This is a genomic window from Streptomyces sp. NPDC057616 (assembly GCF_042800575.1).
Taxonomy (GTDB): Bacteria; Actinomycetota; Actinomycetes; order Streptomycetales; family Streptomycetaceae; genus Streptomyces.
On the sequence record NZ_JBHVGU010000025.1, the window covers coordinates 1 to 111,712 of the forward strand.

Consider the following 111,712-nt stretch of genomic DNA (forward strand, 5'->3'; position numbering starts at 1 on the left):
GTGCGGCGAGCTCGACCGGCTCTCCGCGCGGGCGGCCGCGGGCGTACGCCGCCTGGCGCCGCTGCGCGAGGAGTACGACCGGGTGGCCCGCCTGGCCGCGCTCGCCGCGGGCACCTCGGCGGAGAACGAGCGCAAGATGCGCCTGGAGTCGTACGTGCTGGCGGCCCGTCTGGAGCAGGTGGCGGCCGCGGCGACCGTGCGGCTGCAGCGGATGTCGTCGGGCCGGTACACCCTCGTCCACTCCGACGACCGGGCCGGACGCGGCCGCAGCGGCCTCGGGCTGCATGTCGTCGACGCGTGGACCGGACGGGAGCGGGACACGGCGACGCTGTCGGGCGGCGAGACGTTCTTCGCCTCGCTCGCGCTCGCCCTCGGCCTCGCAGACGTCGTCACCGACGAGGCCGGCGGGGTCCGCCTGGACACGCTCTTCATCGACGAGGGCTTCGGCAGCCTCGACGACCAGACCCTCGACGAGGTCCTCGACGTGCTCGACTCCCTGCGCGAACGGGACCGCAGCGTCGGGATCGTCAGCCACGTGGCGGACCTCAGACGCCGTATCCACGCGCAGCTGGAGGTCGTGAAGGGCAGATCCGGGTCCGTGCTGCGGCAGCGGGGAGCCCGGTAGGACCGGCTGGTGCCGCCTGTCAGTGGCCGAGCGGCCGCCGGGGCAGCGGGGACGAGTAGACGACGCTCGTGGTCACAGAGCCCAGCGCGCCGATCCGGCCGGCCACCTCTTCCAGATGGCGCATCGTGCGCGCGGCGACCTTGATGACGAAGCAGTCGTCGCCCGTCACATGGTGCGCCTCGAGGATCTCCGGGGTCACGGCGACCAGGTCGTGGAAGGGCTTGTAGTTTCCGTTCGGATACCTGAGCCGTACGAACGCCAGGATCGGCAGCCCCAGCCGGTCCGGGTCGACGACGGCGGCGTAGCCCTGGATGACGCCCGCCTCCTCCAGGCGGCGCACCCGTTCGGTCACCGCGCTCGGCGACATGGAGACGGCGCGCGCCAGCTCGGCGAAGCTGGCGCGCCCCTCGCGCTGGAGGACGTCGAGGATGCGCCAGTCGGTGGCGTCCGGGGAAAACGTGGTCATCCGTGATGGATAGCAGGGGAATCCCCGGCCGATCAAGGGCAGGCCCGGGGATCGCCGCTTCAGACGGCCTCACGACCGGCATAGATTTCTGCACATGATCGCTGACACCGTGAATCCCGTCCTGCGCACGGCCCCCGCCGCCCCGGCCGAGGCCGCCGCCTACTTCCGCGCGAGCCTCGTCTTCCACGCCGACGTGTCCGACGTCGCCGCCGCGCTCGCGGCCGGCGGCGACCCCGGGTTCGTCGTCCTGGACTCCCGCTCGACCGAGGCCTGGGACCAGGGGCACGTGCCCGGCGCGGTCCACCTGCCGACCGCGCTCATCCCCGAGCAGGCCGGGCAGCTCCTCGACCCGGCGGTGCCGGTGGTCACGTACTGCTGGGGCCCCGGCTGCAACGGCGCGACCCGGGCCGCCCTCGCCCTCGCCGAACTCGGCTACCAGGTCAAGGAGATGCTCGGCGGCTTCGAGTACTGGGCGCGCGAGGGCTTCGAGTTCGAGACCTGGGAGGGCCGCGAGCGGCGCACCCCGGACCCGTTGACGGCACCCGCGGCCGGGGACGACTGCGGCTGCTGAGAGGAAAGCGGAGTTGAGAGTTCCTGGTGCGTGTACCGTTCCGCACCATGGTGCGATACGCGGAGGCCGGAGCGGTGGAGTGGGTCGAGTCGGGCGGTGGGCCGCTCATCGCGGTGCCGGAGACGGTGCTGCCGTTCTGGGCGGGCGCCGACGGCGAGGAGAACGCGTCCGACTACGACCGGGCCTGTGAGGTCGACGGCTTCGTCGGACTGCTCCCGGTCGGCGACTCGGCGGCCCTGGTCCTGGGCGACGAACCCGCCGCCACCGCCTACCTGCCGGAGCACGGCACCTTCGTCCGGTGGTGGGCCGCGAACTCCGAGGACGAACTCCTGTCCGGCGTACCGGCCGCCCTCGCCGCCGCGGACTGGGGGCAGGAGGTGCACTGGGTGGTGCCGGGACCGGTCGTGCTGTTCGACTCGGCCTTTCCCGGCGGCGAGACGCAGCGCACCGAGACCCTCCGGGTAGAACTGGCACCGGGCAGGTACGCGGTACGCGCGGCCAACGTCCAGCCGGGTCCGGAGACTTGGCTGGGCCTCGTACAACTGCGGTCGCTGCCCTAGGACTTGGCGCGCGCCGGCAGCCCGGGGTGGCCCACTGGGGCCGCGCGGATATTCGGGTGCGAAACCGGCCGGTGATCTCCATCATGGTCGTCCATGTCGCTCCCGCCGCACCCCGGACCCGAAGAACTGCGCCGTGATCCGCTGCCCCTGCGCGGCCGTACCGCTCTGGTGACCGGGGCGAGCAGACGCGCCGGCATCGGACATGCCGTGGCCCGGCGGCTCGCCGCGTACGGGGCGAGCGTCTATCTGCACCATCATGTGCCGCACGACACCGCCATGCCCTGGGGCGGCGACCGTATCGAGGACGTGACCGCCTCCGTCCGTGCGGCGCTCGGCGATCCTTCGGCCCAAGTCGTCGCGGGACCGGGCGACTTGAGCGACCCGGCCGCACCCGCTGAGCTGGTCGCCACGGCCGCCGCGGCGCTCGGCGGCCGGCTCGACATCCTCGTCGCCAACCACGCCCTCAGCGGCAGCGACGGCACCCTCGACACCATCGACGCCGCGATGCTCGACGCGCACTGGGCCGTCGACACGCGCTCGGTGCTGCTCCTCGTCCAGGCCTACGCCCGCCACCGCGCCGCCCTGCCCGCGCGAACCCCCGGCGGACGCGTCGTGACGATGACCTCCGGTCAGGACATCGCGGGCGGCATGCCGGACGAGATCGCCTACGCCCTCCAGAAGGGCGCCCTCGCGTCGATCACGCGCTCCCTGTCGACCACCCTCGCCGAACGGGCGATCACGGTGAACACCGTCAACCCGGGCCCGGTGGACACGGGTTACGCGACCGGGGAGACGTACGAGATGGTCGCCGCCCACTTCCCCGCGGGCCGCTGGGGCAGGCCCGACGACCCGGCCCGCCTCATCGCGTGGCTCGCCACGGACGAGGCGGACTGGATCACGGGTCAGGTGATCGACTCGGAGGGCGGCTTCCGCCGCTGAGCCGGACCGGAACCGGTCCGGAAACGGTCCTGAACCGGTTCTGACGTCCGGATCGTGCCCGGCTCAGAGCTGGGCGAGCTCGTCCACCAGGTCGTCCAGGCCGAGCGAGCCCTGGGAGAGCGCCGCCATGTGCCAGGCCTTGAGGTCGAAGGCGTCGCCGTGCCGCTCGCGCGCCTTCTCCCGGCCCAGCAGCCAGGCCCGCTCGCCGAGCTTGTAGCCGATCGCCTGGCCGGGGATCGTGAGGTAGCGGGTCAGCTCGCTCTCCACGAAGTCCGCCGGGCGGCTGCTGTGCGAGCCGAAGAACTCCTGGGCGAGCTCGGGCGTCCAGCGCTCGCCGGGGTGGAAGGGCGAGTCCGCCGGGATCTCCAGCTCCAGGTGCATGCCGATGTCGACGATGACCCGGGCGGCCCGCATCATCTGCGCGTCGAGGTAGCCGAGCCGCTGCTCCGCGTCCGTGAGGTAGCCCAGCTCGTCCATCAGCCGCTCCGCGTACAGCGCCCAGCCCTCGGCGTTGGCGCTGACCCCGCCGATGGTGGCCTGGTAGCGGGAGAGGTTCCCGGCGACGTGGGCCCACTGCGCGAGCTGGAGGTGATGCCCCGGAACGCCCTCGTGGTACCAGGTCGAGACGAGGTCGTAGACCGGGAAACGGGTCTGCCCCATCGTCGGCAGCCATGTGCGGCCGGGGCGGGAGAAGTCCTCCGAGGGGGCCGTGTAGTACGGCGCCGCCGCGCTGCCGGGCGGGGCGATGCACGACTCCACCTTCCGCACCCGCTCGGCGAGTTCGAAGTGCGTGCCGTCCAGCTCGTCGATCGCCTGGTCCATCAGGCCCTGCAGCCAGTCGCGGACCTCGTCGACGCCCTCGATGTGCTTGCCGTGCTCGTCGAGGTGGGCCAGCGCCACCCACGGGGTCTCGGCGCCGGGCAGGATCTTCTCGGCCTCCTGCTTCATCTCGCCGAGCAGCCGGTGGTACTCGGACCAGCCGTACGCGTACGCCTCGTCCAGGTCGAGATCCGTGCCGTTGAAGTAGCGCGCCCAGCGCGCGTACCGCTCGCGGCCCACCGTGTTCGGCGCGCCCTCGACGGCCGGCGCGTACACGTCGCGCATCCAGTCGCGCAGCTCCACCACGGCGGCGGTCGCCGTACGGGCCGCCTCGTCCAGCTCCGCGCGCAGCGACTCGGGACCGGCCGAGGCGAAGTCCTCGAACCAGCCGCGGTCCCTGCCGTCCCCGTCCGACCACTCGGTGAGCTGCTCGACGAAGGTGGCCGTCGGACGCGGAGCCGCGAGGAGCTTGCGCTCCAGACCGAGCGTGAGGGACTCGCGGTAGCCCGCCAGCGCCGCGGGCACGGCACGCAGCCGCTCGGCGATCGCCGCCCAGTCCTCGTCGGTCTGGTTCGGGGTCACGGTGAAGACGTCGCGCACCGAGTGGGCGGGGGTCGCCATGTTGCCGACCGCGCGCAGGCCCTCCTCGGCCTCGTGCACGGCCAGTTCGGCGGTCAGCCGCTCGCGCAGCAGCCGGCCGCACCGGCGCTCGATGTCACTGTCGGCGCCGGGCTGCCGCTCGGCCTCGTCGAGCCGCGCCAGCGTCCGCCGCGCCAGCTCCGCCTGCGCCTCCTGGCCCGCGGGCGACAGATCGGGCAGTCTGCTCGAACTCTCCTTCACGCCGAGGTACGTGCCGGTCACCGGGTCGAGGGCGATGAGCTCGTCGACGTAGGCGTCGGCGACCTCTCGGGGCAGCGGGTTCGTGGTCTGTGACATGCGGCCCATCCTCGTACGAGGGGCCGCCGCACGTCACGTGGATTGTGCCGAGGGCGAAGGCGGCAGCAGCGGTCCGCAGTCCCACTGCTGGAAGATCAACCGGGTCTCCACGCGCGCCACTTCGCGCCGCGAGGTGAACTCGTCCAGGACCAGCCGCTGCAGATCCGCCATGTCGGCGACCGCCACGTGCACGAGGTAGTCGTCGGGGCCGGTGAGATGGAAGACCGTACGGGACTCCGGCAGCGCCTTGATGCGGTCCACGAACGGCCCGACCAGCTCCCGCCGGTGCGGCCTGACCTGCACCGAGAGCAGCGCCTCCAGGCCCCGCCCGAGCTTGGCCGGATCGAGCCGGAGCTGATGCCCGAGGATCACGCCCGCGCGGCGCAGCCGCGTCACGCGGTCCAGGCAGGTCGACGCCGCCACGCCGACCTGGGCGGCGAGGTCACGGTAGGTGGTCCGGGCGTCGTTCTGCAGCAGCCGCAGCAGATGGAGGTCCACCGGATCCAGTACGACAGATTCGGCCATCGGCCGAACGTAGCACGGGGTCCGCGCCGGGTGACCCGGTGGTTGTTCATCCTCCGTCCATGGACTCCACGAGAGCACTGCACGGCGCGCCGAGAGCACTGGCCACCGAAGCCGTCCATGCCGGCCGCGACGATCTCGCCCGGCAGGGACTGCACGCCGCGCCGATCGACCTGTCGACCACGTATCCCTCGTACGACAGCCGGGGCGAGGCCGCCCGGATCGACGCTTTCGCCACCACCGGTGCCGAGCCCGAGGGGCCGCCCGTCTACGGGCGCCTCGGCAATCCGACGGTCGCCCGCTTCGAGACCGCGCTCGCCCGGCTGGAGGGCACCGAGTCCGCGGTGGCGTTCGCCAGCGGCATGGCCGCGCTCACCGCCGTCCTGCTGGTGCGGGCCTCGGCCGGCCTGCGCCACGTCGTCGCCGTACGGCCGCTGTACGGCTGCAGCGACCACCTGCTCACCGCGGGCCTGCTCGGCTCCGAGGTGACCTGGACCGACCCCGCCGGGATCACCGACGCGCTGCGCCCCGACACCGGCCTGGTGATGGTCGAGTCCCCGGCCAACCCGACCCTGGCCGAAGTCGACCTGCGGGCCGTCGCCCACGCCTGCGGCACCGTCCCGCTGCTCGCCGACAACACCTTCGCCACACCGGTGCTGCAGCGCCCGGCCGAACAGGGTGCACGGCTGGTGCTGCACAGCGCCACCAAGTACCTCGGCGGGCACGGGGACGTGATGGCCGGCGTGGTGGCCTGCGACGAGGAGCTCGCCGGGCAGCTGCGGCAGGTCCGCTTCGCCACCGGTGGCGTCCTGCACCCGCTCGCCGGCTACCTGCTGCTGCGCGGACTCGCGACCCTTCCGGTGCGCGTGCGCGCGGCCTCCGCGAACGCCGCCGAACTCGCCCGCCGCCTCGCCGCCGACCCCCGTGTCTCCCGCGTCCACTACCCGCGCATCGGCGGCGCGATGATCGCCTTCGAGGTGACGGGCGACCCGCACGAGGTCATCGCCGCCGTCCGCCTGATCACCCCGGCGGTGAGCCTGGGCAGCGTCGACACCCTCATCCAGCACCCCGCCTCCATCAGCCACCGCATCGTGGACGCCGACGACCGCCGAGGCGCGGGCGTCAGCGACCACCTGCTGCGCCTGTCGGTGGGGCTGGAGGACGTGGAAGACCTCTGGACGGACCTGGACGAGGCGTTGGGGGCGGCCCCGAGCCCCGTCAGGGGCGCGGGGAACTGCGCGCTCAGCCACGACGCACCCGCGGTCGCCATCTGAGCGAAACCCCTAGGGCGCTTCGACCCGCCCAAATTCACCGGCACCGGACAGCTCTCCGGGCCACGCGCCCTCGTCCAGCCGGGCCGTGATGACCAGGGTGCCCTCCTCGATCTGATAGTCGAGGGGGAGCCCCAGGCCCCGCATCGCCCCGACCATGCCGGTGTTGGACGCCTGCGTCACGGCGTACACGCTGGCGCAGCGCGCCTCGACCGCCAGCGACACGAGCCGCCGCAGCAGTTCACCGCCGATGCCGCGCCGCTGCCACTTGTCCTCGACCAGCAGCGCGACCTCCGTCTCGTCCCCGTCCCACAGCAGGTGTCCCAGGCCGACGATGCGGCCCGACGCCGTCTGCACCGCCAGCGTGCGGCCGAAGCGCGGGCTGAGCAGGTGGCTGAGGTAGCGGTCCGCGTCGCCGACCGGCCCGTGGTAGCGCAGGCCGAGCGTCCGCGACGAGCAGCGGTCGTGCATCGCCCTCGCGGCCTCCAGGTCGCGCTCGTCGGCCCGGCGCACGGTGATCTCGTTGCCCTCGGGCAGCGTCAGCACGTCCTGGCCGAGCGGCAGGCGCGGGCCGAGCCGGGCGTCCAGCTCCACCAGCGCCCGCGCCCGGGCGAACTCGGTGGGCGTGAACGCCAGATACGGCCGCTCCACGGTGATCACTCCGCCGTCCGGCGCCCGCAGCCGCATGACGGTGTCCTCCAGCGCCCCCTCGTCGGGCACGCCCTGCGGCGCCCTGCCACCGCCGACCGGCGCCGCCGGCAACTGACGGATGGTGCACCGGCCCAGCAACTGCCGGAGCGCGAGCGGCAGTTCGGCCGAGTCCAGGGCGGTACGCGCGGCGAGGCCCAGGACCCGGGTGGGCGCATCGACCAGGTCGTGGGCGTCGGCCCGCTCGAGCCATGTGTCGGTGCCGCCGGCCAGCGACACCACCTCGGTGAGCTCGGACGCCATGAGCTCACCGGGAGCCCGCAGCAGGAACTCGTCCACGGTGCCCTCGGCCAGCGGATGCGTCTGCAGGCTCAGGATGTCGACCCGCCGGCCGGCCAGCGCGGTGCACAGCGCGGCCAGCGATCCCGGCTCGTCCTTCACCGTCGTCCGCATCCGCCACAGCGAACTCTCCACGGACGGCCCGGCCTGCTGCTCCAGCGGCAGTGACCGGGCGCCGGTATCGCTCGACGGCGGTGCGTGTTCGTGGCGGCGTGTCCACCACGTCTGGAACCCCTCCTTGGCGGCCCGGACCGCCGTCCGTACCGAACCACCCTGCTGCGTACGCGTCACGTCAGACATGTATCGACTCATGGAACCACTGTGAAGGAAGGGTGTTGCGTGATCACGAACGCTTTGTGACCGATGGGTAAAGCATGTCTATGTGCCTTTTGTGGAATTTTTGACTGTTGCGGCGTGCGACCGGGCACACCGGCACTGCGCCCGCACCCGGCATCAGGCGGCCAGCTCCGGCGCCAGCGCGCTGCGCAGCCGGCGTGCCTGCGACACCAGCCGGGACGAGCCGCGGCGCTGCGCCGTCTGTGCCAGGTGTGGTAGTTCGCCGCGGGCTCCGGAACGCTCGGCGCACTCCGCGGCCACCGCCAGCAGCTCACCGAGGCCGCGCGCCGACGCTCCCGTGCCGCCCACCGCGAGCTCGGCCAGCAGCACGGGCAGGGTGTGCCGCAGCATCCCCCAGATCGTGGCGTTCGCGCCCGTGGCCGCCGCGGTGCGGGCCGATTCCGCCAGGCGGAGCGGCTTCACCGCCCCGCGGCGTATCAACTGCCCCAGATCCGCGCCCAGTCGGGCCCCGTCGAGCTGCCCGTCCGCCGCCAGCGTCAGCAGCGCGTCCACTGCGGCGAGCCGGTCCTCCGGCTGCCGGGCGCCGAGCCCGTACGCCAGGCACAGGTGGACGGCCTCGCCCGCCTCGCCGCCCGCCTCGGCGAGCAGGGGCAGGAAGGAGGCGGCGCCCCGCATGTCGTCCACGGCCGCGGTGGACGCGTCGCGCAGCAGGCGTATCGCCACCAGCTCGCGCCGCTCGGGCAGCAGCGCCAGCCAGTGGCCGCGCATGCCCGGGTCCCAGTGGTAGCAGTACCAGCGCTCCCTGAACACGGTCACCGGCCTGCCCAGCGGACGGAACTCCGCAGGGAAGTCCTCCTGGAGCTGCAGGAGTTCACCGCACTCGAGCAGGATGCGGGCGCCCGAGGACCGCCGCCGGTCCGTGGGCAGATCGGGGCCCTCGTACGTCAGCCAGGCGGCGAGCCGCGCACCCTCCGCCGTGCCGAGCGCCGCCGCGCGCTCGGCGGCCACCGTGGCCGCACCGCGGTCGGCCCGGCGTACCCGCAGCAGTGCCTGTGCGAAGTCCGCCGCCGAAACCCGCGCGCCCAGGCGCCGGTACTCGTCCAGGCGGGCCACCAGTTCGTCCGGCTCCAACAGGCCCGTGCTCCAGGTGGGCGTCGACAGCAGGAACGGCAGCGGGTCGGTCCGCAGCCGGTACGCCACCTCCCACAGGCGGGCCTCGAAGGCCCGGGAGAGCGGGCTGTGGATGCAGGCTTGGGCCGCGGTCCCGTGCTGGACCGGCGCCAGAAGCGTCGCCGTGCGCACGCGTCCCCGGAGCGTGGCGAGGAGGAGGTCGAGCCCGTCCGCGGCCGTGAGGACGCGGTTGGCCCGGCCGAAGTGGTCGTCCGGGTGCATGACGTACCCGGTGTCCGTGCTGTTCCACCAGCGGCGGGCGACCACCGGCGCGAGCGCCTCGAGGAGACCGTCACCGTTCCGGTGGGCGTGCCGCACGAGACCGTCCAGCGCCCGCTCGAACGTGGCCACGTCCCCCTCCGTGGCCATCAGCGCATTGACCTCCTCGGCGACCTCGGCCGCCGACTCCGGCGTGGGCGCCAGCCGCACTGGTTGCGGGACCGGAGGCAGCACCTCCTCGTACACGAAGGGCTCGGGTACCACCCGCTCGGCGCCGAGCGTCGAGACCGCCCGCACGCGCAGAGCCGACGGCAACTGGTCCGCCGCGGCGGCCAGTTCGGCCCGTACCTGTGCCGATCCGACCTTCTTGAGATGGCGCTCCACCAGCTTGAGCGCCCGCTCCTGCACATCGGAGTCCTCGTGTCCGAAGGCCTGCGCGAGAGCGGGTAGTAGCGTCTCGGCCCCGGAGGCGTCCCGGGTGAGGGCCTTGCCGAGCAGGACGAGCTGGGCGCGCACCAGCTTCCGCTCGGGGCGGAACAGCACCGCGTCGGACATCTCCGCCAGCTGCCGAGGCGTCAGCTCGCCCGCCAGGGCGAGGGCACCGAGCACCGACTGCGCGTGCGAGGCGACCGGGGAGGCCGCGTCGGAGGCGAGCGCGAGCCAGTCCGCGGTCCGCTCACGCTGCTCGGCCGGTGTGAGGGACAGTTCCTTCAACAGGCGCAGGAACGCGCGCTGGTCGGCGGCGGAACCGCCCCGCAGAAGCCGGGCCACACAGGCGTTCACCATCGCCCCGCGGTCCAGGGTGCCCTCGCCGGCCAGCTGTGTCAGCGCGCCGTACCAGCTGTTCGGGCCCTCCCCGGCCAGCCAGCCGAAGAAGCTCCCGATGTCCTCGGTCTCGAAGAGCGCCGCCACGAGCCGCGGCAGGTACGGGTCCTGCCGCAGCCGGTTCAGCACGGACTCCTCCCGCTGCCAGGTCCCGGCGATGTGGCCCAGCCAGCCCCGTACGTACGCGTCCGTCGTCGGCACCGGGCAGCCCGACAGCCGCACCAGCCCGGCCATCAGCTCGTACGGCACGCCCGCGCTCTCGGGACGCTGCGCCAGCCGGTGGGTCAGGTCGGCGAGCCAGCTCGGGTCGCGGTCGCCCAGGATGCGCAGCAGCAGCGCCGGCGACGTCCGGGACCAGCGCATGTCGGCGGCCGCGATCCAGGTCGCGACGGCCGCCGCACCCGTCTGGCAGGCCACCCCGGCCACATACAGCGGCGGATAGGCGCGACGGGATTCGGCGTCCCACGGGGCCGCTCGCAGCTCCTTGCGGACCGCCTTCAACTCACCGAAGAGCGATCGCCGTTCGGCGTCCGTCATCTCGTCGAGCAGGCTCACCACCTCGGCCGTCCGGCCCGCCCGCACCGCATCCGTCAGCACGCTCATCGCACACCCCCGTCGACCCGGGTCCCGCCCTGCTCCACCGCGTCTGCGCCGCGCCGCACCATCCGCACCGCCAGCGCGTGCTTGCACGGTCCGCGCCCGCCCCGGTACTTCGCCCACCACAGACAGCTGCAGCTGAGCACCCCCGCCTCGTCCCGCACCCGGTGCACATGACCGTCCTGCGCGGTCACCGTCCCGAGGGCGCCGTCCACGGCGATGGCGCCCGCCTCCACCAGCGCCCGGGCCGCACGCAGGCGCGGGTTGTGACGCTCCACGCGCTCGGCGTCGTACGGCAGTTCACGGTGGAAGTAGGCCGCCTCCGCCGTGTCGTAGCCGACCCGACCCGAGGTGCCCAGGCGGACCAGGGCCGCACGGACCCGCTCGGCCGGCAGGCCCGCGGAGGCGGCCAGGTCGGCGACGTCGATCCGGGGTTCCCAGGCGAGGAGCACCGAGATCAGCTCCGCGTCCTCGGCCGCCTCGTCGGTGGCGAGCGCGTCCAGGACGCCGCCCTCCCCGGAGAAGCCACGGGAGGCGTCCGGCGACAGCGTGAGCGTCAGCCGCATCCCGGGCAGCACGGCCTCCCACGCACTGGCGGCGGAGGCGGCTCCGGCGGCAGCGGGGCCGTAGACCCGCAGGGCGGTGGCGTGGCGCAGCACGCGCTGAAGGGCGATCAGCCGCTCCGGACCGGGCAGGCACACCGCGCCGGGCACGGGCCGGGTGGTCGGCCGCAGGGTGCGCCCGGCGGGCACCACCCACCGCGGACCCATCGAGGCGCGCACTCCGCCGCGCGGGAGTGCGCGCAGGAACCGGACGGCCTCCGCCGCGGGCAGTTCCGCGCGCAGGTCGAAGCCGGCCGCGATCACCTGGGCCTCCGCGAAGCCGCGCAGCCACCGGTCCGGCAGCGGCACCTTCTTCTCCACGACCGGGCCGTCCAGCGTGGTCACCGCCAGCTCGTCGGGACCGACGCGCAGATGGAGCGGATCCTCCGAGCCGATCCGCGAAAGCGCCTCGCGCAGCGGGTTGTTGACGTCGACGTTCGTCGTGCCGTGCCCCACCTCGCCGCCGTCCAGGCCCGGCCGCAGCACGTCCAGGCGGGCGTAGACCCCGCAGCAGCCGGAGAAGGACTCGAAGCGCAGCCGGTCGCCGTTGCCCGTCACCACCGGGTCGAGCGAGGCCGGCAACTGCCGCTGGTAGTAACGCGCGGCGGCCACGTCCGCGACCGCGAGCAGCCCGGCGGAGGCCACCTGAGGCGACGTCAGGAAGCCCGCGAAGAAGCGGGGATGGTCCTCGACGCCCATCGGCGTCGCACCCTGGGAGGTCTCCAGTCCCAGGCGTCGTTCACCCGCCGAGGACTCCAGCGCGGAGGGTCGGCGATAGGCCACGGCCTGCAAAGATCGCGTCATGGAAAAACCGTAGAGGCGACCACTGACAATCGGCTCCGACCTGCGAAGACGCCTGTCCGGCAGGCGAGTTCGGGGATACACCGAGGCCGCGCACCGGGGGATGACGCCGGTGCGCGGCCCACGCCAAGGGTACGGGAGTCACTGGCCCACGCGACCGGGCTGCAGCGTCCTGGTGAACAGCACCGTGCCGTCGTACTCGCGCAGCCGCACCGTCAGCTCGCCGCTGGAGCCGTCGATGTCGACCTCGCCGAAGAACTGGTAGCCCTCGGCCGGCGAGACGTTCGAGGCCGTCGGGGCCTTCACGAACACCCGGTCCGGGCCGAAGGTGGCGTCGAGGGCGCTCGCCGGGAAGGCACCGGCGTTGAGCGGACCCGACACGAACTCCCAGAACGGCTCGAAGTCCTTGAACGCCGCCCGCGACGGGTCGTAGTGCTGGGCCGAGGTGTGGTGCACGTCGGCCGTCAGCCACACCGTGCCGGTGATCCGGCGGTGCTTGATGTACCGCAGCAGCTCCGCGATCTGCAGCTCGCGGCCGAGCGGCGCGCCCGGGTCGCCCTGGGCGACGGCCTCGAAGTTGGCCTTGCCCTCGACCCCGTCGGGCACGACGAGCCCGAGCGGCATGTCGGCGGCGATGACCTTCCACACCGCGCGCGACCGCGACAGCTCGCGCTCGAGCCACGCCAGCTGCTCGGCGCCGAGGATGCCCTGCGGGTCGGTCGTCTGGTCGTCGGGCGAGTTGGCGTTGCGGTAGGTGCGCATGTCGAGCACGAAGACGTCGAGGAGCGGACCGTGGTGGTGGACGCGGTAGATCCGTCCGTCCGGGCGGCCGCTGACGGTGGAGACGGGGAAGTACTCGGAGAACGCGCGCCGGGAGCGCAGCGCCAGGTCGTCCAGCTTCGTGCCGGCCGGGTAGGGGGTGCCGGAACCGATGACCTCGCCCGGGTACCAGTTGTTGCGGACCTCGTGGTCGTCCCACTGGACGACGTTCGGCACCTGGGCGTTGAAGCGGCGCAGCGCCTGGTCCAGCAGGTTGTAGCGGAAGTTGCCGCGGAAGTCGTCGAGCGTGACCGCGACGTGCGCCTTCTCCTCGGTGGTGACGTTGCGGTACAGGCTGCCGTCGGGCAGCGCCTGCGTCGCCGCGATGGCGCCGTCGGCGTAGATGTTGTCGCCGCTGCACAGGAAGAAGTCCGGGTCCAGCTTCGCCATGGCGTCGAAGATCCGGTAGCCGCCGATCGACTCGTTGATGCCCCAGCCCTGGCCCGCCAGGTCGCCGGACCACACGAACCTGACGTCCTGGCGCCGCTTCTCGGGAGCCGTGCGGAAGGTGCCGGTCACGGGCTCACCGGTGCGGCGCGGGTCGTCCGGGTCGGCGAGCAGCACGCGGTAGTGGATCTGCTCGCCCGCGGGCAGCCCGTGCAGCCGGGTCGTGCCGGTGAAGTCGGAGTCCGGGCCGAGCAGCGGGCCGTGCCATCTGCGGGCGGTGCGGAAGGAGTCCGTCGCGGACGTCTCGACGACCATCCGGGCCGGACGGTCGGAGCGCACCCACACCAGCCCGGAGTCGCAGGTCACGTCTCCCGCCTGCACACCCCAGCCCGCCTTGGGGCGCCCCGAGAGGGCGAAGGCCGGGGCCGCGCCGAGGGCGGTGGGCAGGGTCAGGGCCGCCGACGCGGCGAGGGTGCCGCGCAGCACGCCGCGGCGGCCCGGGAACGGACTGTGTGTCATGGATGCGCCTCCAGGGACGGGATCCGGCCAGTGTGCGATGCCACAACTACTGGTGCGCCGCAGCGCGCACGGAAACCGCAAGTGAACAACTGACCGCAGGGGCAGGGGAACCGGCCGGTCGGTCGATTGCGCGGGGGAGGGGCCGCACCGGTCGTGGCCCCCGGTGTGCCGGTCGTCCCGCCCTCACGCCCCGGTCGTGGTCCCCGCCATCAGCCCTACGCCCTCCCGGATCCGCGCGGGCGCGAGATGGGCGTAACCGAGCACCAGGCGTACGGCGTCCGCCTCGTCGTGTCCGGCACGCGCGTGCGTGTAGTCCGTGAGAGGGCGTACGGCCACGCCCGCCGCGGTCACGCGCGCCAGGAAGTCCTCCTGCGGGCCGTATCGCCGCGGAAGGGCGGCGATGACGTGCAGTCCCGCCGCGATCCCCGAGACCTCCGCGCCCGGGAAGTGCTCCCGCAGAGCGGCCACGAGCGCGTCCCGCCGCTCGCGGTACGCGCGCTGGCAGCGGCGCAGCTGGCGGTCGTAGTCGCCCCGCTCGACGAAGCGGGCGAACAGCGCCTGGTCGAGGGTGGGATGGCCGAGATCCATGGTGCGCTTGCGCTCGATCACCTCGTCGGCCAGCGACTCCGGTACGAGCAGCCAGCCGAGCCGCAGCCCCGGGGCGAGCGACTTGCTCACGGAGCCCGTGTACGCGACGTGCTCCGGGTCGAGGCCCTGCAGCGCGCCCACGGGGGCGCGGTCGTAGCGGAAGTCGCCGTCGTAGTCGTCCTCCAGGACGAGCCCGTCCACCGACCGTGCCCAGGCGAGCAGTTGGGTGCGCCGGCGCGCGGAGTAGGCGATCCCGGTGGGGAACTGGTGGGACGGCGTCGTCACCACGGCCCGGACGTCCGAGTCCCGCAGCGGTCCGGCGAGGATCCCCTCCTCGTCCAGGGGCAGCGGCACGGTCGTGACGCCGGCCGAGGCGTACAGGGCGTCGTGCTGCGGGCTGCCGGGGTCCTCCACGCCGACGGTGCGTACCCCGCGCGCGTGGAGCACGAATCCGAGCAGGGTCGTGGCCTGTGCCACCCCGGAGACGACGACGATGCGCTCCGGATCGGCCACGACGCCCCGGCGGCGCGCCAGCAGTTCGGCCAGAGCGGTGCGCAGCTGCGGCAGTCCGCGCGGATCGGGGTAGCCGAGGTCCTGGTGCGGCAGTTCCGCCAGGACCGCCCGCTGCGCCGCCGCCCAGGCGGAGCGCGGGAACAGCGACAGGTCCGGCGTGCCCGCCACGAAGTCGGCCCGCACACCGGGGGAGCGCGGGGCGAGGTCACGCGCGCGTGGCGGCGCAGCCCGCACGGCGCCGCCCACCCAGGTGCCGGCCCCGCGCCCGCTGCGCAGATAGCCCTCCGCCGTCAGCTGCTCGTACGCCTCGGTGATCAGCCCCCGCGACACCCCGAGGTCGGCGGCGAGATCCCGGCTCGACGGCAGCCGGGTGCCCGGTGCCAGCCTCCCCGTCCGCACCGCCTCACGCAGTGCCGCCTGGAGCGAGCGCCCACGCGTGCGTGCCGGAGCGGAGACGGCCGGCAGGAGCAGTTCCCACGCGGGGGAGCCGGTCCCGGCGGGCTGCGTGGCCGCGGCCGGACCGGGGGCCCCGTCGCGATTGGTCTCCGATGACGTCATGGAAATGGACCTTAAACCGGACCGCCGCGCTGCCTAGCGTCGCCGTCATGAACGCCACCACCACGCGCGGTGCCCTCCTGGCCGCGCTCGCCTGTGTCCTCGTCGGAGGGTCCTTCACCGCCAACAGCGTCCTGGGCCACTACCCGTACGCGGGCGGCCAGTTCCTGCGCTACGGCCTCGCCTGCCTGCTGCTCCTGCCCCTGGCCGGCAAGGGGGCGACGGCACGGCTGCGCGCGCTTGCGCCCCGCCGCTGGCTGCGCCTGGCCCTGCTCGCCGCCGTCGGCATGGTCGGCTTCAACCTGGCCGTGATCGCGGCGGAGCGCTCCGCGGAGCCGGCGGTGCCCGGGGTCTTCGTGGGATGCGCGCCCGTGGTCGTCGCCGTCCTGGTGCCGCTCCTGGACGGACGCCGGCCCCAACGCACGGTCCTCCACGGGGCGTTGCTGGTCGGCTGCGGTGCCTTCACGGTGCAGGGATGGGGGCGCACGGACGGCACGGGGATCGCGTTCTCCGCCTGCGCGCTGGCCGGGGAGGTCGGGTTCGCCGTCCTCGCCGTGCCGGTCCTGCGGCCCCTGGGACCCCGGCTGCTGTCCGCCACGGTGTGCGCCATCGCCGCCGCCGAGTCCGCGGCAGCAGGGCTGCTGGTGGACGGCACCACATGGGTGCGGCGCCCCGACGCCACCGAGACCGCCGCACTGCTGTGGCAGGCGGCGGTCGTCACCGTCGTCGGTTTCGTGTGCTGGTACATGGGCATGCAGCGGCTCGGCGCCGAGCGCGCGACGCTGTTCTCCGGCCTCATCCCGGTCGCCGCCGCCTGCACCGCCCCGCTCGTCGGAACAGGCTCCTACGGGCCCGCCCAGGCCCTCGGCAGCGCCCTGGTCGGCGCGGGCGTCGCCCTGGGATCCGGTGCGGTGGCCCGCAGGCGCAAGGCGTCAGCGGCTGCGCTCGGGCACGCGGCTGCCGTCGAGGATGACGCGGGCGACCAGCGCCGGGTCGTCGTTCATCGGGCAGTGCCCGCAGCCGGGCAGCCGCACCAGGCGCGCCCTGGGGATGATCTGCTTGGCGCGCACGCCCTGGCGGCGCACGAGCAGCATGTCCCTGCTGCCCCAGCCCACGGTGACCGGGACGCCGGGCAGGTCGTCGGTGAACTGGACGGCGCTGCCCGCCCGGAGGGTCGCGTCGAACCCGGTCGCCTGCGCCAGGGCGAGCGTCTCGGCGACCACGGCCTCGGGTGAACGGCGGCCCGGGCGGGCGTAGATGGTGCTCGTCAGCATGGTCCGCCCGGCCGCCGAACGCGACAGCCGCTGCACCAGGGGCAGCGGCAGGCGGCGCGAGATGCGCCGCATGGCGATCAGCACGCCGAAGGCGTAACGGCGTTCGGCCTCGGACCAGAATCCGGCCGGGGACAGCGCGGTCACGGACCGCACGAGTTTCTCGCGGCCGAGCTCGAGCGCGAGCAGACCGCCGAGGGAGTTGCCCGCCACATGCGGACGGTCGAGCTCCAGCGCCTCGCAGAACGCGCCGAACACGGCCGTCGTGGTGGCCAGGTCGTACGCGAGCCCGTCCGGCAGACCGGGGGAGACGCCGAAGCCGGGCAGGTCCACGGCGATGACGTCGCGCTCGGTCGCCAGGATGTCCACCACCGGGTCCCAGGCCTGCCGGTGGTGACCGATGCCGTGCAGCAGGAGCAGCGGCTCGCCGCTGCCCACGCGCGCGTAGGAGACGGTCACGGGCTGCGGGCCACCCGGGGAGGGGACCTTGAAGGAGACGGTGGCGGACATGGGGGTGCTCCTCGTCTGGGGCTCGCTGACGGACGCGCTGTAGACAGCTTGTCAGCAAATGCTACCGACGGGTAGCCCCCGGGACGTCAACGCCCCAGGCGGAACTCCATGTTGAAGTGCGGCGTCCCGAACCGGCGCATGAGGTCCAGCCACACCGGCAGGTACATCTCGACACCGCGCGAGGCCACGATGCCGCCCAGGTCGAGCACCCGGTGCGCGGGCCAGCCGAACTCGCCGAGCATGCCGGTGACCTGCTCCTTGGCGTCCGCGTCCTCCCCGCACACGAAGATCTGGTGCTCGCCGGGGACCAGGGAGGGCTGCACCATCACGTCGCAGTTGACGGTGTTGAGCGTCTTCACCACGCGCGCGTGCGGGAACGCGCGCTGCACCTGCTCGCCCACGCTGTCCGAGCCGACGGGGTCCAGCTGCACCTGCCCGTCCTCGAACGCGATGGGGTTGGAGACGTCGACGACGATCTTCCCGTCGAGGTTCGCCGCCCCGGCCGCCTCCAGCGCCGCGAGCGTCACCCGGCCGCCGACGGCCGTGATGACCACCTCCGCGGGCGAGGCCGCCTCCTCGAAGGTGCCGGCCCGCGCCCCCGCGCCGGTCGCGCGCGCCCACTCCAGGGCGGCCGGATTGTCCTTGGCGCGTGAACCGAGTGTCACCTCATGGCCGAGTTCCACCAGCTTGCCGCCGAGCGTCCGTCCCACCACGCCCGTTCCGAGCACCGCGTACCGCATGGTCGCCTCCGCACCTTCGCCGCCGACCACCGGCGGCCCGCGGGCCATTCTGCTCCGGAACACGCGGAATTCTCCTGGACATGGCCGCACGCGTCGCATGGGATGGAGGCGTGACCACCGACACCGAGACCGACGTCTTCGAAGAGCACCGCCCCGTCCTGATGGGAGTCGCCTACCGCATGCTCGGCAGGGTGGCCGACGCGGAGGACGTGGTCCAGGAGGCCTGGCTGCGCTGGTCCGGCGCGGACCGCGGCGACGTCCGCGAACCGCGCGCCTACCTGGTGCGCATCACCACGCGGCTGGCCATCGACCGGCTGCGCCAGGTCAAGGCCCGCAACGAGGCGTACGTCGGCCCGTGGCTGCCCGAGCCGTACCTGACCGACTTCGGGGACGACGTCCCGGACACCGCCGAGCGCGCCGTGCTCGCCGACTCCGTCTCACTCGCCGTCCTCGTCGTCCTGGAGTCGTTGTCACCGCTGGAGCGGGCGGTCTTCGTGCTCCGGGAGGCCTTCGGCTACCCGTACGCGGACATCGCCGCCATGCTCGACCGCGGCGAGGCGGCGGTGCGCCAGCTCGCCGGACGGGCCCGCAAGCACGTCGACGAGCGCAGGCCGCGCTACGAGGTCGACCCCGCCCGGCGCCGTGAGCTGACCGAACAGTTCCTCGCCGCCGCGGGCGGCGGCGACCTGGAGGGGCTCATGGCCCTGCTCGCGCCCGACGTGCGCCTCGTGGGCGACAGCGGCGGCAAGTCGCGCGCCCCGCTGCGCGTGCTGGAGACCTCCGACAAGGTGGGCCGCTTCCTTGTCGGCGCCGCCCAGAAGGGCGTGCCGGACCCGACGTTCGAGTTCGTGGAACTCAACGGCGGCATCGCGGTCGTCGTCCTGTCCGCGGGCAAGCCCGACAGCGTCTTCCAGGTGGACATCTACGACGGCCGCATCCAGGCGGTCTACATCATCCGCAACCCGGACAAGCTGCTCTCCCTGGCCGCCTCCTAGAGCGGAGCGGGCAGCTCCGTTACGAACGCCGTGTGAACGCTGCGCGGCGGGCGCCCCGTGCCGCGCCCACCGGGATCGAGGATTGGTCTTGACCAAGGGTTTGGGCCGCCCTATGGTCGCTGATAAGTGCAACAACCTTTAATAAACAAGGGCGCTAAAACGCCGCCGGATCACGGCGATTGCGGAGGACAGGGTGGGGACCACGCAGTTGGAGTCGGTGCCGGAACCGAAGTACTGGCACCTGAAGACCGTGCTCAGCGAGGCATTGGATTCCGAGTTCTCCGTGGGCGAGATCCTGCCCAACGAACGCGACCTGGCGGCCCGCTTCGGCGTCGCCCGGGCCACGCTCCGCCAGGCCCTGGAGCAGCTCGAGCTGGAGGGCAGGCTGCAGCGCCGCCGCGGTGTCGGCACGACCGTCGCCCCGCCGCGCGTGGGCGTCGCGGTCGGCACGGAGCAGCACGCCTGGCCGGGGGGCGCCGACGACGTCTGGCAGACCGTCGACTGCGCGCAGGCGGCCGCGCCCGCCGCCGTCGCCGCGGCGCTCGAGATCGCCCCGGACGAGGCCGTCCACGTCGTCCGCCGCTCCCGTACGTCGCACGGCCAGACCGTCGCCGCCGAGCTGCTCTACATCCCGGCCTCGTCGGTGCCCGACCTGTCGGCCATAGACGCGCCGTCCGGTCCGGCACGCGCGCGTGCGGTGCTGCGCGAGCTGCACCGGCTGGAGCTGGAGCGCCGCGACAGCTCCGTGGAACTCGGCTCGGCGCGCGCCGACGACGCGAAGGAACTGGACCGGCTGCCGGGGGCGCCCGTCCTCGTCGTCACCACCAGCTTCCTCACCGAGGGACGCACCGCCGCGCTGTCCGTCGCCACGTACCGCGCGGACACCTGCCGACTGACCTTCGGCGACTCGGGCGGCGTGGAGATCCACCAGGGACCCGAGCGCCAGGCGTCCTGACCCCCTGCATCGCCCCCTGTGCCCCGGAGCCGCTCCGGGGCACAGCGCTGTGCGCCGCCCCTCAGCGGCGCGCCGTCACCGTGCCCTCCACCGCGAACAGCTGCTCCTCCACGTGGTCCAGGGCGAGCCGCAGCGCGCCGGTCGCCACCGCGGCCTCTCCGAGGAGCGACAGGGCCACGTTCGGCGGGCGCAGGCAGTAGCGCGCCAACTCGCGGCGCAGCGGGTCCAGTACGCCGTCCAGGCCGGACGCCCAGCCGCCGACCACGACCAGCTCCGGGTCGAGCGCCAGCACCAGGGCGGCCACGTCGTGCACGAGCCGCTGGATGAAGCGCTCCACGGCCGCCAGGGCCCGCTGGTCGCCCTCGCGGGCCTGCGCGAAGACCTCGGCGACGGCCTGCTCGTCGAGCGGATGCAGGGGCTCGTCCGTGGTGGACAGCAGCGTCTCGGGCGTCACCTCGCGGCCCAGCAGGTGCAGCGCGCCGATCTCGCCGGCCGCCCCGCCGTAGCCGCGGTGCAGCTGTCCGCCGATCAGCGAGCCCGCACCCGGGCTCAGTCCGGCGAGCACGAACACGATGTCGTCGGACTCGGTGGCCGCGCCCTTCCAGTGCTCCGCGACCGCGGCGGCGTTGGCGTCGTTCTCCACCAGCACCGGGCACTTGAAGGACCGGCTCAGCCGCTCGCCGAGGGCCAGACCGGTCCACTCCGGCAGCGCCGCGCACAGCCGCACCGTGCCGTCGGCCTCGACGATCCCCGGCGAGGCCACGCCCACGGCGCGCAGCGAGCCGCGGGAGACCCCGGCCCGGCGCAGCAGCTCCGCGACCGTCGTGCGCGCCCGGTCCAGGCGCTCCTCGGCGGGCGCCGACTCGTCGACGTCCTTGCTCGCCGAGCCGAGCACCCGGCCGTCGAGGTCGGCCAGCAGCGCGGCGACGCGGTGGGAGCCGATGTCCAGGCCCAGCAGATGCCCGGCCTCGGCCCGGAACCGGAAGCGCCGGGCGGGCCGCCCCTGGCGCCGTACGAGGCTCTCGTCGGCCGCCTTCTCGACGACGTAGCCCGCTTCGATGAGGCCCTCGACCACGCCCTCGACTGTCGGCCGGGACAGCCCGGTCACCCGGGTGATCTCGGTCAGTGTCGCCGCGTCGGTGGCGCGCAGCGCGTGCAGCACCACCGCGGAGTTGATCCTTCGCAGCAGTGAGGGATCCCCGCCGGTCAGCTGCCCCAAGGTCCCGTCCTCCCAGCTCGTGCGCGTGTTGGCCGGATGGTACTCGGCAGGGGGGACCCCGGCGAGTGCCAGGGGTGACCGACACACCGACCGGCCCGCGGAGCGCGCGGTGCGGGGACGCCTGACGGACCGCCAATTGTCAGTGGCACCCGCTTTACTGGATCACATGGACATCGCGAAGTGCCTCGCCCTCGTCGACGAGTTGTGGGACCGGGACGTGGGCGAGCCCGGTCCCGACACGGTCGAGTTAGCGGTGAGCGGCCGTGAGTGCGCGGACGGCCGCCTGACGGCGGAGGACGTCTACGCCCTGGAGGAAGCCCTCACCGAGCAGTTGACCTCCAGGCGAGGAGCGGCGGCCCGCTGGGGGACCGGGACGCTCCAGGAGCGCGTCAGCCGCGGCGAGGAGATACCCGATCCCTGGGCGCGACTCGCCCACGAGGCGGTGGAGCTGCGGGGCTGGGAGAACGCCCGCGGCCGCTGGATCATCATCACCGTGGCGGACACCGACCCCGAGGCCGAGGTCCGGCTGCTTGTCGCCGTCTCGGACGTGGACCCGCACTGAGCGGTCACGCCTCCGCCGCCGCACGCAGCCGTCCGTACTCCTCCGCCATCGTCGCCGCCGTCCAGTGTGCGTTGAGGCCGCTCGGGTTGGGCAGGACCCACACCCGCGAGTCCCCGATCACCCGTTCCTGGGGCCCGACTTGCGCCTTGCGGTCGTCGAAGGCCGCCCGGTAGGCGGTCACTCCGACCACGGCCAGCCAGCGCGGACGCAGCCGCGCGACCTTCAGCGCCAGCTGCCGACCGCCCTCGCGGTACTCCTCGGCGGTCAGCTCGTCGGCCCGCGCGGTCGCCCGCGCCACGACGTTCGTGATCCCCAGCCCGTACGACAGCAGCTCCTGCTGCTCGGACGGCTTCAGCAGCCTCGGCGTGAACCCGGACAGGTGCAGCACCGGCCAGAACCGGTTGCCGGGCCGGGCGAAGTGGTGGCCCGTCGCGGCCGTCATCAACCCGGGGTTGATGCCGCAGAAGAGCACATGGAGGCCGTCCGCGGCCACGTCCGGGACGAGACGGTCGCGAGCGGCCTCCAGTTCCGCCTGGGTGAAGCGGGTCAGAGGATCGCCCCCGGCGTGTAGCCCGCGGCATCCGGGTGCTGCTTGACGATCTCCTCGACGCGGCCGACGACGACACCGACCTGGGCGGCGGCCGCGCCCGTGAAGGACAGCTTGTCGGCCATCAGGGCCGCCAGCTGCTCGCGGCCGAGCGGCAGCCGCTCGTCGGCCGCCAGCTTGTCGAGCAGGTCGTTGCGCTCCGCGCCCTGCTCGCGCATGGCGAGCGCCGTGGCGACGGCGTTCTCCTTGATCGCCTCGTGCGCGACCTCGCGGCCGACACCCGAGCGCACCGCGCCCATCAGCACCTTCGTGGTGGCGAGGAACGGCAGGTAGCGGTCCAGCTCGCGCGCGATCACCGCGGGGAAGGCGCCGAACTCGTCCAGCACGGTCAGGAACGTCTCCAGCAGGCCGTCCAGCGCGAAGAACGCGTCGGGCAGGGCCACGCGGCGCACCACCGAGCAGGACACGTCGCCCTCGTTCCACTGGTCGCCCGCCAGCTCGCCGGTCATCGAGGCGTAGCCGCGCAGGATCACCATCAGGCCGTTGACGCGCTCGCAGGAGCGCGTGTTCATCTTGTGCGGCATCGCCGAGGAGCCGACCTGGCCGGGCTTGAAGCCCTCGGTGACCAGCTCGTGCCCGGCCATCAGCCGGATCGTCTTGGCCAGCGACGAGGGCGCCGCGGCCACCTGCACCAGGGCGGTGACGACCTCGTAGTCCAGCGAGCGCGGGTAGACCTGGCCGACCGAGGTGAACGCCTGTGAGAAGCCCAGGTGCCCGGCGATCCGGTCCTCCAGCTCGGCGAGCTTCGCGGCGTCGCCGCCCAGCAGGTCCAGCATGTCCTGCGCCGTGCCCACCGGGCCCTTGATGCCGCGCAGCGGGTAGCGGCCGAGCAGCTCCCCGACCCGGCCGTACGCGACGAGCAGCTCGTCGGCGGCGGTCGCGAACCGCTTGCCGAGCGTCGTGGCCTGCGCGGCGACGTTGTGCGAGCGGCCGGCCATGACCAGCTCGGCGTACTCGCCCGCCAGCTTGCCCAGCCGGGCCAGCACGGCCACCGTGCGGTCGCGCATCAGCTCCAGCGAGAGCCGGATCTGCAGCTGCTCGACGTTCTCGGTGAGGTCGCGGGAGGTCATGCCCTTGTGCACGTGCTCGTGCCCGGCGAGGTCGTTGAACTCCTCGATGCGGGCCTTCACGTCGTGCCGCGTGACCTTCTCGCGCTCGGCGATGGAGGCCAGGTCGACGGTGCCGAGGACACGCTCGTAGTCGGCGATCGCCTCGTCCGGCACCTCGATGCCGAGGTCCTTCTGGGCCCGCAGCACGGCGAGCCAGAGCTGCCGCTCCAGCTTCACCTTCTGCTCGGGCGACCAGAGCGTGGCGAGCTCGGTGGAGGCGTAGCGTCCGGCGAGGACGTTCGGGATGCGGGGCTTGGCGGGCGCAGAAGTCACGTGGATGGATTCTACTGGCGATTCGTGCAGGCCAGCGCCGCGCCCCCCTTCGTCGGAAGCTACGAGACCTGTGTCACGGCTGGTGGGAGTCGGCCAGCTCCGCCAGGACGTACGCGTGGCACAGCTCGGGTGCGCACCAGCAGGCCAGTGTGCGGCCGCGCAGGCCGGGGATCAGGTCCAGCAGTTCGGGGTGCTCCAGCAGGTACGCCCGGTACATCGCCATCACCTCGGCGCGGGTGCCGTCGCGGCGGCGCCCGGGGGTGTCGTAGGCGAAGGGGTTGTACAGCGGGTGCCGGGGGAGGTCCCAGCCGCCCATGGTCCAGCGGCGGCCGACGTAGACGAGGTCGGCGGGGGCGTGTTCGAGCCGGGGGCCCCACTCGTGGATGCGGCCCCTGACGTTGGTCACCCGTGTGGTCACGACGCTAGGCCGCGGGGCCCTCGTAAGGCAGCAGTTCGGGGCGCTTGGGCGGCATTCCGTCGCCGGAGGAGCGGCCCGTGAGGCGGCGGCCGATCCACGGCAGCAGGTGCTGCCGGGCGAAGCGGACGTCCGCCACCCGCCGGCTGGCCCATCCCGGAGGCGGTGTCATCGCCATCGGCGTGTGCCAGTCGGCGTCCTCGGGTGCGTAGCCGAGCTTCTGCCAGACCGCCTCCGCGACCCGGCGGTGCCCCTCGGCCGTCAGGTGCAGCCGGTCGACGTCCCACAGGCGGGGGTCGCCGAGCGAGGGTGCGCCGTAGAGGTCGACGACCAGCGCGCCGTGGCGGCCGGCCAGCTCCTCGACGTGGTCGAACAGCTCCTCCATGCGCGGCCGGAAGCGCTCCAGGACCGGGCCGCGGCGGCCCGGGCTGCGCATCAGCACCAGCTGCCCGCAGGCCGGGGCCAGCCGCTCCACGGCCTCGGTCAGCAGGCCCCGTACGCGGTCCATGTCGCACTTGGGCCGCAGGGTGTCGTTGAGGCCGCCCACCAGGGTGATCACGTCGGGCCGCATGGCCGCGGCGACGTCGACCTGCTCGTCGACGATCTGCTTGATCAGCTTGCCGCGGACGGCGAGGTTGGCATACCGGAAGCCGGGGGTGACCGCCGCCATCCGGCCGGCGAGGAGGTCGGCCCAGCCGCGGTAGGAGCCGTCCGGCAGCAGGTCCGACATGCCCTCGGTGAAGGAGTCGCCGACCGCGACCAGGCTGGTGTGCGTGGGGTTCTTCTGCATGGCGAGAGCGATGGTAACCCGCCTCCATACCCGCCGGTCGGTCGGCCCGTCCGCTCCCTCCGCAGGGCTCAGGCCTGCTGCCTGATCGGCTCCCGCTGGAGGTTCGGCCGTGGCCACCGGGCCGGGTGTGTGCGGCCGCCGGGGGGAGGCGCGCGCGGTCGGTCGGTCCCGTGGCCCTCGCCGCCGTGCTCACGCCGCTCACCGCCCGGGCAGCTCGCGTCACGCCGGCCGCCCGGAAAGGCCACCTCATGCCCGCCGCCCGCTGCCCGATCGGCTCTCGCTGGAGGTTCGGCCGTGGTCACCGGATCGGGTGCGTGCGCGTGGGCCGCGGGGGAGGTCGGTGAGCACGGTCGGTCGGCCCCTCGCTCCCGCCGTCGTGCTCACGCCGCCGTGCTCACGCCGCCCACCGGCCGGGCAGCTCACGTCACGCCCGCTGCCCGGACGGCTCATGTCTCGTCGGCCGCCCGGATGGGCCCTTCAGGCCCGCTGCCCGGGCAGCTCATGTCTCGTCGGCCGCCTGGATGGGCCCTTCAGGCCCGCTGCCCGGGCAGCTCACGTCACTCCCGGCCGCCCGGACAGGCCCCCTCACGCCCGCTGCCCGAACAGCTCCCTCAATACGTCCTCCATCGTCACCAGGCCGGCCATGCGGCCGTCGTCGTCGAGGACCGCTGCCAGGTGGGTGCGGGTGCCGCGCATGGCCGTGAGGACGTCGTCCAGGGGGGTGCTCGCGCGGACGCGGGCGATGGGCCGCATGTCGTCCACGCGGAACGGCACGTCCCGGCCGGGAGCGTCCAGCGCGTCCTTGACGTGCAGATAGCCGACGATGCGGCGCCCCTCGTCCACCACCGGGAACCGGGAGAAGCCCGACCTGGCCGACAGCCGCTCCAGCTCGTCCGGTGTGACGCCCACGCGCGCGTGGACCACGCCTTCCAGCGGCAGGACCACGTCGCGCACCGGGCGCCGGCCCAGTTCCAGCGCGTCGTGCAGCCGCTCCCGGGCGCGCTCGTCGATCAGGCCCGCCTCACCGGAGTCCCGCACGATCCGGGCCAGTTCGGCGTCCGAGAAGGTCGCCGCGACCTCGTCCTTGGTCTCCACCCGCAGCAGCTTCAGCAGTGCGCTGGCGAAGGCGTTGATCGCGAAGATCACCGGGCGCAGCGCCCGGGACAGGGCGACCAGCGGCGGGCCGAGCAGCAGCGCGCTGCGCACCGGTTCGGCGAGCGCGATGTTCTTCGGCACCATCTCGCCGAGCAGCATGTGCAGATACGTCGCCAGGGTCAGCGCGATGACGAAGGACACCACGTGCCCCGCGCTCTCGGACACGCCGACCGCGTGGAAGACCGGCTCCAGCAGATGCGCGATGGCCGGCTCCGCGACCACACCGAGGACCAGCGTGCACAGCGTGATGCCGAGCTGGGCGGCCGCCAGCAGCGCGGACACGTGCTGAAGCCCCCACAGGACGCTCCTGGCACGCCGGTCGCCGTCCTCCGCGTACGGCTCGATCTGCGACCGGCGCACGGAGATCAGCGCGAACTCGGCGCCGACGAAGAAGGCGTTGACGACGAGGGTCGCGAAACCGATCAGCAGCTGTACGGCGGTCATCGGGCGTCCCCCTGTTCGTCCTTCCGCCCGTCCTTCCGATCTTCCTGCTGCCCGTCCCTCCGGCCGGTCCCGGCCATGGGCCCGGTCTCGTCGTCGAACGGTGCGTGCAGCACGACCCGGGCGGCCCGGCGCCCCGACGCGTCCACGACGTCCAGCCGCCACCCGGCGACCTCCACGCGGTCGCCCACGGCCGGGATCCGGCCGAGCTCTGCCGCGACGAGACCGGCCAGCGTCTCGTACGGCCCCTCGGGGGCCCGGAGCCCGACGCGTGCGAGCTGGTCCACGCGCGCCGAACCGTCGGCCGAGTACAGCGCGTGGCCCTCGTCGTCGCTGCCCGCGGGTGCCAGGTCGGGCGTCTCGTGCGGGTCGTGCTCGTCCCGCACCTCGCCGACGACCTCCTCGACGATGTCCTCCAGCGTGGCCACGCCGGCGGTGCCGCCGTACTCGTCGATGACGACGGCCATGGTGCGCTTGCCGGACAGCCGGTCCAGCAGCCGGTCGACGGTGAGCGTCTCCGGGACCAGGAGCGGCTCGCGCATCAGCTCGGAGACGAGGGTGCGGGTGCGGCGCTCGGCGGGTATCGCGAGCACGTCCTTGATGTGCGCGGTGCCCACGACCGCGTCGAGGGTGCCGCGGTACACCGGGAACCGGGACAGCCCGGTCGCCCGGGTCGCGTTCGCCACGTCCTCGCAGGTCGCCTGCACGTCGAGGGCGATGACCTGCACGCGCGGCGTCATCACGTTCTCCGCGGTGAGGTCGGCGAGGTTGAGCGTCCGCACGAACAGCTCGGCGGTGTCGGGCTCCAGGGCGCCCTCCTTGGCGGAGTGCCGGGCCAGGGCCGCCAGTTCCTTGGGGCCGCGGGCGGAGGCCAGCTCCTCGGTGGGCTCCAGGCCGAAGCGGCGCACCACGCGGTTCGCGGTGTTGTTGAGATGGCTGATGAAGGGGCGGAAGGCCGCGCTGAACCAGCGCTGGGCGTTGCCCACCCGCTTGGCCACGGGCAGCGGCGAGGAGATCGCCCAGTTCTTGGGCACCAGCTCGCCCACGACCATCAGGAACACGGTGGACAGCGCGGTGCCGAGCACCAGCGCGAGGGTGCTCGCCGCCGAGGCGGAGATGCCCAGGGCCTCCAGCGGCCCCGCGATCAGCCGGGCGACGGACGGTTCGGCGAGCATGCCGACGACCAGGTTGGTGACGGTGATGCCGAGCTGGGCGCCGGAGAGCTGGAAGGTCAGGTTCCGTACGGCCTTCAGGGCGCCGGACGCGCCCCGCTCGCCGCGCTCCGCGGCTCGTTCGAGCTCGCCGCGCTCGACCGTGGTCAGGGAGAACTCGGCCGCGACGAAGGCGCCACAGGCGAGCGAGAGCAGGATCGCCACCAGCAGGAGGAGCACTTCGGTCATCGGGTCACCTCCGTCCCATCGTCGGGCAGGGGAGGGAGGAACGCGCGGTGTCGTGCGGTGCGCGGACTACTGGGGGGTTCGCCCATGGGCGGACGCTCACACCTTTCATGCAGGACCGGGTGGTCCTCGCGGGGAGGACAGGAAGGTCCTCCAATGGTAAAGGATGAGCAAAGTCGGTCAGTCGGTGAGGGGCTTCACCCAGCGCCGCCAGTGCTCCTCGGGTGTGTACCCCGCGGCGCGCCAGGCATGGTGCGCCCTCTCGTTGCGCACCAGCACCATCGCGTCCCCGCGCCGCCCGCCGAGCCGTACGAGCCGCTCCTCCGCGGCGGCGAGCAGCGCCGAACCGATGCCCTGCCGCCGCCGCCCCGGGTGCACGGCCAGCCGGTACAGATGGCAGCGCCAGCCGTCGAAGCCGGCGATCACCGTGCCGACGAGCTCGCCGTCCCGCTCGGCGAGCACGAGGGCCTCCGGGTCCCGCTCGACCAGTCGCTGCACGCCCGCCCGGTCGTCGCTGATGCTGGTGCCCTCGGCGGCCGTCCTCCAGAAGGCGAGGACGGTGTCGACGTCGGCGGGCGTCGCGGCACGTATACGAAGATCACTCATGCCGCGATCCCATCACGCGGTCCGGTGGCCGACCCGGAATTCCAGCATCCGGACCGGGGCCGTCACAGGCCGCCCGCGTGCGGGACGGCGTGCCCGCCCAGCTCCGCGACGACCGGCGCGAACGCCTCCATGTACGGCTCCAGGACCGTCAGATACGTGAAGCCGTACCGCTCGCGCTGGGCCACGACCTGAGCGACGATCTGGTCGACCGTGCCGACCAGGAGGATCGGCAGGTCCAGTGCCTCCTGGACGGTCGAGCCCACCCGCTCGGCGAGCGGCCGGACCGCGGTCGCGCGGTCGTCCGTCACGGCCACCTGCTGCACGAGCAGGTTCAGTTCGGCGGGTTCCTCTCGCCCCTCGGCCAGCCGCAGGTAGCGCGCCACGCTCTCCTCGAGCTCCCCGGGAGCGACCGGCGCAAGGCGCCCGGTCGTGCTCCCCGGCACCAGACGCGCACCCGTGAACGCCGCGATGTCGGCGTGTTCCGCGGTGAGTCGCATCATCCGGTCGCCGTTGCCGCCGATCATCAGCGGCACGCGCGGTTTCTGCACCGGCCGCGGCAGGTGGTCGTCGGAGCCGAGCAGCCGGTCCAACTCCTCGATGGTGCGCCGCAGATGGTCCACGCGCTCGCCCGGGGAGCCGAACGGCAGCCCGGCCGTGTCGTGTTCGGAGCGGACGTAGCCGGTGCCGAGTCCGAGCTCCAGCCGTCCGCCGGTCAGGGCGTCCGTCGTGGCCACCTCACGGGCCAGCAACGCGGGGTTCCAGAAGCCCGTGTTGAGCACGAAGGTGCCCAGCCTCGGCCGCTCGGTCACCGCCGCCGCGGCGACCAGTGCCGGGAACGGCGCGACCATGCCGAGGTGGTCGGGCACGTGGATCACGTCGTAGCCGAGCTCCTCGGCCCGGCGGCACTTGGCGCGCCACTCCCCGGCGGGCGCGGGACTCGTCAGGCTGACACCGAAGCGGAACGGGCGCGGCATGAACTCTCCTCACCTGCGTGTGACATGAGCGTCCGCCGCGATTCCATCACTCGTGCGCGATGGCCGCCAGCACGTTCATGCGGGATGCACGCAACGCGGGCAGCAGCGCCGCCACGATGCCCACCACCGCCGAGCCGATCACCACCGCGACGATCGTGGGCCACGGGATCGCCAGCGCCTTCATGCCCTGGAGCGCCAGCACCTGCTGGGTGCACACGCCCCAGACGAGACCCAGGGCGAGCCCGAGCACCGCGCCGAAGACCGCGATCACGACCGACTCCAGCCGGATCATCCGGCGCAGCTGCCGCCGGGCGAGTCCGATGGCCCGCAGCAGCCCGATCTCGCGGGTGCGCTCCACGACCGACAGGGCGAGGGTGTTGACCACGCCGAGCACCGCGATGATGATCGCCAGCCCGAGCAGGGCGTAGACGAGGTAGAGCAGCACGGCGATCTGGTCGTGCACCAGCTTCTTGTAGTCGGCCTGGTCGCGCACCTGGACCTGCGGATACGGCTTGAGCGTGCGGTCGAGGTTCTTGCGCAGCTGGTCGGCGCCGGTGCCGGCGGACTTGTCGACGTACAGCGCGGAGTCCTGGCCGCCGGGCACGTACTTCTCGACCGTGGAGATCCCGAAGAACAGTCCGCCCTGCATGCCGAAGCCGTTGCTGTTGTCCTGGTCGGTGAGGGCGCCGACCTTCAGCGTGGTCCGCCGCCCGCCGGGGAACTCGACCGGCAGCGTGCTGCCGACGCGCACGTGGTGGTCATTGGCGAAGCCGCGGTCCATGCCGAGGCTGCCGGGCGCCAGCGCGGCCGCCGTGTTGCCGGCCGCGTAGGTCACGTGCGCGACGTCGTCCACGCCGTTGTCGTAGCCCGCCGCGGTGGTCTCGACGCGCTTGCCGTCCGGCAGCCGTACGGCGACCGGCGCGAACCGCTGCCGTACGACGAGACCGACGCCCTCGGTGCTGCGGACCGCGTCGGTGACCTCCTGCGTGAACGGCACGAAGTTGCTGTTCTGGATCACGAAGTCGGCGCCGAGCGTCTTGTCGATCTGCTGGTCGAAGGACTTGGACATCGAGGCGCTGGCCACCGACATGCCGCCGACCAGGGCGAGGCCGACCATGAGCGCGGCCGCGGTGGCGCCGGTACGGCGGGGGTTGCGCAGTGCGTTGCGCTGGCTCATCCGGCCGATCGAGCCGAACAGGGCCGGGAAGGCGCCGCCCAGCACCCGGATGACCGGGCGGACCAGGAGTGGTCCGGCGATCACGGTCGCGATGAGGGTGAGGACCACGCCCAGGCCCAGCAGCGAGGCGGACGAGGCCGTCTTCGTCGCCGCTGCGCAGCCGGCCAGGGCGGCCGCTCCGAGCAGGCCGACGACCGAGCCGACGATCGCCCGCGTCCTGAGCGGTTTGCCGATCCCGGCGATCTCGGCGTCGGCGAGGGCGGCCATCGGGGAGACGCCCGCCGCGCGGCGGGCCGGCAGGTAGGCCGCGACGAAGGTGACGCCGATCCCGACGACGTAGGCCGCCACGGGGGTGCTCCAGCCGACCACCATCTCCGTGGTCTTGAGGTTCATCCCGAACGTGCTCATCAGCTTGATCAGCCCGGCGGCGAGCCCGATGCCGGCCGCCAGGCCCAGCGTCGAGCCGACCAGACCGAGCAGGATCGCCTCGGTGAGCACCGACCGCCGCACCTGCCGCCGGTCGGCGCCGAGCGCCCGGAGCAGGCCCAGTTCACGGGTGCGCTGGGCGATCAGCATGGAGAAGGTGTTGACGATCAGGAAGACGCCGACCAGGACGGCGATCCCGGCGAAGCCGAGCATCACGTACTTGATGACGTCGAGGAAGCCGCCGAGGTCGGCGGCGGCCGACTTGGCCTGTTCGTCGGCCGTCTTGATGTCGTAGGTGCGGGTGCCGATCGCGGCGGTGACGCGGCTCTTGAGCTGGGCGTCGCTCACGCCCTTGGCCGCGTTCACCTCGATGCTGGTGGCCCGGTCCGGCGACCCCAGCAGCCGGCTCGCCGCGCTCTTCGGGTCGAGGAAGACCAGGGCGGCACCGGGGTTGGTCGTCTTGAAGGTGGCGATGCCGACGATGCGGACCTTGAAGGTGCCCGGCTGTGCGAGCACGGTCAGGGTGTCGCCGATCTTCACGTGCTTCTTGTCGGCGGTGTCGGCGTCCAGCAGGGCCTCGTCGGCGCTCTGCGGGGAGTCGCCCGAGGTCAGCGCGACCGGGCTGCGGCTGGTGACGTACCAGTCGGAGGCGATGGTCGGCGCGCCCGTGGTCGGCCCCACCGACTTGTTCCTGCTGTCGACGACGGTGATGTTCTGCACGCTGACGTCGGCGTGCACCGAGCCGGCCCCGGGGATCTTCGCCAGCCGCTGCGCGAGCGCGGCGGGCACGGTCTGCGCCTGGCCGGTGGGCACCTGGGACTTGAGGTCCTGCCTCGGCTCCACCGTCACGTCGGCGGAGGTGGAGGCGAACAGCCGGTCGAAGGTGCGGGTGACCGTGTCGGAGAAGATCAGGCTGCCCGCGACGAACGCCACCGACAGGATGATCGCGAGCGCGGACAGCAGCAGCCTGCCCTTGTGGGCCAGGAAGCTCCTCAGCGTTGCCTTGAGCACGGCGTCAGCCCTCCTCGACCGCCGGTGCGCCGTCCGCCTCGACCTGGCCGCGGATCACGTCGAAGCGTTTCATCCGCTCCAGCACCGCCTCGGCCGTCGGCCGCTCCGTCTCGTCGACGATCCGGCCGTCCCCGAGGAAGAGCACCAGGTCGGAGTGGGCGGCGGCGCCGGGGTCGTGGGTGACCATGACGACGGTCTGGCCGAGCTGGTCCACCGCCTCCCGCAGGAAGCCGAGGACCTCCAGGCCGGCGCGTGAGTCGAGGTTGCCGGTGGGCTCGTCCGCGAAGATCAGCTCCGGGCGGGAGGCCAGCGCCCGTGCGCAGGCCACGCGCTGCTGCTGGCCGCCGGAGAGCTGCGCGGGCCGGTGCTTGAGCCGGTCGCGCAGCCCCAGGGTGTCGATGACCTGGTCCAGCCACTTCTCGTCGGGCTTCTTGCCCGCGATGTCCATGGGCAGGGTGATGTTCTCGGCCGCGTTCAGCGTCGGGATCAGGTTGAACGACTGGAACATGAAGCCGATCCGGTCCCGGCGCAGCCGGGTCAGCTCGCGGTCCTTGAGCCCGGTGATCTCGGTGTCGCCGAGCCACACCTGGCCGGCCGACACGGTGTCGAGCCCCGCCAGGCAGTGCATCAGCGTGGACTTGCCCGAGCCGGAGGGCCCCATGACCGCGGTGAAGCGGCCGCGCGCGATGTCCACGTCCACCGAGTCGAGGGCGAGCACGGTCGTCTCGCCCGAGCCGTACGCCTTGGTCAGGCCGCGGGCGCGGGCCGCGATCCCGCCGGCCGGCGCATGGCCCGGGACGTGCTCCGCAGCTGATGTGGACAAAGCTGCCTCCTCGCTCACCTGGACGTGCGACTCCCTCGTCGCGCCGAGCCTAGTGTGAGCGGGCCCACACCCGGAATCCACCGTGAGGGCAGGTCCGTCTCCACCCCAGGTCGTGCCCCTGATACCGATGTAAGGGGCACGCTCCACCCGCGGGAGGAGTGCGGGGGAAATGCGGGAGTTCCGGGGGAGGACCACTTGCCCCTGCTAGCACCTCGGCGCTAGCTTTTAGGTATGGCGAAGACCCAGTTGAACGTGCGTGTGGACGAGGACACGGCCCGCGCCGCACGCGAACGCGCCCTGGCCCGCGGCATGAGCGTCAATCGCTACATAGAAGAGCTGGTCAGGCAGGACACCGGCGAGGTGGGCCACACCTTCGTGGAGGCCGCCGCCGACTTCATGAAGCAGTACGAGGCCGTGTTCGCCGAGGAGTTCGAGGCCGACCGCACGTCCGGACGCAGCGAAGGTCGTCACTGATCCCTTGAGTCATCTCAGCATCGACCTCGCCTGGCTCCTCATGCTCGCCGAACAGAAGACGCCCGGGGACCCCCAGGTCACCGACTGGGGTGCCCTGATCGCCGCCGTCGCGCGCCACGAGGCGGAGATATTCGACGTCCCCGTCTACGACAGCCCCCACGCGCGCGCCGCCGCGCTGCTCCAGCTCCTCATCCACGTCCCGGCGCTCGAGCGCTCCAACGCGCTGTTCGCCTCCGCCGTGGCGTACGCCTACCTGGTCGCCAGCGGTCTGAAGGTGGCCACCTCGCCCGTGCAGGTCCGCGATCTGGCCCGGCTGGTCAAGCGGGGCGACGCGACGGTGCAGGACATCGCCGCCGAGCTGCGCGGGTGGACGACCGTCTGATCACACCCCGGCGGCCGGGTCCCGGGACTCCGGCCGCCAGGCCGTGCCCAGCACGCAGTACGAGGTCGGCAGGGCCGGTCCGGTCTCGGGCATCATCGTGCGCCGGTAGGGACCGAGCTCGAACCCGGCCTCGCGCAGGGCGGCGATCGGGTCCCGGCCCACGTGGCAGCCGCCGTTGAGCGGTGGCCACACCGTGCGGTCCAGGGCGCGCTGGGTGAGGTGCATGATCCGGCCGCCGCCCCGGCCGTGCTCGAAGAACCGGACCGTCCCGCCGGGCCGCAGCACCCGCCGCACCTCGGCGAGCGCGCGCGGGACGTCGCGCACGCTGCACAGCACCAGCGAGACCACCGCAGCGTCGTAGGCCTCGCTCTTGACGGGCAGGGCCTCGGCGGTGCCCGGTGCGACGTCCACCGGCACCTCGCTGCGCAGAGCGGCCTCCACGGCCAACTGCCGCAGCCTGCGCTCCGGTTCGATCGCCACGACCTCCGAGACGGTGCCCGGGTAGTGCGCGAAGTTCAGGCCGTTGCCCGCGCCGATCTCGATCACCCGTCCGGACAGCCCGGACAGGAGGCGTTCGCGGACGGCGCCCATCCCCATCCGGGTCTCGGCCCGCACGCTGATCCGTGCGTAGCAGCGGGCGAACAGCGGGTGGTGCACGGGATCGCGCGCCACCTTGGTGGAGCCGGGGGACCGCAGCGGCATGGGACCTCCCTCGCAGGACGTTCCTTACCGCGATTCTCCCCCGTGGCGGCCCCGCGCACCCCTGCCCGTCACCCGGACCCGGCCGGACCCGGCCGGCCGGCTCAGCCTACGAAGGCGCGGACCTGCTCGAAGACGCCGTGGTCGTTGTTCATGTCGGTGTGCGCGATGCAGCCGGCGTCGACGTTCGTGGCGCCGCTCAGCAGGGCCGAGCTGTTCGGGACGACCGCCTCGTCGCAGTCCGACCAGTAGCTCGCGTAGGACACGCCGCCCGGTGTCTCGTCACCGGAGTTGAGCGAGGTCAGGAACGAACTTCCGGTTTGCATCTCCTTGCAGGACGTGTAGAGCCAGGCGCACCACGAGGCGACGGACGTGCCGTGGTTGACGCCGGCCACCGAGACGAAGTCGTCGACGTACGACGTTCCGCCGAGGTTCTTCAGGAAGTAGCGCGAGCCGAGCGCACCCATCGAGTGGGAGACGATGTCGACCTTCGACGCACCGGTCCTGGCCAGCACGTTCCTGACCTCGGTGGCCAGCTGCTGCGCCGTCGTGACATTGGACTGGCCCCAGTCGTACGACCACGCGTCGAGCTGGGAGGACGTGTAGCCGTCCGCCTCGAAGTCGGCGATCCAGTCGTTCCAGCTGCTGGAGTCGCTGCTCAGGCCGTGCACGAAGACGATCGGGTCGTGGGCCGCCGCCTGGGCGGGGGCGGCGGACAGCGAGAGGGACAGCGGGAGCGATGCGGCCGCGGCCGAGAGTGCCGTGGCGATACGACGCTTGTGGCGCTGCATGGTGCCTCCTGACACGGGTGGGTTGGTCAGGAGTTTCGGAGCGGGTCTACGCGCGACGCATCGGTGACATCGCCAGTCTTTACGGTTCAAGTAACCCGCCAGTAACGTCAGTTGTGTGGTGACTCCGGTGAACCCCCCACCCCTCGACCGCACTTCGCCACCGCGGCGCACGGCGCCCGCCCTTCCCGAGGGCGTCCGCGCACGGGCCCTGCACGCCGTGTACGGCGATCCGCGCGCCGCCGCCGAACTCGCGGCGCGGCTCACCGACCGCCAGTCGGCCGGGCTCGACCCGCTCCCCGTCGAACCCGCCGAGCAGGCACCGCGGTTGCTGCGCTCGCTGCGCGCGGAGATCCGGTCCCTGCCGGACGGCACCCGGCTCCTGCTGCTCCTCGCCGCCGCGGACCAGTACCCGGTCGCCACCCATGCCTTCTTGCGCGCGGTCGCGGCCGTCCGCCTGGACACCCGCCCGCTGGAGGCAGCCGAGGCGGCAGGGGTGGCGCACGCGGGAGCGGGCGGTGTCGTCTTCCGCGACGCCTGGACCAGGATCGCCGCCTACGAGACCGGCTCCCCGGCGGACCGCCGTGACGTCCACCGCCTGCTGGCCCGCGTCCTGCACGGCGCCGGCGAGACGCCCCGCCGCTCCTGGCACCGGGCGGCGGGCGCCCTCGGCCCGAGCGGCCGCCTGGCGGCGGAGCTGCGCACGGCCGCGGAACAGGCTCGCACCGGCGGCCAACTCGTGCTGGCCCGAGCCCTGTTGGAGCGCGCCGCCACGCTCTGCCCCGATCCGCTCGAGCAGTCCCGGCTGCGCACCCTCGCGGCCGCGTACGCCTGGGACGCGGGCGACGCCGACCGCGCCCGCAGGCTGTCGCCCGGCGCTCCGGCCGACGACGCCCTGACCGGCCTGTTCGCGCTGCGCGCGGGCAACGCGACGGAGGCCTTCGACCCGCTGCTGACGGCCGCCGCCCAGGACGGCGGCCCGGAGTCCGCCGCCCACCTGCTCGCCAGCGCCACCGAAGTCGCCGTCTACACGGGCGACTTGGGCCGCTGCCGGGAGGCGGCCGCGGTCGCCTCCCGGCTGGGGATCGCGGCACCCGCCACCCTGACCGGGCTGGCCGCCGCCTTCGAGGGCCGCTACGGGGACGCGCGGGAGCTGCTGGAGGCGGCGGCCGGGCGGTGCGGGCCCGGCGGCGACCCCACCGAACCCACCCGGCTCGTGCACGCCGGGATCGCGGCCCTCCTGCTCGGCGACGACACCCGCGCCGCCGCCCTCACGGCCCGGGCTGCCACCGCGGCCCGGGCGCGGGGCACGACCGCCGCCGTGGCCCAGGCCCTGGAGTTCCGCGCCTACGCCGACTTCTGGACCGGGCGCCCGCACGCGGGCGCCGCCACCGCCGCGGACGCCCTCCGGCAGGCCCACGCCACCGGCCACGACAACGGCGCCTGCCATCTGCGGGCCGCCCTCGCCATGTTCGCGGCGGTCACCGGCGACGAGGACGCCTGCCGCGAACGCGCCGCGGCCGCACGGTCGTACGCGCTGGCCCGGGGGCTCGGCCTGCCCGCCGCGCTCGCGCAGTGGGCGCTCGCCTTCCTCGACCTCGCGAGCGGCCGCTACGCAGGCGCCGCGGCCCGGCTGCGCGCCCTGGCCGGCTTCGGCCCCGGCCACGGCCACCGGGCCGTGCGCCACCTCGCCACCCCGCACTACGTCGAGGCCGCCGTCCGCACCGGCGACACCCGAGTCGCCCGGGCCGCCCACGCCGACTACGACCGCTGGGCGAGCACCGTGCGCAGCCCCGACGACCTGGCCCTGAGCGCCCGCTGCCGGGCCCTGCTCGCGCCCGGCGCCGAGGCCGTCGAGCACTACCGCACGGCTCTCGACCTGCATGCCCGCGGGGCCCGCGACTTCGAAAGGGCCCGCACGGAGCTCCTGTTCGGCGGCGCGCTGCGCCGGCTGCGGCACCGTACCGAGGCCCGGGACCGGCTGCACAGCGCCCTGGAGGCGTTCGACTGCTTCGGCGCGCCGCACTGCGCGGCGCAGGCCCGCGCCGAGCTCCGCGCGCTGGGGGCGCCCGCCGTCCCAGCCCGCACCGGCGACGACCCCACCGCCCGGCTCACGGCCCAGCAGCTCCTGATCGCCCGCATGGCCGCCGACGGTGCCACCAATCGCGAGATCGCCGCCCGCCTCGCCCTCAGCCCACGCACCATCGACCACCATCTGCGCGGCGTGTTCGCCCGGTTGGGTATCCGCGCACGGATCGAGCTGGTCAGGCTGCTCGGTGACGGCGACCCGGTCCGATGACGCCCCCATCCGCTCGTCCGAATGGCAGATCAGGCACTCATCGGCATGATTTCAATGCGGAGCACAAGGACAAAACGGAAATAGTCTTCCCTTCGCGACAGCTCGCACGAGGAAACGACGAAGGGTGTCGACATGCCAGTGCCAGGCCGCTCGAGGCGGCGTCCGTCAAGGTCCGTCCTCGGCGCCCTCGCCGCGTCGGCCGCGCTGCTCGCGTCCACCACCGGCCCGGCCACGGCCACCGCCGCCACCGGCCCCGCCGACGGCGGCGGCCCGTCCGCGATCAGCACCTTCTCGACCGGCTACCAGACGCCCTGGGACATCACGTTCATGCCGGACGGCCGCTCGGCGCTGGTCACCCAGCGGCTCGACTACCAGGTCTTCCGGCTCGGCCTCGACGGGAAGAAGACCCGGGTCGGCGAGGTGCCCAACACCGTCCCCGAGCCCTACGACGACGGCCCCGGCGGCCTGCTCGGCGTCGCCCCGTCACCGACCTGGGACGGCAAGAAGGACAAGCAGGTCTTCTTCGTGCACACCACGAAAACCGAGACCCGAGTCGTCAGGATGGACTACGACGGCACGTCGCTCAGCCACTACAAGGTGCTGATCAAGGGCATCAAGCGGATCGGCAACCACAACGGCGGCCAGATCCGCTTCGGCCCCGACGGATACCTCTACGTCACCACCGGCGACGCCTACACGCCGCAGCTCGCCCAGGACCGCAAGTCGCTCAACGGCAAGATCCTGCGCATCACGAGGACGGGCGCCGCCGCGCCGGGCAACCCGTTCGGCGACCGTGTCTACAGCCTCGGCCACCGCAACCCCGAGGGCCTCGCCTGGGACCGCAACGGCAACCTCTGGGAGACGGAGATCGGCGACCAGACCTGGGACGAGCTCAACCTCATCAAGCCGGGCGGCAACTACGGCTGGCCCGTCTGCGAGGGCGGCTGCGACAGGCAGGGTATGACCAATCCCAAGGTGGTCTTCTCCCCGAAGTGGGGCGTGCCCGCGCAGATCGCCGTCGTACGCAACGTCCTGTACGTGTCGTCCCTGCGCGGCAAGCGGCTGTGGCGCATCCCGGTCGACGGCGACAGCGACCGCCTCGGCACCGCGGTCGACTTCTACCCCGGCGTCTACGGCCGCCTGCGCGCGCTCGCCGTGGTGCCCGGCACGGACGACCTGCTGATCGGCACCAGCGACGCCGGATACGGCAAGGACAAGATCCTGCGCCTGTCCATCAAGTGACCCCGCACGACCACCCCTTGAGGAAAGGACCCCACCATGAACGACGTCACCGATCAGCTCAGGCCCGTCGAGCAGACCCCCGCGCAGGAGCCGGACGGCGCCACCTGGCAGACCCCCTCCTACGAGGTCGTCGACACCGCGCTCGAGGTCACCGCCTACTCCCTCAGCTCCCGCTGAACCGGCGCCATGCTGCTGCTGGTACTGGGCACTGCCGCCGGCGGCGGCATCCCGCAGTGGAACTGCGCGTGTCCCAGCTGCCGCGGGGCACGCGCGCATCCGGACCGGCGCCGCCGCCACGCCTCCCTGGCCGTCCGCACCCATGACGGCCGCTGGTACCTCGTCAACGCGACCCCCGACATCGGCGACCAGATCGAGAGCCGGCCCGAACTGCACCCCGGACCAGGTCCTCGCCAGTCACCCGTCGCCGGACTGGTCCTCACCGACGCCGAACTCGACCACACGCTCGGCATCGCGCGGCTGCGGGAGGCCGACGGCGTCGAGGTGGTCGCCACGGCCCCGGTCCGCCGGGCGCTGCTGGACCGGCTGCACCTCGGCGACGTCCTGGCGCCGTACACCTGCGTGACCTGGCGCGAGCTGCCGCGGCACGGCGCCGGACCGCTGGACCCCGGCACGCCGGGCCTGCAGATCAGCGGCATCCCCGTGTCGGGCAAGCGCCCGCGCTACGCCGCCGACGCCCCGGACGACGACGCCTGGGTCGTCGCCCTGCGGATCTACGACCCGGTCTCCGGCGCGACCGCGCTCTACGCCCCGGCCCTGGCCGCCTGGCCGGACCGCCTCCAGCAGGCCGCCGAGGAGGCCGACTGCGTCATCGTCGACGGCACCTTCTGGGACGACGAGGAGCCCCGCCGTACGGGCATCTCCGAGCGGACCGCCACCGGCATGGGCCATCTGCCCGTCGAGGGACCGAACGGCACCGCCGAACGTCTCGCCCGGCTCTCCGCCCGGTGCCTCTACACGCACCTCAACAACACCAACCCCCTTGTCGACCCGGCGGCGCCCGAGCACAAGCGGCTCGCCCGGCTGGGCCTCGAGGTGGCGTCCGACGGGATGGTGATCGACCTGTGAGCACCACGGCACTGCTGACGCCCGCGCCGCTCGCGGAGCCCTGGGGCGCCGCCGAGTTCGAGGCGCGGCTGCGGGCGGTGGGGGAGGAGCGGTATCACGACCGTCACCCCTTCAACCTCCGTATGCACAGCGGCGATCTGAGCCGGGAGGAGCTGCGCCGCTGGATCGCCAACCGGTTCCACTACCAGCGCCACATCCCCGTCAAGGACGCGCTGATCACCGCGAAGCTGGAGACGGCCGCGCTGCGCCGGATGTGGCTGCGGCGCATCCAGGACCACGACGGGCAGCAGGAGGGCGAGGGCGGCATCGAGCGGTGGCTGCGGCTCGGCGAGGCGGCCGGCCTGGACCGCGGGACGCTGCTCGGCGCGGACAACGTACTCCCGGGCGTACGTCTCGCGGTCGACGGATACGTCAACTTCTGCCGGCTGCGCCCGCCCCTCGACGCAGTCGCCGCGTCGCTGACCGAGCTGTCGGCCCCCGACCTGATGCGCACCCGTATCGAGGCCTTCGAGCGCCACTACCCGTGGATCGAGGCGGACGGTCTCGCCTACTTCCGGACCCGGGTCTCCCAGGGGCGGCGCGACAGCCGGGAGGCGCTCGACCTGGTGCTCGGCTGGGCCCGCACCCGGGACGAGCAGGAACGGGCGGTTGCGGCACTACGGTTCAAGTGCGACGTCCTGTGGTCGCTGCTCGACGCCGTCGACCAGGCAGGCAGCCGGGGGGAGGCGTGACCGCGGCGGCCGGCTGGCGGCCCCGGCTCGCGCCCGCGATCGTGCTGCGGCACGACCGCGCCCGTGACACGGACCTGCTGCTGCTTCCCGAACGCGTCGTCGTCCTGCGGGGCGCGGCCGGGGCGGTGGTCGGCCTGTGCGACGGGACGCGCAGCGTGCGCGACATCGTCGACGAACTGGCCGGCCGCTTCCCCGGCACGCCCGTGGCCACCGACGTGCCGCCCTTCCTGGACGACATGCGCAAGGAGGGCTGGCTGCGTTGACCACGGCTGATCCAGCACCCGCGGCACCTGCACCTGCACCCGGCCCCGGCCGCCCGTGGGCCCTGCTGGCCGAACTCACCCACGCCTGCCCGCTCCACTGCGGCTACTGCTCCAACCCCCTGGAGCTGACGCGGCGTTCGCGCGAGCTGAGCACCGGGCAGTGGACGGACGTGATGCGCCAGGCGGGCGAGCTGGGCGTGGTGCACACCCATCTCTCGGGCGGCGAACCGCTGTTGCGGCGGGACCTGGCGGAGATCATTGCCGCGGCCGAGGCCGCCGGCCTCTACACCCAGCTGGTCACCAGCGGCGTGGGCCTGGACCGCGCCCGGCTGTCCGCGCTCGCCGCCGCCGGACTGCGCAGCGTCCAACTCTCCGTCCAGCACGCCGATCCCGCCTCCTCCGACCGGATCGCCGGACGCCGGTCCTTCGCGGACAAGGAGCGCGCCGCGGCGCTCGTACGGGCCGCCGGCCTCCCGCTCGGCCTGAACGTCGTCCTGCACCGCGAGAACCTCGACGCGATCGACGCCGTCGTGGAACTCGGCCTGTCCTGGGGCGTGGACCGCATCGAGCTGGCCAACACGCAGTTCTACGGCTGGGGTCTGCTCAACCGCGCCGCGCTGCTCCCCACCCGTGCGCAACTCGCCCGCGCGCAGGCCGCCGTCGAGCGATGGCGCAAGCGGCTGACACCCGGCGGCCCCGACCTGGTCTGGGTCGTCCCCGACTACTTCGACGGCGTGGCCAAGCCGTGCATGGGCGGCTGGGGAGCCGTCTCGCTCACCGTCGCCCCGGACGGCACCGTCCTGCCCTGCCCGGCCGCGGCGTCCCTGCCGGACCTGGACCCGCCGAACGTCCGCGACCACCCGCTGGCCTGGATCTGGGACCACTCCCGGGCCTTCACCCGCTACCGCGGGACCGACTGGATGCCCGGGCCCTGCCGCGGCTGCGACCGCCGCGACGAGGACTTCGGCGGCTGCCGCTGCCAGTCCTACGCCCTCACCGGCGACGCCGCCCGCACGGACCCGGCCTGCCGACTGTCCCCGGACCACGCCCTGATCCGAACCCTGACGGACGGACCCACGGACACCGGCCGGACGACGATCGTACGAAGGGCCCCGACCCGCCCCGAGCCGGCCGACAAGACCTCCTGAAGCCCCCGGTCCGTCGGCTAGGGCGCTTCCCGGGCGCAGAACGTCTCCGCGTTCCAGATCCCGTCCAGCCGTGGGGCGAGCCAACTCCGGGCCGCTGTACGGAAGCGGGCGGGTTGCTGGGCCGCCGCGCCCTCCGGCAGAGCGCCCAGCAGGGGGGCGTCCGTGACGTCCGGGAGGTCGGCCAGGTTGCAGCGGGAGGCCAGGTCGGGGGAGGCGGGCCAGGCGCCGATCACCATGCCCAGCAGGTCGAGGCCGCGGGCGCGCAGTTCGCGTGCCGTCAGCTCCGACGTGTTGAGGGTGCCGAGGCCCGGCGACGTGACGACCAGGACCGGTGCGCGCAGCAGCGCGGCCGCGTCCGCCAGGGTGCCGCCCGCCGGGTCGAAGCGGACCAGCAGGCCGCCCGCGCCCTCCACCAGGACCAGGTCGTGCTCGGTGGCCAGCTTGGCGGCGGCCTCGGCGACGTCCTGCGGGCGCACCGGCGTCATCCCGGCGCGCCGCGCGGCGGTCCCCGGCGCCAACGGCTCGGGGTAGCGGGCGAGTTCCGCCGTGGTGACGGCTCCCGCGAGCCGCGCGACCTCGGCGGCGTCGCCGGGCTCGTCCGGCCGTACACCGGTCTGCGCGGCCTTGAGCACGGCCACCGACCGGCCGGCCGCGAGCGCGTTGGCGGCGACCGCGGCGGTCGTGATCGTCTTGCCGACCTCGGTGCCGGTACCCGTGATGATCAGGATCGGCATGTTCATCCTTCCCGCGCCGCCGCGCACACCGCGCGCGCGATCCGTGCCACGTCGGCGTCCCCGGTGACGTACGGCGGCATCGTGTAGATCAGGTCGCGGAAGGGCCGCAGCCACACGCCTTCGCGTACGGCCGCCTCCGTCGCGGCCTTCATGTCGACCGCGTGGTCCAGCTGGACGACGCCGATGGCGCCGAGGACGCGTACGTCCCGCACGCCCGGCAGCTCCAGGGCCGGCGCCAGTCCCGCCCGCAGCCCCGCCTCGATCCGCTTGACCTCGCCGAGCCAGTCCTGGCCGAGCAGCAGCTCGATCGAGGCGCAGGCGACGGACGCGGCGAGCGGGTTGCCCATGAAGGTCGGGCCGTGGGCCAGAACCGGCACCTCGCCCTGCGAGATGCCGTCGGCCACCTTCGGCGTGCACAGCGTCGCCGCCATGGTGAGGTAGCCGCCGGTGAGCGCCTTGCCGACGCACATCACGTCCGGCGTCACGGCCGCGTGCCCCGCCGCGAACAGCGAGCCCGTGCGGCCGAACCCGGTCGCGATCTCGTCGAACACCAGCAGCACGTCGTGCGCGTCGCACGCCTCGCGCAGGACCCGCAGATAGGCGGGGGAGTGGAACCGCATCCCGCCCGCGCCCTGCACCACCGGCTCGACGATCACCGCGGCCAGCTCGTCCGCGTGCCGCTCGATCGCCGACCGCAACTGCTCGGCGTACGACTCCTCGTACGCGGCCGGGGGAGCGTCCACGAACACCTGCCGGGGCAGCACTCCGGTCCACAGCTCGTGCATCCCGCCCTCGGGGTCGCACACCGACATCGGCTGCCAGGTGTCGCCGTGGTAACCGCCGCGCCAGGTCAGCAGCCGCCGCTTGGCGGGCCGGCCCAGCGAACGCCAGTACTGCAGGCACATCTTGACCGCGACCTCGACCGACACCGATCCCGAGTCGGCGAGGAAGACATGCTCCAGACCATCGGGCGACATGTCGACAAGGAGCTTCGCGAGCCGGACGGCGGGCTCGTGCGTGAGCCCGCCGAACATCACATGGCTCATCCGCCCCAGCTGCTCGCGCGCGGCCTCGTTGAGCACCGGGTGGTTGTAGCCGTGGATCGCCGACCACCAGGACGACATCCCGTCGACCAGCTCGCCCGAGCCGTCCGCCAGCCGCAGCCGCAGCCGCACCCCGCTCGCCGACTCCACGACGAGCGGTTCGGCCCGGCCGGGCATGGGGCCGTACGGATGCCACACATGCCGCCGGTCCAGCTCCAGCAGCTCGGGGACGGGCAGGTCAGGCATTGGGCGCGAGGTCCGTTCCGGCACCGCGGCGGCGTACGGCGACCAGGTCGGAACGCAGCTCGTTGGCAGCGGGCACGGCCGCGGCCGTACCGCACACGCCGCCGCCCTCGTGCGACCCGCACCCGGCGTCCTCGTGGGACTCGCAGCCGGCGCCGGCGTGGGAGCCGCAGCCGCCGCCCGCCGTCGCCCGGTGCTCCGGCAGCGTCACCTCTCCGGCGCCCTCCACCTCGAACCCGGCGTCCGCGATCATCTCCAGGTCGGTCCTGCCCGCCTGCCCCTCGCTGGTGAGGTAGTCGCCGAGGAAGATCGAGTTGGCGAGGTGCAGCGCGAGCGGCTGCATCGTGCGCAGATGCACCTCGCGGCCGCCCGCGATGCGCACCTCGACGTCCGGGCACACGAACCGCACCATCGCCAGGATGCGCAGGCAGCGCTGCGGGGTGAGGTGCCACTCCGTGGCCAGCGGGGTGCCCTCCATCGGGATCAGGAAGTTCACCGGCACCGAGTCCGGGTCCAGCTCGCGCAGCGAGAAGACGACGTCCACCAGGTCCTCGTCGCTCTCGCCCATGCCGGCGATCAGACCCGAGCAGGCGGACAGCCCGGCGGCGTGCGCCTTGGACACCGTGTCCACCCGGTCGGCGTACGTGTGGGTGGTCGTGATGTCCCCGTACGTCGCCTCGGACGTGTTCAGGTTGTGGTTGTAGGCGTCCGCGCCCGCCTCACGCAGCCGCTCGGCCTGGCCGTCGGAGAGCAGGCCGAGACAGGCGCACACCTCGACGCCCTCGTTGCCGTCCTTGATCGCCTTGATGGTGCCCGCGACCCGGTCGATGTCCCGGTCGGTCGGACCGCGCCCGGAGGCCACCAGGCACACCCGCTTGGCGCCGCCGGCCAGTCCCGCGGCGGCGGCCTGCGAGGCCTGCTCGGGCTTGAGCCAGGTGTACTTGAGGATGTCGGCCTTGGAGCCCAGGCGCTGCGAGCAGTACGAGCAGTCCTCGGGACACAGGCCCGACTTGAGGTTGACGAGATAGTTGAGTTTCACCCGTCGGCCGAACCACTTCCGGCGCACCTTCCCGGCCGCGGCCACCACGTCGAGCACGTCGTCGTCCGAAGTGGCGAGAACGGCCAGAGCTTCCTCGCGGGTCGGCAGCTCGCGCCGAAGCCCCTTGTCCACCAGCGTGTTCAGCAGGTCCATGAGAGCCGATCCTGTCCTACCGACCCGCTCCGGGCCAAGGAGAGAAGGAACAAGAGAGTCACTTCGTCGTGTGTGTATTGCCACATCATGGGGTGGCGCCCGTCCGGCTAGTGTCTGTCCACTGCCTACAAAAGTCCCGGAGGAGTCATGGCGTTCGGCTGGATCGACGAACAGGCGCGCCAGCGCCGTCGCGCCGGACTCGTACGGACCCTGCGGCCGCGTCCGTCCGGCTCCCCGCTCCTCGATCTCGCGAGCAACGACTACCTGGGTCTGGCCCGCCACCCCGAGGTCACCGAGGGCGCGGCCGCGGCGGCGCGGACCTGGGGCGGCGGCGCGACCGGGTCCCGGCTGGTCACCGGCACGACCGAGCTGCACACCGAGCTGGAGCGCGAGCTGGCGGACTTCTGCGGCTTCGAGGCGGCCCTGGTCTTCTCCTCCGGCTACGCCGCCAACCTCGCCGCGGTCGCCACGCTGGCGCCGCACGGTTCGCTGATCGTCTCCGACGCGGGCAACCACGCCTCCCTCATCGACGGCTGCCGGCTGGCCCGGGGCGCCAAGCAGGTGGTCGGGCACGCCGACCCGGAGGCCGTGCGCAAGGCGCTGCGGACGCACGAGGGCCCGGCCGTCGTGGTGTCGGACACCGTCTTCTCGGTCGACGGTGACGCCGCCCCGCTGGCCGAACTGGCCGCCGCCTGCCGTGAGCGCGGCGCGGGACTGCTGGTGGACGACGCCCACGGCCTGGGCGTCCTGGGCGAGGGCGGCCGGGGTGCCGCGGACGCCGCGGGACTCGCGGGCGCGGACGACCTCGTCGTCACGGTCACGCTGTCCAAGTCGCTCGGCAGCCAGGGTGGAGCCGTCCTCGGTCCCGCCAAGGTCATCGACCATCTCGTCAACGCGGCCCGGACGTTCATCTTCGACACGGGACTCGCACCCGCCGCTGCGGGCGCTGCCCTCGCGGCCCTGCGGCTGCTGCGCCGCGAGCCGCAGCGGGCGGCACGGGCGCGCTCGGTGGCCGCCGAGCTGCACGCACGGCTGAGCGCCGCGGGTCATGAGGCGGTACGCCCGGACGCCGCGGTGGTCTCGGTGCGCGCGCCCTCCCCGGAACAGGCCGTGCAGTGGGCGGCCGACTGCCGTACGGCCGGCCTCGCCGTGGGGTGCTTCCGTCCTCCTTCCGTGCCCGACGGCATCTCACGGCTGAGGCTGACCGCCCGTGCGGACCTGACCGGGGCAGAGATCGAACGCGCTGTCCTGGTGATCGGCGAGACGCGACCATGAGTCGGCGTGACACGGCCGTGTACCGCGCGATGCAGGACTGATCAGGACTGATCAGAAATGGTCAGGACACGACTGCGGCCGTGAAGTCCGTCCAGCTCTCGGGGGAGAAGAGCAGGGCGGGACCGCTCGGGTCCTTGGAGTCGCGCACGGCGAGCAGCCCGGCCAGGGGCCCGGAACAGGGTCGCGCCGTTTCGACGCAGTTGTTCGCTCCGGTGCTGTAGCTGCTGCGCAGCCACCGCACACCGTGCAGATCGGTACTGGAAGGAACGTGCCGAGGAGGTGCAGACATGGTGCCTCCTTACGCGCCGTCACCTATCGCGGCGATGTAATCCAACGAGTCCTCGGGCGAAAGGGCGTGGGACTGGAGGTCCTTGAAGGCCTCGCTGTAAGCCCGGAGGTCTTCTTTCCGTTCGAGGTAGAGGCTACTCGTCAAGTGGTCGAGAACAACCACGTCCAGATCAGAAGTGCTCGAAAACGAGAAGATTACGAAAGGCCCCGTGACGCCGACATGCGCACCGGCGGCGAACGGCAGTACCTGCAGCCGCACTTGAGGCAGATGCGCCGTGTCCAGCAGGCGCCGCAGCTGAAGCGCCATGACGTCGGGGCCACCGACCTCCCGGCGCAGCACCGCCTCGTCCAGCACCGCGCTCAGGCTCAGCGGCCGGTCCGAGCGCAGAACGTCCTGCCTGGCCAGCCGGACCTCGACCAGCGCGTCGAGATCGGCGTCCTCCAGCCCGCCGACCGCCGCCCTGGTCACCGCGCGTGCGTAATCGGGCGTCTGGAGCAGACCGGGCACCACGGACGTCTCCAGCGTGCTCATCGCGCTCGCCTGGGACTCCAGGCTGATGAAGTCGCGGTAGGTGGGCGGCAGCACCCCGCGATAGGCGTGCCACCAGTGGTGCCGGCCGCCGCTCTCGTCGGACCCCGCCAACACCAGCAGCAACTCCCGCAGTTGGGCGTCGGAGACGGCGTAGACGTCGAGAAGTAACCGCACATCGGCCGGTTTCACCCCGCTGGCGCCGGTTTCGATGCGGCTCACCTTCGACTGGTGCCAGCCCGCGAGCCGGGCCGCCTCACCACTGGTGAGCCCCGCACTCGCGCGCAACTCACGCAATTCGGCGCCCAGCTTCCGGCGGCGCACCGCGGGACCGTGCTGCATGCGCTACTCCTTACTCCTTCCGGGCCACCCAAATACGGTCTCCCGTCGCAGAGTTCACCGCATCGAGCGACAGATATATGCATATCTTGGTGGATCGCCACCCGTGACAGGCGCAGTAATGGCAGTCTGGCGACGAAGCACCAGTCCGGGACCGTACTCGAACCATCCGCTCCGTGTCGGACTCCGGCCCCGTGGGAAAGGGACGACCGCGCCATGGCAGACCATCTGGAAGCATCCGTCACTCTGCCGAGCGAGCCCGCCTCGGTCTCCGCGGCCCGCGGCTACGTCGTCGACACGCTCGCGGAGTGGGGGCTTCCAGCGAGCAGCGACACCGCCGAGACCGTCCGGCTGATCGTCTCCGAACTGGCCACCAACGCCGTACAGCACACCTTCGGGCAGTCACCCACCTTCACGGTGGACATCCAGCTCCACCGTGACGAGGAGCTGCGCATCGGTGTCACGGACTCCCACCCCCGCTTCCCGAAGCGGCTGCCCGCCGCCGTCCAGCAGGACAACGGCCGGGGCATGGTGATCATCCGCTGGCTGGCTGCGGAGTGCGGCGGACGGCTGCGGGTTCGGCCCACCAGGGAGGGCGGCAAGACGGTCTCCATCGAACTGCCGTGGACCGCCCCGGCGGAGCCCGTGACGGCAGGAGGGCAGCAGGAGCCGTAGCGGAGCGGCTGGGCTCAGTCGGACGCGGCGGCACGGCGCACCAGCCGGGGCAGCAGTCCCCACAGTCCGAGGCACACGCAGAGGGTCGCGGCACCCGCGGCCGCCCCCGCGGCGCGGCTGTGCGTCGTCACATCGACCACCAGCAGCACCGATCCGGTGAAGGCGAACATCAGCACACCCATGCCGACCGTGGCGAGCCTCGACGAGACCTGCACGATGTGCGGCTTGGCGCCGCGCCGGAAGAGCGAGCGGTGCAGCGCGGCGGGCGCGGTGAACAGCGCGGCCGCGAGGACCGTGAGCAGCAGCGTGATGACGTACGTGCCGCGCTGGAGCGCGTCGAGCGACGGGAAGCGCTGGGTGAAGGCCAGGCTCAGCAGGAAGGCGAAGAGGATCTGGACCCCGGTCTGGACGACGCGCAGCTCCTGCAGCAGCTCGACGAAGTTGCGGTCGGCGCGCTCGAGCGGCGTCTCGTTGCGCGCGGTACAGCGACGGTGCTCGGACATGTCCTACGGGTATCCCGCCGAGCCCGGGTCAGGCCCCGCGGGGACGGCGGCGTGTCAGGTCGCCGCCGTCCCCGCGGGAGAGTCAGCTGACCCGGCCGTACCAGACGCTCTTCGTCCAGATCTTCTGCAGTTTCACGACATCGCCCGTCTTCGGCGCGTGCCAGATCTTCCCCTTCCCCGCGTAGATGCCCACGTGGTAGACGCTGGAGCCCGAGTGGAAGAACACGAGGTCTCCGGCCTTGCGGCTCCTCGCGGAGATGTGGTGGGTCCGGTTGTACTGCTGGGCCGCCGTGCGGGGCAGCTTCTTGCCCGCCTTCTTGAACGAGTACAGCGTGAGCCCGGAGCAGTCGAACCGGCGCGGCCCTATGGCGCCCCACTTGTACGGGGAACCCTTTTTGGAGGCCGCGATCTGAAGTGCCTTCGTCGCCGGCGTGGCGGCCGCGGCGTCGGAGGCGACACCCGGGACCACGATGGAGCCGCCCACTGCGGCAATGGTGAGAGCCGAAGCCGTACCGGCCCGGACCATGAGCGACGGGACACGATTGAGCGCAGTCATGCGCAACCCTTCGTCAGCCGCCTGTGAAGGATGACCTGTCGGATTCGGGCTGGCGAAGTTGCCCGGCCGCTGACGCGGCTTCACCCCAAGGGCTGCTCGACCCGGCCATGGCGTGACCGTTCCGGCGACCCGTCGTGCTTGGGTCCTCCACTCCTGCCGATCCACTCCTGTCGACCAGTCATCCGCGCGGCGGCAGGACTCGGCGTCCGCCCGGATCGCCCCGCCGCTGCGGCGGGGGCTTGTCGTCAGACAGGGATCTTCGCCTACCGATGTCCGAAAATCCCAATGGAACCGGGGATTTGTGTTGTTACTCACCACTCGCCCGTTCGGGTGGACACCCCTGTGTTCGAACAGGTGTTGAGGGCCCGGACGAGCCTCGGACCAGCGGCGGAACGCTCCATTCCGCCCTGAGGGCACGCGCGTTGCGCAACTTGGGCGGTCGAAAAATTGGACCTGTGTCTACTCCAAAAGGCGGTACCTCATTTGGTCCGTTTAGAGGCCGGTCCGGACACCTCGCCGTCGAAGCGCGGTGTCCGGGCCGTCCGAGCGTGCGTCAACTGTCGGGGTGTGCGGGCACCGTGACCCGCGCCGTACGCCGCTCGCCGTCCAGCACCCGCAGGGCGCGGACCAGTGTCGGCGCGTGCACCTCGGTCTCGCCGCGCTGGTGCATCAGCGCCAGCGCGTCGCGCAGCTCGACGGCCTTGCCGACCAGCGCCTGCGCGGCCCGCAGCCCGCGGTAGGTGTCTCCGTGGCGCGCCGGATTGATGCGTCCGAGCAGGTCGACGACGTCGAGGTAACGGTCGATCAACTCGCCCTCGGCGCGCGTGAGGGCGGGCAGCGGCGGCAGTTCGGGTGGCAGCACCGGTCGCTCACCGCCCGGTGGGCGGGGCGAGGGTGGCCTTACGGCTGGTGACGATGCGGTCCACCAGTCCGTACTCCAGCGCCCCTTGGGCGTCGAGGACGTGGTCGCGCTCGATGTCGGCGCTCACCTGCTCGTGGCTGCGCCCGGTGTGCCGGACGAGCATCTCCTCGAGGCGGTCCCGCGTCCGTGTCATCTCGTCGGCCTGGATGGCGAGATCGCTGGCCTGGCCCTGGACCGGTTCGTACAGGGCCGGCTGATGGATCATCACGCGCGCGCCCGGCAGCGCGAGCCGCTTGCCGGGCGTGCCGGCCGCGAGCAGCACCGCCGCGGACGACCCCGCCTGCCCCATGCAGATCGTCTCCACGTCGCACCCGACGAAGCGCATGGTGTCGTAGATCGCGGACATGGCCGTGAAGGAGCCGCCGGGGGAGTTGATGTAGAGCGAGATGTCGCGGTCCGGGTCCTGGTACTCGAGGTGCATGAACTGCGCCATTACGTCGTTCGCCGACGTGTCGTCGATCGGCGTGCCGAGGAAGACGATCCGCTCCTCCAGCAGCTTCGAGTACGGATCCATCGTCTTGTGCCCGGCACCGGTGCGCTCGGTGAACTCGGGCAGGACGTAGCGGGCGGACGGTCGGGTCATGGCATACCCCTCCTCACGGCAGAGCTGTCTCTCACGGAGCGGTCTCTCGCGGAGCTGTCTCTGTAAAAAATGTACAGGACGTACATGACGTTATGATGGGGGTATGGCCTACGAGATTCCGGTGACGCAAGCCAGGGCTGAGCTCGCCGACCTGATCAACCGGGTGGTGTACGGCAACGAGCGCGTCGTCGTGACGCGCCACGGAAAGCCCCTCGTCGCCCTGGTCTCCGCCGCCGACCTGGAGCGACTCGACGCGCTCGACGAGCCCGCGGAGGAGCAGGTGATCAGCGCCGTCTCCCGGGTGCGCGAGGTTGGTTCCGCTCCCCGTGAACGGCGGCGGTTCGGCATCGCCGCCGAGCACCGGGGCCCGAACCCCTCGTAGGGACACGGGGTACCCCGCCCGGGGCCGGGCAGCCCCCGCAGAGACGAGAAGACCGTGCACCCCCGTCCGCTACAGCGGGGGTGCACGGTCGGTCGTGTGCGGCCGGTGCGTGCGGTCAGCCGACCGGCGCGAGCTCCCGCTCGGCGGCCGGGGAGGCGGACCTCGTCCGTCCCCGCAGCGCGCTGCCGAGCAGTACGGCACCCAGGCCGAGCGCGGCCCACCAGGTGAGCGTCAGCGCGGGGCCGGTCGCCGCGGCGCCGTCGAAGAACGACACCGAGCGCAGCAGGGAGGTGCCGGCACCCGGCGGCAGCCACTGGCCGATCGTGCCGACCGGGTCGGGCAGCATCTGCGGGGCCGAGGAGGCGCCGGAGAACGGGTTGCCGAACAGCATCACCACGCCCGCGGCGACCCCGACGCCGGCGTTGCCGAGGAGTGCGGCCAGCCCGGCGACGGCGGCGCTCACGGCGAGCGTCGCGAGGCCCAGCACGCCCGCCTCCGTCCACCAGTCACCGGTGAGCACCCCGAGCCAGCTGTGCGTGATGCCCGCCGCGGCCATGCCGGTCAGGGCGCCGGCGGCCACCAGGGCGGCCACGGCGCGCAGGCCGCGCAGTCCGAGCAGGGTCACCACCGAGCCGGCCGCGATCCCGGCCAGGGCGAGCGGCAGCACGCTGGAGGTGAGGGCCGCGCCGCGCGGGTCCTTGGCCGGGGCGGCTACGACGTCGACGGTCTTCACCGGGGTGCCGGTGGCCGACGCCTGCTGCGCCACCGCCTGCTGGAGCATCTGCGCCACCACCGGGCTCGCGGCGGACGCGGTCAGCAGTTCCGGGCCGTGAGTGGTCACCACGACCGCGCCGTATACGGTCCGGTCCTCGATCGCGTCCCGGGCGGCGGCCTCGTCGGCGTAGCGGTGGATCTCGAAGGCGCCCCTGTGCCGTGTCAGTTGCTGCTCCATCTGCGCGGTGGCGGCGGTGGGCCCCGCGACGCCGAGCGGCAGGTCGCGGGGAGCGGTGCGGGCGGCCGGCCAGGCGAAGGCCCACAGGGCCAGCGCGGCCAGGGCCGGGACGAGCACGGCGATCGCGATCAGGCGGCGGGTGTGGGTCCGTGCGGGGGTAGCGGATGCGGGGGACATGGGTTCCTCTCCGGGGAGCGGGTGGCGGTGGGTGGTGGGCGGTGGGTCTTAAAAAGAAGGATCGTTCGTTTTAGTGGTGTCACCACCGTCCTGCGGATGCCGGGGCTTGTCAAGAAGGAATGTTCGTTTTACTTTGGGGGCCATGGCCCGCGTATCCCAGGAACACCTCGACGCCCGCCGCCGGCAGATCCTCGACGGCGCCGCCGTGTGCTTCGCCCGCAACGGCTTCCATGCCACGTCCATGCAGGACGTGCTGAAGGAGGTCGACCTGTCGGCCGGCGCGGTGTACCGCTACTTCAGCGGCAAGGACGCGCTCATCGCCGCGATCGTCGGCGAGGTGCTCGGCCAGGTCCACGAGGGCTTCGAGGAGGCGGCCCGCAGCACCCCGCCCCCGCCGCCGGACGACCTGGTCGCCTCGGTGCTCAGCCGGGTGCTCGCCACCAAGGAGTCGGTCACCGTGGACGGGCGGCCCGCGTTCCCGCGCCTGGTCGTCCAGGTGTGGACGGAGACGCTCCGCAACGAGGAGCTGGCGTCGCTCCTGCGCGAGGGCTACGGCGTGGTGCAGCAGACCTGGGCGCGCATCGTCGAGGCCTACCAGGACGCCGGGATGATGCGCCCGGACGTGACCCCCGACCACGTGGCGCGCACCATGATGGCCGCCGCGATGGGATTCCTCGCGCAGCAGGCCCTGTTCGGACCCGCGCCGGCCGAGATCCTGCGGGAAGGACTCAGGGGGCTGATGAGCGTGCGGGAGCGGCACTCCGGATCACAGTCCGGTTAACGTGGCCGAAACCCGGCCCAACTAGCCTCCGATCCACGCCACCAGGGACTTTGCCCCGGGGCTGCGGCAACCGGACCCCGCACGGTCCGGGCGAGGACTGTGAGGTGGGACGTGCAACTGACCCCGCACGAGCAAGAGAGGCTGCTGATCCACGTCGCGGCCGACGTCGCCGAGAAGCGCCGGGCCCGCGGGCTGAAGCTCAACCACCCCGAAGCGGTCGCGCTCATCACCTCGCACATCCTCGAAGGCGCGCGTGACGGCCGTACGGTCGCCGAACTCATGGCCTCCGGGCGCAAGTTGCTCACCCGCGAGGACGTCATGGAGGGCATCCCCGAGATGATCCACGACGTCCAGGTGGAGGCGACCTTCCCGGACGGCACCAAGCTCGTCACCGTCCACGACCCGATCGTCTGAGGGGGCCTCGATGATTCCCGGCGAGATCCTGTTCGCGGACGAGCCCGTCGTCTTCAACGAGGGCCGCGAGGTCACCCGGCTGACCGTCCTCAACGCCGCCGACCGGCCCGTCCAGGTCGGCTCCCACTACCACTTCGCCGAGGCCAACCCCGGTCTGGACTTCGACCGCGCCGCCGCGCGCGGCCTGCGGCTCAACATCCCGGCCGGTACGGCCGTGCGCTTCGAGCCCGGCATCCCCGTCGAGGTGGAACTCGTCCCGCTCACGGGTGCCCGTGTGGTGCCCGGGCTGCGCGGGGAGACCGGAGGTGCCCTCGATGCCTGAGATCTCGCGCGCCGCGTACGCCGACCTGTTCGGACCCACCACCGGCGACCGCATCCGGCTCGCCGACACCGACCTGCTGATCGAGATCGACGAGGATCGCTGCGGCGGGCCCGGACTCGCCGGTGACGAGGCGGTGTTCGGCGGCGGCAAGGTCATCCGCGAGTCCATGGGCCAGTCGCGTGCCACGCGCGCGGACGGCACCCCGGACACGGTCATCACGGGTGCGGTCATCGTCGACCACTGGGGCATCGTCAAGGCCGACGTCGGGCTTCGCGACGGGCGGATCACCGGCATCGGCAAGGCCGGCAACCCCGACACCATGGACGGCGTCCACCCCGACCTGGTGATCGGGCCCGAGACGGAGGTCATCGCCGGCAACGGGCGCATCCTGACCGCCGGCGCCATCGACGCGCACGTCCACTTCATCTGCCCGCAGATCGCCGACGAGGCGCTGTCCGCCGGCATCACGACGCTCGTGGGCGGCGGAACCGGCCCGGCCGAGGGCTCGAAGGCGACCACCGTGACGCCCGGTCCCTGGCACCTGGCGCGGATGCTGGAGGCGATGGAGCAGTACCCGCTCAACATCGGCTTCCTCGGCAAGGGCAACACCGTCTCGCACGAGGCGATGCTGTCGCAGATCCGCGGTGGCGCCCTCGGCCTGAAGCTGCACGAGGACTGGGGCTCGACCCCGGCCGTCATCGACGCCTCGCTGACCGTCGCCGAGCAGACCGGCATCCAGGTCGCCATCCACACCGACACCCTCAACGAGGCCGGTTTCGTGGGCGACACGCTCGCCGCCATCGCGGGACGCGGCATCCACGCGTACCACACGGAGGGCGCGGGCGGCGGGCACGCGCCGGACATCATGACCGTCGTCTCCGAGCCGCACGTGCTGCCGAGTTCGACGAACCCGACGCGGCCGTTCACCGTCAACACCGCCGAGGAACACCTCGACATGCTGATGGTGTGCCACCACCTCAACCCGGCGGTGCCGGAGGACCTCGCCTTCGCCGAGTCGCGGATCCGGCCGTCCACCATCGGCGCGGAGGACATCCTGCACGACCTGGGCGCCATCTCGATCATCTCCTCCGACTCCCAGGCCATGGGGCGGGTGGGCGAAGTCGTCCTTCGCACCTGGCAGACGGCGCACGTGATGAAGCGGCGGCGCGGCGCGCTGCCGGGCGACGGGGCGGCGGACAACCGGCGGGTGCGGCGGTACGTCGCGAAGTACACGATCAACCCCGCGCTCGCGCAGGGTCTCGCCCGGGAGATCGGGTCGGTGGAGACCGGCAAGCTCGCCGACCTCGTGCTGTGGGAGCCGGCGTTCTTCGGGGTCAAGCCGCACCTCGTCATCAAGGGTGGGCAGATCGCGTACGCGCAGATGGGCGACGCCAACGCCTCGATCCCGACGCCGCAGCCGGTCCTGCCGCGGCCCATGTACGGGGCGATCGGGCGGGCGCCCGCCGCGAACTCCGTCAACTTCGTGGCACCGCTCGCGATCGAGGACGGGCTGCCGGAGCGGCTGTCTCTGGGCAAGCGGTTCGCCGCGATCGAGTCCACGCGCGGGGTGACCAAGGCGGACATGCGTGAGAACGACGCACGGCCGCAGGTGAGGGTCGATCCCGACAGTTTCGCCGTGCACATCGACGGCGAGCTGGTGGAGGCGACGCCCGCCGCCGAACTGCCCATGGCCCAGCGGTACTTCCTCTTCTGAGGCGGCGTGATGCTGAGGTACGTGACGCCGAGCGGGCGTGATTCCGGAGTGCGTGATGGCAGGGCGCGTGATGTCTAGGGCCGCGCTGCTGGTCCTGGCCGACGGGCGTTTCCCCGCCGGGGGGCATGCGCACTCCGGTGGGGCCGAGGCCGCGGTGAAGGCCGGGCGGATCACCGGGGCCGCGAGCCTGGAGGAGTTCTGCCGGGGGCGGCTGCAGACGGCGGGTCTGGTGGCCGCGTCGGTGGCCGCCGCGGGCGTACTCGGCGTGGACGCGGTCGAGTTGGACGCGGCCGCGGACGCGCGGACCCCGTCGCCCGCGCTGCGGGTGGCCGCGCGGAAGCTGGGGCGGCAGTTGCTGCGGGCAGGTCGTGCGACGTGGCCGTCCGGCGAACTCGACGCCCTGGCACGGGAGTTCCCCAAGGGGGTGCATCAGCCCGTGGTGTTGGGTCTGGTGGCCCGGGCGGCCGGGCTGGGAGCGGCGGACGCCGCCTACTGTGCGGCGTACGAGTGCGTGAGCGGGCCGGCCGGTGCGGTCGTGCGGCTGCTGAGTCTCGATCCGTTCGACGCGACGGGGGTGCTCGCCCGGCTGGCGCCGGAGGTGGACCGGGTGGCGGACCGGGCGGTGGAGGCGGCGCACGCCGTCGTCGGCGGGGGCGTCGGCGCGCTGCCCGCGGGGTCGGCTCCGCTGCTGGAGATCTCGGCCGAGCTGCACGCCGGGTGGGGGGTCCGGCTGTTCGCCTCGTAGGCCCTCGCCCCCGCCGCTCCCCCCGTAGCAACCCAGCCGCCTCTCGCCGCAGCCCCCTCAGTCTCTCGCCTCACCGCCCCGACAGCCCCGTACCGTCCCCGCCGAATCGTTGGAGCCCTTGCCATGCACCTCGACCACGCTCACTCCCACGCCGGGCCCTCCGCCCTCAGCGCCGACGCCCGGCGTCCCGACGGAACACGCCGCGCCCTGCGGATCGGGCTCGGCGGGCCCGTCGGGTCCGGGAAGACCGCGACCGTCGCCGCGCTCTGCCGAATGCTGCGGGACGATATCTCCCTCGCCGTCGTCACCAACGACATCTACACCCGCGAGGACGCCGAATTCCTGCTGCGGGAGGCCGTGTTGCCGCCCGAGCGGATCACGGCCGTGGAGACGGGCGCCTGCCCGCACACCGCGATCCGGGACGACATCTCCGCGAATCTGGAGGCCGTGGAGGATCTGGAGGACGAGGTCGGGCCGCTGGACCTGATCCTGGTCGAGTCCGGCGGGGACAATCTCACCGCGACCTTCTCCAAGGGGCTGGTCGACGCCCAGATCTTCGTGATCGACGTCGCCGGGGGCGACGACATCCCGCGCAAGGGCGGGCCCGGGGTGACCACGGCCGATCTGCTCGTCGTCAACAAGACCGACCTCGCGCCGTACGTCGGGTCCGACCTCGAGCGGATGGCGGCCGACGCCAAGGCGCAGCGGGCCGAATTGCCCGTCGTCTTCCAGTCGTTGCGCGGCGAGGCCGGCGTGCGGGACGTCGCCGCCTGGGCGCGGGGGCAGCTCGCCGCGTGGACGGCGTGAACGTGAGCGGGGTGCGCGCCGCCGCCCGGATCGTCGCCCGCCCGGACGGCCGGGGCGGTACGGCCCTGCCCGTGCTGGAGGGGGACGGGCCGCTCGCCCTGCGGCGGACGCGGGGGAGCGCCGAGGAGGCACGTGTCGTACTCGTCGGGGCGATGAGCGGGCCGCTCGGCGGGGACGAGTTCGCGGTGCGCGCGGAGGTGGCGGACGGAGCACGGCTGCGCGTCGGGTCGGCCGCCGCCACCATCGCGCTGCCGGGTCAGGCCAAGGGCGCGGCGCGTTACGACGTGCGGCTCCGGGTGGACGGCGGGGGCGAGTTGGAGTGGCTGCCCGAGCAGCTGATCTCCGCGCGGGGGAGCGAGCTCCACGTCACCACCAGGGCCGAGCTCGCCGCCGGCGCCCGGCTCGTGCTGCGCGAGGAACAGGTACTCGGACGGGCCGGGGAGGAACCCGGGCGGCTGACCAGTCGTCTTACGGTGTGCGTCGAGGGACGGACCGTGCTCGACCAGGAACTGGCCTGCGGGCCCGGGGCGCCGGGCGGGTGGGACGGTCCTGCCGTGCTGGGCGGGCATCGGGCGATCGGTCAACTCGTCGTCGTACGACCGGAGTTCGCGGCGCAACCGGTGGCGGCCCGGGTGCTGGGCGAGGACGCCGTCGTCATGCCCCTGGCCGGGCCCGCCGCGCTGGTCGGGGCCGTGGCGGCCGACGCGCTGCGGCTGCGGCGGGTGTTGGACGAGGCGCTGGCCGCTCTTCGGTGACGTTCCGCTGAGCGGGACGGCCATCTCCGTTTATCGGATTGGTAAAGAACGTAAACGACCCCTGTTCTCAGACAGTTCACAGCCGACAGGATCCCCCTACCGCCGAATTGACACATGGGGAGGGTCAAACTTGAGGCGAATGAGACCGAACAGGCGGGTCACCGCGCTCGGCTCGGCCGGAGCGCTCGTGACTGCCACACTCATAGCCGGCGCCGTAGCGGCGCCCAGTGCAAGCGCGAGCGGGAGCTCGCGGGGCGGACAGGACCGCGAGGCCCGCGGTGCCGCCATCGCCGCCCAGCAGGCGGCCAAGACCGGTATCGACTGGGCCGACTGCCCGGCCGACTGGGGCCTGGCCAAACCCATCCAGTGCGGCTGGGTGAGCGTGCCGGTGGACTACGCGAAGCCGTACGGCAAGCACATCAAGCTCGCCGTCGACCGCATCGGCAGCACCGGGACGAAGGACGAGCGGCAGGGCTCGCTCGTCTACAACCCGGGCGGTCCGGGCGGTTCCGGACTGCGCTTCCCGACCCGGGTCACCAACAAGAACCCGGTGTGGGCCAACGTGGCCAAGGCGTACGACTTCGTGGGCTTCGACCCGCGCGGCGTCGGCCACTCCGCGCCCATCTCCTGCATCGATCCGCAGGAGTTCGTGAAGGCGCCCAAGATGGACCCGGTGCCGGACACCGAGGCGGACAAGCTGGCCCAGCGCAAGCTGGCCCGCGAGTACGCCGACGGCTGCGCCGAGCGCACCGGCAAGGCGATGCTCTCGCAGATGACCACGCCGAACACCGTGCGCGACCTGGACGTGATCCGTGCCGCGCTCGGCGAGAAGAAGCTCAACTACCTGGGCGTCTCCTACGGCACCTACATCGGCGCCGTCTACGGCACCATGTTCCCCGGCCATCTGCGCCGGATGATCGTGGACAGCGTGGTCAACCCGTCGCGGGAGAAGATCTGGTACCAGGCCAACCTGGACCAGGACGTCGCCTTCGAGGGCCGCTGGAAGGACTGGGAGGACTGGGTCGCCGCCAATGACGCCGCCTTCCACCTCGGCACCACGCGCGCGGCCGTCCAGGCCAAGTGGCTGGAGCTGCGCGCCACCGCGAAGAAGAACCCGATCGGCGGGGTCGTCGGCCCGGCCGAGCTCATCGGCTTCTTCCAGAGCGCTCCGTACTACGACTCCTCGTGGGTGCCGGTCGCCACGGTGTTCAGCAAGTACGTCGCCGGCGACACCCAGGCGCTGGTCGACGCGGCCGCCCCGGACATGTCCGACACCGCGGGCAACATCTCCGCGGAGAACGGCAACGCGGTCTACACGGCGGTCGAGTGCACGGACGCCAAGTGGCCCACCAGCTGGCAGAAGTGGGACCGGGACAACACCGCGCTCAACAAGAACTACCCGTTCATGACGTGGGCCAACGCCTGGCTGAACCTGCCGTGCGCCACCTGGCCGGTGAAGCAGCAGAACCCGGTGAACGTCAAGACCGGCAAGGGCCTGCCGCAGGTCCTGATCGTGCAGTCCACGCGTGACGCCGCCACTCCGTACGACGGCGCCGTCGAACTGCACCACCGCTTCAAGGGCTCCCGCCTGATCACCGAGAAGGACGCGGGCTCGCACGGTGTGACCGGCCTGGTCAACCCGTGCATCAACCAGAAGGTGGACGCCTACCTGGTGAGCGGCAAGCTGGACGCCGCGGACGTGACCTGCACCCCGCACGCCACGCCCAAGCCGTAAGCGCCACCCGTACGACGTGAGGGGCGGCCGGAGATCTCCGGCCGCCCCTCATCCGTGTGCGCGTCCGGCGCGCTATCCCAGCGGCATCCGCGGGAACCGGCGCTCCTTCTCGGCGGTCTTGTCCGCCGCGCTCTGCTCCGCCTTGGCGACCGCCGCGTACTGGTCGACGTACTCCTGCTCGGAGAGCGTCAGGATCGCGTACATGATCTCGTCGGTGATGGCCCGCAGGACCGCCTTCTCGTTCTCCATGCCGGCGTAGCGGGAGAAGTCCAGGGGCTTGCCGAAGCGGATGACCACGGGGTGCAGGTTCGGGATGACCTTGCCGGGCGGCTGGGCCTCGAAGGTGCCGATCATCGCGCAGGGGATCACCGGGACCTGGGCCTTCAGGGCCATCACCGCGACGCCGACCTTGCCCTTGTAGAGGCGGCCGTCGTGCGAGCGGGTGCCTTCCGGGTAGATGCCGAGCAACTCGCCCTTGCTCAGCACGCCGAGGCCCTCGCGGATCGCGGCCTGGCCCGCCTCCTTGCCGGTGCGGTCGACCGGGATCTGCCCGGCGCTGCGGAAGAAGGCCGCGGTCAGCCGGCCCTTGACGCCGGGTCCCGTGAAGTACTCCTTCTTCGCGAGGAAGGTGATGCGGCGCTTGAGCATGGCCGGCATCAGGAAGTGGTCGGAGAAGGACAGGTGGTTGCCGGCGACGATGGCCGGGCCCTCCGCCGGTACGTTGTCGAGACCTTCGATACGGGGCCGGAAGAACAGTCTCAGCAGTGGTCCCAACAACACGTATTTGAGCACGTAATAGAACAAAGGGGTCGCTCCTCACTCCGGCGGATCGCCTGGGCCGCCTCGTTCCAGCAGGTCAACCGGCGTGTCGTGGGGTTGCCAGTGTATGTGCAGGCGCAGTTCGCCGGAACACGGTGGACACCGCGTAGCGGGCGTGGCGACAACTGCGGCACCAGCCTCCAGTTACCGGCCGGTAGACAGCAACCCGAAGCCGCATCATGGCGCGATCACGCTCAACTGCTGGCGTACGCCCGGCTCTTGTGCCTACGCGAATCCCTCTGCTCGCTCACAGCCGGACGATGACCAGGGCCGTGTCGTCGGTGGCACCCCCCGGTGGCAGCAGCTCCAGGAGCACCGCGTCCGCGAGGGTCTCGGGGGCGTCGGTGCGGTGGTGGAAGAGCGAGTCGGCGAGCCGGTCCAGGCCGGTGTCGATGTCCTCGCGTCTGCGCTCGATCAGGCCGTCGGTGTACAGGACGAGGGTGGCGCCCTCGTCGTAGCGCACGGTGGCCTGGGGTCTGGGGATGGGGTCGACGCGCGCGTCCAGCGGCGGGTCGGTGGCCTTGTCGAGGAACTCGATGTGCCCGTCGGCGTGGACGAGGACCGGCGGCGGGTGCCCGGCGCTGCTGTAGGTGATGGTGTGCTCGTCGAAGTCGATGAACGTCGTCACGGCGGTGGCGGACTCGGCGCCGTCGACCACGTGCGCGTACCGGCCCAGCACGTTCAGCGCCTCGGCCGGTCCCGCGGCGACGCGGGAGGCGGCGCTCAGCGCGCTGCGCAGCTGCCCCATCACCCCGGCGGCGGGCAGCCCGTGCCCCACCACGTCGCCCACCGCCACCCCGATGCGGTTGCCGCCCACCAGGTCGACCACGTCGTACCAGTCCCCGCACACGTTGAGCGCGCCGACCGCGGGCCGGTAGCGCACGGCGGCGTCGTGGTGGCCGACCTGCCGGCGGGCGGGCAGCATCGCCTCCTGGAGCGCGAGGGCCACCTCCCGCTCGCGGGCGTGGGCCTGGCGCAGCCGCTCGTTGAGCTCCTGCAGCTCGCGGGCGCGGGTGTAGAGCTCGGCCTCGAGCACCCGGGACCGGCTGCCGGTCGGGCCGCCCCGGGCCCTGATCAGCTCGGTGACCTCCTCGACACGGTGCACCATCAGCACCACGTTCCCGTCCGCGTCGCACACCGGGGCGTTGACCGGGCTCCAGTAGCGCTCGTCCCACTCGCCGGGCCGCTCCGGGTCCTCGACGTCGTAGCGTTGCAGGGCCATGGCGTCGCGCTCGCCGGTCTCCTGCACCCGTTTGAGGGAGGCCGCGAGGTTGCGCATGCCGGACGCCGTGGAGTCGTTCGGATTGTCCGGGAAGACGTCGAACAGATAGCGGCCCACGACCTGCTCACGGGTGCGGCCGGCCATCCGCAGGAACTCCTCGTTGGCGTCCGCGTAGACCAGCCCGGGCGTCAGCAGCGCCACCATGCCCGGCAGGCACTGGAACACCGCCGCGTAGTCGATCGCCTCGTCGTCCATGGCCACCGCCTTCACCGCCGGTTTCACGCCATTTTCTCGCGTCCTGCGACATTTGCACCGCTCGTCCGTCAGTCCGGAGGATCCTCCAGGGACTGCTCCGCCCAGATGACCTTGCCCTCGGGCACGAATCGGGTGCCCCAGCGCTGGGTGAACTGCGAGACCAGCAGCAGCCCGCGGCCGCCCTCGTCCGTGGCGCGCGGATGGCGCAGATGCGGTGCGGTGGCGCCGCCGTCGGAGACCTCGCAGATCAGGGACGCCCCGTCCCTGATCAGGCGCAGCCGGATGGGCCCCGCGGCGTACCGGATGGCGTTGGTGACCAGCTCGCTGACCACGAGCTCCGTGGTGAAGGCCAGCTCCTCCAGGTCCCACTCGGCCAGCTGCCGGGCGGCCTCCTTGCGGGCGTCGGCGACCACGGCCGGGTCCGCGGGCAGGTCCCAGTCCGCGACCTGGTCGACGCCGAGGAGCCGGGTGTGGGCCAGCAGCAGCGCCACGTCGTCGTGCGGCCGGGCCGGGACCAGCGCGTCCACCACGGCCCGGCAGCGCAGGTCCAGCGCGGGTTCGACCTGCTCCAGGGCCTGGCGCAGCCGCTCGCGGTCCGCGTCCACGGCCCAGTCGCGGTCCTCGCGGGCCAGCAGCCCGTCGGTGTGCAGGGCGAGCGTGCTGCCCTCCGCCAGGGCCAGCTCCACCGCCTCGAAGGGCGGGCCGCCCGCGCCGAGCGGCGAGCCCTGCGGGAGGTCGACGAAGGTGACGGTGCCGTCGGGCAGCACCACGGCGGGCGCGGGATGGCCGGCGGCGGCCATCGTGCACTGCCCGTCGACGGGGTCGTAGACGACGTAGACGCAGCCGGACCCGGCGACCTCCATGCCGGCGCCCTCGGCCGAGTCCGGTGCCACGCCCTCCTCGCGGGCCGTGCGCGCCACCAGGTCGTCCAGGTGCGCGAGCACCTCCTCCGGGGGCAGGTCCAGCGCCGCGAGGGTGCGTACGGCGGTGCGCAGGCGGCCCATGGCCGCGGCGGCGTCGATGCCGTGGCCGGGGACCTCGCCCACGACGAGGGCGACGCGCGCGCCGGACAGCGGGATGAGGTCGTACCAGTCGCCGCCGAGGCCGGTGAGCTCGTCGGCCGGGCGGTAGCAGGCGGCCACCTCCACCGCGTTCTGCTCGGGCAGCCGGCGGGGCAGCAGGCTGCGCTGGAGCACCAGGGCGGCATCGCGTTCGCGGGTGTAGCGGCGGGCGTTGTCGACGCAGACCGCCGCCCGGGACACGAGGTCCTCGGCCAGGCTCAGGTCGTCCGCGTCGAACGGCTCCTGCCGCCGGCGCCGGAAGAACATGGTGACGCCGAGCGTGACGCCCCGCGCGCGGATCGGCACGATCATCACGGAGTGCAGCCCCAGCTCCAGGAAGGTCGACGCCTGGCCGTTGCCGGTGTCCGCGGACCACGCGGTGGCGAGCGGGTCGAGCCGCTCCTCGAGCCAGGAGCTGCCGGTGCTCAGACAGCGGATCGGCGGCGACCCGGAGAGATAGCGCGCCACGTCGCCGACCTGGACGACGGCCTCGGGGACGCCCGGGTTCACCGACTGGTGCCCGGCCCGGCGCAGCGGCACCCGGTCCGAGACGTTCAGCGGCCCCGGCGTGAGCTCCGCGCCCCGCAGCACGGTGTCCAGCAGGTCCACGGCGACGAAGTCGGCGCAGTCGGGCACGGCGACGTCGGCCAGTTCCTGCGCGGTGCGCACCACGTCGAGGGTGCGGCCGATGCGCTCGCCGGCCCGGTCGAGCAGCGCGAGGCGCTGGCGGGCGCGGTGCCGTTCGGTGACGTCGACGACCGTGTAGTAGACGCCCATCGCATGGCCCTGCTCGTCGTCGAGCCGGGCGAAGGACAGCATGTGCGCGGTCTCGCGGTGCGGCGCGGCCCGTACATGGCCCACCTGCTCGTAGCCGAAGACCGGCTCGCCGGTGCGCAGCACGTGCCGCATCCGGTCCTCGATGCCCTCGGCGTTCAGGCCGGGCTGGATCTCCGCCATCCGCCGTCCGAGCCGGTCGCGGGCGGAGCCGCCGCCGAACTGCTCCAGCGCCGCGTTCGACCACACGCAGCGCAGCGTCGTGTCCACGATCGCTATGCCGACCGGTGAGCCCGTGACCATCTGCTCCAGCACCGGGCGGCTCATGTCCCAGCCCGGCGCCCCGGCCAGGTCGGAGACGAGGGCGAGCCACCGGGTGGCGCCCTCGGGGTCCGCGGCCGGGGTGACCCGGACCATGACCCTGACCTGCTGCCCGCTCTTGCGGCGGGCGGTGAGCAGCCCCGCCCAGCCGTCGTCCCTGCGGCAGCGCTCGGCCAGCTCCGGCAGGCGCGCGGCGTCCTCGCCGGCCAGCAGCGCGGTAACCCTGGTGCCCACCACCTCGGCGGGGGTGTACTGCAGCAGCCGCTGGGCGTCGCGTGTCCAGCTGATCACCACGCCCTGCGCGTCGAGCAGCAAGGGCACGGCATCGGCCACGTCGAACCGCTGCCGGCCGACGTCCTGCTCCTCCTGTGTGCCCACGGCCGACCTCTCTGTCGCTGAGAGTGGTCTACCACCACTTGCCCCAATCTTCACCCTTCGGGCATCGCGTGGAGGCACCCGCACGGGCGAAGTGCGCGGGGGCGGCGCCGGCCGCCCCCGCCGGGATCACGGGGCGAGCACCCGCTCCAGCGCTCCCAGGGCCGACTCCAGCTCCTGGGGCGTGATGGTGAGCGGCGGCGCCAGCCGGATCGTCGAACCGTGGGTGTCCTTGACCAGGATCCCCTCGCGCATCAGCCGCTGACTGATCTCCCGACCGGTGCCGATGGCCGGGTCGATGTCGACGCCCGCCCACAGGCCGCGGGCACGGAAGCCGGCGACGCCCTTGCCGAGGAGGGCGGCGAGGCCGCCGCGCAGCACCACGCCCAGCTCGGCCGCCCGGCGCTGGAACTCGCCGGTCTCCAGCAGCTCGACCACCGCCGTGCCGACCGCGGCGGCGAGCGGGTTGCCGCCGAAGGTCGAGCCGTGCTCGCCCGGGCGCAGCACGCCGAGCACGTCCCGGCGCGCGACGACCGCGGAGACCGGCACGATGCCGCCGCCGAGCGCCTTGCCCAGCAGCAGCATGTCCGGGACGACGCCCTCGTGCTCGACGGCGAGGGTGCGGCCGGTGCGGCCGAGCCCCGACTGGATCTCGTCCGCGATGAACAGGCAGTTCTTGCGCCGGGTCAGCTCGCGCACGCCGGTCAGGTAGCCGTCGTCGGGGATGACGACGCCCGCCTCGCCCTGGATGGGCTCGATGAGCACGGCGGCCGTGGTCTCGTCGACCGCCGCCTCCAGCGCCGCCAGGTCGTTGTACGGCACGATCCGGAAGCCGGGCGTGAACGGGCCGAAGCCCGCACGCGCCGTCTCGTCCGTGGAGAAGCTCACGATGGTCGTCGTACGGCCGTGGAAGTTGTCCGCGGCGACCACGATCGTCGCCTGGTCGGCGGGGACGCCCTTGACCTCGTAGGCCCACTTGCGGGCCACCTTGATGCCGGACTCGACGGCCTCGGCGCCGGTGTTCATCGGCAGCACCATGTCCAGGCCGGTCAGCGCGGCCAGCCGCTCGGCGAACTCGGCGAGCTTGTCGTTGTGGAAGGCGCGCGAGGTGAGGGTGAGCCGGTCGAGCTGGCGGTGGGCCGTCTCGATCAGCTGCGGATGACGGTGGCCGAAGTTGAGGGCCGAGTAGCCGGCCAGCATGTCGAGGTAGCGGCGGCCCTCGACGTCCTCCACCCAGGTGCCCTCCGCACGGGCCACCACCACGGGCAGGGGGTGGTAGTTGTGCGCCAGGACCGGCTCCTCGGCGTGGATCAGGTCGGCGGACGAACGGGCGGTCACGGGAGCGGTCATGAACGGATCTCCTGGGTGCAGCACTTGATGCCGCCGCCTGCCTTGCGGAACTCGGACAGGTCGACGGGTACGGGAACGTAGCCGCGGTCGGCGAGCGCGGAGGTGAGCGCCTCGGCCTGCGGCGCGATGAAGACGTTGCGGCCGTCGGACACGGAGTTCAGGCCGAAGGCCAGCGCGTCGTCGAGGGTGGCGAGCACGGCGTCCGGGTACAGCCGCGCCAGCACCTCGCGGCTGCCCGGCGAGAACGCCTCCGGGTAGTAGGCGACGTTGTTGCCCTCCGCGGAGTCGTCCAGCACGAACAGTGCCGTGTCCAGGTGGTAGAAGCGCGGGTCCACCAGGGTCAGGCTGATCACCGGGTGGCCGAAGAACTCCTGCACCTCGCGGTGCGCCTCGCGGGTGGTGCGGAAGCCGGTGCCGGCCAGGACGTAGCGCCCCGTCCAGACCAGGTCGCCCTCGCCCTCGCAGACGGACTCGGGACGGTGGACGGCGAAGCCGGCCGTCTTGAACCACGTGTCGTAGTGGGTGGACTCCGGGCGCCGCTCGGGCGCGTGGAAGAGGGAGCCGAAGACGCGGCCGTCCACGACGACCGCCGAGTTCGCGGCGAAGACCATGTCCGGCAGGCCGGGGGCGGGCTCCAGGGCGTCGACCGTGTGGCCGTGGGCGCGGTAGGCGTTCATCAGCGCGTGCCACTGCGCGTGGGCCAGGTCGACGTCGGGCTGGGAGTCGGGATGCATCCAGGGGTTGATCGCGTACTGCACGGCGAAATGTCTGGGTTCGCAGACGAGGAAGCGCCGCCGGCGCGGCACACGGGTGTCGGACACAGAGGGGTTCCTCCGCTTCCTGAGCGTCACTGAGGGTTGACACCAAGGTAGGAAGTGACCGAGACGCGCGACAAGCAACAAGAATTGCGTGTCTGCGCAGGAATGCTGCGTCTTTGACCGGTCCGGCGCAGTGCTGCTGCGTACTCGGACGCCTATTCGGTCGGCGCCTCGGGCGCGGGCTGGGTGGCGCCCGCCTCGGGGCTCTCCGGGAGCAGGTGGGACAGCACCATCACGCTGATCGTCTTGCGGATGAACGGCTCGGTGCGGATGCGCTCCAGCACCTCCTCGAAGTGCTCCACGTCCCGCGCCCGCACGTGCAGCAGCGCGTCCGCGCCGCCGGTCACCGTCATCGCCGCCGTGATCTCCGGGTGGTTGCGCACCACCTCCGCGAGCCGCCGCGGAGGGGCCGCGCCCTCGCAGTACACCTCGACGTACGCCTCCGTGCGCCAGCCCAGCGCGGACGGCTCCACCGTGGCCGTGAACCCGGTGATCACACCCGTCTCCCGCAGCCGGTCGACGCGGCGTTTGACCGCAGTCGACGACAGCCCGACGGCCGCGCCGATCTCGGCGAAGCTCGTCCTGGCGTTGGCCATCAGCGCGGTGATGATCTTCCGGTCGAGCTCGTCGAACGGCGCGGGCCTGCTGTTCATGTCGGCACTGTATCCAGCAGATACGTGCACGCCCGGCACATGTCCACCCGTGCGGATTCCTCCTAGACTCCGGGTTCATGCTGCGCGCCCTCGCCGTCGACGACGAACGCCCCTCGCTGGAGGAACTCCTCTACCTGCTGAACGCGGACCCGCGCGTGGGCAGTGTGGAGGGCGCGGGCGACGCCACCGAGGCGCTGCGCCGCATCAACCGCGCGCTGCAGTCCGGGCCGGGCGGGCCGGAGGCGATCGACGTCGTCTTCCTCGACATCCACATGCCCGGCCTCGACGGGCTCGACCTCGCGCGGCTGCTGACCGGGTTCGCGAAGCCGCCGCTGGTCGTGTTCGTCACCGCCCACGAGGACTTCGCCGTGCAGGCCTTCGACCTCAAGGCCGTCGACTACGTCCTCAAGCCCGTCCGCAAGGAGCGGCTCGCGGAGGCCGTGCGGCGGGCCGCCGAACTCACCGGCGCCGCCCCGCGCATCCCCGTGCACGAGCCCGACCCCGACCACATCCCCGTCGAACTCGGCGGCGTGACCCGCTTCGTGTCCGTCGACGACATCACCCACGTGGAGGCCCAGGGCGACTACGCCCGCCTGCACACCGACAAGGGCAGCCACCTCGTGCGCATACCGCTGTCCACCCTGGAGGACCGCTGGCGCTCGCGCGGCTTCGTCCGCATCCACCGCCGCCACCTCGTCGCCCTGCGCCACGTCGGTGAACTGCGCCTGGACGCGGGCACGGTGAGCGTCCTGGTCGGCGGCGAGGAGCTCCAGGTCAGCCGCCGCCACACCCGCGAGCTGCGGGACCTGCTGATGAGGAGGCCGTAGCCGTGCCCGGCCAGGACCCCGCCGAGCGGCGCGTCGTCGTCACCGGCCCGCCCCGCCGCGCCCGCAGGGCGTTCGGCTACTACCGCCCGCGCACCGAGATCGACGAGCAGACCACCCTCGGGCACACCTACGTCCGCTCCCTGATGCGCACCCAACTGCGCGCCGCGCTCGCCGTGTTCGCCTTCCTCGTGCTGCTGATCGGCCCGCTGCCGCTGGTCTTCGCGGCCATGCCGGACGCCCGCCGCCTCGAATGGGCCGTCCTCGGCTTCTGCCTCTACGCGCCGCTGGTCCTGCTCGGCCTGTGGTACGTCCGGCGTGCCGAGCGCAACGAACAGGACTTCGTGCGCCTCGTCGAAGACCGGTGACGCGGTGCGCCGATGAACTCCAGCTACGCCGTCCCCGCCGTCGCCCTCGTCGTCGTGGCCACCGTCCTCGTCGGCGCGTTCGGCCTGCGCATCTCCCGCACCACCTCCGACTTCTACGTCGCCTCCCGCACCGTCGGCCCCCGCCTCAACGCCGCCGCGATCAGCGGCGAGTACCTCTCCGCCGCCTCCTTCCTGGGCATCGCGGGCCTGGTCCTGGTGCAGGGCCCCGACATGCTCTGGTACCCGGTCGGCTACACCGCCGGCTATCTGGTGCTGCTGCTGTTCGTCGCCGCCCCGCTGCGCCGCTCCGGCGCCTACACACTGCCCGACTTCGCCGAGGCCCGGCTCGCCTCCTATCCGGTACGGCGGCTGGCCGGGGCGTTCGTCGTCGGCGTCGGCTGGCTGTACCTGCTGCCCCAACTCCAGGGCGCCGGGCTGACGCTGACGGTGCTGACCGGTGCGCCCCAGTCGCTCGGCGGGATCATCGTGGCGTTCGTCGTGGTCGCCACCGTCGCCGCCGGCGGCATGCGCAGCATCACCTTCGTGCAGGCCTTCCAGTACTGGCTCAAGCTCACCGCCCTGCTCGTGCCCGTCCTCTTCCTCGTCCTGGCCTGGCAGGGCGACGGCGCGCCCCGCCACCCCTTCGAGGAGCCCGCCACCTTCCGCGAGCAGCGCACCGTCCGCGTGGGCGACAGCGTCGACCTGACCCTGCGCGGCCCGCTGGTGGTGACGGCGAGCGGCACCATCGACGGCCGGACCCACGACGAGGAGCGGATACGGCTCCCCGCCGGCACCCACCGCATCGCGGCCGGCACCCGGCTGACCTTCGCGAAGGGCGCGCCCGTCCCGGCGGCGGACCGCGGCACCGGCGGCGGCATGTCCACCTCGCTGGAGTCGAGCCGCGAGGAACGCCCGCTGTACGCCACGTACGGGCTGATCCTCGCGACCTTCCTCGGCACCATGGGGCTGCCGCACGTCGTCGTGCGCTTCTACACCAGCCCGCACGGCGTCGCCGCACGCCGCACCACGGTGGCGGTGCTCGGCCTGATCGGCGCCTTCTACCTGCTGCCGCCCGTCTACGGCGCCCTCGGCCGGCTCTACACCCCCGAACTCACCCTCACCGGCGACGCGGACGCCGCCGTCCTGTTGCTGCCCGACCGGATGATCGGCGGCCTCGGCGGGGACCTGCTCGGCGCGCTGGTGGCGGGCGGCGCCTTCGCCGCCTTCCTGTCGACCGCCTCCGGGCTGACCATGGCGGTCGCGGGCGTGCTCACCCAGGACGTCCTCCCGACGCGCGGCGTACGGCACTTCCGGCTCGGCACCGTGCTCTCCATGGCCGTGCCGCTCGCGGCCAGCGTCATCGTGGGCGGGCTGCCGGTCGCCGACGCGGTCGGCCTCGCCTTCGCCGTGTCCGCCTCGTCCTTCTGCCCGCTGCTCGTGCTCGGCATCTGGTGGCGCCGGCTGACCCCGCCGGGCGCGGCCGCCGGGATGCTGATCGGCGGCGGCTCCGCGTTCGTGGCCGTCGCCGCCACCATGGCGGGCTTCCCGGGCACCGGCCCGTTGCACTCGCTGCTCGCCTGGCCCGCCCTCTGGTCCGTGCCGCTGGGCTTCCTCGCGATGGTGCTGGTGTCCCTGGCCACACCGGGGCGGGTGCCGACCGGCACCGAGGCGATCCTGGCGCGGTTCCATCTGCCGGAGCAGCTGCGGGCGGAGGTGAAGGCATGAGCGGGTTCCTGGCCGGGCTGTGCGTGGCCGTCCTGCCCCTGCTGGCCGCCGGGTTCTGGCTCGGCCGGCGCACGGCCCGCCCGGAGAGCCTGTGGGGGCTCGGCACCCCCGTCGAGCACGCCACCTTCGAGACCCTGCACACCGCCTCGCTCGCGGCGCCCCCGCTGCGGGCGGGCCTGACCGAGGAGACCGCGCGCAAGTCCGCCCGCAGGCTGCGCACCCTGCTGGGCACCGACGCGCTGTGCCTGACCGACCGGAAGGAGGTCCTGGTCTGGGACGGCGTCGGCGGCCACCACCGCACCGAGATCATGGAACGCCTGGCCGGAGCGCTGGAGACCGGCCGCGGCGAGGCCTTCCGGCTGTCCTGCGGCACCCCGGACTGCCCGGTGCGCTGGGCGGTCGTCGCCCCGCTCACCGTCGACGACAGCGTGCACGGCGCCCTGGTCGCCTGCGCGCCGCGCGAGTCCGCGGTGCTCGTCCGGGCGGCCGGCGAGGTCGCCCGCTGGGTCTCCGTCCAGCTGGAGCTGGCGGATCTGGACCAGTCCCGCACCCGGCTGATCGAGGCCGAGATCAAGGCACTCAGGGCCCAGATCTCCCCGCACTTCATCTTCAACTCGCTCGCGGTGATCGCCTCGTTCGTGCGCACCGACCCCGAGCGTGCCCGCGAACTCCTCCTGGAGTTCGCCGACTTCACCCGCTACTCGTTCCGCAGGCACGGCGACTTCACCACGCTCGCCGACGAACTGCACGCCATAGACCACTACTTGGCGCTCGTACGGGCACGCTTCGGCGACCGCCTGTCCGTCACCCTGCAGATCGCCCCCGAGGTGCTGCCGGTGACCCTGCCCTTCCTGTGCCTGCAGCCGCTCGTCGAGAACGCCGTCAAGCACGGCCTGGAGGGCAAGGCGCTGCCCGCCGGAAAGAGCCGGATCAGCATCACCGCGCAGGACGCGGGCGCCGAGGCCCTGGTCGTCATCGAGGACGACGGCGCGGGCATGGAACCCGACCTGCTGCGCCGCATCCTGGCGGGCGAACTCAGCCCCTCGGGCGGCATCGGCCTGTCCAACGTCGACGACCGACTCCGCCAGGTCTACGGCGACGACTACGGTCTCGTCATCGAGACCGCCGTGGGGGCGGGCATGAAGATCACCGCCCGGCTGCCCAAGTACCAGCCGGGCGTGCACCCCGCGGGCCGGATGCCCGAGAAGTGAGCCTCACGCGCTGCTGCGGGTGGCGATCATCCCGAGCGTGAGCAGGCCGAGCACGACCCAGCCGAACCACAGCCAGCCGTTGGAACCGAGCGCCACCGTGTAGGCGGTCACCACGACGAGACCGCCGACGGTGAGCGCCCCCATCGTCTTCGTGGAACTGTCCGTGGAACCGGGCATCGCAACACCCTCCTCAGGATTCGTTCCCCTCCATGGTGCCCCCGTTCTGCCTCCGCACGGTGCACACGACGAAATGCGTGCCCGACTTCCACGCTCCGGCGCTGGTCCAGGAGCCGGAGGTGTAGACCGAGGGGTCGAAGCCGTAGTCGCGCGGCGGCACGTCCCTGGCGCACGCCGTGTCCGACGCCGTACGGGCCTGCGCGAGCGTGACGGCCTTGGCCAGCCGGGTGAAACCGAGCACCTGCTCGTCGTGCGGGCCGGAGCAGGACGCCAGACGGGCGTCGCGGTTGGTGCGGGTCTCCAGGCAGTCCCGCCGCTGCATGTTCGCCGTGTCGGCGAAGGCCGAGCCGGTCGTGCGGTGGGCGCCGAGCGGCCCGTACACCGGCCCGTGCGCGCCCAGCACCAGACAGGCGGTGCGCCGCCCCGCGGCCTCGAAACCGCGGTCGCTCGGCACGACGGCGACGCTGCGCACGTCCGCCAGCCGCTCCCGGACCTCCTGCGTGCGCTCCTCGCACCGGGCCGGGCCCCGCTTGCGCGCCTCGTCCGCCGACGCCGCCGTCACGAACGCCATCACCTGCCCGTCCGGCGGCCCGCCCGCGCAGGAGGAGAGCAGGCGCAGCCGGGGCGTGCCCTGGAAACGGGCCGAGTCCGGCCAGTCCGCGAGCACGCAGTCCCCGTCCCTGAGCGGCTTGGCGAGCCCGACCGACGTGCCGTACGGCAACGCCTTCGCGCCGCCCCCGCCCGAGTCCTGGTGCGCCGTCGCGTACCAGACCCCGCCCAGGGCCAGCACCAGGCCGAGCGACGCGGCCAGGGCGGCGCGCAGGGCCCGGGGCAGTTCGCGGCGGCGGTGCGCGGGCGCCGGGCGCTGCACGACGACCGGCCCGAAGCCGTCCGGGACGGCACCGGGCCCCGGCGGGGGAGCGGCGGGCGCCATCGCGGCCCACGGCGGCTGCGAGCCGAGGTCGGTCTGGGTACGGGCGTAGGAGTCGGCCTGCGGTGTCACGATCCGCGACAGCGCCGCCTCCGCCTCCTGGGCGGACGGCCGCCGTCCGGGGTCCTTGGCGAGCAGGCCCAGCACGACGGGGCCCAGCGCGCCGGCCCGCACGGCCGGCCGCGGCTCCTCCATGACGACCGCGGTGACCTCGGCGAGGTTCGACTCGCGCTCGAAGGGGCCGCGGCCCTCCACGCCGTAGTAGAGCGTGCAGCCCAGCGAGAACAGGTCGGCGGCCGGGGTGGGCGTACCGCCCGTGGCGCGCTCCGGCGCCAGGTAGCCCGAGGTGCCCACCAGCACCGACGCCATGGTGTAGCGGGTTTCGCCGGCGTCCGGCTGCACCGAGATGCCGTAGTCGGTGAGCAGGATGCGGCCGTGCGGCGCCCCCGTGCGGTCCGGCGCCAGCAGGATGTTCGCCGGCTTCACGTCCCGGTGCATCACGCCCCGCTCGTGCCCGGCGGTCAGCGCGTCCAGCACGGCGAGCCCGAGGCGGGCGCACTCCGCGGGCGCGAGCGGGCCGCGTGTGGCGACCAGCTCCTTGAGGTCGACGGCGCCCGCGACGTACTCCATCACGATCCACGGCAGCCCGTCGTGCTCCTGCACGTCGTGGACGGTCACCACGTGCGGATGGCCGCGCAGCCCCGCCGCGTGCCGGGCCTCGGCCCGCGCGCGGGCGACCCGGGCCTCGCGCTCCTCGGTGCCGGGGTCCGCGTCCCGGAAGACGATCTCCTTGAGCGCGACCTCGCAGGCGAGTCTCTGGTCGTGGGCGAGCCACACATGGCCCATGCCGCCGCTGCCGAGCCGGTTCAGCAGCAGATAGCGGCCGGCGATGACCCGGCCCACTCCCGACGTCGGTGATCCTGGTTGCATCCGGTGACTCCCGGGTTGTGCGAGGCGCTAGGTGATCGCGACGGAGGCGGGCCCCGAGGACGCGGGCTCGCTCGTGGCGGGGGCGCCGCTCGTCACCGGGTCGCTCGACGGCGGCGGCGCGCTGCTGGTGACCGGGGCGCGGGAACTTGCCGTGACCGGCGGGGACGAACCGGCCGGCGGACCCGAGGCGGTCCCGGAGGACGACGTACCGGTCCCGCCGCCCGGCGGGTGCGAGGACGTGGCCGACGAGGGTGAGGCCGGCGGAGTCGTGGACGGCTGGGATGCCGGGGACGACGGGGGAGTGGCGGACCCTCCGGACGGGGTCCCGGCCGTCGAGGACGTCCCACTGGACGGCCCGCTCGAGGTCCCCTTCGACGGGCCGCCGGACGTCCCGTTCGACGTCCCCCCGGGCGGGCTGCCCGACGTTCCGCTCGATGGACCGGTCGCCGGACCGCTCGACGTCCCTCCTGACGGGCCGACAGGGGGCCCGGACGTGCTTCCCGGCGTACCCCCGGTCGCGCTCAGCGTCACGTACGCCCCGAATCCCAGCGCGGTCCCGGCCGGCGGATCGGACGCCGTCACCCGTGCGTCGTCGGGCGGCCGCTCCGTCCCGGCGTACCCGGCCGCCAGGCCCTTCGCGGCCAGCTGCCGGCTCGCCTCGGCGAACGTGGTCCCCGTGACGTCGGGCACCGCCCGCCGCCCGGCCGCGTCGAAGGTCCGGTCCTGCGCGCCCGTCGTGCCCACCGGCCGGTCGATGCCCCGGCCGGGATCGCGCACGTCGACCAGAGCGAGGTGCGCCATGTCCCGCGGCGCGGGCCGCACGGCCACGACGGTGGAACGCCGATATCCGTGCCACTTCTTGTTGGAGCCCTCGAACTTGACCGAAATCCGATTCGTGTCACCCGTGAAGCGGCGGAGCGGATTTCCGCACGAGCACTTCACAGCCGGAACTCCCCGTTCGTCGACCAGAACGGCGATTCCCGTCTGCAGCAACGAGTTGAAGGGGGTGGCCTTTCCCCTTCTGTAGTCGTGATTCACCACGAGCGTGTCGTGACGCAGGAGAACAGGAGTGAGCCGGTCCAGATATCCCGGAATCCCGGCCGTGTCGATGCCCACCGCGTCGGCCCACGCCTGCGCCTTTCGGCGGTTGGCGGGGTCGGTGAGAAAGGCCTTGAGCCGCTTGACGTCGCAGACCGTCGGCTGCCGCGTGCCCCCGTACAGACCAGGCGTTCCGCCGTACAGGCCGGGTGTGTCCCCCTGCTGCAGGCTGCCGTGGACGGCCTGCGGCCTGACCCCCTCGGCGTCGCGCCCGAGGCCGCTTCTCTCGTCGAAGAACGGCGCGAGAGAAGGAACTCCCGCGGCCGCCGCCTTCACGAGCAGCAGCGGCGTACCCCGATCACATGCGCTGAGCGCGAAGATGAATACGAGCAGGACGGAGATCTTTCGGATCGCCGATTTCCCGGCTCCTTGCATAAATGCGTGAAGTGTCATCACCGCTCCCCCTGGCGGTTCCCCCGATGCACTTCATGCTACTGAAACCCGACGAAAGGCGAAGCCTTCACCGGCCGCGTGCGTTCAATGAGGCCAAATAGGCGTTGTATGCCTCGAGTTCCTTGTCGCCGTCGCGATCGGCGGCCCGGTCCTTGCGCCGGGCCTGCCGCTGCTCGGAGCCGTACCACTGGAACAGCAGGGCGAGCAGGACCAGTACGGAGGGGATCTCGCTGAACGCCCAGGCGATGCCGCCGGCCGCGGTCTGGTCGGACAGGGCCTCGATGCCGAGCGAGGCGGGCGGGTTCTTGAACGTCTCCACCATCGGCGTCGACGCCATCATCAGCGCGATGCCGAAGAAGGCGTGGAACGGCATGCCCGCGAACAGCTCCAGCATCCGCATGAGGTAACCCGGGCGCTGCGGGCCGGGGTCGACGCCGATGATCGGCCAGAAGAACACGACGCCGACGGCCAGGAAGTGCACCATCATCGCGATGTGCCCGGTCTTCGACCCCATCAGGAAGTCGAACAGCGGCGTGAAGTACAGCGCGTACAGGCTCGCGATGAACAGCGGGATGGTGAACGCCGGGTGCGTGATGACCCGCATGTACCGGCTGTGCAGCAGCATCAGGAGCAGCTCGCGCGGCCCCTTGCGGCCCTTGCCGGCGGTCGGCAGCGCGCGCAGGGCGAGCGTGACCGGGGCGCCGAGCAGGATCAGGATCGGCGACAGCATGCTGATGATCATGTGCTGCACCATGTGCACGCTGAACATGACCATGCCGTAGTCGTTCAGCCTGGTGCACATCACCAGGCCGATGGTCAGCACGCCGATGACGAACGAGACCGTCCGCGCCGCCGACCAGGTGTCACCGCGCCGCCGCAGCCGCACCACGCCGTACGCGTACAGACCCAGCCCCACGAGGCAGGCCACCAGGAAGAACGGGTCCGCCGACCACTGAAGCCCCCGCCCCAGCGTGAACGGCGGCAGATCCATGGTCATGCCGTGCCCGCTGTGATCCATCCAACGGCTCCTGATTCGAGGGGGTTGTGCGAGTTGTCCGAACCAGGGTATGACCGACCCCGGCCACGTCCGTGACCGGGGTCGGTACTGTCCGTCCGTCAGACGGTCAGAGCACGCACTCCGCCTCGTCGTAGCGCTCCACCGGCACCGTCTTCAGCGTCTCCACGGCCTCGGCGAGCGGCACCATCACGATGTCCGTGCCACGCAGCGCGGTCATGTGGCCGAACTCCCCGCGGTGCACGGCCTCCACGGCATGCCACCCGAACCGCGTGGCCAGCACGCGGTCGTACGCGGTCGGGGTACCGCCGCGCTGGACGTGCCCGAGGATCACCGGACGCGCCTCCTTGCCCAGCCGCTGCTCCAGCTCGATGGAGAGCTGGCGGGCGATCCCGGCGAAGCGCTCGTGGCCGTAGATGTCCTTGCCGCCCTCGTCGAAATCCATGGACCCGGCCTTGGGCTTGGCACCCTCCGCCGCCACCACGATGGCGAACCGCTTGCCCGCCTCGAAGCGCTGTCCGACCTTGCGGGCCAACTCCTCGATGTCGAAGGGCCGTTCCGGTACGACGATGGCGTGGGCGCCGGCCGCCATGCCGGAGTGCAGCGCGATCCAGCCGGTGTGGCGGCCCATGACCTCCACGACCAGGACGCGCTGGTGGGACTCGGCGGTCGTCTTGAGCCGGTCCAGCGCCTCGGTGGCGACACCGACGGCCGTGTCGAAGCCGAAGGTGACGTCGGTCACCGCGATGTCGTTGTCGATGGTCTTGGGGACGCCGACGATCGGCAGCCCGCTGTCGTACATCAGCCGGGCCGCCTTGAGCGTGCCCTCGCCGCCGATGGGGATGATCGCGTCGAGCCCGAGCTCCTCGACATGGCCCTTGGCCCGCTCCACCCCGTCGCGCAGATGCGAGGGCTGGACCCGGGAGGAGCCGAGGATCGTGCCGCCGCGGGCCAGGATGCCGCCCACCGCGTCGAGATCGAGCTTGAGGTAGTCACACTCCAGGAGGCCCTTCCAGCCGTCCCGGAAGCCGATGACCTCGTCGCCGTGGTCGGCCACGGCGCGGTGCACGACGGACCTGATGACGGCGTTCAGGCCGGGGCAGTCGCCGCCGGACGTGAGGACACCAATGCGCATAGCCCGAAAAACCTTCTCCAACGTGGCCGGGACCGGACCACGCTGTCCGGCTCGAACCCCGCCACCCTAACGGCAGGAGGGGGCGGGGCCGCACTGTACGTCCGACTGCTGGACGACCGCGCTCACCTGTGCGGACGCGCCGTCAGACGGGCTGGTTCCGAGGGGCCGGCAGCCCGGTGCGAGGGGGGCTGCCGGCGCTCTCCGTGACTAGGCGGGCTGCTGTGCCGAGGCGATGCGCTCGTTGCGCAGCGCCTCGTACCACCGGTCGTCCGTCGGCGGCAGCGCGTTCACGTCCAGCGCGAGCTTCAGCAGCAGGTCCGCGATCTGCGGGTTCCTCGCCAGCACGGGGCCGTGCATGTACGTACCGAAGACCGTGTCGTTGTACGCGCCTTCCGTGCCGTCGCCCGTGCCGTTGCCGTTGCCGATCCGCACCTTGGCGAACGGGCGGGCGGTCGGGCCGAGGTGGGTGACGCCCTGGTGGTTCTCGAAGCCGGTCAGCGGCGGCAGGCCGAGGCGCTGGTCGATGTCGCCGAGCACGTCGCCGACGCACCGCTGGCCCTCGCCGCGCACCGAGACCACGTCGAGCAGGCCGAGGCCCGGCTCGCGCTGGCCGAGGTCGTTGATGAACTCGTGGCCGAGGATCTGGTAGCCGGCGCAGACCGAGAACAGGATCGCGCCGTTCTCCGCGGCCCGGTTCAGGCCGCCGTCGCGGCGCAGCCGCTCGGCCGCCAGCCGCTGCGGGCGGTCCTCGCCGCCGCCGATCAGGTAGATGTCCCCGGAGGTGGGGATCGGCTGGTCGCTGCGCACGTCGAGCCGGGCCACGTCGAGGCCCCGCTGCCGGGCCCGGCGCTCCACGACCAGCACGTTGCCCTGGTCGCCGTAGGTGCTGAGCAGGTCGGGGTAGACCCAGACGACCCGCAGGCTGTTGTCGCTCACTTGTGTCCCCTGAGGTGTCAGTTGCCGACCCGGCGGCGCAGGTCCTGGAACGCGGTGTAGTTGGCGATGACCTCGATCCGGCCCGGCGGGCTCGCCTGCACCGCCTGGTCGAGGTCCTCGCAGACCTGGAACTGCTGGTTCGCGACCTCCAGGCGCACCGCGAGGTCCAGCTTGCGGTCGCCGATCACGCAGATCGGGTGGCCGGTCAGACGCGTGTAGTCGACGTCCCACAGCCAGGAGGTGTCGGTGCCGTCGGCGCCGCGCGCGTTCACGGAGAGGATCACCGGGGTCGGCGGCGGGTCGATCAGGCTGAACGTCTCCAGCCAGCCGGCCGGGTTCTTCGCCAGCAGCAGACGCAGGTCGCGCTGCTGGAACTGGACGATGTCGTAGCGGCCGGCGACCGCCTGCACCTGGTACATCCGCTCCAGGGCGACCTGCGGCGGCACGCCGAAGACGGCGGCCACGGCGGCGGAGCTGGCGGCGTTGGCCTTGTTGGCGCGGCCGGGCAGCTGGAGGTGGATGGGCCAGGCGGACCCGTGCGGGTCCAGGACGTGGTCGCCGGACAGCGCCCAGCTGGGCGTGGGACGGCGGAAGCCGCACTCGCCGCAGAACCAGTCGTCGCCGGGCCGCTGCATCACGCCGCCGCAGGACGGGCAGGACCAGGCGTCGTCCTTCCACATCTGGCCGGCGGCGACCCAGATGACGTTGGGGGAGGAGGACGCGGCCCACACGACGAGCGGGTCGTCGCAGTTGGCGACGATCACGGCCTTCGAGCCGGCGAGTCCCTCACGCCAGTTCTCCGCGAGCATGCGGGTCTCGGCCGCGCGGTCGAGCTGGTCGCGCGAGAGGTTGAGCAGCGCGATGCACTTGGGGTCGGTGTCCCGGGCGACGCCGGCGAGGTACTTCTCGTCGACCTCGATCACGCCGTAGCGCGCCTCGGAGCTGCCGGCCAGGGCCGAGGTGATGCCGGCGGGCATGTTGGCGCCGAGCGCGTTGGAGACGACCGGGCCCGCGGCCCGCAGCGCCTCGGCGATCAGCCGGGTCGTGGTGGTCTTGCCGTTGGTCGCCGAGACCAGGACCACGTCCAGGTTCTGGGCGAGCCGCGCCAGGAGGTCGGGGTCGAGTTTCAGCGCGACCCGGCCGCCGATCACCGATCCGCTGCCGCGGCCCGCGGCACGGGACGCCGCAGCGACCGCCTTGCCCGCGGTCACGGCGAGCTTGGCCCGCGGCGTGAGCGGGTCCGAGTTGCCTGACATCAGTTCTCGATCCTCCTTGCGTACGCGCCGCGCTCCTGCCTGACGGCAACGTGGTGGTGGTCAGCCTATCGAGATCCATTCGCACTCCCGAATCGCCGTACCCTTGCGGCCATGCGAAACAGCTTCATCCCGGGCACCCGCGGCCGCGTGAGACCCCTCACCCTCCACGGTGACCCGCGGCTTCACACCCCCTGTGCGGAGGTGACCGACTTCGGACCCGAACTGGCGTCCCTGGTGGAGGACTTGTTCGCGACGATGTACGCGGCGCGCGGAGTGGGCCTGGCGGCGAACCAGGTGGGGCGCGCCCTGCGGGTGTTCGTCTACGACTGCCCCGACGACGAGGACGTACGGCACCTCGGGCACGTGGTGAACCCCCGGCTGGTCGAGGCCGACGGAGTGGTGGTGCGGGGACCGGAGGGCTGTCTGTCCCTGCCGGGCCTGGAGGCCGGGACGGAGCGCTACGACCATGCGGTGGTCGAGGGCGTGACGGTGACCGGGGAGCCGGTCACCGTGCACGGCACGGGGTTCTTCGCCCGCTGCCTCCAGCACGAGTGCGACCACCTGGAGGGACGGGTGTACGTGGACCGCCTGGCCGGATGGCGCAGGCGGAAGGTGCTGCGCCAGGCGGCGAAGGCGTCCTGGAGCGGGCGGGGTTAGAAGCCCGGGCCGCCGATCTTGTCGCCGGCCGCGGCCAGCCGGCCCCACAGCAGGTCGGCCAGGATGCGCACCAAGTCCGCGCGCGAGCATGGCTGTTCGTACAGCCACCAGTCGCCGGCGGCGTGCATCATGCCGACGATCCCGTGGCCCCACACCCGGGCCAGCTGCTGGCTCTCCGGTCCGAGGTCGAGGCGGTCGTCGATGACCTGGGCCAGTTCCTCGCCCATCCTGCGCAGCAGCGGGGCGGAGTGCTTGCCGACGTCGAAGCCCTGGTCGCTGCCCGGGTCGCTCTGGGAGCCCTCCGCCGGATGCATCAGGAACCGGTAGACCTGCGGACGTGCCTCGATTGCGGCGAGATAGGTGTCCAGCGTGGCCTCGACCCGCTCACGCCGGTCGGCCGGTGCGTCCAGGGCCGCCCGCAGCGAATCCAGCAGGGCGTCCGTGTGGCGCGTGGCCAGCGCCGCGTAAAGTCCGCTCTTGTCGCCGAAGTGCCGGTAGAGGATGGGCTTGGTGATGCCGGCCTCGGCCGCGATCGCGTTCATCGAGGCCTGCGGGCCGTCACGCAGCACCACCCGGTCCGCGGCCTCCAGCAGTTCGCGCCGACGTCGGTCGGCGGACCGCTGCTGCTCGGTCCGCTGCGTGGTGTCCATGAGCTCTCCCCACCCGTGCTGTTTCGGTGACGCCTGCGCAAACTAACACTCAACATGCCCAGTGCATCGAACTGGCTGCCGACCGTCATCGGGAGTTGACTTTTCCTACCCGCGGGTAACACATTAGTGTTACCGCTAGTAACACACAGATGTGCCGCCGCTGGAGGGGACATGGCCGAGTTCACCATGGAGCTCAACGACGAACAGAAGGAGGTCCGGGACTGGCTGCACGGCTTCGCCGCAGACGTCATACGGCCCGCGGCCGCCGAATGGGACGAGCGTGAGGAGACTCCCTGGCCTGTCATCCAGGAGGCCGCGAAGGTCGGCATCTACTCCCTCGACTTCTACGCCCAGCAGTACTTCGACCCCACCGGGCTCGGTATCCCGATGGCGATGGAGGAGCTGTTCTGGGGCGACGCGGGCATCGCCCTGTCGATCGTAGGCACCGGCCTGGCCGCCGTGGGCGTTCTCGCCAACGGGACCGAGGAGCAGATCGGCACCTGGATCCCGCAGATGTACGGCGACGCCAACGACGTCAAGGTCGCCGCCTTCTGCTCCTCCGAGCCCGACGCCGGCTCCGACGTGGCCTCCATGCGCACGCGTGCCGTGTACGACCAGGCCAAGGACGAGTGGGTGCTCAACGGCACGAAGACCTGGGCGACCAACGGCGGCATCGCCAACGTCCACGTCGTGGTCGCGGTCGTCGACCCCGAGCTGGGCTCCAAGGGTCACGCGTCCTTCATCATCCCGCCGGGCACCCCGGGCCTGTCCCAGGGGCAGAAGTTCAAGAAGCACGGCATCCGCGCCTCGCACACCGCCGAGGTCGTCCTGGAGGACGTGCGCGTCCCCGGCTCCTGCCTGCTCGGCGGCAAGGAGAAGCTCGACGAGCGCTTCGCCCGGGCCCGGGAGCGGGCCAAGGCGGGCGGCGAGCGCGTGAAGAACGCCGCCATGGCGACGTTCGAGGCGTCGCGCCCGGCCGTCGGCGCGATGGCGGTGGGCACCGCCCGGGCCGCGTACGAGGTCGCCCTCGACTACGCCAAGACCCGTGAGCAGTTCGGCCGCCCGATCATCGACAACCAGGGCGTCGCCTTCCAGCTGGCCGACATGCGGACGCAGATCGACGCGGCCCGGCTGCTGGTGTGGCGCGCCTCGTGGATGGCGGTCAACGGCAAGCCGTTCACCGCGGCCGAGGGCTCGATGTCCAAGCTCTTCGCCAGCGAGACCGCGAAGAAGGTCACCGCGCAGGCCGTCCAGATCCTCGGCGGCAACGGCTACACCCGCGAGTACCCGGTCGAGCGGATGCACCGCGACAGCGCGATCTACACCATCTTCGAGGGCACGAGCGAGATCCAGCGCCTGGTGATCGCCCGCACGCTGTCGGGCATGCCGATCCGCTGAGTTCCCCGCGCCCCCATCGGGGCCAGGTCACCGCACCGCCGTCGGGGCGCTAGGGCACCGGGCGGCCTCCGCGGGGGACCACCAGGCCGCTGTCGTACGCCAGGATGACGGCCTGGACCCGGTCGCGGAGGCCGTACTTGTCCAGGATGTGGGCGATGTGCGTCTTCACGGTCGTCTCGCCCACGCCGAGTTCTAGCGCGATCTCCGCGTTCGACAGCCCGCGGGCCAGCGCGCGGAGCACGTCGAGTTCACGGCCGGTGAGCGCGTCGAGCCGGCGCGGCACCGGCTCCTCGTCGGGTGCGCCCAGGTGCGCGAACCGGTCGAGCAGCCGGTGCGTGATGCGGGGGGAGAGCACCGCGTCGCCGTCGGCGACCGTGCGGATCGCGCCCACCAGGGAGTCGGCGGGGCCGTCCTTCACCAGGAACCCGCTGGCTCCGGCCCGCAGCGCGTCCACCACGTCGGCGTCCAGGTCGAACGTCGTCAGGATCACCACCTTGCTGGGCGAGCCGGACCGTACGATGCGCCGCGTCGCCTCGACCCCGTCCGTGCCGGGCATGCGGATGTCCATCAGGACGATGTCCGGCCGCAGGGCCTCGGTGCCTGCCACCGCCTCGTCGCCGTCCGACGCCTCGCCGACGACGTCGATGTCCGGCTCCGATTCGAGGATGAGCCGGAACCCCGTCCGGATCATCGGCTGGTCATCGACCAGCAGGACGCGGATGACCTGCATACGGGGAGTGCCCTTCGTGCCGTGGTGCGGAACCGATGACGGACGCGGAAGCGGTGACGGATGCGGGAACGGAGACGGACGGGGGGATCGGGATGACGGCGTGCACGCAGTAGCCGCCGCCGGGCCGGGCACCGGCGTGCAGGGACCCGCCCACGGCCCCCACCCGCTCGCGCATGCCGACCAGGCCGTGCCCGGTGCCGTGCGCCGCGACCGGGGTCCGAACCGGCTCGCCGTCGGGCCGCGGCCCGTCGTCGCACAGGCGCACGGTGAGCCGCCCGTGCTCGGGCTCCCAGGCGATCCGCAGCGCGGTCCGGGTGCGGCCCGCGTGCTTGAGGGTGTTGGTGAGCGCCTCCTGCACGACCCGGTACACGGTCAGATGTGACCCGGCGGGCAGCTCGGCGGGGGTGCCGGTGGTGCGGTGGTCGATCTCGAGCCCGGCCGCGCGCACCGAGTCCACCAGCGCGGGCAGCGCCTCGATCGTGGGCTGAGGCGGCTCCTTGGCGGCGTCGCCCGCCGCCTCCTCGTCGGTGCGCAGCACGTCGAGCAGCCGGCGCAGCTCGGTGACCGTGGCCCGGCCGGTCTCCTCGATGGTGCCGTGCAGCTCGTGGGCCTTGCCCGCGTCGCGCTCCTGGACCCGGTCGGCGGCGATGGTCTGCACGACCATCAGGCTGACGTTGTGCGCGACGATGTCGTGCAACTCGCGGGCGATCCGGGCTCGTTCCTCCATGACCGCGGCCCGTGCGTCGGCGGCCTGCTCCCGCTCCAGGGCGGCGGCCCGCTCCAGCGCCTGGTCGCGGATGGCCGCACGGGCCCGGGTGAGCCGCCCCAGCGCCCAGGCGGCGACCAGCAGTACCGCGTCGGTGAACAGCGCGGTGATCCGGTGCCCGGCCGGGGCGAGCGCCGCCTCGGTCACGGCCGCCGCCGGGATGACCACCGCCCCGACCAGGGTGGCGATCCGCGGCGTGCAGCGCATCGCGGTCAGCAGGACGGCCGTGGCGACGGCGGCGTAGGTGGGCCCGATGGACGTCCCCTCGGACCCGGACAGCTCGGGCACGTAGTGCAGGCTCTGGAGCACGCCCGCGGACGCCGCCGCCACCACCAGCGCGGGCAGCGGGAAGAGCCGGTGCACGGCCAGCGGCAGGGTCGTCAGCAGGACGAGGACGACGAAGTACGCGTCCGGCGACCGCAGTTCGGGACCGCCCGGCGGCATCGCCACCGGCAGGGCCAGGCAGCCGGCGGTCAGCAGCAGGGCCAGGGCGGTGTCGGTGACGGCCCGGGGTATCGGGCGTCCCGCGAGCGACTCCATCCGGTCCATGCCATCACCGTAGACGGATCTCCCGCGCCCGTGATCTCCCCTGGGGCGGAAAGCGGGCGGCGCCTCTCCTCCCAGGAGCCTCCTCCGCAAGGAGGAGAGGCCCGGCCGCCTCGCCCGACCGGCCGAGACACCGGTTCGGCGGCACGGCCGAGGCCAAGTGCCGTCGGCGCCGGTGCACTTGAGGCATCAATCACGGACAGTCGCACGAGGAGTCACGGTGCTCGCAAGCCGGTACGCGGTCCACCTCACGGACGTGACCAAGCAGTACGGGGAGGGACCGGACGCCGTGCTGGCCCTGGACAAGGTCAGCGCGGGCATCGAGTCCGGCACCTTCACCGCGGTGATGGGGCCGTCGGGCTCCGGCAAGAGCACGTTCCTGCACTGCGCGGCCGGGCTCGACCGGCCCACGGCGGGCGAGGTGCGCCTCGGCGGCCAGGAGCTCTCGGCCCTCCGGGAGCGGCGGCTGACGGAGCTGCGCCGGACCCGGATCGGCTTCGTCTTCCAGGCGTTCAACCTGCTCCCGTCGCTCACCGTCGAACAGAACATCACCCTGCCGCTGCGGCTGGCCGGACGGCAGCCCGAGCCGGCCTGGCTGGAGCACATCGTCGGCGCCGTCGACCTGGGCGGGCGGCTCGGCCGCTTCCCCGCGCAGCTCTCCGGCGGGCAGCAGCAGCGGGTCGCGATCGCCCGCGCCCTGGTCACCCGGCCCGAAGTGATCTTCGCCGACGAGCCCACCGGAGCGCTCGACCCGGAGACCGCCCGGGACATCCTGGTCCTGCTGCGTCAGGCCGTCACCGATCTGCACCAGACGGTCGTGATGGTCACCCATGACCCGGTGGCCGCCGCCCACACCGACCAGGCGCTCTTCCTCAGCGCCGGACGCGTCGTCGACGGCCTGGTCGATCCCGGCGCCGACCGTGTCGCCGAGGTCATGTCGGGCCTGCGGAGGGCGGTGTGATGCTGACCCTCGCGCTGCGGACCCTGAAGGGCCGCAAGGGCGGTTTCGCCGGTACTTTCGTCGCCCTGCTGCTGGGCGCCGCCGTGCTCGGCGCCTGCGGCGTCCTGCTGGAGTCGGGCATCCGGGCCGGTTCCACCGCCGAGCGGTACGCGGCCGCCGACGCCGTCGTCACGGGCCGGCAGGAGGTCGAGCTGACGCTCAAGGACCTGGACGGCTCGACCCTCCACGAGTCGCAGCCGTTGCCCGAACGCGTCCCTCTGGAAAGCTCGTTGGCCGCCCGGCTCGGCCGGGTCGACGGCGTCCGTACGGTGATCGAGGACGACTCGGCGGCCGTACGCCTGGCGGACGTCCACGGCAGGCCCGTGACGGGCCGCCACGGCACGGCACTCGAGGCCCACAACTGGTCCGGTCTGCGCCTCGGCGGCTTCCGCCTCACCCAGGGCCGCGCACCGCGCACGGCCGGCGAGGTCGTGCTGGACTCCGAACTCGCCGGACGCGCGGGCGTGCGCCCCGGCGACGAGGTCCGCCTGATGGCCACGTCCGTGCCGCGCACCTACACCGTCGCCGGAACCGTCGCACTCGACGGCGGACGGGCCCCGCGCCGGTCCGTGGCCTTCCTGGCGGATGCGGCCCTACGTCAACTCGGGCCCTCAGTAGACGCGTTCGGCATCCTCACCGACCCCGGCACCTCGCCCGGACGGACGGCCGAGGCGATCCGGGCCGCACTCGACGACGACCGGCTCAGCGTGCGCACGGGCGACGGGCGCGGCCGTGCGGAGTTCCTCGATGTCGTCGTCAGCGGCTCCAACCTGGTCGTGCTGGCCGCGGCCGTCGGCGGCAACGTCCTGCTCATCGCCGTCTTCGTGCTCTACGCCACCACGTCGCTGTCCGTCCGCCACCGCCGCCGCGAGATCGCCCTGCTGCGCGCGATCGGCACCACGCCCGGCCAGATCCGGCGCATGCTCGCGGCCGAGGCGGCCGTCACCGCACTCGTCGCCGGGGTGCTGGGCGCTCCGCTCGGGCTGGTCCTCGTGCTCTGGCTGCGCGACCGGTTCGCCGGGCACGGCATCGTGCCGCCCGACTTCCCGCTCGCCGTCAGCCCGTTGCCGTTCCTCGCCGCGATCCTGGTGACCGTGCTGACGGCCCTGGCCGCCGTGCTGGCGTCCGCCCTGCGCGCGACCCGGATCCGGCCGACCGAGGCGCTCGGCGAGGCCGCCGTGGAGCCCGCCGGTCTCGGCCGGGGGCGCAGGATCACCGGCTGGGTGCTGCTGGCGCTCGCGGCCGGGACCTTCGTCACCGGCCTGGTGCAGCACGCCGACTTCTTCACCCTGGTCGGACTCGCCAACTCCCTCGTGCTCATCCTGGTGATCGCCACCGCCGTCCTCGGCCCCCTGCTCTCCCGTGCGGCCGTACGGCTGCTGGCGCCCCTGCTCGATCGGACCGGCGTCACCGGCTACCTCGCGGCCGCCAACACCCGTGCCAACGTGGGCCGGCTGGCCGGCGCGATCACCCCGCTCGTGCTCGCCGTCTCCTTCGCCTCGACCGTCGTCTTCACCCAGACCACGGCGCTGCGGGAGTCCTCCGACCAGGTGCGGGCCGGCATGGTCGCCGACCATGTGCTGACCGCGCCCGGCGGGGTGTCGCCCGACCTGGCCGCGAAGGTGCGGGAGCTGCGGCAGGTGCGGTCGGCCACCGGACTGGTGAAGTCCAAGGTCGTCGGCGCGGGCCGGCTCCTCGGCGGCCAGGAGGCCGTCTCGCTCGGCGCGCAGGGCGTGGACCCCGCCGCGCTCGGCACCACCCTCGACCTGCACGCCCGAAGCGGCGACCTGTCGAAGCTGTCGCCCCGCACCCTGGCGATCAGCACCACCGCGGCCTCCTGGCTCGGCCTCGGCGTCGGCGACACCGCCCGCCTCCACCTCGGCGACGGCACCCCGTTCCGGGGCAAGGTGATCGCCGTGTACACCCGGGGCTTCGGCTTCGCGGACGTCACCCTGGACCACGACCTCCTGCTCGCCCACACCACCCGCAAGGCCGACGAGTCCGTCCTGGTCCGCTCCGCCCCCGCCGCGCACGGCCTCACCCGGGCCCTGTCGGGTCTCGCGGCGGCCTACCCCGGCACGGTGCTCCGCGACGGCCTCGCCGCCGACGACCAGCTGGCGGAGCAGCGCGCCAACGCCTGGGTCAACTACCTGGTGGTGGGCCTGATCATCGCCTACACGGCGATCACCGTCGTCAACACCCTCGCGATGGCGACGGCCGCCCGCCGCCGGGAGTTCGCGCTGCTGCGGCTCTCCGGCACCGCGCGCCGTCAGGTCGCCGGCATGATGCGCAGGGAGAGCGCCGTCGTCGTGCTGTCCGGGGTGGGGCTGGGCACCGTGCTGGCCGTCTTCCCCCTGACCCTCGTCGCCGTCGGCCTGGGCGGCACCCCGTGGCCGTCCGTGCCGGGCCTCGGCTACCTGGCGATCGCGGGTGTCACCGCGGTCCTGGCCACCGCGGGCACGATGGTGCCGACCCGGGTGCTGCTGCGCCTCCGCCCGGTCGAGGCGATCGGGGCCAGGGAGTGAACACGGCGCAGCCCAGGCGGAGTTCACCACCGCAGCCGGGGACTCACCGGTGCCGTAGGGGAGTCAGCTGCTCGATGTCGTAGCGGGAGCGGAGTTCCTCGATCGCCGCGTGGTCAGGCGGGCCTCCGTTGCCGAGGATCTCCAGGAGTTCCTCGAAGTAGCGTTCGTGGTCCGGGGGCGGGGACGCCTGGAAGAACATCTTCGCGGGGGTGTCCGTCGGGTTGGCGAACGCGTGCGGGCAGCCCGGCGGTACGACGATGAGCGTGCCGGGCGTCGCGCGCACCACCCGGCCGCCCGAACCGGACTCCCACCTCTGCCAGTTGTCGGGGGTGCGGACGCGGGGCTCGAAGGCGAGGACGTCCAGCTCGCCGTCGAGGACGTAGAACAGCTCCTCGCTGCGGGTGTGCACATGGGCTCCGACGTCGAAGCCGGGCGGGACCTCCACCTCGAAGGTGGAGGCGGTGCGTGAGTGGGTGCCGGTGACCTTGAAGGTCACGCGCTGGGCGGGGGTCTGGACGACCCTGCCGTGGCCGGGCGGCACCAGCAGGCCCTCCGTGGCGGTCACCGGAGCGTCACCACGTGACCGGCAGGGCCTCGGGACCGCGGATCAACGCGCCCTTCTTGAAGGGCACTTGATCCGGCGGCACGGCCAGCCTCAGGCCCGGCACCCGGTCCAGCAGCGCGTCGACCAGCAGCTCGGACTCCAGGCGCGCCAGCATGTTGCCGGGGCAGAAGTGCGGGCCGAAGCCGAAGGACACATGCGGGTTCGGGCTGCGCGCGAAGTCGATCGTGTCCGGGTCGGGGAAGACCTCCGGATCGCGGTTGGCGGCCAGGTAGGAGACGTAGACCGGGTCGCCCGCCCGGATCCGCACGCCCTTGATGTCCACGTCCTCCAGGGCGATGCGCGACAGGCCGACCGCGTTGCGGTGCGGGATGTAGCGCAGCATCTCGTCGATGGCCCGCGGGCGGATCTCCGGTTCGGCGCGCAGCCGTTCGGCCAGCTCCGGCCGGGTCAGCAGGAGGTAGAACATCTGGCCGCTGTTGTTGGTGACCGCCTCGCCGCCGATCTGCAGCAGCACGGCGAGACCGACGGCCTCCTGCGAGGTGATCTCGCCGCGCCCCACCGCGGCGCCGAGCAGGGAGGTGACGTCATGGCCGGTGGAGCCCTCCCGCAGGCCGATGAGGTCGGCGAAGTACGCGCCCATCTCGTGCTTGGCCTTCTCGCTGACCTGCGCGCCGTGCGCGGAGGACAGGATGAGCTGGGTCCAGGTGTGCATGCTGTGCCGGTCGGCCGCCGGCACCCCCATCAGCTCGCAGATCACCGCGATCGGGAACGGGCTGAGGACGGTCGCGGTGAGGTCGGTGGGCGGGCCGTCCTGGAGCAGCTCGTCCACCAGCTCGTCGAGCAGCAGCCGTGAGCGGCCGCGGATCCGTTCCACGCCCTTCGCCGTGAAGGCGGCGGCCACCGAGCGGCGCAGCCGCGTGTGGTCAGGCGGGTCGAGGAAGCCGACCGCACCGCGTTCGGGGATGAAGTGCGGGGCGAGCCGGGTGACCGGCTGGTCCATCACCGCCTCACGGCCGAAGCGCGGGTCGTTGGTCACCGTGCGGACGTCGTCCAGACGCGTGACCAGCCAGGCCCAGCCCTCGCCGTTGGGCAGCTTGATGCGGGTGACGGGGCCCTCGGCCATCAGCTCGGTCAGCACCGGGTCGAAGTCCAGGCCGGTCAGGTCCAGCGCCGGCCAGTGCCGGACCGGGGGCACGGCCTCGGTGAGCGTCTCTTCGGTCATGCCGGTTCACTCCGTCCCTTCGCCCGGGCGGTGCCAGCGGCCCAGGGCCATCTCCGCGGTGATGCCGGGGCCGAACCCGGCCAGCAGCCCGCGCGCCCGGTGCTGGGCGCCGCCCTCGTCGAAGAGCCGGCGCAGCGCGTCGAGGACGACGGCGCTGGCGATGTTGCCGTACTCGGTGAGCGTGGCCCGGCTGAACCGGAAGGCGTGCGGATCGACCTGGAGGAACTTGCTGAGGTCGTCCAGAATCCGCGGGCCGCCCGCGTGGATGATGTAGAAGTCCAGGTCGGAGGCGTCCCAGCCGTGCCTCCCGGCCAGTTCCTGCAGCGCCGGGGCGAGCGGTTCCATGGTGCCCGGCACCCGCTTGTCCAGCAGGAAGTGGAAGCCGGTGGCCCGGACGTCGTACATGATCCATTCCTCGGTCTTGGGGATCAGGTACGAGCCGTTGCGCTCCAGTTCGATGCCCTCGCCGCCCCGGCCGCGCACCACCGCGGCCGCGATCCCGTCGCCGAACAGGCCGTTGGAGAGCAGCGATCCGATGCCCAGGTCGGTGGGCTGGTAGCACAGCGAGCAGAACTCGCAGGCGACGATCAGCACGTTCGCGTCCGGGTAGGCGCAGCAGAAGTCGTGCGCCCGGTTGATCGCCGCGCCGCCCGCCGCGCAGCCCAGCTGGGCTATGGGTATCTGGCGGGTGGTGCTGTCGAAGTCCATCGAGTTGATCAGCCAGGCCGTGAGCGAGGGCATCATGAAGCCCGTGCACGACACGTAGACGATCACGTCGATGTCGGTGGTGAGCAGTTCGGCCTCGTCGAGCGCCCGCTGGACGACGGCGGGCACCCGGGCCTTGGCCTCGTACTCGTAGACCTTGTTGCGCTCCTCGAAGCCCGGGTGCTTCAGTGTCTCTTCGATGGGCTGCACGATGTGCCGGGTGCGCACACCGGTGTTCTCGATCAGCCGGAGGGCCAGCGGCAGTTGTGGATGGTCGGTGTGGCGGGAGCGAGCGAGCTCCAGCGTCTCCTCCATCGTGATCACGTGCTCTGGTACGGACACCGAGGGTCTGCACAAAGTCGCCATGAACCGTGCCTGCTTTCGCCGTCCGGAAGGCTTGCGGCCCCCCGGTCAGAACGGTGGTTCACCTCTTGGGGTGGTTCACTCACGATCACCCGACGGGGCGACTATCTCGCGTCGGACTACTCCGAATCGGGGACCCCGTGCCAGGGTCGGACCGGCAGCCCCCCATCCGAGACCACGGAGGACGCGATGACGCGTACGGCCACGGAACTGCTGGAGACAGCGGCCAGGACACTGGCCCCGGATCCGCACGCCAACCCCCTCGTGCCGCTCATCGCCCGCGGCGGGGCCTCCCGCGACGTCCTCGCCACGCTGGCCCTGGAGCAGCGGTGGGTGATCCCGGCGGACCGCACGGCGTTCCTGCATCTGGCGCAACGCACCCAGGAGCCCGACGTCTCCGCCTTCTTCGAGACGCTCGCCGAGGGCGAGACGCTGGCCGGGGAGCGGCTGGAGTCGTTCGCGGCGGCCTGCGGTGTGGACGAGACCCGCACCCGCGCCTACGACCCGCTGCCCGGCTGCCAGGCATACCCGGCCTGCATCGCCTGGCTGGCCCTCAACGCCTCCCCGGCCGACGCGGTCGTGGCGATCACCGCCAACTTCTCCGCCTGGGGCGGGTATTGCGCCACCATCGCCACGGCCCTGCGCACCCACTACGGCTTCAAGCCCGAGGAGTGCGCCTTCTTCGACTTCTTCGCCGAACCGTCCCCGGAGCTGGACCTGAAGGCCACGGCGGCCGTCCAGGCGTCCCTGGACGCCGGCGGCGTCGACGAGGAACAGGCGTACCGCTACGGCCGTCTGCTGCAGAGTTACGAGTCCCTGTTCTGGACGACGCTGCTGCGGCTCAGCTGAGGGTTAGGGCGCACCCCCGCTGCTGTGCGCGATGCACGCCACGTCGATCCGGTCGGCCAGCTTGGCCAGCTCGATGGTCAACGCCGCGACCGTGTCCTCGTCGAGCCCACCCTCGCCGGACTCGACGAGATGCAGCCACCTGCCACCGACCGTCCGCAACAACTTGCTCACATCGGCGGCAGCCACCTGCAAGGTCCCGCGGTCGTCGACGATCAGAGGCAGAGTCACTTCGCGGTTCACAGACGGGATGTTAGCCGCGTAGCACTCACGCACCGTGCCAAACCGTGGTGATGTTGCAGAACTCCCGGATTCCGTGCCCGGACAGCTCACGCCCGTATCCGGACCGCTTGACGCCGCCGAACGGGAACGCCGGGTGCGAGGCGGTCATCCCGTTCAGGAAGACCCCGCCCGCCTCCAGATCCCGCACGAAACGGTCGATCTCGGCCTCGTCCCGCGTCCATACGTTCGAACTCAGCCCGAACGGCGAGTCGTTGGCGATCAGTACCGCCTCGTCCAGGTCGGCGGCCCGGTACAGCGTGGCGACCGGGCCGAACGCCTCCTCGCGGTGGATGCGCATCTCCCGGGTGATGTCGGCGAGGACGGTCGGCGGGTAGTACCAGCCGGGCAGTTCGGGCCGGCGCAGCCGGTGGCCGCCGCACAGCACCGTGGCGCCGCTGCGCCGCGCGTCGTCGACCAGCTCCTCCAGGTCGTCCCGGCCCTGCTCGCTGGAGAGCGGTCCGACCTCGGTGTCCTCCTCCATCGGGTCGCCGACCTTCAGCGCCTTCATGCCCGCCACGAACCGTTCGGCGAAGGCGTCGTAGACGTCCGTGTGGACGATGAAGCGCTTGGCGGCGATACAGGACTGGCCGTTGTTCTGCACGCGGGCGGTGATCGCGATCTCGGCGGCCCGGTCGACGTCGGCGGACGGCATGACGATGTACGGGTCGCTGCCGCCCAGCTCCAGCACCGTCTTCTTGACCATGTCCCCGGCGGTGGAGGCGACCGCGCGTCCGGCGGGCTCGCTGCCGGTGAGGGTGGCCGCCTTGACGCGCTCGTCGCGCAGGATCTCGTCGACGGCGCCGGAGCCGATCAGCAGGGTCTGGAAGCAGCCCTCGGGGTGGCCCGCGCGGTGGAAGAGGTCCTCCAGGAACAGGGCGGTCTGCGGGACGTTCGAGGCGTGCTTGAGCAGGCCCACGTTGCCCGCCATCAGCGCGGGCGCGGCGAACCGGACGACCTGCCACAGCGGGAAGTTCCACGGCATCACGGCGAGCACGGGGCCGAGCGGCCGGTAGCGGACCAGGACGCGGGAGGCGCCGGAGTCCTTCACGTCGAACTCCGCGGGCTCCTCGTCGGCGAGCAGCTGTTCGGCGTGGTCGGCGTACCAGCGCATCGCCTTGGCGCACTTGGCGGCCTCCGCGCGGGCCTGCTTGATCGGCTTGCCCATCTCGGTGGTCATCACGCGCGCGATGTCCTCGCCGCTCTCGTCGAGCAGGTCGGCGGCTTTGTGCATCAGGCGGGCGCGCTCGGCGAACGTCGTCGTGCGGTACGTGCGGAACGTCGCCTCCGCGAGCTGGAGCCGGCGCTCGAGTTCCTCCTCGCCCATGGCTTCGTACGTCTTGAGCGTCTCGCCGTTGGCCGGGTTCACCGTCGCGATGGGCATGGCTGACCTCCTAAGGGCGGGCTTGCATCGACCTTCCCGCGCGCCGCCGCCGACCGCAACGCGTGGGCGGCTGTGCGGTTACCGCGCACTTTCCGAGTGCTCGGCGAGCCGGTCGAGAAACGCGCTCTGCGCCGTGACGATCACCTCGCGCGCGCCGTCCAGGCCGAACCAGGCCACCCGGTCCAGCTCCGGGAACTCCTGCGTCCTGCCGGAGCGCGGCGGCCACTCCATGGCGAACGTGCCGGGGGTGATCGACGCCGGGTCCAGGTCCGCCCGGACCGCCCAGGCCGTCACCGTCTTCCCGCCGGACTGGCGGACCTCGCCCAGCTCCACCGGCGTGCCGTCGGGCGGCGGCAGTCCGAGCTCCTCCTGGAACTCGCGCCGGGCCGCGTGCCAGGCGGTCTCCTCCTCGGGCAGGTACTCGCCCTTGGGTACGGTCCAGGCCCCGGCGTCGCGCTTGGCGAAGAAGGGGCCGCCCATGTGGCCGAGCAGCACCTCGAGGCCGGCGCCGGTGTGCCGGTACAGCAGCAGGCCCGCGCTGTGCCTGCCGCTCACGGCTTCACCTCCGGGTGCGCGGCCAGCAGCGTCTCGACCGTGTCCGCCTCCTCGGGGCGCTTGTCCTCGCGGTAGCGGATCACGCGGGCGAAGCGCAGGGTGACGCCGGCCGGGTAGCGGGTGGATTTCTGGAGGCCGTCGTAGGCGATCTCGACGACGAGTTCGGGGCGTACGGTCACCACGTAGCCGCTGCTGTCGACGGCCAGTTCCTGGAGGCGTTCGGTCTGCCAGGTGAGCATCGCGTCGGTCATGCCCTTGAAGGTCTTGCCGAGCATGGCGAACGAGCCGTCGGCGGTGCGGGCGCCGAGGTGGAGATTGGATAGCTTGCCGGTACGGCGGCCGTGGCCCCACTCGGCGGCCAGCACGACCAGGTCCAGGGTGTGCACGGGCTTGACCTTCAGCCAGGACGCGCCGCGCCGGCCCGCGCTGTAGGGGGCGTCGAGTCCCTTCACGACGACGCCCTCGTGGCCGCGCTCCAGCGTCGCGGCGAGGAAGCCGTCCGCCGCGGCCACGTCGTCGGGGCCGGAGACCAGGGTGCGCCGCACCCGCATCGGCTCGGGGACCAGCCGGGCCAGTTCGGCGTGCCGCTCGGCGAAGGGCAGGTCGAGCAGGTCGCGGTCGTCGACGGAGAGCGCGTCGAAGAAGACGGGGGAGACGGGCACGGTCTCGGCGGCCGTCGCCACGTCCACGCGGGAGCCGACCCGCCCGGCCGTCTCCTGGAAGGAGCGCGGCCGCCCGTCCGGTCCGAAGGAGAGCACCTCACCGTCCAGGATGAACCGCGGCTCGGCCAACTCCAGTGCGGAGGCGGTGACTTCGGGCAGCCGGTCGGTGATGTCGTCGAGGGTGCGGGTGTAGATCCGCACGGCGTCGCCGTCCCGGTGGACCTGGACGCGGATGCCGTCCAGCTTCTCCTCGACGGCGCAGGCGCCGAGCTTGCCGACCGCCTCGGCGACCGACGAGGCGCTGTGCGCGAGCATCGGCAGGACCGGGCGGCCGACGGTGAGCCGGAAGCGGTCGAGGGCCGCCGGGCCGTCGGCGAGCAGCGCCTGCGCCACCGACTGGAGGGAGCCCGCGAGCATCACCGCCCGGCGCACGTCGGCGGCCGGCGCCTCGGTCGCCTGCGCCAGTCCTTCCACGGCGACGGCGTCCAGGGCGCCCTGGCGCACCTCGCCGGTCAGCAGCCCGAACAGGAACCGCTGTTCCTCCTCGGTGGCCGCGCCCAGCAACTCCCCGACCAGCCTGGCCCGTTCGGCCTGCGAGCCGGCGCCGGAGACCTTGCCCAGACCGGTGAGCAGGGCGTCCACCTCGCGCACGGTGAGCGAGGGCTCGGCGGCGGGTTCGACCGGGCGGCTCAGCACCTTCCAGCCGACGCCGATCCGCCCCTGCGGCAGCCGTCCCGCCAGATAGGGGATGACGATCGGGACGTCGTCCGCCTCGGCGTCCCGGAACAGCTCGGCGAGCAGGGCGATCTTCCGGGACCGCGCCGAGGTGGCGGCGACCTCCTGGGACACCTGGGCCAGACGGGCTAGCAGCATGCAGTCATCCTGCAACGGAGGCGGCCGCTCCACACCCGCACGGCGGCGCCTCTACACCCCGGACTTCGCGTCGAGGTCGGCCATCAGCAGCTCGCCGTTGATCGTCGCGCCCGCGCGGTAGCCGCGGCTGGCCGCGTTGACGACCTGCTCGGCGAAGCCGGAGGCGTTGCCGGCGGCCCAGACGCCGGGCACGGTCGTCAGGCCGGTCGGGTCGATGACGGGGTACGCGCCGAACGGGGTCTCGCGCATCTCGGCGCCCAGCCGCCGGAGGAGGTCCGTCTGCGGGACGGCACGCGGTGCGGTGAACACGACCTCGCAGGCGTGCGTCGTCCCGTCCACGAGGCGTACGCCGGCCAGCCGGTCGTCCTGGACCACCAGCTCCGCGACCTCGCCGGGGACCACCTTCACCCCGGCCGCCGCGAGCCTGCGCAGGTCGTCGTCCGACAGCTCCTTCTCGGCGACGGTGTGCAGGAAGAACGTCACGTCCTTGGACCACTGCGACACCATGAGCGCCTGGTGCACGCTCATCGCCGTCGTGGCGAGCACGCCGAAGGCCCGGTCGCGGACCTCCCAGCCGTGGCAGTACGGGCAGTGCAGCACGTCCCGGCCGAACCGCTCGGCCACTCCCGGCACGTCCGGCAGCTCGTCCCGCAGACCGGTGGCGACCACCAGCCGCCTTCCGTGGACGGCCCGCCCGCTCTCGAGGAAGACGTCGAAGCCCTGGGTGGCGTCCACCACCCGATCCCGTACCAGTTCCACCCCGTAGCGCGCGATCTCCTCGCGGCCGATCGCCAGGAACTCCGCGGGCGGCATGCCGTCCCGGGAGAGGAAGCCCTGCATATGGGCGGCGGGCGCGTTGCGCGGCTCGCCCGCGTCGACGACGAGGGTGCGGCGCCGGGCGCGGCCCAGGACCAGGGCGGCGGAGAGCCCCGCCGCCCCGCCGCCGACGACGATCACTTCGTACTTCTCGGTCCTCTGCGTCATGGGTGACCACCTCCGGGTACGACGGTTGCGCCATCGCTGCCGCATTGACAAACACGTTTGCCGAAACTGCAATGAATCCATGACTGACGACACGGAAGAGGTACTCGCGGAGGTCGGGCCCCGGCTGCGCCGGATCCGCAAGGAGCGGGGTGCGACGCTCGCCGGGCTGTCGGCGGCGACCGGAATCTCGGTGAGTACGCTCTCGCGGCTGGAGTCCGGGCTGCGCAAGCCCAGTCTGGAGCTGCTGCTGCCGATCGCGCGGGCGCACCAGGTGCCGCTGGACGAACTGGTCGGCGCTCCGGCCGCGGGTGATCCGCGGGTGCGGTCCGAACCGATCGTGCGCTACGGCCGCACCCACTGGCCGCTGACCCGCCAGCCCGGCGGCCTGCAGGCCTTCAAGGTGCTGGAGCCGCAACGGCGCCTGGAACCCGAGCCGCGCGTCCACGAGGGCTACGAGTGGCTGTACGTCCTGTCCGGGCGGCTGCGGCTGGTGCTGGGGGACCATGACGTCGTCCTGACCGCGGGGGAGGCCGCGGAGTTCGACACGCGGGTACCGCACTGGTTCGGCTCCACGGGCGAGGGGCCGGTGGAGTTCCTGAGCCTGTTCGGGCCGCAGGGCGAGCGGATGCACGTGCGGGCGCGGCCGAAGCAGGGACGTGGCGAAAGCGACTGACGTCGGCGGTTCCCAGAGTGGCAAGCGACCGCTTAGTATGCGAATGACCCCGGTCAGACTCCGGCCAGACGAAGCAGTCCCGTGGAGGCACCGCATGCAGGCATGGCAAGTGCACGAGAACGGCGAGCCGAGCGAGGTGATGCGGCTCGCGGAGGTGGAGCGGCCCACGCCCGGCGACGGCCAGGTGCTGCTGAAGGTGCGTGCCGCGAACATCAACTTCCCGGACGTGCTGATGTGCCGGGGCCACTACCAGGTGCGCCCGCCGCTGCCGTTCACCCCGGGCGTGGAGATCTGCGGCGAGACCGAGGACGGCCGCCGCGTGCTCGCCAACCCCGCGCTGCCGTACGGCGGTTTCGCCGAGTACGCCGTCGCGGACGCCGCCGCCCTGCTGCCCGCGCCGGACGCGCTGGACGACGCCGAGGCCGCCGCCCTGCACATCGGCTACCAGACGGGCTGGTTCGGTCTGCACCGCCGCGCCCACCTGGAGGCCGGCGAGACGCTGCTCGTCCACGCTGCCGCGGGAGGGGTCGGCAGCGCGGCCGTGCAGCTCGGCAAGGCGGCCGGGGCCAGGGTCATCGGCGTCGTCGGCGGGGCGGACAAGGCCGCGGTCGCCCGCGAGCTGGGCTGCGACGTGGTGATCGACCGCAAGAACGAGGACGTCATCGCCGCGGTGAAGGAGGCGACCGGCGGCCGGGGCGCGGACGTGATCTACGACCCCGTGGGCGGCGAGGCCTACACCCAGTCCACCAAGGTCGTCGCCTTCGAGGGCCGGATCGTGGTCGTCGGCTTCGCGAGCGGCACGATCCCGAGCCCTGGGCTCAACCACGCCCTGGTGAAGAACTACTCGATCCTCGGCCTGCACTGGGGCCTGTACGGCACCAAGAACCCGAAGCTGATCCTGCACTGCCACGAGCAGCTCACCGAGCTCGCCGACCGCGGCGCGATCAAGCCGCTGGTCAGCGAGCGCGTACCGCTGGACGGCGCCGCCGCCGCGGTGCAGCGCGTCGGCGACGGGGTGACCACCGGCCGCGTGGCCGTCGTACCGTCCCTGGCGAACGGAGCAGCGGCATGACCGACGCAGCCGAACTCAGGCGCCGCACGGCCGAGTTGCTGGCCGCGCATCCGCCGGCCACGACCGACCGCCTGGATTTCCTCAAGGCCCGCTTCGACGCCGGGCTCTCCTGGGTGCACTACCCCGAGGGCCTCGGTGGCCTCGACGCGCCCCGCTCCCTGCAGGCCGTCGTGGACGCGGAGCTGGAGGCCGCCGGCGCCCCCGACAACGACCCGCGCCGCAACGGCATCGGGCTCGGCATGGCCGCCCCGACCATCCTCAAGTACGGCACCGAGGAGCAGAAGCAGCGCTATCTGCGCCCGCTGTGGATCGGCGAGGAGGTCTGGTGCCAGCTGTTCAGCGAGCCCGGCGCCGGCTCCGACCTCGCGGCGCTCGGCACCCGCGCGGTCCGGGAGGGCGACGACTGGGTCGTCAACGGGCAGAAGGTGTGGACGTCCGGCGCGCACAACGCCCGCTGGGCCATCCTCATCGCCCGCACCGACCCGGACGTGCCCAAGCACGCGGGCATCACGTACTTCGTCTGCGACATGACCGACCCCGGCGTCGAGGTCCGCCCGCTGCGGCAGATCACCGGCGAGGCCGAGTTCAACGAGGTCTTCCTGACCGACGTGCGCATCCCCGACTCCCGCCGCCTCGGCGCGGTCGGCGACGGCTGGCGGGTCGCCCAGACCACCCTGAACAACGAGCGCGTCGCCATCGGCGGCATGCGGCTGCCCCGCGAGGGCGGCATGATCGGGCCGGTCGCCAAAACCTGGCGCGAACGGCCGGAACTGCGCACCCACGACCTGCACCAGCGGCTGCTGAAGCTGTGGGTGGAGGCCGAGGTCGCCCGGCTCACCGGCGAGCGCCTGCGCCAGCAGCTCGTCGCCGGCCAGCCCGGCCCCGAGGGCGCCGGCATGAAGCTCGCCTTCGCCCGCCTCAACCAGGAGATCAGCGGCCTGGAGGTCGAACTCCTCGACGAGGAGGGCCTGTTGTACGACGACTGGACCCTGCGCCGGCCCGAACTCGTGGACTTCACCGGCCGCGAGGCCGGCTACCGCTACCTGCGCGCCAAGGGCAACAGCATCGAGGGCGGGACCAGCGAGATCCTGCTGAACATCGTCGCCGAGCGCGTCCTGGGCCTGCCCGCCGAGCCGCGCACCGACAAGGACGTCGCCTGGAAGGACCTCGCCCGATGAGCACACAGCCCGACCTGCTGTACTCGGAAGAGGAGGAGGCGCTGCGGGCCGCCGTACGGGACCTGCTCGCCGACCACTGCGACGCGCCCGGCGTCATCGCGCGCACCGAGTCCGACGCCCCGCACGACCTGGCTGCCTGGAAGGCGCTCACCGACGGCATGGGCCTGGCCGGCCTGCTGGTGCCCGAGGCGCAGGGGGGTCAGGGCGCCACACACCGCGAAGTCGCCGTGGTTTTGGAGGAGTTGGGGCGCGCGGTCGCGCCCGTGCCCTATCTCTCCAGCGCCGTCGTGGCCACCGAGGCCCTGCTGGAGTGCGGGGACGAGGAGCTGCTGGGGCGGCTGGCCTCGGGCCGGACGGTCGGTGTGCTCGCGGTCGGGCTGCACCGCGCCCCCGGCACCGCCTTCTCCGCCGTACGGCTGCAGGACGGCGCCCTGCACGGGGAGTTGGCGGGCATCGCGGACGCGGTCGCCGCGGACGTGCTGCTGGTGCCGGCCGAGGACGGCGGTCTGTACGCGGTGGACGCGTCCGACGCGACCGTCACCCCGCAGGCGTCCCTCGACCTCACCCGGCCGCTCGCGACCGTCACGCTCGGCGGGGCCCGGGCGCGCCGGCTCGGTGCCGCCGAGCCCGCCGTCCGCCGCGCCCTGCGGGCCGGTGCCGGACTGCTCGCATCCGAGCAACTCGGCCTCGCAGACTGGGCGTTGACGGAGACCGTGCGCTATCTCAAGGAGCGCAAGCAGTTCAACCGGCCCGTCGGCGGGTTCCAGGCGCTCAAACACCGCCTCGCCCAGCTGTGGCTGGAGACCGTCAACCTCCGCGCCGCCGCCCGCAACGCGGCGGACGCGCTCGCCACCGGCGAGGACGTCAAGGTCGCGGTCGCCGTCGCGCAGGCCTACGCGGCGCCGGTCGCCGTGCACGCCGCCGAGGAGGCGCTCCAGCTGCACGCCGGCATCGGCATGACGTGGGAGCACCCGATCCACCTCTATCTCAAGCGGGCCAAGGCCGATTCGATCGCCTACGGTTCGGCCGGCGCCCACCGGTCCGCCGTGGCCGAACTCGTCGGTCTGCAAGCCCCCTGACCGAACGCCGGTGAAGCCCGCCCCACCTGGGGCGGGCTTTTGCGTGCGGCTGCCCGGAAGGAGTGAACAAGGGGCGGCAGTCCGGCCAACTCCTGCCATGTACAGGTTCATTGAGGGTCGATCCGTCCCATACTCCCTGTGGTTCCGACCCGCCCCACAGGGAGGCAGAACATGGCCCTCACCACCCGTCGCAGAGCCCTCGGCACGTTCGGTGCCGCACTCGCCGCCGTGCTCGCGCCGCCCGCCGGCAGCGCGTTCGCCGAAGGGGGCAAGCACCGGCCCCACCCGCTGTGGCGCGCCCACGCCCACAACGACTACGAGCACCCGCGCCCCCTCTTCGACGCCCTCGACCACCGCTTCGGCAGCGTCGAGGCCGACATCTTCCTCGTCGGCGACCAGCTGCTCATCGGGCACACCCCGGACGACCTGGACCCCACCCGCACCCTGGAGTCCCTCTACCTCGACCCGCTGGCCAGGATCGTCAAGGCCAACCACGGCTCCGTGTACCGCGGTTACCGCCGGCCCCTGCAGCTGCTCATCGACATCAAGACCGAGGGCTCGTCGACGTATCTCGAACTCGACCGCCATCTGAGGCGCTACCGGCACCTGTTCACGACGTACGCCCACGGGCGGGTGTACCCCGGGGCGGTCACCAACGTCATCTCCGGCGACCGCGCCGCCCGTACGCCGATGGAGGCCCAGACCGTGCGGCGCGCCTTCTACGACGGCCGGCTCACCGACCTCGGCACCGCGGCGCCCGCCTCCTTCGTCCCGCTGATCAGCGACAACTGGCAGCTCAACTTCACCTGGCTCGGCGAGGGAGCGTTCCCCGACGCCGAGCGGCAGAGGCTGCGGAGCATCGTCGGCCAGGCGCACGAGCGCGGGCAGGCGGTGCGCTTCTGGAACACGCCCGACCTGGCGGGCCCCGCCCGGGGCGCCCTGTGGGGCGAACTGCTCGCGGCCGGCGTCGACTACCTCAACACCGACGACCTGGCCGGACTCGAGGCGTTCCTGGACGCCCACCGGGCGGCCTGAGGATCCGTCCGGACACCACACGTTCGGCGGACAGGTCAGCCGTCCTGACGAACCCTCCGCTACGCCACACTTACGGCCGAACGCCGTGAACCGGACATGGCGGCGTGGCGGAGGAGGCCGACGATGGCGATTTCCATCTCTGTGGTGCTGCTGCTGACGATCCTTGCGGTGATCTTCGTGCGCAGCGGGGGACTGAAGTTCTCCCACGCGCTGGTGTGCGCGCTGCTCGGCTTCTATCTCGCGAGCACGAGCATCGCGCCCACCATCCACAGCGGTGTCACGGCGACGGCGGAGATCGTCAGCAGTCTGCGGCCGTGAGGGTCACGACCCGCTGAACACCCCGATGCCGTTGGGGACCGGGCGTTCCGCGTCCCCGGACGGGTGGTTGCGTACGGTCACCGAGCTCGCCCCGGGTGCGCGGGCGACCAGGGTCGTCGACCCGCCGCCGTCCAGGCTGAAGGCGTCGACCGAGCCCAACGACCGCATCGCGGCGGCCACTTCGGCGATCGTCAGGCCCTTGCGGTACTCGGGCGCCCCGTCCAGCGCGAGCAGGAACACCCGCCTGCCGCCGTCCGCGATGCCGACGGCCGTGCGGACGGCCGCGGTCGCGTCGTCGAGCCCGCCCAGCGGCTTCCCGCCCTTCAGGACCGGATAGCCGCCGAGCGCGAAGCTGTAGGGGATGCGGGAGTGGGCGGCGACCAGTCCGTGGGTGACCTTCACCGGCTCGCCCTTGAAGAACTTCCGCAGCCGCTGCGCGCCCGCCTCCCGGCCGACGAGGACCGTGGTGCCCTTGGCGATGGCTCCCGTGCCGGGGCTGTCGGACGCGGCGACGACCCGGCCGCCGCGGACCGTCACCTCGTAGGTGTCCGTACTGCAGGGGGCCGCGCGGTCGGAATCCGTGCCGCAGGTGGCGCGGACGCGGGAGACGCTGCCCCAGTCGGAGGTGAAGGCGCCGATCGCCCCCTCCGGCAGCGCGTACTGGTTGAACCCGCGAAGCGGCAGCCGTCCGGCGGGTGTGCGGATCGACCCGCTCAGGGTCATGTTGTCGAGGCGGGCCCGGTGGTCGGTGCCCACGCCGAGCACGTCCCGGGTGCTGGTGCCGGGCGGCAGTGCGGGCCCGAAGCGCTGGCCGTCCGGCACCGCGGCCTTGAGGACGTGCCCGTGCGCGACGGCCGGGCCGTCCGTCGAGCCCGTCGCCTCCACGCCCGGGTGCTGGGTCTCGGTGATGTTGAAGAAGTCGCCGTTGACGCCCGCGAGGGCGCCCTGGGTGTCGGCCAGCTGGGAGACGGGCGCCCTGGCGGCCACCGCTCCCGGGTAGAGCAGGCCGAGCCGTACGTGGTGGTTGCGCAGGTCGACGGTGACCACATGGGCGTGGGTTGGGCCCTTGGCGCCCTGGATGTCGAACTGGCGGTAGGTGACCCCCGGCGCGAGCCGGGTGGAGCTCTGCACGGCGCCGGCCGGTGCCGCCCCCACCAGGGCCGCACCGGCCAGCGCGCCGAATGCCGTGAGAAACGTCAGTGCGGATCTCACCGGCGTGCGAACCGGTCTGTCCGACCTGACTGCTGCGGAACGCCTCCGACGATGCGTCACAGTACCCCCTGAGGGATCGTCAACTGACGGGTGTCTCAGGGGAAGTGCACCAGATCGGGGCGGGCCGGGGGATGGCTACGCGTCGACGACGCGAGAACGGGTGAGAAAACGCACCCCCTCGGGTGCTTCCAGGGAGAAACCGCTGCCACGGCCCGCCACGACGTCCACGATCAGCCGGGTGTGGCTCCACACCTCGTACTGGCTGCGCGACATCCAGAACGTCACCGGCTCCACCACCCCCTCGACCTGCAGTTCCGCCAGCAGCACGTCCGAGCCCCCGGTGCGGAACTCGCCCTCCGGGTAGCACATGGGCGCGCTGCCGTCGCAGCAGCCGCCGGACTGATGGAACATCAGCGGCCCGTGCGTGGCACGCAGCCGCCGCACCAGATCGGCGGCCGCGGCCGTGAGCTCGACCCGCGGAATCTCCTCGTACTGCGACCTCTCCTCAGCCATGCGACCAGGTCAGCACGGGGGAGGTTGCGAGAGGGTTGCACGCGTACGTGCGGCCCGCGGCCGGTCAGGTCGGGGAACGAGGTTGCTAGTGTCCACCTGTGACCTTGACGGACCTCCAAGACGGCTTTCGGGACGCTGATCAGCGCCATCCGAACGTCCCATGCCGAGGTCGACGCATGGGTGGCCGCCGTGAGCGAGACGTTTCCGGTGATTCAGGACCGTGGCTTCCGGGCGGCGTTCGGCGACGAGGACCAGCGCACCGGGGCGAGAACCACCGGACGGGGCTGGTCAGCCCCCGGTCGGTGTGACCGGGGGCTGAGTGTGGCGGGCGGTGGGTGCCCGGCTAGCGGGCGTTGTACGGCTCCACCCGTAGCGTTGCCGTCGGTGCCGCGTCCGTGGGCCATGACGCTGTCAGGGTGCGGGACTCGCCGGGGAGGAGCCAGATGTAGTTGTCGCTGTAGAGGGCCGGCAGCACGCGGTGGCCCTTCGCGTCGACGAGGGAGACGCGGACCATCGCCGCCACCGAGGAACCCCGGTTGCGCAGCCGGGCCGTGAGTTCGCGGCGGGAGCCCGTGCGGCGGGTCCCGGTGGTGTCGACGGACACCCGGGACGGTGCGAGGGAGCTCAGCGCCCGCATGTCCTCGGGCTTGTCGTACCGCCAGTAGGTGTTCTCGCAGAGCAGTTCGCCGTGCGCGTCCGTCAGCCGCAGGCGCAGCAGGTGGAGAGCCGGCAGGCCGTCCCCGCCGTTCAGGGTGAACGCGTCCGCCGTCGACGAGGACGCGACGTCCACGGACGCGTGCTGCTCGGCACCGAGCGCGCGGCCGGCCAGGTCGTAGCGGCGGGCGGAGACCGTGGCGCCCTTGAGCGCGCCGGGCGTGTGGTTGACCGCGATCACCTGGCCGTCCTTGGCGCCCAGCTGCACATGGACGGGCTCACCGGCCTTGCGGGACCCGTAGTAGGCGCCGTTGACGTCGAAGTCGTAGTCGTACGTCTGCCACACGGTGCTGTACCAGGCGGGGTGGGACATCCACAGCATCAGCCCGCTCGCGTCGTCCCACAGATGGGCGTTCCAGGCCTCGAACATGGCGCGGTGGTTCTCGTAGTTGACGAACTGCGCCTTGCGGCAGAAGTCGTCGAGGTCCCTGGCCGTGCCGAGCCGGCTCTCGATGGCCGCGCGGTAGTTCTGCGGCGCCTGGTTCCCCTTGGTGCTCCAGTCGTGGTAGTACCAGGCGCCGCCGACCGGCCACTCGGGCTCGTCGCCGACCAGGCCGCGCATCGAGTCCGCGGTCGGCACGACCGGCATGCCGATCTCGGTGTGGAAGCCGAAGCTGCCGCTGCCGTACGTGGTGGGGGAGTTGTAGCGCTCCGGCTCCACCCAGCCGTAGGGGCCGCCGCCGGAGACGATCCCGCCCGCCGAGTTGTTCTGGTACAGCACGTCCGGCGCCTGGCCGCGCACCGCCGCCCGCATGCCGTCGTCGACCGGCCCGGGCGGGTTGCCCTCGTTGGCGCCGCACCACACCACGACGCTCGGGTGGATGCGGTAGCGGCGCACCGTGTCCTCGGCCAGGTCCAGGAAGCTCTTGTGGTCCGGCGGGTCCATGCCCCAGGCGTTGGGGAAGTCGTTCCACACCAGCAGCCCGTGCTCGTCGCAACTGGCGAAGAACTCCTCGCGGTTGGAACTGCCCACCCAGTTGCGGATCATGGTGAAGTTCATGTCCCGGTGCATCCGCACCGCGGTGTCCATGCGGGAGGCCGGCATGCGGCGCAGCAGCTCGTCCCAGCCCCAGTTGCCGCCGCGGCAGAAGACCCGCACACCGTTGACGCTGATCTTCAGCGGGACGGTGTTGTTGTCGACCGTCTTCACATCCGTCCAGTTGTCGCCGTCGTCGGAGACCTGGATCGTGTACGTCTTCGCGTACGCCGTCTCCCACAGGATCGCCACGCGGTCGAACGTCACCGACGAGCCGAGGTCGACCTGGATCCACTGGTCGTCCTCGAAGGAGGAGGACCAGCGGGAGTTGGGGTCGCCGTCGGTGGCGTTGCCCGCCTTGTGGTCGTCCTCGTCGGACGACGACGCCGTGGCCTGCCGGTGCAGGGCGAGATCCGTGCCGGGCGCCGAGCTGTCCAGCACCGACAGGCTCCACATCGAGGCGCCCCAGCTGGTGGCCCGCTGGTGGCAGAAGACCCGCAGGTGCCGGGCGGTTCGCGCGGTGAAGTCCACGGTCTGCAGGGCCGCCGAGCCGCTGCTGCGGAACGGCAGCGGGACCGCCGTGTTGTCGACGTCCGCCGCATCCGTCCAGGTGTCGCCGTCGTCGGAGACCTGGACGGTGAAGGTGCGCGCGTACGCCTGCTCCCAGGTGATGACCACGCGGTCGAACGAGACGGACGAGCCGAGGTCGACCTGGATCCACTGGTCGTCCTCGAAGGAGGAGGACCAGCGCGTGCCGTCGTCGCCGTCGGTGGCGTTGGCGGCCTTGTTGCCCGGGTCGTCGACGGAGGAGGCGGAGGCGTCCTTGTGCAGGGCGAGATCCGTGTCGGGCGCGGTGCTGTCGGCCACCGACAGCGACCACATGGACGAGCCCCAACTGGTCGCCCGGGTACGGCACATGACGCGGACGTGGCGGGCCGTGCGGCGGGTGAATGTCACCGTCTGCGCATACGCGTCGCTGCCGGACTGGAAGGTGAGCGGCACGTCCCACTCGTAGCCGAACTGGCGTATCCCGAAGCGGGTGGTGCGCCGGTCGCTCTGCGCGCCGTCGACCGTGGCGGTGAGGGTGAGGTCGTGCAGCGCGGGGTCGCCGTAGCCGTTGGGCCACCACAACCTCGGGTTCTTCAGGCGCAGTTGGGGGTGGTCGGCGGGTGCGAAGGTGACGTCCGCCGTCTGGCCGCCGGGGACCGTGACGGTCTGGGTCAGGCGGACGCCGCCGAAGGCCGCGGAGACGGTGACGCGCCGGTCGTCGGCGTCGGCGTTGCGCACCGGGACGAGGATCGTCAGCTCGGCGGTGCCGGTGCCCGGCAGGTCGGGCAGCCGGGTGTCCACCCTGGGGTCGCCGAGGACCGCGGCGCCCGTGGAGCGCAGCCGGACGTGGTTCCAGATGCCGGCCGCGCGGTCGCGCACCGCGGGCATCCAGTCCCAGCCCGAAGAGGCCAGATACGTGGGCGAGTTGCGGTTCATCATGTTCGCCCCGGCGTCCACCCACGACAACCCGGCCGGACCCTTGTCGCCCGGGCTGCCCGGGAAGGGCATGGGCGAGATCTTCACGGCCAGCGCGTGCTCGCCGGTGCCGTCGCCGGAGCCGTCGCCGTCGCCGTCGCCGATCAGGCTCGTCACGTCGAAGGCGGCGCGGGCGAACGGGAAGGTCACGTCGCCGACCCGGCTGCCGTTCAGCCACACCTCGGCCTTGTGGTTGACGCCGTCGAACTCCAGCCAGACATGGCGCCCGGCGCCGGTGCCGAGGCCCTTGGGCAGGCCGAAGGCGCGGCGGTACCACCACGAGTGCCGCGAAAGGGCCTCCGGGACATGGAGGTTGTTCAGGCCGGCCACCGGGTCGGGCAGCTTGCCCTGGTCCACCAGCGAGGTCAGCACGGTGCCGGGCACCGTCGCGGGCAGCCAGCGGCTGGTGTCCGCCGACGCCTTGGAGAGAGTGGCGCCCTGCGCACCGGCCCAGTCGTCCATGGTCAGGTCCCAGCCGGACTCCAGCGGCACGGTGCCGTCGGCGGCGACTTCCAGTGCCGGGGGAGTGCGGTGGTGGGTGCCCCAGTCGGTCCAGCCGGTGACGTGCGGGCGGTCGGTGCGGCAGGTGCCGTAGACCTGGAAGCCGTTGAGGCCCAGCGGGTTCGCGTTGGAGCGCTTGTGCACGGTCATCCGGACCCAGCGTGCGGTGACCGGCTTCGCCAGGGCGATCTCCACCGTCCCGCCCTTGCCCGAGTCCGTCCGGTAGACCTCGGTCCACGTCTTGTGGTCCCGCGAGGTCTCGACGACGAAGTCGACCGCGCAGCTGGAGAGGATCTCCTGGCCCGTGGTGTCGGTGCGCGGGTTGCCGCCGGGTGCGTCGACGTAGGGCGGGTCGTCGGAGGTCGCCTCGAAGGTGAGGTGCACCGACGTGATCTCGCACAGCGCCTGGAGGTCGACGGAGATCCACTGCGGGTCGCCGGCCGCCGCGCGCCAGCCGGTGCCGCGCACACCCGCTCCGGGGACGCCGTCCACCGCGAACTCGGCCGGCGTGGGCGCGTAGTCCGTGGACGACACGGTGACGGGGCGGTGGGCGGCGAGCTCACCGGGCTGCTGCGGCTGTCCGGATGCGGAGCCGGAACCCGCTGCGAGAGCGTCGGCGGGAAGGGCCATGCCGAGGCCGAAACCCGCAAGGAGCGTGGACCCGGTGGAGAGCAGGGTGCGACGCGACGGTCTGAAGGACTGGTCCGACATGAACTGCGGCTCCGATCAGGGACATTGACCTCTGACAACGTTGCCAAACAGTGCACCCGGGCCCCGGTGGTGTCAAGGGTCGCGACAGGCTCCACCGGCTTGTTTGAATAAATTAGGAATTAATATTGACAGGGTTCCGGCCACGGGCCACAGTCTTCGCCGTGACGACTTCACCCCTGCAAGGACTGGCGGCGACCGCCGCCATCGCGACCGTTCTCACCGTGACCGCCGCCTCCACGGCCACCGCGCAGAGCTCCGTGGACCAGGGCGCTCCCGCGTACTACGACAGCGGTCTCGCACCCAGGCCCTACATGGGCTGGAACACCTACTACGGCCTCGGCGCGCCCACCGAGAAGGAGGTGCGCGCCGTCGCCGACAAGCTCGTCAGCAGCGGTCTGCGCGACGCCGGCTACGACATCGTCTGGCTCGACGGCGGCTGGCAGGCCGACAACCCCCGCGACGCGCAGGGCCGGCTGACCGCCAACCCGGAGCGCTTCCCCTCCGGCATCCCGGCGCTGGTCTCCTATTTGCACAAGCGAGGGCTGCGGGCCGGCATCTACACCGACGCGGGCACCTACGACGGCGGCAAGAGCTGCGGGCTCGGCAGCCGGGGGTACTACGACCAGGACGCCCGGCAGTTCGCGGGCTGGAAGGTCGACGCGATCAAGGTCGACTTCCTGTGCGGGATCGGCGCCAAGCTCGATCCGGGGCCCGCCTTCAAGGAGTTCAGCGACGCCGTCGCCAAGTCCGGCCGCAAGATGCTGCTGAACCTGTGCAACCCGCTCACCGACGACTGGGGCCTGCCGCACACCCCCGAGCAGGACGCTCACAACACCTACGTCTACGGCCCGACGACCGCCGACTCCTGGCGCACCGGCACCGACATCGCCTGGGGCACCCCGAGTCCGGGCCAGTGGCCCAACATCCTGCGCAACATGGACGCCAACGCCTGGCACCCGGAGGCCCAGGGCCCCGGTCACTACAACGACCCCGACTACCTCATCCCCATGCGGAAGATGACCGACGGGACGTACGAGCTGACGCAGGAGGAGTCGACCAGCCAGTTCGTGATGTGGGCCGAGATGGGCTCGCCGCTGATGCTCGGCTCCGACCCGCGCACCCTGTCCGACGCGATGCTGGACACCCTGCGCAACCCGGAGATCATCGCGGTCGACCAGGACCCGCTCGCCGTCCAGGGCGTCCGGGTGGCCACCGACGCGACCGGAGACGTCTACAGCAAGGTCCTGCAGGGGCACGGCCGCCGCGCGGTCGTCCTGCTCAACCGGTCCGACCGGCCCGCCGAGCGGACGGTGAAGTTCGCCGACGCCGGCCTCGGCGGCGCGGTGCAGGTCCGCGACCTGCGGGCGCGCGCCGACCGTGGCACGCACACCGACTCGTACACCGTCGAGGTCCCCGCGCACGGCACCGCCTTCCTGAAGCTGACCGGCGCGGACGCCGTGCCCGGCGCGAACCTCGGCGAGCGGGCCTCCGCGAGCCCGGCCGTGGTGCGCGACGGCTCCGGGCCGACCACGTTCTTCCGGGGGCCCGGCGGTTCGCTGGTCCAGCGCACGGACGCCGGACGCACGCGTGACCTCAGCGGTCCCACCCACGGGAAGATCCTCGGCCAGCCCGCCGCCTACGCCTCCGCCGGCGGCCGCGTCGACGTCTTCGTGCGCGGCACCGACGACCGCGCCTACCGGCGGGTGTCCGACCATGGCCGCTGGGGCCGATGGGAGTCGCTCGGCGGTCGGTTGACCGACGCGCCCTCGGTCGCCTTCACCGACCCCGCGCACTGGACCCTGTTCGCGCGCGGCGCCGACGGCGCGGTGGTGCAGCGCGGCCCGGAGACGGGCTGGTCCTCGCTCGGGCTGCCGGGCGACCGGCAGACGTACGGCCGCCCGTCCGCCGTCGTCGACGCCACCGGCCGCGTCCATGTCGCCGTGCGCACGGCCGCGGACGACATCTGGACCCGGACGCGGGACGCGTCGGGCCAGTGGTCGGTGTGGAGCTCGCTCGGCGGGACCGTCAGTGGCAGCCCGACGCTGGTCGCCACCGGGGACACGGTGGTGCTGTACGCGCGGGCCGCCGACTACACGCTCTGGCAGCAGCGGTACGCCGACGGCGCCTGGCAGGGGTGGAGCAAGCACCAGGAGTTCCCGAGCGCGGCCTTCGACGGCTCGCTCGGCGCGGTCGCCGGAGCGGACGGAGCCGTGGACGCGGTCTTCCGCGGAGTCGACGGCTACCTGCACCGCATCCAGTTCACATAAATTAGGAATCAATCATGGCCAACCTTCAGCCCAGTCGCCGCCGGGTCCTCGCCGGCCTCGGAGCCGCCGGGACGGCGGCGCTGCTCAGCGGCTGCGTCACCTCGACCTCCTCGGGCAAGACATCCTCCAAGGGAGACGTGACCCTCCAGTCCAACCTCTCCGCCCCGCAGGCCAAGACCGCGATGGAGGACATCGTCGCGGCCTACGCCAAGAAGGGCTCCGGCAGGGCGAGCCTGAACACGGTCGCCGCCGAGACCTTCCGCACCCAGCTGCCGACGTACCTCACCTCGGCCAACCCGCCGGACGTCTACACCTGGTACCCCGGCTCGGTGGCGGACGCGTACGCCAAGAAGAACCTGCTGCTCGACCTCGACGAGGTGTGGAACTCCTCGCCCGACCTCAAGCGCTACTCCAAGGCGCAGAACCGCCTGTGCACGGCCAGTTCGGGCAAGAAGGTGTTCGTGCCCGCCACCTACTACTGGTGGGGCATGTTCTACCGCAAGTCCCACTTCGCCAAGTGGGGCATCCGTGAACTCCCCAAGAGCTGGGACGACTTCCTCGACCTGTGCGACAAGCTCAAGAGCAAGGGGATCGCGCCGATCGGGCTCGGTGCCGGCGGCAACACCCCCTGGGTCGCCTCGGCCTGGTTCGACTACCTCGACATCCGGATCAACGGCGCCCAGTACCACCGCGAACTCCTCGCCGGGAAGCACCGGTTCGACGACCCCGAGGTGCGCAAGGTCTTCGACCGCTGGCAGGAGGTGCATCCGTACTTCGACCCGAACGGCACCGCCCTCGCCTTCCAGGACGCCACGACCGCCCTGCTCAACGGCAAGACCGGCATGATGCTCATCGGCACCTTCTTCGCCGACTCGGCGCCCAAGAGCGCCCTGGACGACATCGACTTCTTCCGTTTCCCGGTCATCGACGTCAAGGTCCCGCTCGCCGAAGAGGCCCCCGTGGACGGCTACTTCGCCAGCGCCCGCACCGGCCGCCGCGAGCAGGTCTACGACCTGATGCGCTACCTCGCCACCGTGGAGGCCCAGGAGACCTACATCAAGGGCTCCTCCGGGACCGTCCTGCCCTGCAACCCCGACGCCAAGGACGCCGGGACCGCCCTGGTGAAGAAGGGCCGCGCACACGTCGAATCGGCCGCCGAGATCACCCAGTTCTTCAACCGCGACTCCAGCGACGCGCTCCAGCCCACCGCGGACACCGCGCTGACCAAGTTCCTGGCCAAGCCCAAGCAGATCGGCTCCATCCTGACCGACTGGCAGCGCGACGCCGAGAAGATCTGGAACGCCTGAGATGGCCGTCCTGACCGCACCCGAACGGAAGTCCCCGGCCCGCACGCCCGCAGGCGGCAGGCGGGCCCGGGGCTCCCGGCGCACCCCACCGCTCGTCCTCGCCTTCGTCCTGGTCCCGCTGCTCGCCGAGTCCGTGTGGGTCTTCTGGCCCGCCCTGCAGGGCTTCTACCTGGCCCTCACCAAATGGGACGGCGTCTCGGCGCCGCAGTTCATCGGCCTGGACAACTTCCGGGAGATGGCCCACGACGACGTCTTCCTGAGCGCGGCCGGCCACACCGTGCTGTGGCTGGTCGTCTTCGGCGGCCTGTCCGCCGTACTGGGCCTCGCCGCCGCCCTGCTGCTCCAGCAGGAGCGGCGGGGCGTCGGCTTCTACCGCGCCGCGCTCTTCCTGCCCGTCGTCTTCTCGCTGGTCGCAACCGCCCTGGTCTGGCAGGCGATCTACCAGCCCGACGG

At 72.6% G+C, this 111,712-nt stretch carries 105 protein-coding genes, 2 pseudogenes and 1 riboswitch (1 of these 108 cut by a window edge); of the genes and pseudogenes, 47 read left to right on the forward strand and 60 right to left on the reverse strand.

The annotated features are described in order from the left end of the window. Positions 1-625, forward strand: a 625-nt coding sequence (locus ACFU97_RS28560) for an SbcC/MukB-like Walker B domain-containing protein (protein ID WP_384262049.1), incomplete at its 5' end; no start/stop codon positions are given. Positions 626-644: 19 nt separating this feature from the next. Here ACFU97_RS28560 and ACFU97_RS28565 read toward each other — a convergent pair. Next, complete coding sequence (locus ACFU97_RS28565) at positions 645-1,091, reverse strand: Lrp/AsnC family transcriptional regulator (protein ID WP_384262051.1); 447 nt, start codon at positions 1,089-1,091, stop codon at positions 645-647. Between the two features lie 94 nt (positions 1,092-1,185). Between ACFU97_RS28565 and ACFU97_RS28570 the strand changes: the two genes are divergently transcribed. The 3 genes from ACFU97_RS28570 (at position 1,186) to ACFU97_RS28580 (ending at position 3,161) form a co-directional block, all read left to right on the forward strand. Then, complete coding sequence (locus ACFU97_RS28570) at positions 1,186-1,662, forward strand: rhodanese-like domain-containing protein (protein ID WP_384262054.1); 477 nt, start codon at positions 1,186-1,188, stop codon at positions 1,660-1,662. 47 nt (positions 1,663-1,709) lie between these two features. Beyond that, entirely contained in the window at positions 1,710-2,222 is a 513-nt protein-coding gene (locus tag ACFU97_RS28575; protein WP_384262057.1) for an immunity 21 family protein, read from the forward strand. Between the two features lie 93 nt (positions 2,223-2,315). After that, positions 2,316-3,161: an SDR family oxidoreductase gene (locus ACFU97_RS28580; protein ID WP_384262060.1), complete on the forward strand. Its 846-nt coding sequence runs from the start codon at positions 2,316-2,318 to the stop codon at positions 3,159-3,161. Positions 3,162-3,224: 63 nt separating this feature from the next. On the opposite strand, the gene ACFU97_RS28585 is transcribed toward ACFU97_RS28580, so the two are convergent. Both ACFU97_RS28585 and ACFU97_RS28590 read right to left on the reverse strand, forming a co-directional pair. After that, a complete protein-coding gene (locus tag ACFU97_RS28585) occupies positions 3,225-4,916 on the reverse strand; it encodes a DUF885 domain-containing protein (protein WP_384262063.1) in 1,692 nt (563 codons plus the stop codon). 33 nt (positions 4,917-4,949) lie between these two features. Further along, the gene (locus ACFU97_RS28590) at positions 4,950-5,441 is read right to left on the reverse strand and encodes an Lrp/AsnC family transcriptional regulator (RefSeq protein WP_384262065.1); all 492 of its coding nucleotides are present in this window, start codon (positions 5,439-5,441) and stop codon (positions 4,950-4,952) included. A 59-nt stretch (positions 5,442-5,500) separates the two neighbouring features. Between ACFU97_RS28590 and ACFU97_RS28595 the strand changes: the two genes are divergently transcribed. Beyond that, positions 5,501-6,712 (forward strand): trans-sulfuration enzyme family protein, encoded by a 1,212-nt coding sequence (locus ACFU97_RS28595; RefSeq protein ID WP_384262068.1) that lies wholly within the window; start codon positions 5,501-5,503, stop codon positions 6,710-6,712. Positions 6,713-6,721: 9 nt separating this feature from the next. On the opposite strand, the gene ACFU97_RS28600 is transcribed toward ACFU97_RS28595, so the two are convergent. The 5 genes from ACFU97_RS28600 to ACFU97_RS28620 form a co-directional block, all read right to left on the reverse strand. Further along, positions 6,722-7,996 (reverse strand): GNAT family N-acetyltransferase, encoded by a 1,275-nt coding sequence (locus tag ACFU97_RS28600; RefSeq protein ID WP_384262071.1) that lies wholly within the window; start codon positions 7,994-7,996, stop codon positions 6,722-6,724. Positions 7,997-8,149: 153 nt separating this feature from the next. Beyond that, on the reverse strand, positions 8,150-10,810 hold the full coding sequence (locus tag ACFU97_RS28605; RefSeq protein WP_384262074.1) for a DUF6493 family protein: 2,661 nt from the start codon (positions 10,808-10,810) through the stop codon (positions 8,150-8,152). Next, the gene (locus ACFU97_RS28610; RefSeq protein WP_384262077.1) at positions 10,807-12,210 is read right to left on the reverse strand and encodes an SWIM zinc finger family protein; all 1,404 of its coding nucleotides are present in this window, start codon (positions 12,208-12,210) and stop codon (positions 10,807-10,809) included. The genes ACFU97_RS28605 and ACFU97_RS28610 overlap by 4 nt, the downstream gene beginning before the upstream one ends. Before the next feature lie 138 nt (positions 12,211-12,348). Then, positions 12,349-13,932: an alkaline phosphatase D family protein gene (locus ACFU97_RS28615; RefSeq protein WP_384262080.1), complete on the reverse strand. Its 1,584-nt coding sequence runs from the start codon at positions 13,930-13,932 to the stop codon at positions 12,349-12,351. A gap of 183 nt (positions 13,933-14,115) precedes the next feature. Then, a complete protein-coding gene (locus ACFU97_RS28620) occupies positions 14,116-15,591 on the reverse strand; it encodes a PLP-dependent aminotransferase family protein (protein WP_384262083.1) in 1,476 nt (491 codons plus the stop codon). Between the two features lie 47 nt (positions 15,592-15,638). Here ACFU97_RS28620 and ACFU97_RS28625 point away from each other — a divergent pair. Continuing rightward, positions 15,639-16,427, forward strand: a pseudogene (locus ACFU97_RS28625) (EamA family transporter); the annotation flags it as partial. 93 nt (positions 16,428-16,520) lie between these two features. On the opposite strand, the gene ACFU97_RS28630 reads toward ACFU97_RS28625, so the two are convergent. Then, positions 16,521-17,369 carry an alpha/beta fold hydrolase gene (locus tag ACFU97_RS28630; protein ID WP_384262086.1) on the reverse strand — a complete coding sequence of 283 codons (849 nt, stop codon included), beginning with the start codon at positions 17,367-17,369 and terminating at the stop codon, positions 16,521-16,523. An 86-nt stretch (positions 17,370-17,455) separates the two neighbouring features. Further along, complete coding sequence (locus ACFU97_RS28635) at positions 17,456-18,109, reverse strand: NADPH-dependent F420 reductase (RefSeq protein WP_384262383.1); 654 nt, start codon at positions 18,107-18,109, stop codon at positions 17,456-17,458. Positions 18,110-18,219: 110 nt separating this feature from the next. On the opposite strand from ACFU97_RS28635, the gene ACFU97_RS28640 reads away from it, so the two are divergent. After that, positions 18,220-19,104, forward strand: a complete 885-nt coding sequence (locus ACFU97_RS28640; protein ID WP_384262089.1) for an RNA polymerase sigma-70 factor — start codon at positions 18,220-18,222, stop codon at positions 19,102-19,104. A gap of 193 nt (positions 19,105-19,297) precedes the next feature. Continuing rightward, positions 19,298-20,059: a GntR family transcriptional regulator gene (locus tag ACFU97_RS28645; protein ID WP_384262092.1), complete on the forward strand. Its 762-nt coding sequence runs from the start codon at positions 19,298-19,300 to the stop codon at positions 20,057-20,059. 61 nt (positions 20,060-20,120) lie between these two features. Here the strand turns inward: ACFU97_RS28645 and ACFU97_RS28650 are convergent, their stop codons facing one another. Beyond that, positions 20,121-21,278: an ROK family transcriptional regulator gene (locus tag ACFU97_RS28650; RefSeq protein WP_384262094.1), complete on the reverse strand. Its 1,158-nt coding sequence runs from the start codon at positions 21,276-21,278 to the stop codon at positions 20,121-20,123. Between the two features lie 166 nt (positions 21,279-21,444). Between ACFU97_RS28650 and ACFU97_RS28655 the strand changes: the two genes are divergently transcribed. Next, entirely contained in the window at positions 21,445-21,840 is a 396-nt protein-coding gene (locus tag ACFU97_RS28655) for a hypothetical protein (RefSeq protein ID WP_384262097.1), read from the forward strand. A 4-nt stretch (positions 21,841-21,844) separates the two neighbouring features. On the opposite strand, the gene mug is transcribed toward ACFU97_RS28655, so the two are convergent. From mug to ACFU97_RS28705, 10 genes are all read right to left on the reverse strand, one after another. Continuing rightward, positions 21,845-22,390, reverse strand: a complete 546-nt coding sequence (mug, locus tag ACFU97_RS28660) for a G/U mismatch-specific DNA glycosylase (RefSeq protein WP_384262385.1) — start codon at positions 22,388-22,390, stop codon at positions 21,845-21,847. Further along, a complete protein-coding gene (gene purB / locus ACFU97_RS28665) occupies positions 22,387-23,829 on the reverse strand; it encodes an adenylosuccinate lyase (RefSeq protein WP_384262100.1) in 1,443 nt (480 codons plus the stop codon). Before purB ends, mug begins: the two co-directional genes overlap by 4 nt. Before the next feature lie 73 nt (positions 23,830-23,902). After that, positions 23,903-24,247 (reverse strand): DUF4326 domain-containing protein, encoded by a 345-nt coding sequence (locus ACFU97_RS28670; RefSeq protein ID WP_384262103.1) that lies wholly within the window; start codon positions 24,245-24,247, stop codon positions 23,903-23,905. 4 nt (positions 24,248-24,251) lie between these two features. Then, positions 24,252-25,034 carry an SGNH/GDSL hydrolase family protein gene (locus ACFU97_RS28675; protein WP_384262106.1) on the reverse strand — a complete coding sequence of 261 codons (783 nt, stop codon included), beginning with the start codon at positions 25,032-25,034 and terminating at the stop codon, positions 24,252-24,254. Positions 25,035-25,619: 585 nt separating this feature from the next. Continuing rightward, a complete protein-coding gene (locus tag ACFU97_RS28680) occupies positions 25,620-26,633 on the reverse strand; it encodes a hemolysin family protein (protein ID WP_384262109.1) in 1,014 nt (337 codons plus the stop codon). Further along, on the reverse strand, positions 26,630-28,030 hold the full coding sequence (locus ACFU97_RS28685) for a hemolysin family protein (protein WP_384262112.1): 1,401 nt from the start codon (positions 28,028-28,030) through the stop codon (positions 26,630-26,632). Before ACFU97_RS28685 ends, ACFU97_RS28680 begins: the two co-directional genes overlap by 4 nt. A gap of 177 nt (positions 28,031-28,207) precedes the next feature. After that, positions 28,208-28,633, reverse strand: coding sequence for a GNAT family N-acetyltransferase (locus tag ACFU97_RS28690; RefSeq protein ID WP_384262116.1), 426 nt, complete (start codon positions 28,631-28,633; stop codon positions 28,208-28,210). A gap of 62 nt (positions 28,634-28,695) precedes the next feature. Continuing rightward, positions 28,696-29,607 (reverse strand): LLM class F420-dependent oxidoreductase, encoded by a 912-nt coding sequence (locus ACFU97_RS28695; protein ID WP_384262119.1) that lies wholly within the window; start codon positions 29,605-29,607, stop codon positions 28,696-28,698. Positions 29,608-29,653: 46 nt separating this feature from the next. Further along, positions 29,654-32,221: an ABC transporter permease gene (locus tag ACFU97_RS28700; RefSeq protein ID WP_384262122.1), complete on the reverse strand. Its 2,568-nt coding sequence runs from the start codon at positions 32,219-32,221 to the stop codon at positions 29,654-29,656. 4 nt (positions 32,222-32,225) lie between these two features. After that, positions 32,226-33,044 carry an ABC transporter ATP-binding protein gene (locus ACFU97_RS28705; RefSeq protein ID WP_384262125.1) on the reverse strand — a complete coding sequence of 273 codons (819 nt, stop codon included), beginning with the start codon at positions 33,042-33,044 and terminating at the stop codon, positions 32,226-32,228. A gap of 231 nt (positions 33,045-33,275) precedes the next feature. Here ACFU97_RS28705 and ACFU97_RS28710 point away from each other — a divergent pair, with 231 nt between their 5' ends. Both ACFU97_RS28710 and ACFU97_RS28715 read left to right on the forward strand, forming a co-directional pair. Beyond that, complete coding sequence (locus ACFU97_RS28710; RefSeq protein ID WP_384262128.1) at positions 33,276-33,518, forward strand: toxin-antitoxin system HicB family antitoxin; 243 nt, start codon at positions 33,276-33,278, stop codon at positions 33,516-33,518. A 4-nt stretch (positions 33,519-33,522) separates the two neighbouring features. Beyond that, entirely contained in the window at positions 33,523-33,900 is a 378-nt protein-coding gene (locus ACFU97_RS28715) for a fic family toxin-antitoxin system, toxin component (RefSeq protein WP_384262131.1), read from the forward strand. Here the strand turns inward: ACFU97_RS28715 and ACFU97_RS28720 are convergent, their stop codons facing one another. After that, positions 33,901-34,602, reverse strand: coding sequence for a class I SAM-dependent methyltransferase (locus ACFU97_RS28720; protein ID WP_384262134.1), 702 nt, complete (start codon positions 34,600-34,602; stop codon positions 33,901-33,903). Positions 34,603-34,703: 101 nt separating this feature from the next. After that, positions 34,704-35,390, reverse strand: a complete 687-nt coding sequence (locus ACFU97_RS28725) for an esterase/lipase family protein (protein WP_384262137.1) — start codon at positions 35,388-35,390, stop codon at positions 34,704-34,706. A 118-nt stretch (positions 35,391-35,508) separates the two neighbouring features. On the opposite strand from ACFU97_RS28725, the gene ACFU97_RS28730 reads away from it, so the two are divergent. From ACFU97_RS28730 to pqqE, 7 genes are all read left to right on the forward strand, one after another. Beyond that, positions 35,509-37,686, forward strand: coding sequence for a LuxR C-terminal-related transcriptional regulator (locus ACFU97_RS28730; RefSeq protein WP_384262388.1), 2,178 nt, complete (start codon positions 35,509-35,511; stop codon positions 37,684-37,686). Between the two features lie 132 nt (positions 37,687-37,818). Beyond that, positions 37,819-38,928: a PQQ-dependent sugar dehydrogenase gene (locus ACFU97_RS28735; protein ID WP_384262140.1), complete on the forward strand. Its 1,110-nt coding sequence runs from the start codon at positions 37,819-37,821 to the stop codon at positions 38,926-38,928. Between the two features lie 36 nt (positions 38,929-38,964). Beyond that, complete coding sequence (gene pqqA, locus ACFU97_RS28740) at positions 38,965-39,105, forward strand: pyrroloquinoline quinone precursor peptide PqqA (protein ID WP_384262143.1); 141 nt, start codon at positions 38,965-38,967, stop codon at positions 39,103-39,105. A gap of 9 nt (positions 39,106-39,114) precedes the next feature. After that, on the forward strand, positions 39,115-40,014 hold the full coding sequence (gene pqqB / locus ACFU97_RS28745) for a pyrroloquinoline quinone biosynthesis protein PqqB (protein ID WP_384262145.1): 900 nt from the start codon (positions 39,115-39,117) through the stop codon (positions 40,012-40,014). Further along, positions 40,011-40,745, forward strand: coding sequence for a pyrroloquinoline-quinone synthase PqqC (pqqC, locus tag ACFU97_RS28750; protein ID WP_384262148.1), 735 nt, complete (start codon positions 40,011-40,013; stop codon positions 40,743-40,745). The genes pqqB and pqqC overlap by 4 nt, the downstream gene beginning before the upstream one ends. Next, complete coding sequence (gene pqqD, locus ACFU97_RS28755) at positions 40,742-41,008, forward strand: pyrroloquinoline quinone biosynthesis peptide chaperone PqqD (RefSeq protein ID WP_384262151.1); 267 nt, start codon at positions 40,742-40,744, stop codon at positions 41,006-41,008. Before pqqC ends, pqqD begins: the two co-directional genes overlap by 4 nt. Continuing rightward, a complete protein-coding gene (gene pqqE / locus ACFU97_RS28760; RefSeq protein WP_384262154.1) occupies positions 41,005-42,156 on the forward strand; it encodes a pyrroloquinoline quinone biosynthesis protein PqqE in 1,152 nt (383 codons plus the stop codon). Before pqqD ends, pqqE begins: the two co-directional genes overlap by 4 nt. Before the next feature lie 17 nt (positions 42,157-42,173). Here the strand turns inward: pqqE and bioD are convergent, their stop codons facing one another. From bioD to bioB, 3 genes are read right to left on the reverse strand one after another with little or no spacing between them, the layout of a single operon-like run. Continuing rightward, positions 42,174-42,890: a dethiobiotin synthase gene (gene bioD, locus ACFU97_RS28765; RefSeq protein WP_384262157.1), complete on the reverse strand. Its 717-nt coding sequence runs from the start codon at positions 42,888-42,890 to the stop codon at positions 42,174-42,176. Positions 42,891-42,892: 2 nt separating this feature from the next. Beyond that, entirely contained in the window at positions 42,893-44,179 is a 1,287-nt protein-coding gene (locus ACFU97_RS28770; protein WP_384262159.1) for an adenosylmethionine--8-amino-7-oxononanoate transaminase, read from the reverse strand. Beyond that, a complete protein-coding gene (bioB, locus tag ACFU97_RS28775; RefSeq protein WP_384262162.1) occupies positions 44,172-45,368 on the reverse strand; it encodes a biotin synthase BioB in 1,197 nt (398 codons plus the stop codon). The genes ACFU97_RS28770 and bioB overlap by 8 nt, the downstream gene beginning before the upstream one ends. A gap of 147 nt (positions 45,369-45,515) precedes the next feature. On the opposite strand from bioB, the gene ACFU97_RS28780 reads away from it, so the two are divergent. Beyond that, positions 45,516-46,643 (forward strand): 8-amino-7-oxononanoate synthase, encoded by a 1,128-nt coding sequence (locus tag ACFU97_RS28780; protein ID WP_384262164.1) that lies wholly within the window; start codon positions 45,516-45,518, stop codon positions 46,641-46,643. Positions 46,644-46,704: 61 nt separating this feature from the next. Here the strand turns inward: ACFU97_RS28780 and ACFU97_RS28785 are convergent, their stop codons facing one another. Together ACFU97_RS28785 and ACFU97_RS28790 are read right to left on the reverse strand one after the other, a co-directional pair. Further along, on the reverse strand, positions 46,705-46,932 hold the full coding sequence (locus tag ACFU97_RS28785) for a DUF397 domain-containing protein (protein WP_384262166.1): 228 nt from the start codon (positions 46,930-46,932) through the stop codon (positions 46,705-46,707). A gap of 9 nt (positions 46,933-46,941) precedes the next feature. Further along, complete coding sequence (locus ACFU97_RS28790; protein WP_384262168.1) at positions 46,942-47,802, reverse strand: helix-turn-helix domain-containing protein; 861 nt, start codon at positions 47,800-47,802, stop codon at positions 46,942-46,944. Positions 47,803-48,015: 213 nt separating this feature from the next. On the opposite strand from ACFU97_RS28790, the gene ACFU97_RS28795 reads away from it, so the two are divergent. Beyond that, positions 48,016-48,474 carry an ATP-binding protein gene (locus tag ACFU97_RS28795; RefSeq protein ID WP_384262171.1) on the forward strand — a complete coding sequence of 153 codons (459 nt, stop codon included), beginning with the start codon at positions 48,016-48,018 and terminating at the stop codon, positions 48,472-48,474. A 14-nt stretch (positions 48,475-48,488) separates the two neighbouring features. Here ACFU97_RS28795 and ACFU97_RS28800 read toward each other — a convergent pair whose 3' ends face one another. The 4 genes from ACFU97_RS28800 to ACFU97_RS28815 form a co-directional block, all read right to left on the reverse strand. Further along, positions 48,489-48,977, reverse strand: coding sequence for a DUF6328 family protein (locus tag ACFU97_RS28800; RefSeq protein WP_384262172.1), 489 nt, complete (start codon positions 48,975-48,977; stop codon positions 48,489-48,491). A gap of 82 nt (positions 48,978-49,059) precedes the next feature. Beyond that, entirely contained in the window at positions 49,060-49,533 is a 474-nt protein-coding gene (locus tag ACFU97_RS28805; RefSeq protein WP_384262174.1) for a C40 family peptidase, read from the reverse strand. Positions 49,534-49,536: 3 nt separating this feature from the next. Continuing rightward, positions 49,537-49,748: riboswitch (cyclic di-AMP (ydaO/yuaA leader) on the reverse strand. A gap of 338 nt (positions 49,749-50,086) precedes the next feature. Continuing rightward, positions 50,087-50,395 (reverse strand): hypothetical protein, encoded by a 309-nt coding sequence (locus ACFU97_RS28810; protein ID WP_384262177.1) that lies wholly within the window; start codon positions 50,393-50,395, stop codon positions 50,087-50,089. Positions 50,396-50,402: 7 nt separating this feature from the next. Then, positions 50,403-51,038, reverse strand: a complete 636-nt coding sequence (locus tag ACFU97_RS28815; protein WP_384262179.1) for an ATP-dependent Clp protease proteolytic subunit — start codon at positions 51,036-51,038, stop codon at positions 50,403-50,405. A 103-nt stretch (positions 51,039-51,141) separates the two neighbouring features. Between ACFU97_RS28815 and ACFU97_RS28820 the strand changes: the two genes are divergently transcribed. After that, positions 51,142-51,420 (forward strand): type II toxin-antitoxin system Phd/YefM family antitoxin, encoded by a 279-nt coding sequence (locus ACFU97_RS28820; RefSeq protein ID WP_384262182.1) that lies wholly within the window; start codon positions 51,142-51,144, stop codon positions 51,418-51,420. A gap of 115 nt (positions 51,421-51,535) precedes the next feature. On the opposite strand, the gene ACFU97_RS28825 is transcribed toward ACFU97_RS28820, so the two are convergent. After that, the gene (locus tag ACFU97_RS28825) at positions 51,536-52,549 is read right to left on the reverse strand and encodes an ABC transporter permease (RefSeq protein ID WP_384262184.1); all 1,014 of its coding nucleotides are present in this window, start codon (positions 52,547-52,549) and stop codon (positions 51,536-51,538) included. Between the two features lie 142 nt (positions 52,550-52,691). Between ACFU97_RS28825 and ACFU97_RS28830 the strand changes: the two genes are divergently transcribed. The 8 genes from ACFU97_RS28830 (at position 52,692) to ACFU97_RS28865 (ending at position 59,822) form a co-directional block, all read left to right on the forward strand. Next, the gene (locus ACFU97_RS28830) at positions 52,692-53,330 is read left to right on the forward strand and encodes a TetR/AcrR family transcriptional regulator (protein WP_384262186.1); all 639 of its coding nucleotides are present in this window, start codon (positions 52,692-52,694) and stop codon (positions 53,328-53,330) included. A gap of 111 nt (positions 53,331-53,441) precedes the next feature. Then, positions 53,442-53,744 carry an urease subunit gamma gene (locus ACFU97_RS28835; protein ID WP_384262189.1) on the forward strand — a complete coding sequence of 101 codons (303 nt, stop codon included), beginning with the start codon at positions 53,442-53,444 and terminating at the stop codon, positions 53,742-53,744. A 10-nt stretch (positions 53,745-53,754) separates the two neighbouring features. Next, on the forward strand, positions 53,755-54,066 hold the full coding sequence (locus ACFU97_RS28840; protein WP_384262192.1) for an urease subunit beta: 312 nt from the start codon (positions 53,755-53,757) through the stop codon (positions 54,064-54,066). Beyond that, on the forward strand, positions 54,059-55,780 hold the full coding sequence (locus tag ACFU97_RS28845; protein WP_384262195.1) for an urease subunit alpha: 1,722 nt from the start codon (positions 54,059-54,061) through the stop codon (positions 55,778-55,780). The genes ACFU97_RS28840 and ACFU97_RS28845 overlap by 8 nt, the downstream gene beginning before the upstream one ends. A 70-nt stretch (positions 55,781-55,850) precedes the next feature. After that, positions 55,851-56,525 carry an urease accessory protein UreF gene (locus ACFU97_RS28850; protein WP_384262198.1) on the forward strand — a complete coding sequence of 225 codons (675 nt, stop codon included), beginning with the start codon at positions 55,851-55,853 and terminating at the stop codon, positions 56,523-56,525. A gap of 123 nt (positions 56,526-56,648) precedes the next feature. Next, on the forward strand, positions 56,649-57,332 hold the full coding sequence (ureG, locus tag ACFU97_RS28855) for an urease accessory protein UreG (protein WP_384262201.1): 684 nt from the start codon (positions 56,649-56,651) through the stop codon (positions 57,330-57,332). Then, positions 57,320-58,087 (forward strand): urease accessory protein UreD, encoded by a 768-nt coding sequence (locus ACFU97_RS28860; protein ID WP_384262204.1) that lies wholly within the window; start codon positions 57,320-57,322, stop codon positions 58,085-58,087. The genes ureG and ACFU97_RS28860 overlap by 13 nt, the downstream gene beginning before the upstream one ends. A 130-nt stretch (positions 58,088-58,217) precedes the next feature. After that, positions 58,218-59,822, forward strand: a complete 1,605-nt coding sequence (locus tag ACFU97_RS28865) for an alpha/beta hydrolase (RefSeq protein ID WP_384262207.1) — start codon at positions 58,218-58,220, stop codon at positions 59,820-59,822. A gap of 72 nt (positions 59,823-59,894) precedes the next feature. On the opposite strand, the gene ACFU97_RS28870 is transcribed toward ACFU97_RS28865, so the two are convergent. From ACFU97_RS28870 to ACFU97_RS28895, 6 genes are all read right to left on the reverse strand, one after another. Continuing rightward, complete coding sequence (locus ACFU97_RS28870) at positions 59,895-60,626, reverse strand: lysophospholipid acyltransferase family protein (protein WP_384262210.1); 732 nt, start codon at positions 60,624-60,626, stop codon at positions 59,895-59,897. Positions 60,627-60,888: 262 nt separating this feature from the next. Then, on the reverse strand, positions 60,889-62,118 hold the full coding sequence (locus tag ACFU97_RS28875; RefSeq protein WP_384262390.1) for a PP2C family protein-serine/threonine phosphatase: 1,230 nt from the start codon (positions 62,116-62,118) through the stop codon (positions 60,889-60,891). A 68-nt stretch (positions 62,119-62,186) separates the two neighbouring features. Then, positions 62,187-64,652 carry a SpoIIE family protein phosphatase gene (locus tag ACFU97_RS28880; RefSeq protein ID WP_384262213.1) on the reverse strand — a complete coding sequence of 822 codons (2,466 nt, stop codon included), beginning with the start codon at positions 64,650-64,652 and terminating at the stop codon, positions 62,187-62,189. Between the two features lie 126 nt (positions 64,653-64,778). Then, entirely contained in the window at positions 64,779-65,999 is a 1,221-nt protein-coding gene (gene rocD, locus ACFU97_RS28885) for an ornithine--oxo-acid transaminase (protein ID WP_384262214.1), read from the reverse strand. Continuing rightward, positions 65,996-66,820, reverse strand: a complete 825-nt coding sequence (gene ddaH, locus ACFU97_RS28890; protein ID WP_384262216.1) for a dimethylargininase — start codon at positions 66,818-66,820, stop codon at positions 65,996-65,998. The genes rocD and ddaH overlap by 4 nt, the downstream gene beginning before the upstream one ends. Before the next feature lie 152 nt (positions 66,821-66,972). Continuing rightward, positions 66,973-67,470, reverse strand: a complete 498-nt coding sequence (locus ACFU97_RS28895) for an Lrp/AsnC family transcriptional regulator (RefSeq protein WP_384262219.1) — start codon at positions 67,468-67,470, stop codon at positions 66,973-66,975. A gap of 77 nt (positions 67,471-67,547) precedes the next feature. Between ACFU97_RS28895 and ACFU97_RS28900 the strand changes: the two genes are divergently transcribed. The 4 genes from ACFU97_RS28900 to ACFU97_RS28915 are packed head-to-tail and all read left to right on the forward strand — an operon-like array spanning position 67,548 to position 71,598. Then, positions 67,548-68,297 (forward strand): LytR/AlgR family response regulator transcription factor, encoded by a 750-nt coding sequence (locus tag ACFU97_RS28900; RefSeq protein WP_384262221.1) that lies wholly within the window; start codon positions 67,548-67,550, stop codon positions 68,295-68,297. A 2-nt stretch (positions 68,298-68,299) separates the two neighbouring features. Continuing rightward, positions 68,300-68,662, forward strand: coding sequence for a hypothetical protein (locus ACFU97_RS28905; RefSeq protein WP_384262223.1), 363 nt, complete (start codon positions 68,300-68,302; stop codon positions 68,660-68,662). A gap of 12 nt (positions 68,663-68,674) precedes the next feature. Continuing rightward, the gene (locus ACFU97_RS28910) at positions 68,675-70,387 is read left to right on the forward strand and encodes a cation acetate symporter (protein WP_384262226.1); all 1,713 of its coding nucleotides are present in this window, start codon (positions 68,675-68,677) and stop codon (positions 70,385-70,387) included. Beyond that, positions 70,384-71,598 (forward strand): sensor histidine kinase, encoded by a 1,215-nt coding sequence (locus tag ACFU97_RS28915; protein ID WP_384262228.1) that lies wholly within the window; start codon positions 70,384-70,386, stop codon positions 71,596-71,598. Before ACFU97_RS28910 ends, ACFU97_RS28915 begins: the two co-directional genes overlap by 4 nt. A 3-nt stretch (positions 71,599-71,601) precedes the next feature. Here ACFU97_RS28915 and ACFU97_RS28920 read toward each other — a convergent pair whose 3' ends face one another. The 7 genes from ACFU97_RS28920 to ACFU97_RS28950 all read right to left on the reverse strand — a co-directional run bounded on the left by ACFU97_RS28920 (position 71,602) and on the right by ACFU97_RS28950 (position 79,469). Next, positions 71,602-71,775 carry a hypothetical protein gene (locus ACFU97_RS28920; protein WP_384262231.1) on the reverse strand — a complete coding sequence of 58 codons (174 nt, stop codon included), beginning with the start codon at positions 71,773-71,775 and terminating at the stop codon, positions 71,602-71,604. 13 nt (positions 71,776-71,788) lie between these two features. After that, positions 71,789-73,636, reverse strand: coding sequence for a protein kinase (locus ACFU97_RS28925; RefSeq protein ID WP_384262233.1), 1,848 nt, complete (start codon positions 73,634-73,636; stop codon positions 71,789-71,791). A 27-nt stretch (positions 73,637-73,663) separates the two neighbouring features. Continuing rightward, positions 73,664-75,127 carry a DUF6777 domain-containing protein gene (locus ACFU97_RS28930; RefSeq protein ID WP_384262236.1) on the reverse strand — a complete coding sequence of 488 codons (1,464 nt, stop codon included), beginning with the start codon at positions 75,125-75,127 and terminating at the stop codon, positions 73,664-73,666. Positions 75,128-75,194: 67 nt separating this feature from the next. Beyond that, positions 75,195-76,145 carry a cytochrome c oxidase assembly protein gene (locus tag ACFU97_RS28935; protein WP_384262238.1) on the reverse strand — a complete coding sequence of 317 codons (951 nt, stop codon included), beginning with the start codon at positions 76,143-76,145 and terminating at the stop codon, positions 75,195-75,197. 106 nt (positions 76,146-76,251) lie between these two features. After that, the gene (locus tag ACFU97_RS28940; protein WP_384262240.1) at positions 76,252-77,277 is read right to left on the reverse strand and encodes a 6-phosphofructokinase; all 1,026 of its coding nucleotides are present in this window, start codon (positions 77,275-77,277) and stop codon (positions 76,252-76,254) included. Between the two features lie 207 nt (positions 77,278-77,484). Continuing rightward, the gene (locus tag ACFU97_RS28945; RefSeq protein WP_384262242.1) at positions 77,485-78,213 is read right to left on the reverse strand and encodes a type 1 glutamine amidotransferase; all 729 of its coding nucleotides are present in this window, start codon (positions 78,211-78,213) and stop codon (positions 77,485-77,487) included. A 17-nt stretch (positions 78,214-78,230) separates the two neighbouring features. Beyond that, the gene (locus ACFU97_RS28950; protein ID WP_384262244.1) at positions 78,231-79,469 is read right to left on the reverse strand and encodes a MurT ligase domain-containing protein; all 1,239 of its coding nucleotides are present in this window, start codon (positions 79,467-79,469) and stop codon (positions 78,231-78,233) included. A 111-nt stretch (positions 79,470-79,580) separates the two neighbouring features. Between ACFU97_RS28950 and def the strand changes: the two genes are divergently transcribed. After that, a complete protein-coding gene (def, locus tag ACFU97_RS28955) occupies positions 79,581-80,126 on the forward strand; it encodes a peptide deformylase (protein ID WP_384262246.1) in 546 nt (181 codons plus the stop codon). Here def and ACFU97_RS28960 read toward each other — a convergent pair. Beyond that, a complete protein-coding gene (locus tag ACFU97_RS28960; protein ID WP_384262250.1) occupies positions 80,123-80,776 on the reverse strand; it encodes a TetR family transcriptional regulator in 654 nt (217 codons plus the stop codon). The genes def and ACFU97_RS28960 overlap by 4 nt on opposite strands. A 171-nt stretch (positions 80,777-80,947) precedes the next feature. Here ACFU97_RS28960 and ACFU97_RS28965 point away from each other — a divergent pair, with 171 nt between their 5' ends. Then, the gene (locus tag ACFU97_RS28965) at positions 80,948-82,174 is read left to right on the forward strand and encodes an acyl-CoA dehydrogenase family protein (protein WP_384262252.1); all 1,227 of its coding nucleotides are present in this window, start codon (positions 80,948-80,950) and stop codon (positions 82,172-82,174) included. Between the two features lie 49 nt (positions 82,175-82,223). On the opposite strand, the gene ACFU97_RS28970 is transcribed toward ACFU97_RS28965, so the two are convergent. Both ACFU97_RS28970 and ACFU97_RS28975 read right to left on the reverse strand, forming a co-directional pair. Beyond that, complete coding sequence (locus tag ACFU97_RS28970) at positions 82,224-82,904, reverse strand: response regulator (RefSeq protein WP_384262254.1); 681 nt, start codon at positions 82,902-82,904, stop codon at positions 82,224-82,226. Continuing rightward, entirely contained in the window at positions 82,873-84,219 is a 1,347-nt protein-coding gene (locus ACFU97_RS28975) for a sensor histidine kinase (protein WP_384262256.1), read from the reverse strand. The genes ACFU97_RS28970 and ACFU97_RS28975 overlap by 32 nt, the downstream gene beginning before the upstream one ends. 217 nt (positions 84,220-84,436) lie before the next feature. Between ACFU97_RS28975 and ACFU97_RS28980 the strand changes: the two genes are divergently transcribed. Together ACFU97_RS28980 and ACFU97_RS28985 are read left to right on the forward strand one after the other, a co-directional pair. Continuing rightward, a complete protein-coding gene (locus ACFU97_RS28980; protein ID WP_384262258.1) occupies positions 84,437-85,177 on the forward strand; it encodes an ABC transporter ATP-binding protein in 741 nt (246 codons plus the stop codon). Further along, positions 85,177-87,741 carry an FtsX-like permease family protein gene (locus ACFU97_RS28985; protein WP_384262392.1) on the forward strand — a complete coding sequence of 855 codons (2,565 nt, stop codon included), beginning with the start codon at positions 85,177-85,179 and terminating at the stop codon, positions 87,739-87,741. The genes ACFU97_RS28980 and ACFU97_RS28985 overlap by 1 nt, the downstream gene beginning before the upstream one ends. A 43-nt stretch (positions 87,742-87,784) precedes the next feature. Here the strand turns inward: ACFU97_RS28985 and ACFU97_RS28990 are convergent, their stop codons facing one another. From ACFU97_RS28990 to ACFU97_RS29000, 3 genes and pseudogenes are all read right to left on the reverse strand, one after another. Beyond that, the gene (locus tag ACFU97_RS28990; RefSeq protein WP_384262260.1) at positions 87,785-88,306 is read right to left on the reverse strand and encodes a cupin domain-containing protein; all 522 of its coding nucleotides are present in this window, start codon (positions 88,304-88,306) and stop codon (positions 87,785-87,787) included. A gap of 7 nt (positions 88,307-88,313) precedes the next feature. Next, complete coding sequence (locus ACFU97_RS28995) at positions 88,314-89,528, reverse strand: cytochrome P450 (protein ID WP_384262262.1); 1,215 nt, start codon at positions 89,526-89,528, stop codon at positions 88,314-88,316. Between the two features lie 6 nt (positions 89,529-89,534). Next, a pseudogene (locus ACFU97_RS29000) lies at positions 89,535-90,608 on the reverse strand (type III polyketide synthase); the annotation flags it as partial. Positions 90,609-90,785: 177 nt separating this feature from the next. Between ACFU97_RS29000 and ACFU97_RS29005 the strand changes: the two are divergent. Further along, positions 90,786-91,445 (forward strand): transcriptional regulator, encoded by a 660-nt coding sequence (locus ACFU97_RS29005; RefSeq protein ID WP_384262266.1) that lies wholly within the window; start codon positions 90,786-90,788, stop codon positions 91,443-91,445. Positions 91,446-91,448: 3 nt separating this feature from the next. Here ACFU97_RS29005 and ACFU97_RS29010 read toward each other — a convergent pair whose 3' ends face one another. The 5 genes from ACFU97_RS29010 to ACFU97_RS29030 all read right to left on the reverse strand — a co-directional run bounded on the left by ACFU97_RS29010 (position 91,449) and on the right by ACFU97_RS29030 (position 96,179). Beyond that, complete coding sequence (locus tag ACFU97_RS29010) at positions 91,449-91,685, reverse strand: DUF6213 family protein (protein ID WP_384262268.1); 237 nt, start codon at positions 91,683-91,685, stop codon at positions 91,449-91,451. Between the two features lie 25 nt (positions 91,686-91,710). Further along, positions 91,711-93,105, reverse strand: a complete 1,395-nt coding sequence (locus ACFU97_RS29015; RefSeq protein WP_384262270.1) for an NADP-dependent succinic semialdehyde dehydrogenase — start codon at positions 93,103-93,105, stop codon at positions 91,711-91,713. A 78-nt stretch (positions 93,106-93,183) separates the two neighbouring features. Continuing rightward, a complete protein-coding gene (locus ACFU97_RS29020) occupies positions 93,184-93,660 on the reverse strand; it encodes an NUDIX domain-containing protein (RefSeq protein ID WP_384262273.1) in 477 nt (158 codons plus the stop codon). Continuing rightward, positions 93,657-95,195 (reverse strand): ATP-dependent DNA ligase, encoded by a 1,539-nt coding sequence (locus ACFU97_RS29025; protein WP_384262275.1) that lies wholly within the window; start codon positions 95,193-95,195, stop codon positions 93,657-93,659. The genes ACFU97_RS29020 and ACFU97_RS29025 overlap by 4 nt, the downstream gene beginning before the upstream one ends. 51 nt (positions 95,196-95,246) lie before the next feature. After that, positions 95,247-96,179: an NAD(P)/FAD-dependent oxidoreductase gene (locus tag ACFU97_RS29030; RefSeq protein ID WP_384262278.1), complete on the reverse strand. Its 933-nt coding sequence runs from the start codon at positions 96,177-96,179 to the stop codon at positions 95,247-95,249. 79 nt (positions 96,180-96,258) lie between these two features. Between ACFU97_RS29030 and ACFU97_RS29035 the strand changes: the two genes are divergently transcribed. The 6 genes from ACFU97_RS29035 (at position 96,259) to ACFU97_RS29060 (ending at position 101,534) form a co-directional block, all read left to right on the forward strand. Then, a complete protein-coding gene (locus ACFU97_RS29035; RefSeq protein ID WP_384262280.1) occupies positions 96,259-96,852 on the forward strand; it encodes a helix-turn-helix domain-containing protein in 594 nt (197 codons plus the stop codon). Positions 96,853-96,946: 94 nt separating this feature from the next. Further along, a complete protein-coding gene (locus ACFU97_RS29040) occupies positions 96,947-97,924 on the forward strand; it encodes an NADPH:quinone oxidoreductase family protein (protein WP_384262282.1) in 978 nt (325 codons plus the stop codon). Continuing rightward, positions 97,921-99,102 carry an acyl-CoA dehydrogenase family protein gene (locus ACFU97_RS29045; protein ID WP_384262285.1) on the forward strand — a complete coding sequence of 394 codons (1,182 nt, stop codon included), beginning with the start codon at positions 97,921-97,923 and terminating at the stop codon, positions 99,100-99,102. Before ACFU97_RS29040 ends, ACFU97_RS29045 begins: the two co-directional genes overlap by 4 nt. Beyond that, positions 99,099-100,181 carry an acyl-CoA dehydrogenase family protein gene (locus tag ACFU97_RS29050; RefSeq protein ID WP_384262287.1) on the forward strand — a complete coding sequence of 361 codons (1,083 nt, stop codon included), beginning with the start codon at positions 99,099-99,101 and terminating at the stop codon, positions 100,179-100,181. The genes ACFU97_RS29045 and ACFU97_RS29050 overlap by 4 nt, the downstream gene beginning before the upstream one ends. A 171-nt stretch (positions 100,182-100,352) precedes the next feature. Next, positions 100,353-101,216, forward strand: coding sequence for a phosphatidylinositol-specific phospholipase C/glycerophosphodiester phosphodiesterase family protein (locus ACFU97_RS29055; protein ID WP_384262290.1), 864 nt, complete (start codon positions 100,353-100,355; stop codon positions 101,214-101,216). Positions 101,217-101,339: 123 nt separating this feature from the next. Continuing rightward, on the forward strand, positions 101,340-101,534 hold the full coding sequence (locus tag ACFU97_RS29060) for a hypothetical protein (RefSeq protein ID WP_384262292.1): 195 nt from the start codon (positions 101,340-101,342) through the stop codon (positions 101,532-101,534). 3 nt (positions 101,535-101,537) lie between these two features. On the opposite strand, the gene ACFU97_RS29065 is transcribed toward ACFU97_RS29060, so the two are convergent. The 3 genes from ACFU97_RS29065 to ACFU97_RS29075 form a co-directional block, all read right to left on the reverse strand. After that, complete coding sequence (locus tag ACFU97_RS29065) at positions 101,538-102,746, reverse strand: phosphodiester glycosidase family protein (RefSeq protein WP_384262295.1); 1,209 nt, start codon at positions 102,744-102,746, stop codon at positions 101,538-101,540. Between the two features lie 135 nt (positions 102,747-102,881). Next, a complete protein-coding gene (locus ACFU97_RS29070) occupies positions 102,882-103,259 on the reverse strand; it encodes a DUF779 domain-containing protein (protein ID WP_384262298.1) in 378 nt (125 codons plus the stop codon). A 343-nt stretch (positions 103,260-103,602) separates the two neighbouring features. Then, positions 103,603-107,685 (reverse strand): discoidin domain-containing protein, encoded by a 4,083-nt coding sequence (locus ACFU97_RS29075; protein ID WP_384262300.1) that lies wholly within the window; start codon positions 107,683-107,685, stop codon positions 103,603-103,605. Between the two features lie 161 nt (positions 107,686-107,846). On the opposite strand from ACFU97_RS29075, the gene ACFU97_RS29080 reads away from it, so the two are divergent. The 3 genes in view from ACFU97_RS29080 to ACFU97_RS29090 are tightly spaced (at most 14 nt apart) and all read left to right on the forward strand, a layout consistent with a single transcriptional unit that may run on beyond the window. Then, positions 107,847-109,952: a glycoside hydrolase family 27 protein gene (locus ACFU97_RS29080; RefSeq protein WP_384262303.1), complete on the forward strand. Its 2,106-nt coding sequence runs from the start codon at positions 107,847-107,849 to the stop codon at positions 109,950-109,952. Positions 109,953-109,966: 14 nt separating this feature from the next. Then, complete coding sequence (locus tag ACFU97_RS29085; protein WP_384262305.1) at positions 109,967-111,259, forward strand: ABC transporter substrate-binding protein; 1,293 nt, start codon at positions 109,967-109,969, stop codon at positions 111,257-111,259. A 1-nt stretch (position 111,260) separates the two neighbouring features. Further along, positions 111,261-111,712: the start of a carbohydrate ABC transporter permease gene (locus ACFU97_RS29090; RefSeq protein WP_384262308.1), read on the forward strand. 484 nt of this gene lie beyond the right edge of the window; the window shows 452 of its 936 coding nt (coding positions 1-452); the start codon lies at positions 111,261-111,263; the stop codon falls past the right edge of the window.

What these genes read in the sequence shown, in the direction of transcription:
- ACFU97_RS28565 (WP_384262051.1), bottom strand. Translation starts at nt 1,091, where the DNA reads ATGACCACGTTTTCCCCGGACGCCACCGACTGGCGCATCCTCGACGTC.
- ACFU97_RS28570 (WP_384262054.1), top strand. Translation starts at nt 1,186, where the DNA reads ATGATCGCTGACACCGTGAATCCCGTCCTGCGCACGGCCCCCGCCGCC.
- ACFU97_RS28575 (WP_384262057.1), top strand. Translation starts at nt 1,710, where the DNA reads ATGGTGCGATACGCGGAGGCCGGAGCGGTGGAGTGGGTCGAGTCGGGC.
- ACFU97_RS28580 (WP_384262060.1), top strand. Translation starts at nt 2,316, where the DNA reads ATGTCGCTCCCGCCGCACCCCGGACCCGAAGAACTGCGCCGTGATCCG.
- ACFU97_RS28585 (WP_384262063.1), bottom strand. Translation starts at nt 4,916, where the DNA reads ATGTCACAGACCACGAACCCGCTGCCCCGAGAGGTCGCCGACGCCTAC.
- ACFU97_RS28590 (WP_384262065.1), bottom strand. Translation starts at nt 5,441, where the DNA reads ATGGCCGAATCTGTCGTACTGGATCCGGTGGACCTCCATCTGCTGCGG.
- ACFU97_RS28595 (WP_384262068.1), top strand. Translation starts at nt 5,501, where the DNA reads ATGGACTCCACGAGAGCACTGCACGGCGCGCCGAGAGCACTGGCCACC.
- ACFU97_RS28600 (WP_384262071.1), bottom strand. Translation starts at nt 7,996, where the DNA reads ATGTCTGACGTGACGCGTACGCAGCAGGGTGGTTCGGTACGGACGGCG.
- ACFU97_RS28605 (WP_384262074.1), bottom strand. Translation starts at nt 10,810, where the DNA reads ATGAGCGTGCTGACGGATGCGGTGCGGGCGGGCCGGACGGCCGAGGTG.
- ACFU97_RS28610 (WP_384262077.1), bottom strand. Translation starts at nt 12,210, where the DNA reads ATGACGCGATCTTTGCAGGCCGTGGCCTATCGCCGACCCTCCGCGCTG.
- ACFU97_RS28615 (WP_384262080.1), bottom strand. Translation starts at nt 13,932, where the DNA reads ATGACACACAGTCCGTTCCCGGGCCGCCGCGGCGTGCTGCGCGGCACC.
- ACFU97_RS28620 (WP_384262083.1), bottom strand. Translation starts at nt 15,591, where the DNA reads ATGACGTCATCGGAGACCAATCGCGACGGGGCCCCCGGTCCGGCCGCG.
- ACFU97_RS28630 (WP_384262086.1), bottom strand. Translation starts at nt 17,369, where the DNA reads ATGTCCGCCACCGTCTCCTTCAAGGTCCCCTCCCCGGGTGGCCCGCAG.
- ACFU97_RS28635 (WP_384262383.1), bottom strand. Translation starts at nt 18,109, where the DNA reads ATGCGGTACGCGGTGCTCGGAACGGGCGTGGTGGGACGGACGCTCGGC.
- ACFU97_RS28655 (WP_384262097.1), top strand. Translation starts at nt 21,445, where the DNA reads ATGGACATCGCGAAGTGCCTCGCCCTCGTCGACGAGTTGTGGGACCGG.
- ACFU97_RS28675 (WP_384262106.1), bottom strand. Translation starts at nt 25,034, where the DNA reads ATGCAGAAGAACCCCACGCACACCAGCCTGGTCGCGGTCGGCGACTCC.
- ACFU97_RS28680 (WP_384262109.1), bottom strand. Translation starts at nt 26,633, where the DNA reads ATGACCGCCGTACAGCTGCTGATCGGTTTCGCGACCCTCGTCGTCAAC.
- ACFU97_RS28685 (WP_384262112.1), bottom strand. Translation starts at nt 28,030, where the DNA reads ATGACCGAAGTGCTCCTCCTGCTGGTGGCGATCCTGCTCTCGCTCGCC.
- ACFU97_RS28690 (WP_384262116.1), bottom strand. Translation starts at nt 28,633, where the DNA reads ATGAGTGATCTTCGTATACGTGCCGCGACGCCCGCCGACGTCGACACC.
- ACFU97_RS28695 (WP_384262119.1), bottom strand. Translation starts at nt 29,607, where the DNA reads ATGCCGCGCCCGTTCCGCTTCGGTGTCAGCCTGACGAGTCCCGCGCCC.
- ACFU97_RS28710 (WP_384262128.1), top strand. Translation starts at nt 33,276, where the DNA reads ATGGCGAAGACCCAGTTGAACGTGCGTGTGGACGAGGACACGGCCCGC.
- ACFU97_RS28720 (WP_384262134.1), bottom strand. Translation starts at nt 34,602, where the DNA reads ATGCCGCTGCGGTCCCCCGGCTCCACCAAGGTGGCGCGCGATCCCGTG.
- ACFU97_RS28725 (WP_384262137.1), bottom strand. Translation starts at nt 35,390, where the DNA reads ATGCAGCGCCACAAGCGTCGTATCGCCACGGCACTCTCGGCCGCGGCC.
- ACFU97_RS28735 (WP_384262140.1), top strand. Translation starts at nt 37,819, where the DNA reads ATGCCAGTGCCAGGCCGCTCGAGGCGGCGTCCGTCAAGGTCCGTCCTC.
- pqqA (WP_384262143.1), top strand. Translation starts at nt 38,965, where the DNA reads ATGAACGACGTCACCGATCAGCTCAGGCCCGTCGAGCAGACCCCCGCG.
- pqqB (WP_384262145.1), top strand. Translation starts at nt 39,115, where the DNA reads ATGCTGCTGCTGGTACTGGGCACTGCCGCCGGCGGCGGCATCCCGCAG.
- bioD (WP_384262157.1), bottom strand. Translation starts at nt 42,890, where the DNA reads ATGCCGATCCTGATCATCACGGGTACCGGCACCGAGGTCGGCAAGACG.
- ACFU97_RS28770 (WP_384262159.1), bottom strand. Translation starts at nt 44,179, where the DNA reads ATGCCTGACCTGCCCGTCCCCGAGCTGCTGGAGCTGGACCGGCGGCAT.
- bioB (WP_384262162.1), bottom strand. Translation starts at nt 45,368, where the DNA reads ATGGACCTGCTGAACACGCTGGTGGACAAGGGGCTTCGGCGCGAGCTG.
- ACFU97_RS28780 (WP_384262164.1), top strand. Translation starts at nt 45,516, where the DNA reads ATGGCGTTCGGCTGGATCGACGAACAGGCGCGCCAGCGCCGTCGCGCC.
- ACFU97_RS28785 (WP_384262166.1), bottom strand. Translation starts at nt 46,932, where the DNA reads ATGTCTGCACCTCCTCGGCACGTTCCTTCCAGTACCGATCTGCACGGT.
- ACFU97_RS28790 (WP_384262168.1), bottom strand. Translation starts at nt 47,802, where the DNA reads ATGCAGCACGGTCCCGCGGTGCGCCGCCGGAAGCTGGGCGCCGAATTG.
- ACFU97_RS28795 (WP_384262171.1), top strand. Translation starts at nt 48,016, where the DNA reads ATGGCAGACCATCTGGAAGCATCCGTCACTCTGCCGAGCGAGCCCGCC.
- ACFU97_RS28800 (WP_384262172.1), bottom strand. Translation starts at nt 48,977, where the DNA reads ATGTCCGAGCACCGTCGCTGTACCGCGCGCAACGAGACGCCGCTCGAG.
- ACFU97_RS28805 (WP_384262174.1), bottom strand. Translation starts at nt 49,533, where the DNA reads ATGACTGCGCTCAATCGTGTCCCGTCGCTCATGGTCCGGGCCGGTACG.
- ACFU97_RS28815 (WP_384262179.1), bottom strand. Translation starts at nt 51,038, where the DNA reads ATGACCCGACCGTCCGCCCGCTACGTCCTGCCCGAGTTCACCGAGCGC.
- ACFU97_RS28820 (WP_384262182.1), top strand. Translation starts at nt 51,142, where the DNA reads ATGGCCTACGAGATTCCGGTGACGCAAGCCAGGGCTGAGCTCGCCGAC.
- ACFU97_RS28825 (WP_384262184.1), bottom strand. Translation starts at nt 52,549, where the DNA reads ATGTCCCCCGCATCCGCTACCCCCGCACGGACCCACACCCGCCGCCTG.
- ACFU97_RS28830 (WP_384262186.1), top strand. Translation starts at nt 52,692, where the DNA reads ATGGCCCGCGTATCCCAGGAACACCTCGACGCCCGCCGCCGGCAGATC.
- ACFU97_RS28840 (WP_384262192.1), top strand. Translation starts at nt 53,755, where the DNA reads ATGATTCCCGGCGAGATCCTGTTCGCGGACGAGCCCGTCGTCTTCAAC.
- ACFU97_RS28845 (WP_384262195.1), top strand. Translation starts at nt 54,059, where the DNA reads ATGCCTGAGATCTCGCGCGCCGCGTACGCCGACCTGTTCGGACCCACC.
- ACFU97_RS28850 (WP_384262198.1), top strand. Translation starts at nt 55,851, where the DNA reads ATGTCTAGGGCCGCGCTGCTGGTCCTGGCCGACGGGCGTTTCCCCGCC.
- ureG (WP_384262201.1), top strand. Translation starts at nt 56,649, where the DNA reads ATGCACCTCGACCACGCTCACTCCCACGCCGGGCCCTCCGCCCTCAGC.
- ACFU97_RS28875 (WP_384262390.1), bottom strand. Translation starts at nt 62,118, where the DNA reads ATGGACGACGAGGCGATCGACTACGCGGCGGTGTTCCAGTGCCTGCCG.
- rocD (WP_384262214.1), bottom strand. Translation starts at nt 65,999, where the DNA reads ATGACCGCTCCCGTGACCGCCCGTTCGTCCGCCGACCTGATCCACGCC.
- ACFU97_RS28895 (WP_384262219.1), bottom strand. Translation starts at nt 67,470, where the DNA reads ATGAACAGCAGGCCCGCGCCGTTCGACGAGCTCGACCGGAAGATCATC.
- ACFU97_RS28900 (WP_384262221.1), top strand. Translation starts at nt 67,548, where the DNA reads ATGCTGCGCGCCCTCGCCGTCGACGACGAACGCCCCTCGCTGGAGGAA.
- ACFU97_RS28910 (WP_384262226.1), top strand. Translation starts at nt 68,675, where the DNA reads ATGAACTCCAGCTACGCCGTCCCCGCCGTCGCCCTCGTCGTCGTGGCC.
- ACFU97_RS28915 (WP_384262228.1), top strand. Translation starts at nt 70,384, where the DNA reads ATGAGCGGGTTCCTGGCCGGGCTGTGCGTGGCCGTCCTGCCCCTGCTG.
- ACFU97_RS28920 (WP_384262231.1), bottom strand. Translation starts at nt 71,775, where the DNA reads ATGCCCGGTTCCACGGACAGTTCCACGAAGACGATGGGGGCGCTCACC.
- ACFU97_RS28925 (WP_384262233.1), bottom strand. Translation starts at nt 73,636, where the DNA reads ATGCAACCAGGATCACCGACGTCGGGAGTGGGCCGGGTCATCGCCGGC.
- ACFU97_RS28930 (WP_384262236.1), bottom strand. Translation starts at nt 75,127, where the DNA reads ATGACACTTCACGCATTTATGCAAGGAGCCGGGAAATCGGCGATCCGA.
- ACFU97_RS28935 (WP_384262238.1), bottom strand. Translation starts at nt 76,145, where the DNA reads ATGGATCACAGCGGGCACGGCATGACCATGGATCTGCCGCCGTTCACG.
- ACFU97_RS28940 (WP_384262240.1), bottom strand. Translation starts at nt 77,277, where the DNA reads ATGCGCATTGGTGTCCTCACGTCCGGCGGCGACTGCCCCGGCCTGAAC.
- ACFU97_RS28950 (WP_384262244.1), bottom strand. Translation starts at nt 79,469, where the DNA reads ATGTCAGGCAACTCGGACCCGCTCACGCCGCGGGCCAAGCTCGCCGTG.
- def (WP_384262246.1), top strand. Translation starts at nt 79,581, where the DNA reads ATGCGAAACAGCTTCATCCCGGGCACCCGCGGCCGCGTGAGACCCCTC.
- ACFU97_RS28960 (WP_384262250.1), bottom strand. Translation starts at nt 80,776, where the DNA reads ATGGACACCACGCAGCGGACCGAGCAGCAGCGGTCCGCCGACCGACGT.
- ACFU97_RS28965 (WP_384262252.1), top strand. Translation starts at nt 80,948, where the DNA reads ATGGCCGAGTTCACCATGGAGCTCAACGACGAACAGAAGGAGGTCCGG.
- ACFU97_RS28970 (WP_384262254.1), bottom strand. Translation starts at nt 82,904, where the DNA reads ATGCAGGTCATCCGCGTCCTGCTGGTCGATGACCAGCCGATGATCCGG.
- ACFU97_RS28975 (WP_384262256.1), bottom strand. Translation starts at nt 84,219, where the DNA reads ATGGACCGGATGGAGTCGCTCGCGGGACGCCCGATACCCCGGGCCGTC.
- ACFU97_RS28985 (WP_384262392.1), top strand. Translation starts at nt 85,177, where the DNA reads ATGCTGACCCTCGCGCTGCGGACCCTGAAGGGCCGCAAGGGCGGTTTC.
- ACFU97_RS28995 (WP_384262262.1), bottom strand. Translation starts at nt 89,528, where the DNA reads ATGACCGAAGAGACGCTCACCGAGGCCGTGCCCCCGGTCCGGCACTGG.
- ACFU97_RS29005 (WP_384262266.1), top strand. Translation starts at nt 90,786, where the DNA reads ATGACGCGTACGGCCACGGAACTGCTGGAGACAGCGGCCAGGACACTG.
- ACFU97_RS29015 (WP_384262270.1), bottom strand. Translation starts at nt 93,105, where the DNA reads ATGCCCATCGCGACGGTGAACCCGGCCAACGGCGAGACGCTCAAGACG.
- ACFU97_RS29025 (WP_384262275.1), bottom strand. Translation starts at nt 95,195, where the DNA reads ATGCTGCTAGCCCGTCTGGCCCAGGTGTCCCAGGAGGTCGCCGCCACC.
- ACFU97_RS29030 (WP_384262278.1), bottom strand. Translation starts at nt 96,179, where the DNA reads ATGACGCAGAGGACCGAGAAGTACGAAGTGATCGTCGTCGGCGGCGGG.
- ACFU97_RS29035 (WP_384262280.1), top strand. Translation starts at nt 96,259, where the DNA reads ATGACTGACGACACGGAAGAGGTACTCGCGGAGGTCGGGCCCCGGCTG.
- ACFU97_RS29040 (WP_384262282.1), top strand. Translation starts at nt 96,947, where the DNA reads ATGCAGGCATGGCAAGTGCACGAGAACGGCGAGCCGAGCGAGGTGATG.
- ACFU97_RS29045 (WP_384262285.1), top strand. Translation starts at nt 97,921, where the DNA reads ATGACCGACGCAGCCGAACTCAGGCGCCGCACGGCCGAGTTGCTGGCC.
- ACFU97_RS29050 (WP_384262287.1), top strand. Translation starts at nt 99,099, where the DNA reads ATGAGCACACAGCCCGACCTGCTGTACTCGGAAGAGGAGGAGGCGCTG.
- ACFU97_RS29055 (WP_384262290.1), top strand. Translation starts at nt 100,353, where the DNA reads ATGGCCCTCACCACCCGTCGCAGAGCCCTCGGCACGTTCGGTGCCGCA.
- ACFU97_RS29060 (WP_384262292.1), top strand. Translation starts at nt 101,340, where the DNA reads ATGGCGATTTCCATCTCTGTGGTGCTGCTGCTGACGATCCTTGCGGTG.
- ACFU97_RS29070 (WP_384262298.1), bottom strand. Translation starts at nt 103,259, where the DNA reads ATGGCTGAGGAGAGGTCGCAGTACGAGGAGATTCCGCGGGTCGAGCTC.
- ACFU97_RS29075 (WP_384262300.1), bottom strand. Translation starts at nt 107,685, where the DNA reads ATGTCGGACCAGTCCTTCAGACCGTCGCGTCGCACCCTGCTCTCCACC.
- ACFU97_RS29085 (WP_384262305.1), top strand. Translation starts at nt 109,967, where the DNA reads ATGGCCAACCTTCAGCCCAGTCGCCGCCGGGTCCTCGCCGGCCTCGGA.